Raw genomic sequence first — 115,343 nt, 5'->3', positions numbered from 1 at the left:
TTATTTTGGGATTTGGAAGTCAGATGGTACTGAAAAGAAGGCAGTAGATGTGATTCGAAGATTTATTAATAATCAGCCGTTACCTGGATCAAATCCATTAACAAATGGATGTGATAGTGCCACAGATGCTTCAGGACAATGGAAGAGTGTAAAATGTTGGGAATTTAAAGATAGAAATCTCCCTTCTGATTGGCAAAGTAAAAAGGCTATTAATCATCTAAATAGTCACTTGTCTTATTTACACAATAATATCAGTCTTGTAAACGGTGATCATGTTAGAATTACTACACGTCGTCATTGTGTTAATAGAAGAGGAGACCCGTTAACTGATGCAAATGCGACTACAGGAGTTTGTCCTGCAGTTAAGGTTACCCAATATTCGAGTGGTAGGCTAGAATCTAATAAGCTTGTGGATGCTTCTAAGCCGTTCCGTGCAGAAGTACGTGCCAGAATGAACTGGAATCGTCTGCAAGGAATGCGTACAGCTCTTTGGATGCAGAAACAGCACAATGATGTAGATACGCCTATTTGTAAAAATCCAGGTGGAAGTGCCCCTTACGGTTCACTATTAATTTTAGAATGGTTTGCAAGCACTCCTAGTTATGCATGGCCTGCAACTAATATTAGCTGTTATTACAGCCAAGTTAATCACGAGTGGACACCGCGTGGATTTACACATCGGCTGGAAAATATTGTTGGTGGACACACTACATCACTAACACATGAATGGCACGTTTGGGCAATTGAGTTTGATGGAACAAAAGTACGTTATTATATGGATGGAAGGTTGATTCCAGTAGTTCATTATCGTATTAAGGATGCTCAACGTATTAGTGTAGTTGACAATACTAGATATGATCAATACGGTAACTATCTTTCTACTATGCCAGATGAAGACTTTAGCAAGCTAAATATTCCTTCTGCCTTAATTAAACAAGGATTTGAGAACGATAAATGGCATTTCATTTTTAATGATTATGTGGAATGGGAACCAGGTTTGAATCCACCTTCTGAGCATTCTCCGTTCCCAGTTCAAACTACAGAGATTGACTACGTACGTTTGTATCGTAAAAATTGATTTTATATCAGATATACGAGCTAAAGAAAGATAATTTTAAATTTGTTTAAAAAAAGATAAACTGTTTCATAAGAATGATTTTATGAAGCAGTTTTCTTTTGTTATATATACTTGAAACAATTTAAAATGGAACTACTAAAATTATACAAATTTAGTGTTTGGGTAAAATAGTCATAGCTTTTTATTTTTCTTCTATCTCTTGTCTATAATAACCAGACCTTATAAAATTTGAATTGTCAATATATTCATATACAAAATTTTGAAAAAAACTTTACAAATATGAAAAAATTAGTTATAATAATAAATATTATGTGATAGAGGTGCAATTATTAAAAGTAAATTTACGGAGAAAAGTCGATTCTGTGAAATAAGTTGAAAGGAATAATTGCCGAAGTGTAAGGATTGACTATCTTTATTGCTGGGTCTATGGAGAATATCCATAGGACTGTCATTATCAAAGGATAATGGGGAGCTGTCAGATATAATTCATATAAATTTTTTAAGTTTTTTAGTTTTAAATAAAAATAATAAAAATTTTTAAATATATGTTTTATATGCTGATGCCTGTTGTCAGCATTTTTTATTATCCGAAAAACAAAAATACTGAAAGGAGAAGGAAATTTTTTATTTTTAAAAAGTTTCTGTGGAAATATGAAATTATTTGGAACGTCGAAAGTTAATGAAAAAGGCAATTTATCAATAGGAAGAGTGGATACCGTTGAACTCGTAAAAGAATTTAAAACGCCACTTTATGTTATGGATCAGGAGCTTATTGAAACAACGATAGATAAAATGAAAGTGGCATTTAAGTCAACGAGATTTAATACAAGAATTGCTTATGCTGGAAAAGCATTTTTGTCAACAGGGATGATTAAACTGGTTGAATCAAAAGGGCTGGATTTGGATGTTGTTTCGGGCGGAGAACTTTATACCGCTCATAAAGCTGGATTTCCGATGAATAAAGTTCATTTGCATGGAAACAATAAATTAGTAAGTGAAATTGAAATGGCTGTTGAATTTGGGATTGATACAATTGTTGTTGATAATGAAGATGAAATTGATAAAATTGAGAGAATTTGTCGTGAGAAAGGGAAGAAGCAGGCTGTGCTTGTGAGAATCGATCCAGGAATAGAGGCACATACGCATCATTATATAAAGACTTCTGGGCTTACTTCAAAATTTGGAATTTCATTGTTTCAAGATAATTTATTTGATATAATTAAAAGATTGAATGATAGCGAATGGATAGAATTTAAAGGATTTCATACGCATATCGGTTCACAAATTTTCCAATCGGCATTCTTTATATTTGCTCTAGATGAGATTTTTAAATATTTGGATAAATTGAAAAAGGAATTGGGAATAGTAGTTCACACAGTAAATATGGGTGGAGGATTTGGAGTTTACTATAAGGAAGGAGATGATCCAAAACCGATAGAGGAGGTTCTGAGTGAAATAATAACATATACAGAAGCAATGGAAATTAAATATCAGATTGGATTTAAGGAACTTTGTATTGAGCCAGGAAGAAGTATCGTTGGAAATGCGGGAACTACTTTGTACGAAGTTGGAGGAATTAAGGAAACAGTCGGCGGAAAAACGTATGTATTTATAGATGGAGGAATGTCGGATAATATAAGAACAGCATTATATCAAGCGGAATATGAGGCTGGAGTTGTAAACAAGCTAAATGATACAGATGTAAGAGAAATAACTTTGGCAGGAAAACTGTGTGAATCAGGGGATATTATCATTGAAAAAGGAAAATTGCCAAAAGCAACAGAAATTGGGGATATTGTGGCAGTAACGACAACAGGGGCATATTGTTACACAATGTCAAGCAACTATAACAGAATGATGCGACCAGCAGTTGTATTCGTAAAGGACGGAAAAGCTAAAGTTGCGGTAAAGAGAGAAACATTGGATGATTTAATTAGAAATGATGAAATTTTTGATTTATAAAAAATAAGAAAGAGGTGAATTTACTGTGATTATTGTGCATAAATATGGTGGAACTTCGGTTGCTACAACGGAGAAAATAATGAATATCGCAAAATATTTGGGAAGTGTGAAAGATTCTGGAAACGATGTGGTTGTCGTAGTTTCAGCAATGGGAAAAACTACAGATGCCTTAATAAAATTGGCTCACGAAATTACCGATAAGCCTGACTTGAGGGAGATGGACAGGCTAATGTCAACTGGAGAGCAGCAGACAATTGCATTGCTTAGCATTGCTTTACAGACGCTTGGATACGAAGCTATCTCGCTTACAGGAGCTCAGGCAGGAATAAAAACAAGCGGACATTATACAAAAAACAGAATCGAAGACATTAACGGAAAAGAGATAAAAGAACATTTATCAAAAGGGAAAATTGTAGTTGTAGCTGGATTTCAGGGAGTAAATGAAGCAGGCGATGTGACAACTTTGGGACGAGGAGGATCTGATACATCTGCAGTGGCTCTGGCTGCGGCGCTTGGTGGAAGATGTGAAATTTACACAGATGTTGACGGAATTTATACAATTGATCCAAGAGTTTATAAAAAGGCAAAAAAATTATCTGTAATTTCTTATGATGAAATGATGGAGCTGGCTTTTCTGGGAGCAGGAGTAATGGAGCCTAGAGCTGTTGAACTTGGAAGCAAATATGGTGTAGAAATTTATGTTGGAAAATCGCTTGGAGAAAAAAACGGAACGATTATAACATCGAGAGAAAAAACAAAGGAGAATAAGGAAATGGAGCAAAAAGTAATAACAGGAGTATCAATCAATGAAAATATGGTAATGGTAAACGTAGAGGAAATTCCAACAAATGCACAAAACGTGTATGAAATTTTCAAAAGAGCCGAAGCAAATGGAATAAATATTGACATAATAAGTCAAAATGATGTAACAAGCCATCACGGAAGCTTTGCCTTCACTTGTCCAAAAACAGACATTGCCGCACTTGAAAAAATTGGAGCAGAAATAGAAGCAGAATTTCCAAGAACATCGTTCATAATAAATCCTTACATTACAAAAGTTTCTGTAGTAGGAATAGGACTGATAAGCAACATTGGAGTAGCTGCCAAAATGTTTAGAATCCTTTCAGAAAATGACATAAGTTTCCATCAGGTTTCTACTTCTGAAATCAGTATTTCGTTAGTTGTAGACGAAGTTATGGGAAAAAGAGTAGCTGAATTATTTGCTAAGGAATTTGATTTGTAAAAGGAGAGTCTGAGTTAAAAGAATAGTAATGAAACTATATCAAAGTATCTTTTTAAGCAATTCAAAGATTATTAAAAAAAATAAATTTTATAATGTGAACTAGATAAAGCAGTTTTAAAGGAAATTTTATGAAAAGAGTTTTGATAACAGGGGCAAGCAGTGGAATTGGATATGAACTTGCTAAAATTTATGCAGAAAATGGATATGACTTGGTTATTGTGGCACGAAACAGGGATAAATTGGGAATGTTGCAAAAAGAAATTTTTGAGGAAATTTCTAAAAATATTAAAGTAACTGTGATTGAAAATGACTTGTCGCAGGAAAAGGCTGCTGAAAGGCTTTATAATCAGATAAAATCTAGCAATCTTAAAATTGATACGCTTGTGAATAATGCTGGAGCTGGTATTTATGGAAGGTTTTCTGAATTTGATGAAGAAACGATGAAAAGAAATGATGCAATGATAAATTTGAATATAAAGGCAGTTGTAGAATTGACAAGGCTGTTTTTGGCTGACATGATAAAAGATGGAAGAGGCGAGATATTAAATGTTTCTTCAGTCGCAGCTTTTATGCCGGGACCTCTGATGAGCACGTATTATGCGAGCAAGGCCTTTGTGCAGTCATTTACTGAAGCGGTTAGGGAAGAAATGAAAAATGATGTTCGCACGAAAAATATAAAAATATGTGCTCTTTGTCCTGGTCCAACAGCTACTGAATTTGAAAAAAGCAGTAATTTGGAAGAAAGTTCACTTTTTGAACGAATGAAAGTTATGTCAGCTAAAAAAGTGGCTGAAATTGGCTATAAGGAATTTCAGAAGGGGAAAATAATTATAATTCCTGGAATTTTTAATAGAATTGCAGTTTTTGGAACTAGATTTTTTTCAAGAAAGTTTGTTGTAAGAATAGCTAGAAAAATGCAGGAAAAAAAGAAAGATTCTTAATAAAAAAATTTTAGTATAAGTTGAGAATATTTTAAAAATTAAAGGAGGTTTTGAAATGTTAAAATTTGAAAAGTATCAAGGTGCGGGGAATGATTTTATTATTGTTACTGAAAGGGAACTAATTGAAAAGGGGATACCTGAATATGGGGAATTTGCTAGTCAGGTTTGTGACAGGCATTTCGGAATAGGTGCAGATGGTCTGATTATTTTAAAATATGTGGCAAGCATGCCATTTATGTTTTTCTTTAATGGAGATGGAAGTCAAGCACCAATGTGTGGAAATGGAATAAGATGTTTCTCACATTATCTTGTAAATAATCATTTAGTTGAAGGGGATGAATTTGTTGTAAAGACAGTTCCTGGCGACTTAATGATAAGAGTAAATTACGATGAGGAAAAAGATGATTTTTCAGCAAGAGTAAATATGGGTAAACCTGTTTTTAATGTAAAAGAATTGATAAATACTGAAAAAGAGCAGTTTTTAAGAGAAAAAATAAATGTTGATGGAACAGAAATTGAAATTTCGTATATTTTTATGGGAACTGACCATTCTGTAATATTTGTAAATGATTTTAATGATTACAATATTGATGAATTTGGTGAAAAAATTGAAAATTATACTGATTTGTTTCCAAAAAAAGTTAATGTAAACTTTGTGAAAGTGCATGATAGAAAACATATGGAAGTAATCACTTGGGAACGTGGGGCAGGACGGACATTAGCTTGTGGAACAGGCGTAACTGCTTCAGCAGTATTGGCCAAGACTTTTGGATTTGTTGATGAAAAAGTGAACGTAAAAGTTCCAGGCGGTCAGCTTGTTATTGAGTATGAAGGTGGAGAAAATGATGCTTTTATGACAGGACCTAGTGAAAAAATAGCTGAAGGATTGTATAAATATCAAAGATAATTTGGATATTGTATTATTTTTAGCATAATAGTTAAATTAATTATAAATTTAAAAGTAAATACTATTCAGCAATGAAATTAAGCCTTTTTATTTAGTAAAAAAATATAATTTGTACTTTTTAGATAGAGTTTAGTTATATTTAAAATTTTAAATAGGAATAAAATAAAAAAATTAGGAAACTAAATTAAGGAAAGAAGGAATAAAATGAAATTTGAAGGTTCGTACGTGGCTTTAATTACGCCATTTAAAAATAATGGAACGGAATTGGATGAAGATAAATTAAGAGAATTGGTAAATTATCACATTGAAAATGGTACATCTGGAATAGTACCTTGCGGAACGACTGGAGAAGCTCCAACTCTGACATTTGCAGAACATGAAAAAGTAATAAAAATAGTTGTGGAAGAAGTGAAAGGAAGAATACAAGTAGTCGCTGGAGCAGGATCGAATAACACAACAAGAGCGATAGAACTTACAAAATACGCAAAGGAACTGGGAGCGGATGCAGCGTTAAGCACTTGCCCATACTACAATAAACCAAGTCAAAGAGGACTTTATGAACACTACAAAACAATTGCACAAGAAGCAAAATTTCCTATAATGCTTTACAATGTGCCTGGAAGAACAGGAACAAATATCGAAGCAGAAACAATCGCAAAACTGGCTGAACTGCCTGAAATTGTAGCTGTAAAGGAAGCGACAGGAAGTCTTGAACAAATGATAAGAATTCAGGATTTATGCGGAGATAAAATAGAAATTCTTTCAGGAGAAGATCACCTAATCCTGCCAATGCTATCAATCGGAGCAAAAGGAGTCGTTTCAGTAGTTGCCAACATAATGCCTCAAGAAATGAGCGATTTAATAAGTTCATTCTTAAACAAGAACTTTGATAAGGCATTTGAACTGCACACAAAACTATACGATGTAAGCAGAAATATGTTCGTGGAAGGAAACCCTGTAACTGTGAAGGCTGCTATGAAAATACTTGGAAAACTTGACAATGACATAGTAAGATTGCCATTGACGGCAGCTGAAGCTGATACTTATGGGAAATTGACAAAAGTGTTTAAAGAAAAAGGGATTTTTTAATTTTTTATTTGCTGGAAAATTTTGAATTATGAAAAGAGCTGGAGTGAAATCCAGTTTTTTTTTGTAATAATTTTATTACTTACACTAAACACCGTTTAAAAATAGGAATAAATTTTTATAATTAGGATTGCTTAATAGCTAATCAATAATCATTCAATTAAATTGTTTATTATTATTTTTTAGATATCTTGATTAATAGATATTTTTTCATATTACTATGTTTTTTCTTTTTATTTTTGTAGGATTGCTCATTGCCGCAAATCCTACAACCTATGGCTAGTCTACGACATTTTTCTGCACTGCCAAAAAACTCGCTATGCTCAAACAGTTTTGCCAGCACAGAAAAATGCTCCGACGGGTTATTTATACTAGAATCTGATTGAAAGATGAAAATTATATTTTAATTATTTGAAAATATTAGATTTATACCCTTTATTTAGAAAAGTTTGTAATAATTTCGTTATTTAAAAGGGAGTTAGTATTAAATATTCAGATTAATAATTTTTTATAATTTTACAAAATATTTTAAGTAAAAAGAAAAAAATCTAAAAAAATATCAAAAATTTTTTTGATTATATGAAATTATGGGGTACAATATTGTTAATAGGGAAATGTTTTTTAATAATGGAAATTAGAAATTGAGAGGAATGAATAAAGATGATACACACAACAAAAGAGTTAGAAGAGATACAGAAAAATTTTATCGAAATGGAAGTAAAAAGTTTTGCAAGGGAAGTTATTGAATTTATTGATGAAAGTCCCAGTGCTTATCATGTTGTGAAAAATTGTTCAGATATTTTAGAAGAAAATGGTTTTGAGAGGGTTATGCCTCGTGAAAAATGGGAACTAAAAAAAGGTGGAAAATATTTTTTGAAAAAATCCAGCTCTACTATAATTGCAATTACAATTGGTGAAAATTTTGATGTGAGAAAAGGGTTTAAGATTTTTGGAGCACATACCGATTCTCCTTGTTTTAGGATAAAACCTAATCCTGAAATGGTTACAGAAAATATGGTGAGATTAAATACAGAAGTTTATGGAGCACCTATTTTGAGTACATGGTTTGATAGACCTCTTTCCATTGCTGGACGTGTTATTGTGAAAGGAGAAGATCCATTTTTTCCAAAAACTGTAAAAATTAAGATAGATGAACCGCTTTTAACAATACCAAATCTTGCAATTCATCAGAATAGAGAAGTAAATAATGGAGTAAAAATTGATAAACAGAATGATGTTTTGCCTGTAATTTCACTTATTAATCAAAATTTTGAGAAGGAAGGCTATCTTGAAAGAATTATTTTGGAAAAGACAGGGATAAAAAAAGAAAATATAATTGATTTTGATTTGTATTTATATACAACAGAAAAAGGATGTCTTTTAGGTGCAAATGAAGAATTTATGTCATCTCCAAAACTTGACAACCTTGCTTCTGTTTATACAGGTCTTCTTGGGCTTGTGGAAGAGGAGGCGAGTCAGGACCAGATTAACATTTTTGTAGCATTTGACAACGAAGAGATAGGAAGTGCTACAAAACAGGGAGCAGATTCCAATTATCTTTTGAATACGCTGGAAAGAATTGCTTTATCGTTAGGGCTTGACCGAAGTAATTTTTTGCAGATGCTTGAAAATTCGTTTATTTTGTCGGCTGATGCTGCACATGCGGCACACCCTGCACATTTGGAAAAAACGGATCCTACAAATCGTGGAAAAATAAATGAAGGAATTTCAATAAAAATTAGCGCAAAACAGAAATATACATCCGATGGATATTCGATTGCTGTAATTAGACAGCTTATAAAAGGAACGGATATACGGATTCAGCCTTTTGTAAATGAATCAAATGAACTTGGAGGAAGTACAATCGGTCCGCTTTCTTCAACACATCTTGATATAGACGGAGTAGATTTGGGAGTTCCGATGTTTGCGATGCATTCGGTACGTGAATTATGTGGAATTTTTGATGTATTTTATTTGAAGGAATTGGCAAAGGAATTTTTTTCAAAAGGATAAAAAATATTATTTTTAAAGAGATAGCAGTATATCGGCTATCTTTTTTTAATGGCAAGTTTGTTGTTTTTTTAGAGTATCTATGATAAAATGAAAAATAATACGAAATAGTAGAAAGGTAGTAAAATGAAAGTGTATTTGGAATTATTCTGGATTTTTTTTAAGATAGGTACATTTACTCTTGGTGGTGGATATGCTATGGTTCCGCTTATACAAAATGAAATTGTGAATAAGAAAAAGTGGATTGAGGAAGAGGAGTTTGTAAAACTTCTGGCACTTGCCCAGTCTTCACCAGGTGCATTGGCTGTGAATGTTTCAGTTTTTGTGGGATACAAGATGAAAAGAACTTTGGGGCTTGTAACTACAGTTCTGGGAGCAACATTGCCATCATTTATAATTATTCTTGTAATAGCTTCATTATTTAGCAATATACAGGATAACATATATGTTATAAAGGCTTTTAAGGCTATAAGACCAATGGTAGTCGCATTGATTGCTGCGAGTGTCTATACAATTGGAAAATCGGCTAAAATTAATAAAAAAACGTTATGGATTGTGATTTTGGTTGCAGTAATGGTCGCATTTCTTAAATTTCCACCTATTGTTATGATTATTTTAGGTGCTTTTTTAGGAAATGTCTGGATGAATTGGAGGGGAAAAAGATGAGTTTGGCAATACTATTAGTGTTATTTTTTGTGTTTTTTAAAATAGGGCTGTTCAGTTTTGGTGGCGGATATGCAATTTTACCGCTTATTCAGGCGGATGTTGTAGATTTGCATAAATGGGTAAATGTACAGCAGTTTACGGACATTGTGGCAATTTCACAGGTAACGCCGGGACCAATTTCATTAAATGCCGCAACCTATGTCGGTTATCTGATTGGAAACAAGACTGGATTCTGGGATGCATTTATAATGGGGACAGCAGCAACATTGGGATTAATTCTTCCGTCAGTTATTATAATGACAATTTTTAGTAAATTTTATTTAAAATTTCAAGACAATAAATATATGGACAATGCTTTTGCAGGATTAAAAATCGTTGTTGTCGGATTAATTCTGGCGGCGGCTATAATGCTGATTGATAAAAAGAACTTTATAGACTGGAAAAGTGCAGCAATATTCATTATTTCTGTGGCACTTGTGTTAAAATGGAAAGTAAATCCAATATTGCTTACAGTAATTGCGGCAATTGCAGGAATAATAATTTACTAAACATATTTATTTTTTACAGACTTAAAAACGAGAAGATTGAGAAATATAATTTTACAACAAATAAAAAATCTATGAAAATGTTTTATAATTATGAAGGGATAATATAAATGTTGATTTACAGAAAGAGATAAGAATATGAAAGAAAAGAGGGAAAATTATGAAAAAAAAATATACTATCGCAGTATTAATATTAATTTTAATATTTAGCTGTGGTAAAAAAGATAAAAAATCACAAAATTCTCAAAGTAAGCCAAATATTGAAAATAGACAGGATGATAAGCTCAAGGAATTGATAAAAAAAGCCGAAAAGGGAGATATATCGGCACAAACTGAACTTGGAGAAATGTATCTTCACGGAAATGGAGTAAAAACGGATTATAAAAAATCTATGGAGTGGAGCAAGAAAGCTTCTGAAAAAGGAAGTTATCGGGCAATGACTAACATTGGAATTCTTTATTTGGATGGACTTGGTGTAGAAAAAGACTATAAAAAGGCTTTTGATTCATTTTCAAAGGCAACAGATGGGGGAGATATGAAGGCACCAAGATATTTGGGAATAATGTCTGAGAAAGGGCTTGGAGTGAAAAAAAGCCTTGATGATGCGGCATTTTACTATGAAATTGGGGATAGCAGTGGAGATTTAACTTCACGATACAACTTAGGAAAAATTCATGAAAAGGCAGGAGATTACGCAAGAGCAGTAGAACTTTATAAAAAAACAGACAACAGGATGGATCATGTTACAGCTCCAATGTATGAAGCTCTAGGAGATTTATATGTCGCTGGAAAAGGTGTGGAAAAAAGCACAAAGCAAGCTAGGGAATGGTACGAAAAAGCTGTAAAATCAGGAAGTCAGGAAGCTAGTAAGAAATTAAATAACTTGAAATAAAATAAATTATCGTATAACCAACTATATTTTAATAAAATCTAGTTATTATCTCTAAAAATACAAGTTTTATTAATATTTGAATTGACTTTTTCTTAAAATTAGAGAAAATTTATAAATAATCTTATTTACTAAAATTGTTATTTATGATAAAATGAATATAAGAAATTAATATTGAAGAAATTTATATATTTTTATATTTAATTTAATTTTTTTAAGTTTTATAATCTTAGTTTAAATATAAAAATACAAGAATATTGAGTAAAGAATATATTTACAATTATAAATTCAGTAAATTCTATATAAAAATGGGAAATAATGTAATAAGAAAGGAGATGCTACTTTTAAAGCATGCTTTTAATTAAAAGAATATTACAGATATTTTAATATAAAGTAAATACAGTAGCAGGAGGAAATAATGTTAGAAACATTAATTTTTAGAGAAATAAGATACAATGAAAATAACGAGCGGCTTCTTAAAGAAAATTTGGAAAAAATAAAAGAGAATCCTGATGATGTGGAAGTGTTAAAAACATTAGCATCTATTTATCATGCGTTAAAGGAAAATGACAAGGCAATTGAAATCTATGAAAAATTAGTAAAGCTGAAACCTGATGAAATCGAGATATTAGCATTTTTAGGATATTTATATTACGAAAATGAAGACCTTGACAAAGCCGAGGAAAACCTTAACAAGGCACTTGACGTAAGAACAGAAGATGAGCCATTTGTATTATTTTTACTAGGAAATATTTATTCAAGAAAAGGGAAAATATCAGAAGCGGTTGACTGTTACGAACTTGCTATATTCCTAGATTTTGACATGTATATTGCTCACATTGATTTTGCTAGAAAATATGAACATATGGGACGACATCAAAAAGCTCTTGAAGAATACAAGGCGGCGTTGAGAATTGATTCAAGAGACGAAGGGTTAATTGAAAAAATACATTATATAGAAAATAAATGTAAAAATGTAATTGAAGAAGATAAAAAGGGTCAAAAGTTAAATTTTGGAGCAGCAAATTTGGGCGTTGTTTAAAATTAAACTAAATATGTATGGTTAAAGTAATAATTTTACTTTAGAAAGTTGTCTTAAAATAAGTAATTAAACTTATCTATGACAACTTTTTATTATTTGAGTATTTAAAAATATGATTTAAAAAAATATTAAGGGAGAGAAAAGTGGTAAATTTAGTATGTGATGCTATTATTCCAGATGGTCCGATGAAGGATGTGGAAGAAATTGAAAAAAGTATAATGACAACCTATAAAAAGAGCATATGGGCAAAATTTTTGAAGGCAATTAGTGATTTTGATATGATACAGGATGGGGACAAGATTGCGATTGGTGTATCTGGTGGAAAGGATAGCCTGCTTTTAGTAAAACTGTTTCAGGAATTGAAGAAAGATAAACGGAAAAATTTTGAATTTAAGGCAGTTAGCTTAAATCCTGGTTTCAGAAATTCTGATTTGGATAATTTTAAAAATAATTTGGATAAGTTAAATATTGACTGTGAGATTATTAATACGAATATTTGGGAAATTGCAAATGAAAAGGCAAAGGACTATCCGTGCTTTTTATGTGCTAAAATGCGACGTGGAATTTTGTACACGCAAGTCGAAGAACTTGGATTTAATAAATTGACGCTTGGGCATCATTTTGATGATGTTATTGAAACTACTTTGATAAATATGTTTTATGCTGGTACAATGAAAACAATGACCCCAAAAGTTCCTTCAACTTCTGGGAAGCTGGAATTAATTCGTCCGCTAATTTACGTAAAAGAAGCCGATATAATTGATTATACGAAAACAAATGGGATACGTGCGATGAATTGCGGATGTACAATCGAAGCTGGAAAGACTTCGAGCAAACGTAAAGAAGTAAAAGACTTGCTTGCTGCACTTGAGGAAAAAAATCCTGGAATTAAGCAAAGTGTGTTTAATTCGATGAAAAATATAAATTTAGATTATGTGTTTGGATATACAGGCGGTAAGGAAGTTGAATAAAAATAGGAGCAGTTATTCACTGCTCTTTTTATATATGAGTTTTTTTAGGAAAAGTTAAAAATTTGATTGTATATATGGAAATAATGGAGTATAATTTAAAAAGAAATTGTAAAATAAATAAAAATTTAGGAGTGAATTTTATGAAAAAAAATTTCAATCAAAAGTGGTGGCATAAATCAGTAGTTTATCAAATTTATCCAAAAAGTTTTAATGATACGACTGGAAACGGAGAAGGGGATATAAGGGGAATTATCGAGAAACTTGATTATCTGAAGGAACTTGGAGTGGAAGTAATCTGGATTACTCCAATGTATAAATCTCCACAGAATGATAATGGATATGATATAAGTGATTATTATGACATTGATCCTAATTACGGGACAATGGCAGATTTTGAGGAAATGCTGACAGAAGCACATAAAAGAGATTTAAAAATAGTTATGGATATTGTTGTAAATCACTCTTCTACTGAAAATGAATGGTTTAAAAAGTCTGAAGCAGGGGACTCTGAATATAAGGATTTTTACATATGGAAAGATGCAGTTGACGGAAAAGAGCCTACAAACTGGCAATCAAAATTTGGAGGAAATGCCTGGCAATATTCAAAAAAGAGAGGGCAATATTATTTACATCTGTTTGATGTTACGCAAGCTGATTTAAACTGGGAAAATGAAAATGTAAGAAAAAAAGTATATGAAATGATAAAATTTTGGCTGAATAAAGGAGTCGATGGATTTAGGCTTGATGTTATAAATCTTATATCAAAGGATCAGAGATTTCCGAATGATGATGGAAGTGATACAAGATTTGTACCTGATGGAAGAAGATTTTATACAGATGGGCCTAGAATCCATGAATTTTTAAAGGAAATGAACAGAGAGGCATTTGGTGGAGGAGAACTTATTACGGTTGGAGAAATGTCTTCTACAAGCCTTGATAACTGTATCAGATATTCAAATCCTGATGAAAAGGAATTATCAATGACATTTTCATTTCATCATTTGAAAGTAGATTATCCAAATGGAGAAAAATGGGCAAAAGCACCATTTGATTTTGTGGAGTTAAAAAGGATATTCTCTAAATGGCAAATTGGAATGTATGAAGGAAATGGCTGGAATGCGACTTTCTGGAATAACCACGATCAGCCAAGGGCATTGTCAAGATTTGGAAATGATAAGGAATATCATAGGGAGTCGGCTAAAATGCTTGCCACAGTTCTTCATGGACTGCAAGGGACGCCTTATATTTATCAGGGAGAAGAATTTGGAATGACAAATCCATATTTTGATGATATTAGTAAATATCGTGATGTTGAATCAACCAATAATTACAAAATTTTACTCAATAAAGGATGTTCTGAAGAAGAAGCTATTGAAATTTTAATGCAGAAATCAAGAGATAATTCCAGAACGCCTGTTCAATGGAATGATTCTGACAATGCAGGATTTACAACCGGAACTCCGTGGATCGGAGTACCTGAAAATTATAGGACAGTTAATGCTGAAGTGGCTTTAAAAGATAAAAATTCAGTATTCTATCATTACAAAAAATTAATTGATTTAAGAAGAAATGAAGAATTAATGATAACAGGAAGATATGAAGACATTGATTTGGAAAATAAAAGTGTTTATGCCTACAAACGTGTTGGAGAAAATGGAGAATTAGTTGTAATCAGTAATTTCTATGAACCTAAAGTAGAATTTGAACTGAAAGGAAACGGAGTTACAGGACTGGAAAATGCTCAAGTTCTATTGTCAAACTACGAAGCAGAACCTGAAATTAAAGACGGGAAAATTATTCTAAAACCTTATGAATCAATTATCTTTAAAAAATAATAAAAATCAAAAGCAATAAAAAAAATAAAATTTACCGTTGAATAGGGTTATCGTTTTTTAAACTTATTTGGCGGTATTTTAAATAAAAAATAAAGAAGGAAATCAAAATGAAGACAGAAATTATATGCGTTGGAACAGAATTATTAGTTGGAGATATAGTGAATACAAATGCACAGTATATTTCAGCAAAACTTACAAATATTGGGATTGATTTGTATTATCAAACTACGGTTGGGGATAATTACGGACGACTTATGGAGTGTCTGGAAAATGCTTTTAAAAGGGTTGATTTGGTAATTACTACTGGGGGACTTGGGCCTACGGTTGATGATATTACGAAAGAAGTGGTGGCTGATTATTTTGGGGAAGAGCTGGAAGTGATAGAGCGATATTATGACTTGATTGTAAAAAAATATAATGAGAGGGGCTTTGGAGAAGTGGCTTCTGGTGGGAGAAAAGAGGCTTCGATTTTAAAGAACTCAGAATTGCTTGATAATGAAGTTGGGCTTGCACCAGGATTTTTTTATGAAAAAGATAATAAAAAAATAATAGTATTGCCAGGGCCTCCAAGGGAAATGACTTGGATGGTAGATAATCAAGTTTTGCCACTTTTAAAGAAATATTCAAATGATATTCTTTTAATGAAAACCCTTGAAATAAAAGGAGTTCCGGAAGGAAAAATTGACGATAGGCTAAAAGATTATTTTGAAATGTCAAATCCGACTGTTGCACCTTATGCAAAGGAAGGCTGTGTTCATGTAAGAATTGCAATGAAAGGCGATAGAGGGAGTACTGATTACTTGATTGCTGAAATTGACAAGATTGTGAATGAAATTATCAAGATTTATCCGCAGGCGGAGGAAATAAAGGAAGAATAAAATAAAAATATACCCAGATTTTAGATTGAAAAAATTCGAGACTGGGTATGTTTTTTATATTAAATTAAATTTATATAGTGAATTGAAATTTTAATTAAATTAATTCAAATTCTGATTGTGCCTTTTCCATTTCAGTATACATTTTGTAATATCGCCTTTTATTTTCCATAAGCTGCTCATGATTTCCAATTTCTTCGATTATTCCGTTGGACATAACTATAATTTTGTCATAATCCTTTATTGTGTTGAGTTTATGAGCGATTGTAATTACAGTCTTGTGTTTTGTAAGAATACTTAGTGATTTTCTTATTTCGTGTTCGTTGTCGACATCAAGTGAGGCTGTGGCTTCATCGACTAGGATAATTGGGGTATCTTTTAATAAAGCTCTTGCGATTGAAATTCTCTGTTTTTCTCCACCAGATAAAGTAGAGCCCCCTTCTCCAATTATAGTGTCGTATCCATTTTCGCTTTCCATTATAAAATCGTGGCAATTGGCATTTTTAGCCGCATTTATTACTTCTTCCCTTGTAGCCTTTGGTTTTCCAAGCCTTATATTATTTTCAAAAGTGTCATTTACCAAGTAGACATCTTGAAAAATCATGCTTATATTTGTAAGCAGCTCTTCAGGATATATTTTTTGGATATTTATTCCACCAATGGTAATTTCGCCAGACTGGCAGTCCCAGAATCTTGCAATAAGACTAGTAACAGTTGTTTTTCCAGAGCCTGACGAGCCAACTAGGGCAGTTTTTGTACCCTGTTTTGCTTCAAAAGTAATGTTTTTTAGAACAGGAGTGTCTTTTTCATAAGAAAAATTTACATTCTGGAATTTTATATCATAATTTGGTAAAGTAACTTTTTCAAGTTCATAGGAAATTTCCTTTTCATTATGCACATTTATCAGTTTATCTGTGGCAAGTTTCAAGTATTGGATAAAAGTATATTGTGTAGAAAAGGCTTTTAGCACATTTGAAAGTGAAAGTCCAATAATTATGTATGAAAAAAATTCTACTTTATTAATGGAAGAAGCCATAAAAAGTTGTGTAGACACAAGCAGAAGTAAGGCAAAGGAAATATCCGTAATAAGTTGAAAAATCATAACATAAGGGGCAAGAGCAATTTCAGTATTTATACTTTCCCTTTTCAAATCATTAAAGCTGTCCTTTAACCTCTTAAATCGTTCCCCAGTCAGATTATATGCTTTAAAAAGTTGCATTCCAGCAATATATTCCACCATCCGTGAAACAACATTATCCATAGTATGCTTCTTTTTCAAAGCTATTTTTGCACCTTTTTTCGTTCCCAGAATGACAAATACTAATCCAGCCAGCGAGATTATTAGTTGCAGTATGGCAAGCAAGGGAGAAATTGCAAATATAATTAACAGAAGATAAATTGTCAGTATAGATAACTTTATAATTTCTGATGTGCTGTGAGTTATAACCTGCTCAAAATCTTGTAAATCATTTGTCATAATATTAATAATATTCCCAATGTTGTGACTGTTAAAGTATCCTAGATTCAAATTTCTCAAATGATCACCCATCCTGATTCTCAAATCCTGAATAATTTTAGCCCCCTCACTTTGAATCCCGATATATCCGATACGATTTAATACAAATCTGCAAATAATTGCAAAAATCATAATAAAAGTATAGATTATCAATTTTTTCAACGTAAAATTATTATTCATCAAATCAATAATTGTAAAATAAAACATTGCATAGTTCATCATATAAAATAAGGCATCTATTGTTAGAAAAAATATTGGATTTTTAAGATTTTTATATTTATTTCCAGCAAGAGTTTTTATATTTCTAATATCGTTAATCATTATCTGCACCCCCTAAATTTCCTTGTTTTCCATCAAATTATTATCGCTATATAAATTCCATAAATGCCAGTATTCTGACTTGTTTTGCAGAAGCTCCTTGTGAGTACCTTGCTCGATAATACGTCCTTTATTCATTACAACGATATTATCGGCATTTTTTATTGTGTAAAGCCTGTGAGCAATGATAATGGGAGTTTTCCCTTTTAGTAAAGTACGTAAAGCCTTCTGAATTTTGGCTTCGTTTTCAATGTCGGAGTAAGAAGTAACTTCGTCGAGCACAATAATTGGGGCATTTTTTAAAATCGCACGAGCTATCGAAATTCTCTGTTTTTCTCCTCCACTTAATTTAATCCCACCTTCTTCAATCACAGTTTCATATTTTTGAGGTAAGGATATTATAAAATCGTGAATTTGTGCCTTTTTTGCAGCATTTTCCACTTCTTCCAGCGAATAATCCTTTCCCATTCTTATATTCTCAAAAATAGTATCGTGAAGCATAAATGTATCCTGAAAAACAAACGAAACATTGTCAGCCAATCCTGTGTAAGCAAAATCCTTAATATCAGTTCCATCAATCGTTATTTTCCCGCTGTTTATATCCCAGAATCTTCCAAGCAGAAGTCCTATCGTTGTTTTTCCTGAACCAGAAGGCCCTACAAGTGCAGTTGAAGTTCCAGCCTTTATTTCCAAAGAAAAATCATTTATAACATTTTTATTTTTATATGCAAAATTTACATTTTCATATTTTATAAAACCTGAAAAATTAGAAGGGAAATTTGTGTTTCCAGATTTTTGCTCCTGTTCCCTATTAATTTCCATAATCTTCCCTAGCCCTTTAGTTAATGCTGAAAGATGGTGTGCCAAGTCAAATAATGCCTTTAATGAGCTTAAAAAAATTGTACTCATCAAAATAAATAAAATATACACAGATACTGAAATTTGATTATGGAACAGCATAAGTCCACCAACTGGAATAATGAAAAGCAAGCCCGAATCAGTTAGACAGAGAAAAATCGAGTAAAACGGCACACTTAGTTCTGTAAGCTCAATCCAGTAATCTGCATATTCCTGAGTAATATCCCGATAATCCTTGAATGATTTAGCAGTAAGGTTAAATGCTTTCATAACGTTCATTGCATTTATGTATTCCATAATAGTAGCGTTTAAGTTTGCAAGAAGAGTATAATAATGTTCTACACGACTTCCATAACTTTGAAACATTTTTCCCTGTGCCATTATGCTCAAAATAATTGGAATAAATAAAACAAGTGTCAATTTCCAGTTAAAGTAAATCATAATCCCTAAAAATATTATTGGAGTTACAAGTGCCGATGATAAATCTGGAATCTGATGTGCAATAAAGAGTTCCAATTTTTCAATATCCTCATTAATAATCTTTTTCAGTTTTCCAGTCATATTTTTCTTAAAAAAACCCATATTCAGCTTTGACAAATGCTCAATCAAATCAATTCGAATTTTGTACAAAATCGAAAAAGCTGCAATATGTGAAAAAACACCTGATAAAATTTGCATAATTATTTTTACAATTATAAAAAATATCGCAATAAATACACAGAACTTTATTTTCAAATAATCAATATTTGTTTTAAAAAGTTCCAAAACAATCTGATACACAAGAAGATAAGGCACAGCAGACAATGTTGTACCGATTATACTGAATATTGCTGAAAAAATCAGCTTCATCTTATGTTTACCAGATAAACTTAATAAATATTTCAATTCTTTCATAATAATCTCTCCATTCACTTGTCAAAGAAAATACGTTATTAAACAAAAAAATAATAGATTATTGAATCAATTTATTTTTCATAAATATAAATTCCAAGTCGATTATTAGCAATATAGAACAGAGGAACAAATAATTTTTTCCAGCCAGGAAGATGATGTTTCATTTCATCTGTGAAATTAATAAGTCCAGTTTGCTTTAATTTTGGATTCAATTTTACAATTTCACTTCCATCTTTTACTCCCCATTTGAAATCTGCGTTCATATTTTTTATGGTATCATGTTTTTGGTTCATTTTAACTGTTCCTTTATAAAGCAAGTCAAACTGAGCTTCAAAAGAATCAAAATTATCAGTTAGTATCTCCAAAAACTGTTTAATTTTCTGTTCTTCAAAATACATTAATACACCTTCGGAAATAATAAGTAATTTCTTCCCTTCCAGCTTAATATCTTTTGTCCATGTTGAATTAAATGCAGATTTTGCAATATCTGTAACTCGTTCATTAGGTTCAAAAAATAATTTTCGTTTTTCAATAACTTCTGGCAAGTCAAGATTGTACCATCTTATTTTTCCATTATCTATTCGTAAAAATCTTGTATCTAGTCCACATCCAATCGACACAATTACACAATCTGGATATTTTTTCATAAATTTTTTCACTTCATTATCCATCATTTTTGCACGTGAAAGCACACCATAATACGAAGCCCATGCATGTTTAAATTTTGAAAAATCATAGTTTATCTGTGAAATTATTTCTTGAGATTTTTTATCATTCAAGATAGGTTTTTCGCTTTTAGCATCAGTTGCCCGCATATACAAAGTAATAAGCATAGTTTCAGAGACATTGTCAAGTTTTATTCCCATAACACGTTCCTCCTTATCATAAAATTTTGATTATCAAACTATCTAATAGAATTATACCCGCATTTATTCAAAATGCAAGTTTTATTTAAAAAATAAAAATAGTTATTAAACTGTTAAAATCATATAAATTTGGTATTTGAGACCAATAATTATAATCGTAAGCCTATTTATATAAAGGAAAATTGATTGAAAAATAGCTGGAACTATGTTAAAATTATTTATATTTCTATTGAGGAAGATTCATAAATTTGGAGATTTATAAATGGTAAAAAATAAAGACAGATTTTTTAATTTTGATATTTTAAAATGTATTGCAATTAGTATGGTTTTATTTATTCATATCGTTGCAAGCGAATTATATAATTATGGTAAAATATCTGGAAGCAGATGGATGATGGCAAATATTGCAGATTCATTTAGCAGAATGTGTGTGCCGATATTTGTTATGGTTAGTGGTTTTTTTCTTTTGAGAAAAGATGAGGATGTGAAAATATTTTTTAAAAAAAGATTTGCCAAAATTCTGCCTAAGTTTTTTGTATATTCTGTTATTTTTTTTATATTTACAATAATTTTTAAAGATGTTAAAGATAATGAATTATTTTCAGTTTTTTTTAGAAAATCAACTTATAAGACCATAATTTCGATTTTTTTCCAGAAAGAAAGTTATAATAATTTTTTTTCAAACTTTTTTCAAGGAAAAATTTACTATCATTTGTGGTATATTTATATGATATTGTCGCTTTATTTGATAACTCCGTTTTTAAGAAAAGTTGTAGCAAAAGTTGATAAAAAAAGTATTAATTATCTAGTTTTTATATGGATAATATTTATGATTTTAGTACCATTTCTAAATGTGATTTTTAAGAAAAATATAAAAATATATTCTCCAGCTGGGCAATATGTCGGTTACTTCTTAATTGGCTATTTACTTGCAGAAAAGTCTTTGAATATGAAAAAATGGCAAAAATATACAGTTTTTTTTATAGCAGTGTCACTAACTGTCTTTTTAACATATATATTTACAAAATCAAGTGGAAAATTTTTTGACTATTTTTACGATTACCACTCACTTAGTGTATTTACAGCCACAGTTTTTCTTTATGATTATATTGTAAATATTTTTGATGGAGAAAAAGTTTTAGGCAAAGTAAAAGAAATTATAAAGTCAGTATCAGCAAAAACTTACGATATTTATTTAATTCATCCGATTTTTTTATTTTTTTGTGAAAGAATATTAAAATCCAGAATGAATTATTTTTTATATATAATTATTACGTTTTTTATAGTATTTTTGCTATCATTTTTTACAAGTGAAATATTAGATAGAATATATAGTTTTTTAGCTGGAATGAATAAATGGAGGGAGAAATATGGCGGAAAAAAAGACTAGAAATAGAAAGCCATTGCCAATAGGGGTGTCTGATTTTAAGGAAATTGTAGAAAATAATTATTATTATATTGATAAAACAAAGCTAATTGAAGATATTTTACATTACAGAGCAAAAGTAAACTTGTTTACACGTCCAAGAAGATTTGGAAAAACCCTTAATATGTCAATGATTAAATATTTTTTTGATATAGAAAATAAAGAAGAAAACCGAAAATTATTTGAAGGATTAAGTATTTCTGAAAGTGAACACATGCAGGAGCAAGGGCAATATCCTGTTATATATATAAGTTTTAGGAATATGGAAGAAGTTAGCTGGGAAAACTGTCTGAGTCAAATAAAAGACTTAATAAGAAATATTTATATAGAATTTAGATATATAAGAAAAAAATTAGATGAATTTGATTTGATGGATTTTAACAATATTTGTTTTAATAATGAAAATTCAAATTGGAAAGGCTCATTGAAAGCGTTGACAAAATATTTGTATGAATATTATGGGAAAAAAGCCGTTGTGATTATAGATGAATATGATACGCCGATAATTCAGGCTTATCAGGAGGGATATTATAAACAGGCAATTTCTTTTTTTAAGAAGTTTTATGGAGATGCAATGAAAGATAATGAATATTTACAGTTTGGAATTATGACTGGAATATTGAGAATTGCAAAAGAAGGAATTTTTTCAGGATTAAATAATTTGAAGGTAAACAATATCTTTAGTGAAAAATATTCAGAGTATTATGGACTTACCGAAAATGAAGTTGTTGAGGCTGTGAAATATTATGGGCTGGAATATGAGATGGAAGATGTAAGGGAGTGGTATGACGGTTATCAGTTTGGAGAAACTGAAATTTATAATCCTTGGTCGATTATTAACTTTTTGGATGAAAAAAAATTACATCCCTATTGGATAGGCGTTTCAGGAAACAAGACAATATATGATTTGTTAGGAAAAGCAGATAAAAAAGTAATAGAAGACTTGGAAAAACTTTTTGTGGGAAAAACAGTTTATAAGGCAATAAATGAATATATGGAATATGCATTTAATGCAAGTGATATATGGGAATTGTTTTTGTACAGCGGATATTTGACAACTGATGGCGAGAAAAAGGGGGAACTCTATCCATTAAGGCTTCCAAATAAAGAAATACAAACTTTTTTTAGAAAAATTTTTATAGATAGATTTGTTGGAAATTATACACAGTTTTCAAATATTGTAGAGAATTTAAAAAATGGAAAAATAGAAGAGTTTGCAAAAGGACTTCAAGATGAGATACTTTCTTCACTTAGTTATTTTGATACAGAAAAGGACGAGAAATATTACAAAATATTTTTAATTGGGATATTTATAATATTGGAAAACGATTACATTAGGTTGTCGGAAAGAGAAAGCGGCTATGGAAGGACAGACTTGGTTTTAGAGCCTAAAAATAAAATAAATCCAGCGTATATATTTGAATTTAAAGCTGTAAATAATGAAGATGAGCTGAAAAATTATGCAAAAGCTGGGTTTGAACAGATAAAAGAGAAAGAGTACGATGTGGAATTAAGAAATAGAGGAACAGGCAGAATTGTCTGCGTTGGGCTCGCGTTTTATAGAAAAAAAATTAAAATGAAATATGAAATAATGGAAAAATAAATTTTTTTGGTAAAAATGATGAAGATTTTAGTAATTGAGTATATTTTTAAAAAAATAAAAAAAGGAAGTGTAGTTTAGAATGGCAGTAAGTGGAATGAAAAAAAATTATTCCTATTTATTTGGAATATTGATGATTTTAATGTATTTTATAGGACTGTTGCTTATAAATCGTGGACTTGGATTTACAAATGTTATTGTGATTATTTGCTCTATGGTAATTTATTATGTGGCGAATGTTTATAATATGGCAGGAAGATATAGATTACGGGATATTGTGATTATTGTTGGAATTAACTTTATTCTTGTTATGATTACAACATTTTTGCGTATATTTATTTTGAATGAGGCGATAATTCTGTTTGGGCTGATTACGATGTTTCAAATTATTTATCGTTATATTATAATGATTGGGCTAGCCGAAAAGCAAAAAATCGTTTTTGTTGGACAAAATGGATATACACAGGATTTACTCGAAAGCATAAAGAAAGATCGTCAGTATAAATTATCGGACTTTTTAAAAGAAGAAGAAACTATGGATGCTTTAACAGAAAAATTATTAAATTTATGTGAAAATAAAAAAGTTGATATAATTGTGGATTTTACAAGCAATCTTTTATATGATACAAAGCTTGTAGATAAACTCTTGCAGTATAAACTTGGGGGAATACAGTACTATAACTATCTGGAATTTTATGAAATATACGAAAATAAATTGCCAGTTTCAAACTTGAGTCCAAAATGGTTTTTGGAAAATACAGGATTTGAAATTTACTACAACAGCTTTAACTTGAAGGCAAAACGTATTCTCGATATAATTTTCGCACTTTTAATCGGAGTTTGTGTGATTCCGATTATGATTATTGCGGCAATAATAATAAAAATAGAGTCAAAAGGACCAATATTTTTTATACAGGAAAGAATTGGAGAAGGAAATAAGCCATTTAAAATAGTAAAATTTCGTTCAATGACAACTGATGCTGAAAAAGATGGACCAAAATGGGCTACAAAAAACGACAACCGTGTCACAAAATTTGGAAAATTTATGCGTCTTACAAGAATTGACGAATTGCCACAACTGTGGAATGTGCTACGTGGAGAAATGAGCTTCGTGGGGCCACGTCCAGAAAGAGAATTTTTTATAAAGCAACTGGAAAAGGAAATTATGTACTACAATCTAAGACATACTGTAAAACCGGGGCTTACTGGCTGGGCACAAGTTATGTATCCGTATGGAGCAAGCATTGAGGATGCTTATAGAAAATTGCAGTATGACTTGTATTATATAAAAAATCACGATATTTTGTTTGATGTAAAAATATTGTTGAAGACTGTTACGATTGTAATTTTTGGAAAAGGGAGATAATAATTTTGGATTTTTGAGAGAAGGTAATGAAATTTATTAATGGAGGACAGAAATGAAAAAATTTATTTTAATAATTTTATCAATTTTAGTGGTTTTATTTGTATTATTATATGTGATACTATTTCGTGATTATAAAACTTCTGAAAAAACAAAAAAATTTATAGTGTCTCAGTATAGTGATAAAAATAAAACGATAAATACTTTTTGTAGTGATTATTATGAATTTTCCAAAGCGTATAGCAAAGGGAAGGATGAATATTATGAATCAATGAATTTAAGAAAAACAGGAGAAAATATATGGACTGGTCAATATTCTAAATCAATTAATAATAAAGATGAGATTACAAAAGAAGTTATATATAAAAATGAAAAGTATTATGATTCCAAGACAGGAAAAGAAATAAGAGACTTTAAACCTTATTTTCAGACTAGTGTGATAAAATATGAGGAATTAAAAACAACAGAAGAAGTGAGTACAGGAATTATATCAGATCATAGTCCAAATGAAGGATATTTTCGTGGAAAATATTTAAATAAAAAATTATTTAAGGAATTTTTTAAAGATTCAGACTGGAATTTAGAAGGGGATTTGAAAATGGATGTAAATTATCAAAGTATCGAACCTTTTTATTACCAAATGATAATTGAAACTGAAAATGAAAAATTACGTTTGAAGGAAAGTTGCAGATATATAAAATAAAATTTTAAAAGGAAACGATATGAATATTGGAGTAAAAAATCATTGTAGAAGGATTTGAAAAAAGTTTTAGGGAAGAATACAAATTGGGATAGTAAAGCATAGTAAAGTTATATTATAAAAAAGAGTTGTTAAAAAAATTAGGAGAGAAAAGATGTACTTAAAAGCATTGGAGCTGACAGGGTTTAAATCATTTGCGAATAGGACTGTTGTGGAGTTTGATAATGGGATTACTTCCATTGTTGGGCCTAACGGGAGTGGAAAGAGTAATATTCTGGATGCGATTTTGTGGGTTTTGGGAGAGCAGAGTTATAAAAATATACGGGCAAAAGAGAGTTCGGACATTATTTTTTCTGGCGGAAAGAATAAGAAACCAAAGTCTATGGCGGAAGTCAGTCTTATTATTGATAACGGCGATAGATATCTGGATGTTGATTTTTCAGAAGTTAAAATTACTCGAAGAATTTTTAAGACTGGAGAAAATGAGTATCTAATAAATAACAAGAAATCCAGGCTTAAAGATATTCATAATCTTTTTATGGATACTGGGATTGGAAAGCAGGCTTACTCGATAATTGGGCAAGGGCGTGTAGAGAGAATTATTGGCTCTTCTCCAAAGGAGTTAAAGGAGATTATTGAAGAGGCGGCTGGAGTCAAAAGGGCTAAGATTGAGAAGGAAGATTCTGAGAAAAAACTTCAGGATTTGAAAAATGAAATTGAAAAAATTGATTATGTAGAAAAGGAATTAAAGCTACGAGTTGACTATTTGAAGGATGAACAGGCTAAGGCCAGGCTGTTTAAGGAATATACAAAAAAGATTGATGTTCAAAGGTTTATGGTACTGGAATATAATGTCAATGAAAAAAGTTCGCTAAAATATGAGTATGAGGAAAAAGGTCAGGAAATACAGAAAGAATTAGAAAAAAGTGAAAAGAATTTTTCAGAAAAACAGACGGAACTTCAAAGAACTAATGAAATTCGGGAAGAATTGTACAAAAATCTGGAAAGTCAAAAAAATGAAAATAGCGAAAACTTTAAAAATTTGGAAACTTTAAAAGATGAGTATTCAAAGCTAGTGAATCAAAATTCCAATTTGGAAACGGAAGCCAATGAAAAAGCTAAGAGAAAAGATATTTTGGAAAAGGATATTGCTGAAAAAGAAGAGATTTTAAATAAGTCTAGAAATGAGCTTGAGCTTATAACAAAGGATTTGATTGAAAAAGAAAAGGAAAAGGCTGAGTGGGAAGCAAAAGTTGGAGAATTGAAGCAGAAAAGTGATAAAATCACGCTTGAACTGAGAGAACGGACACAAAAGAACTCTAATTTTGAAGTGGATAAAATAAAAGTCGCTGGGGAAAATGAGGATTTGGAAAAAAGAGTTTTGGCTGCGAAAACTGAAAATAAAAGGCATATCGCTGAAAAAAGTATTGCAGAAGCCGAGTTTAATAAAATAAATGAAGAAAAACAGACTTTTGAAATGCAAAAATCAGAAAATGAGAAGCAGAAACTTGAAAAAGAGCTGAAAATTCAGAAACTCAATGAAAAAACAGAGGAACTTAGAAAGGAATATTCTGGAATTAATAAACAGAAAAATGAGATTAGTTACAAACTTCAGAATTTTGAGGTTAAACAAAAGGCGATTTCAGATGCTATTGAGAAAAATGAAACTTTTAATCGAAGCATAAAGCATATTCTGAATGAAAAAATTGATGGAGTAATTGGTGCTTTTGTTAATTTGATTGATGTTCCAGTGGGATTTGAGGAAGCGGTACAAACTTTATCTGGTGGAATGTTTCAGGATATTGTCGTAAAAGACAGTGAAATTGGGAAAAAGTGTATTGGAATCTTGAAGGAAAGAAAGCTGGGAAGAGCTTCATTTTTGCCGATTGAAAATATTCGTGTTTCTAAAATGAATGATTTCTTGCCTACAATTAATGATGTTCCGTGGCAAAGTGACTTTAAAAATAAAATGTCAGAAGAGGAAATTCAAAATATAATTTCAAACACAAAAGGGAAAAATGGAATTATTGATTTTGCAAGGAATATTGTGAAAATTGATAAAAAATTTGTAAATAAAAATATAGAAAAAGTTATTCAGTTTGTGTATGGAAATTCAGTTGTTGTGGAAAATCTGGAAGTTGGAACGGAGCTTTTAAAAAAAGGATTTAATGACAGGATTGTTACGCTTGAAGGGGATATTATCACTTCTCGTGGTAGAATGACTGGAGGGCATTCATTTAAGGGTAAAGATGAAATTCTTGAGCGAAAAAAGGAATTGAAACATCTGGAAAGTGAAATTGATAAAAATCGAAATAATTTTGAAGAATTTGAGAATAAACTGTCTAAAATTGTTTTGAAAGCTGAAAAAGTTGAGGCAGAAAGGACAGAAACAGAAAAATTATTTGAGAATTTTAAAAATGAATATCAGGTGTTTAATGAAAACTACGATAATTTTAATATTAAATTTAGTCGAAAACAGCGGGAAATTAATACTTTGAACTATGAAATTTCTGAAAATGAGAAATTTATTTTGGAAAAAGAAACTAAAATAAAGGAAAATCTGGAATTAATTCAAAAAATCGAAAAAAATATTGAAGAAAATAATCTTAAAATTGAAAATTTGAATCAAGATTTGAAAAATTTTGAAAATATTGATGAATTTATTCAGAAACTGAATGTTGCCGACAGAGATTATGAAATTTTGAAGGTTAGAACAGACAATAATAAAAATCGTTTTGCAGAAATTGAGTCTGATTATAAGAAGCTTTTGAATGAGAAAGCAGAACTGGCTGAATTTGAAAAGAAAAGGGAAATGTTAGGAAAAGAATTATCTGTAAAAATTTCTGATAAAAAAGATGAAATTTCTGAAAATGAGAAATTAAATGAGAATATTTTAAGTGAAATTCAAAAAATTGAAAAAAATATTCATGAAATTGAAGAAAAAGAGCGAAAATTTATTAATGAAATCAAAGATATTGAAGTAAATATGTTAAAACATAAAAATGACTATGAAAAAATTATTGAAAAAATAACACGAAACGAAAGTGAACTGGAGTTTCAGCTGGCTGAATTTAAGGAACTGGAAAATGAAGAAATTCTCGAAAATGAGGAATATTTTGAAATTGCTGATGAGAATGAGTTGATGGCGACAAAGAAAAAACTGGCAGTGAATGAGAGAAGCAGAACTGACATTGGAGCAGTGAATCTTGCCTCAATTGAAGAATTTGAGCATGAAAATGAGCGGTATCAGAATATTGCCGCACAGAAAAAAGATTTGCTTGAAAGCCGAGAGGCATTGCTTGGGTTTATTCAGGAAATTGAAGAGGAAGTTACAAGTAAATTTTTTATGGCTTATGAACAAATAAATAAAAATTTTCAGTATATGTGTGAAACTATTTTAAATGGAGCAAAAGGGCTGATAAAAATGACAGATCCTGAAAATTTGCTTACAACTGGCTTGGAACTTAGTGTAAAATATAAAAATAAGCCGGAACAGACTTTACTTTTACTTTCAGGTGGCGAAAAATCAATGCTTGCAGTATCCTTTATAATGGCAATCTTTATGTTTAAGCCGAGTCCGTTTACTTTCTTTGATGAAATTGAGGCGGCACTAGATGAAAAAAATACAAAAAAAATTGTAGAGCTTCTGCATCAGTTTATTGACAAATCGCAGTTTATATTAATTACTCATAATAAGGAGACAATGAAGGGTTCTCATAGACTTTACGGGGTTACGATGAATAAGGAAATTGGGGAAACTAAAATTGTTTCGGTGGACGTGTAATTTAATAAACTTTTTTACTGGAAATTTTTTGATATTTTTGATAGAATATAGGTAAAATTTGTAATATATAAAAATTACTTTAAAGCTGAATTTCAAATTAAAAAATATTTAATTTTTTTTATATTAAAGAAATTTAGTTATATAAAGTACGATTAAAACTTGAAAGGAGATATGTGTAAAAAGATTTTCACATAATTGAGAAAATGTTAAAAAAATTATTAGGTTTAGTAGCAATATTTTTGTTATCAGTTATAGGTTTTGCTGATGTAGATATTTCAGAGATAGCGAGTGATTATCCATATAAAGATAGTGCAATAGTGGCAACAGTTCTTGGAACACCTGCTGATCAGCAGTACAAATTTAAAAACCCAAAGGGTCCAAAAGTTAGAAAATTTACGACAACAAAAAAAATTCCTGAAATATTAAGACAATGGAAGGATTATGAGTATGGTGTATGGACTCAAAAAGGTAAAAAAGCACCACTTATGATTATAATTTCAGGAACAGGTTCGCTTTATAATAGTGGAATGTCACTTTATTTGGCAAATGTTTTTTATGACAAGGGATACAATGTAATTGCATTTAGTTCACCAACAACAATGCCTTATATTGTAAGTCAAAGTAAAAATACATATGCAGGGTATATAAAAGATGAAACGACACAAATGTATTCTTTGATAAGTCAGGCTATTTCAAAAGAAAAAGGCGATGGAATGAAAATTGATAAAACTTACATTGGTGGTTACAGTTTAGGTGGTTTTCAGTCGCTTTTACTTCATGAACTTGATGAAAAAAATAATAGAAGAATTGGAATTAACAAATCATTATTATTAAATTCACCAATTAGTATTTTAACTGCAACACAGAATTTAGACAATTTTTTGGTGAAAAATGGAATTTATGATGCTAGAAGTTTGGAAAAATATATGGATACAATATTTAGCAGACTTATGTATGATGATACAATAAAAATAAAAGATATAGAATTTTCAAACTTAACTACTTCATTAGGAAAATTAGGACTTGGAGAAAAAGATTTTGAAGTATTGACAGGATTATTATTTCGATTCTATTCAGCTAATATGACTTTTGCTGGAGAAGTGTTCAGCGGTAGAAACGCAACCGGTAGACTTTCAGATAAAAAATCTTACAAACGTTTTGATTCTGTTTCAAAAGAATTTAGAGAAGGTTTGTCTGTTGCATTTGATGAATACGCAAAAGAAATTTTGTATCCATATTTGAAGAAAAATATAAATCCTAATCTTGATTTTAATGAATTTGTAGAGGAATTTGATTTAAAACATAGTCAAGATTTTATAAATAGAAATAATAAAAATATTATATTTATAACATCTACAAATGATGTACTGTATTCGAGTCAGGATTTAGATTATATAGAAAATACATTTTCAAATAAAGTTCTGATACCGTTTGGTGGACATACAGGTGTTTTATGGCATAAAGATGTGGCAAATTTAATGGTAGATAAATTGGAGGAAAATTAGAAATGGCACAAAAAAATAAATTATTAATGTTTGGAACAATGTTGATTGTTGCAACAATTGGACATTCTAAAATGTTGGAAATTAAGAATGAAAATACAATAATGTTTATGGAAGAAAATGAAAAGGAAGTAAATGATGACCTTTTTGTAGAATTTGTTGATGGGAAAATAGCAGAAACGCCTGATAAAAATATTGATTTGGTTTCACAAACGAATATAAAAACGAAAAAAAATAAAGTTGATAAAAATAAATACATCGCTTTTGAGCAAGATGGTTATGGAATATTGGCGGCAAATTTGGAAGAATTGGATGAAGATTACATTGCATCAAGTCAAGTCTTCCAATTAACAGGTATAAATGACACATTAGAGCCATTTAATCGAAGAATGTATGCTTTTAATACACAGCTTGACAGAAAAGTTCTTTATCCAGCTTCACGTGTGTATTCGGCAGTAGTGCCAAAACCAATCAGAAAAGGAATTTCAAACTTCTATCAGAATTTCAGTGAAATACCTACATTTGTAAATTCAATATTGCAGTTAAAACCTGGAAAAGCAGTAAATGCACTTGGAAGATTTGTTGTAAATTCAACAGTAGGAGTACTAGGGGTAGCGGATGTTGCTAAAAATATGGGAATGAAAAGAGATCCTGAAACAATGGGAGACACATTAGGACATTATGGGGTTGGAACAGGTTCTTATCTAGTATTGCCAATGTTTGGACCAAGTAATATAAGAGATGCAATTGGAACAGGAATAGACACGGTAACAGAAGGTGCAGTAAGAGGTGTAGCTGAAGAAAAACTGTTTTTTGATACGGGAGTTTTTGATAAAACAGTTTATGGATTTACAAGACCAGTTGTAACAGGACTGAATGCACGTTCTATGCTTAGTATGAGATATGGGGATTTGAATTCTCCGTTTGAATATGATTTAGTGAGAGCTCTTTATCATAATTACAGAAAAATACAAGTTGTGAAATAAAAAGTTTAAAATTGTTCTACTAAAAAATTATTTTCGTGAAAATATAGGAGGAAATTGATATGAGTCACATAAAAGATGTGGATTTAGAAGTGTACAATGCAATTGTGGAAGAGGAAAAAAGACAGGAGGAAGGAATTGAGCTGATTGCTTCTGAAAATTTTGTTTCAAAGGCTGTGATGGAGGCCGCAGGTTCTGTATTTACAAATAAATATGCAGAAGGTTACCCTGAAAAGAGATATTACGGTGGATGTGCAAATGCTGATGTTGTAGAAAGCCTTGCAATTGAAAGATTGAAAAAAATATTTGGGGCAAAATATGCAAACGTGCAGCCACATTCGGGATCTCAAGCAAATATGGGAGTTTATGTTGCACTGCTTGAAGCTGGAGATAAAATTTTGGGAATGAGTCTTAGTGCAGGTGGACATTTGACACATGGTTATAAAATCAATTTTTCAGGAAAAAATTACATTGGGCTGGAATATGGTCTAAATCCTGAAACAGAACTGATTGATTATGAAGCAGTTAGAGAAATTGCATTAAGAGAAAAACCTAAAATGATAGTTGCAGGAGCAAGTGCTTATTCAAGAATAATTGATTTTAAAAAATTTAGAGAAATTGCTGATGAAATTGGTGCGTATTTGATGGTAGATATGGCTCATATCGCTGGACTCGTAGCGGCTGGACTTCATCCAAATCCAATAGAATATGCAGATGTAGTAACTTCAACAACTCATAAGACTTTAAGAGGACCTCGTGGTGGAATAATTTTGACAAATAATGAAGAGATCGCTAAAAAAATTGATAAGACAATATTTCCAGGAATACAAGGAGGACCATTGGTTCATATAATTGCTGCAAAAGCAGTTGCATTTAAAGAGGCACTTAGCCCAGAATACAAAAAATATCAGGAACAAGTGGCAAAAAATGCAAAAATTCTGTCAGAAGAATTAGTAAAAGGTGGACTTAGAATTGTAAGTGGCGGTACTGACAACCATTTAATGCTTGTTGATTTACGTCCAATGGGAGTTACAGGAAAATTAGCTGAAGAAAAATTGGAAGAGGCTGGAATAACTTGTAATAAAAATGCTATTCCAAATGATCCTGAAAAACCATTTGTTACAAGTGGAATAAGACTGGGAACACCTGCGATTACTGCTCGTGGATTTAAGGAAGAAGAAACAAGACAGGTAGCACAATTTATATTGACTGTTTTAGAAAATATAAATGACAGTGAAAAAATTACTCAAGTAAAAGAGCAAGTTTTAAAGTTAACAGAAAAATTTCCACTTTATAAAAATAAATAAAATGGAAAATAAATTAGGAGAAAATGTGAGAAAAAATAATAGAAAAAATGATGAAATGAGAGAAGTAAAAGTAACAAAAAATTACATTATTCATCCAGAAGGTTCAGTTTTAATCGAATTTGGGAACACAAAAGTTATTTGTAATGCAACAGTTGAAGAAAAAATACCAAGGTGGCTTAAAGGAACAGGATCAGGATGGATAACGGCAGAATACAGCATGCTTCCAAGAGCAACAAATGCACGTGTCCAAAGGGAATCAACAAAAGGAAAACTTTCTGGAAGAACGATGGAAATCCAACGTTTAATTGGAAGAGCACTAAGAGCTGCAATAGACTTGGAAAAATTAGGAGAAAGAACAATAATGATAGACTGCGATGTAATTCAGGCAGACGGCGGTACAAGAACAGCTTCAATTACAGGAGCCTATCTCGCTTTGGAACTGGCAATTGAAAAATTGATAGATGAAGGAAAACTAAAAGAAATTCCAATAAAATCAAAAGTTGCAGCAATAAGTGTTGGGAAAGTTCGAAATGAACTTTTACTTGATTTAGAATATGAAGAAGACTCAAGAGCTGATGTAGATATGAACATTGTAATGAACGACAAAGGCGAATTTATTGAACTACAAGGTACAGGAGAAGAAGCAACTTTTACTCATGCGGAATTATTGAAGTTTATTGAATTATCAAAAAATGCCTTTCATAAGTTATTTAGTTTATAAATTAAGATTAAATTTGAAATATTTAAACAAAGACTAATTATAGTAATCAACCTAAATAAAGTACATGTTAAAAAATTTTAGAAATCTGAATAAAAAATATAAAATTTAGAAAGGATGGTGAAAGAATATATGAAGAAAAGTGGAATGGAAAAATTATTTGACGAGTATATGAAAAAAATACAGGCTGGAGATACGAAGGCTATAAATGAAATTGGTCTTATTTTTCAAAATAATTATGATAATGAAAATGCGAAAAAGTGGTTTTTGAAGGCTATTGAAGCTGGAGATTATGAATGTGCGAATAACTTAGGGTATCTTTACGCTAGCCAACATGATTTTGAGAATGCTGAAAAGTATTATTTGATTGCAATTGAAAATGAAGATTATGATGCATTAAATAATTTAGCAATTTTATATGAACAAAATGGTAAAAATGAAGAAGCTGAGAAATATTACCTAAAAGCAATTGAAAAAAATTGTGAAGGAGCTAAGGAAAATTTACTTATATTTTATAATACAACAAATCAAACTGAAAAATTGAAAGATATTTATTTACAAATGGCTTGGAAAGATGATGTTAATGCAATGAACCGTTTAGGGATGATTTTTGGAAATGAAGGAAATTTTAAGGAATCTGAGAAATGGTTTTTGAAGGCTGCGGCACTTGGGGATGAGCATGCGAAAAGCAATTTAAAAGTGCTAAGAAGTAGTTTGAAAAAGTCTAATTAAAAATAAATGCATATAAAAAGTATTTAGTAAAATAAAAAAATAAAATTTTGATTGGATTGTCAAATTAAGATTTGACTAATTTCATTATATATGGTAACATAAAAATAAGATAATTAAATATAAAATAAATAAATTGGAGGAATTAGAATGGGATTATTTGATTTATTCAAAAAAGGTAAAAAAGAAGATGAAGTTAAACAGGAATTTGACGGAAAAGTAAAAGCACCTATTTCAGGAAACCTATTACCTTTATCAGAAGTACCCGATGAAGTTTTTGCACAAAAAATGGTAGGAGATGGAATTGCTATTGAACCAACTGCATCAGGAGTAATGTTAGCACCAGCTTCTGGAAGAGTAGAAAAAATCTTTGATACTAATCATGCTTTCAGTATTGTAACACCTTCTGGAATCGAAATTTTTGTTCACTTCGGAATGGATACAGTTCAATTGGAAGGAAAAGGATTTGAAAGAATCGCTGAAGAAGGAGCAGTAGTAAAAGCAGGAGATCCATTAATTAAATATGATTATGATTTCTTAAAAGCAAATGCAAAATCAATTATCACACCAGTAATTATTTCAAACTATGAAGATTATGCTTCATTAAACCCAGTTGAATCTGGAACTGCAACAGCTGGAGAAACAGTTGTACTAAATGTTCAAAAATAATTTAATAAAATAAATTCTATTCAAAAAATCTCTATTTAAGCAAGAGTATTTCTGCTTTTTTAGAGATTTTTTATTTTACAATTTTTATTACTTTTTTCCAATCGATAGCTTTTACTAAAATAAAGAATATTATTCCAGCCAGTGTATTTGAAAATAAATTTCCCCAGAATATTGAATAAAGTCCAAAATATTTTTGTGTTAATAAAATAAAAATATATCTTAATAGCCAAATTCTTAAAACAGACATAACTAATGGAATTGTTGTTCTTCCAAGTGCTATAAAAACTCCTTGTACTATCATAAAAATACTAAATCCAATTACTGAATAAGTATAAATATGGAGAGCTTTATCAGCAATTTCTATTACTTTTGGAACTTTTGTAAAAGTTAATACGAGTGGTAATGAAATAGGCAGGATTAAGGCAATAGTCAAAATTGAAATAGTAACGCCAGTTATCCAGCCCACCTTGAACACATCCTTAGATTTTTTTACATTTCCAATTCCCATATTTATACTAATCATTGAGGAAACGGTGGTTCCTATTGAGGATGGTAAAATAAAGCAGATTGCATTGATATTGGAAGCAATTCCCTGAGCATTTAAGGCAACAGCTCCAAATTTTTCCATTTCCTTATTTATAAGAAAAAATCCAAGATACAAGAAGGCGTAATTTAACATTGAAGGAAATCCGATTTTTAATAATCGTTTTATAATTGGCAATTTTATTGTGTAACTTCGTAAATTAAGTTTTATATCTCCACTTTTTAAAAATAAATCGTAAAACATCCAGATTGTAACAACTATGTAAGAAAAAAGTGATGCCATTACTGCACCCACAATTCCCATTTTTAAAACATATAAAAAAATTGAATTAAAAATAATTTTTAAAATTAATAAAAGAAAAATTCTAACAAATGTAACCTCAGGACGTCCAATCGCATTTTTTGAAGAATTGTAAATGGCAGCCAAAAATACAAAAGGCATTACCAGTGAATAAAGGGAAATATAGATATAGACATTGTTACGAATTTCAGAGGTTGTGTTATTTGAAATTAAAAGAGCTGTAAACATACATATAGGAATTAGTAAAAGCCCAATAAAAAAACTGAATACAAAAATTTGTAGCATCGTTTCCTTTACCGCTAACATTCTTCCTTTACCGTAAAGTCTACCTATCATAACAAGTGTAGCCACGCTAAGCCCCTGCGAAAATGCAATCATAATATTTAGTACAGGCTGACTAAATGTAACTGAACTGGCAATTTCTACACTTGTGAGTCTGTTTAGAAATAAACTGTCTGAGAGTGGGATAAGTGCTTGAATAATTCCGACCAGCAATGTTGGAATAGACAAAAAAAGTAAAGTATTAATAACTCTTCCATTAAAAAGTTTTCTTGGATAATTATTTATTTTTGCTTGTTTTTTCGCTATTTTAAATTTTCTAGACATTTTAATGTAAATTTTCTTATCAGTATGATTTTTTTATAAATAATTTTTACTTGTGGGAAAATTAATTGTATGTTAAAATAAAAGGAGTCTAGAAATTAAAAAAATAAATTTAGATATTATTTTAATTATACTATCTAAGGAGTTAAAATGAAACAAAAAAACATATTTTTAGAAGGACTAGATTCTTTTACGCTACATATTTTAGCTATTTCGTTTATGATATTAGACCATTTGTGGAATGTATTTTTTGTTAATCAGAATCAGATATGGATGAATCTTTTAGGTAGACTTGCCTTTCCTATTTTTGCCTTTATGCTTGTAGAGGGGTTTTATAAAACAAAGAATAGGAGTAAATATTTAAAGCGTATTTTTATTTTTGCTGTTATTTCAGAAATACCTTTTAATCTTTTGGTAAGTACTTCTGTATTTGGGAGTCCGTCGATATTTTTTCCATATAATAATGTTTTGTGGACTTTTGGGATTGCTTTATATATGCTAGTTTTGTTTGAAAAAATTAAAAATAAAGATAACTTACCTGTAACAGTAAAAATTTTTGGAAAAATTATTATAAGTATTTTAGCTATGTTTATTACACGCCTTATAGTTAGTGATTACCGAGAATATGGAATTATGATGGTTTTAGTATTTTATTTTTTCAGAAGTAAAAAATGGTGGAATTTTATAGCTCAAGTCATCTTATTAGCATGGATAAATATTTTTCTTATATGGGGATATAATGTTACTTTAAATTGTTTTGGAAATGAAATAAATGTATCATCACAATCATTTGCAATATTTTCATTAGTTTTTATATGGCTCTACAATGGAAAGCAAGGTATTCATAATAAAATTACAAAATATATGTTTTACAGTTTTTATCCATTACATCTTTTGTTAATTGTAATGATTTATATTTTTTTAAGAAATACATCATTTATTGAACTAAATGATATAAGTATTGTAACAAAAAACGGATTTAATTATAAATTTATAGAAATTCCTAATAGTAAAATAGGGCGAAAGATTGGTATAGAAATATTTAATTAAAGGCTGGAATTTTTTTCAGTCTTTTTTGTATGGTGAAAGGCATAACCCTATAAAAAAATAACTTTAATTTTATAAATTTTTTGATTTCTGCTCTTTAAATGGGAAATAGTATAAAATGGAATATAAACAAAAATGAGGTATAATATTATTGTATAAAATTTAAAATATAAATTTTGTTAATACTGAAAAAATATAGAAAGGGCAAGTTATGAAAAAGATAATTTTAATTTTGATAAGTGTATTATTTTTAGTGAGCTGTAGTGGGGATATCCCCTTCTCGGAGGAGGAAAAAGGAGCTTTAAAAAAGGCAAAAACGGAAATTGCTGAAATGAAGAAAAAACCGACAATGGCAGAAAAGGAAAGAATTTTGCAAAAGGGACTAGAAGTTCAGAAAAAATATTTACGAATTGGGGTAGTGTATTTTAAAAGTGTGGAAAAGGATATTCCAATAGCAGATTATTATCTAGCAAGAAACTATAGTGCGAGAGGGGAAAAAGAAAAGGCACTCAAATGGGCAAGAAAAGGCTCGGACAGAGGAGTGAAGGAAGCAAGTGCATTTGCAGGACAGATTTATGCTAATCAGAGAGATGAAATGAATGCAAGAAAATATTATATAAAGGCAATGGATCAGGGAGATTATAGTGAAGATACATTGTTTAGAGTGTGGGTATATGGAGAAAGGAAAGAAATTAATAGCGAAGTGGTGGAAGCATTTAAAAGAAATTTAAATAAAAATATTGAGGTAAAAAATGCTTTGGCTTTTTATTATCAGAGGCACGATTACTTTGATGAAGCTGAAAAACTCTACAAGGAGCTTGTTAATGAAAAATATCCGAATGCAGAAAGACTTTTAGGGGAACTTTATATGTGGAAAAAAGATTATGACAAAGCTGAAGAATGGTTATTAAAAGAATCGGAAAAATTATTTTCACATTCAGAAGACAATGTGAAACGGATTGAAGAAAAAAGAGCAAGATTATTGCGTCTGTTAGCAGAAGTTTATGAAATGAAAGGAGATTACGGCAAGGCTGAAAATAGTCTTTTAAAAGCAAAAGAACTTGCACATAAGGAACTTGCATTAACGAGTTTAGCCAAATTATATGAAAAGCAAGGGAAATATAATCAAGCTTTGAAAATAAATGAAGAATTAGAAGAATTGGAAAAAATAGAAAAACAGAAAAAATTAAATCATAAAAGAAATAAAAAATGGAGAGTTTTATGAGAATAGAGAAACTGGAATTTGTAAAAAATATTGATAAATTTGAAAATAATTCTGATGAATATGTAGAGATTAATTTAAATAGGAAGGTAAGGGAACTTTCAAGCGTTTCGTATGAAAAAAAATTATACAGTTTTTATTTATTAATAGGAGAAGACGGGAGAATAAATTCGCTGGAAATTCTCAATATATTGAAAATGGCTAAATTTACACATAAAATAGAAGTTCCTGAAAATATAATAGAAGGCGAGATTTATTTTAAAAGGGAAGAATACAATGAAGATGGTATAAAAGTTAAAGAATTAGATTTTTTGGAGATTGATATTTCCAAAAATATTATCAGATGTTATTTTACTGATAACAGGCTTAATATTTATTTTGGAGTAAAAATTTGTGAAAATATAGTAATCTTAATAAATAGGAATAATTATGCAGAAGGAATTTTGATTTATGGAAAATTTGAAATTGAAAATGATAGATTTTACTGGAAAAAGTGAGAATGTGGTAAGCGAGCGAGATATGATTTTTTCTTTTAATAACGGAGAGATAAAAATATATTTGTCTTATGAAACAGGAGAACTGAAAAAAATAGAAATAGTTAGTGAAAATGAAAAAATTGAAAAAAAAATTGAACGGGAAGCGGTATTAAAATTTAAGGGGAATTCGGTTATTTTGGATTATGAATATGGATTGTACGAGTATGTGGAAATAGAAATTGAGGATAAGCTGGAAAAATATTGGGCTGATGGAAAAACAGTTTATTTAAAGGAAGGGAAGAAAATTTTTTTAGAAATTGAAATTTGGGAAGGATATTTGCTATTTTTTGATGATGAATGCAGGATTGTGGGATTTGGTACGGAATCTAAAAATCGGAAGGAATAAAAACTTTGAAAAGGCGGAATTATAAATGAATAAATATATTTTACTGATGTTGCTTTGTTTGTTAATAGGATGTAGAAATCAAGGAAATGATGTGGTAATAAAAGATATTGATGATGTTTATTTTTATCTGGAAAATAAGAAAAATCCTGAAAAAGCTCAATTAATGGCAAGAATTGCCTATGAATTGAACAGAGAAAACTATAAAGAAGCAGAAAAGTATTTTTTAAAAGTGGCAAAATATGACAAAACTGCTTATGTTTCAATTGCAGATATGTATTATGAAGATATTGATGAAAATGAAGGAAAAAAGAGGTATGAGATAGCTTTTGAAAAAGGAAATAAAAGGCAGGTACAATTTTAGGTATGATTGCTGAGGATAATAATGATTATAAAAAGGCGGAAGAATGGTACAAAAAATCATTGGATAAAGAGAATGTATTAGGATATAAATCTTTTGCTACGTTTTTATATAAAACAAATAGAAAAAATGAGGCTGAGAAATATTTTATAGAAGCTGGAAATCGCAAAGATGCGGATTCGATGTTATACTTAATAAAAATATATTATATGAAAAAAGATAATGAAAAATTGAAATACTGGCAAGATAAAATATTAAATACAAAAGAAATTTTTAGATTTGATGATGAAGCAAATGATTTACTGGAATACAGTTTATCAAAAGATAGAATGGATAAAGAGTTCTTTGAGTTGTATATAAAAGGAGAGGAAAGTATTTTAAAAAAAGATTATGATACAGCAGAAAAATATTTTTTACAAATGGAGAAGTTAAAAAAAGAAGGAATTTTGTATACAGCTGATTTTTATTATCGTTTTAAGGATGAAAAAGAAAAAGGAATGGAAAAATATAAAAAAGCATATGAAAATGGTTTAAAGAAAGCTGCTGTTTTTATAGGAATTATTGAGCATAGAAATATTGATGAAGCAAAAAAATGGTATAGGATAGCAGCGAATGCAGAATACACTGATTCACAAATATATTTAGCACAAATTTTGGAAGAAGAAGGTTATAAACTCGAATCTTTTGATTTGTATTTAAAAGCGGCTGAGCTAAAAGATTATAGAGCAATTGATTATTTGTTAAAATATTATTATAGAGAAAAAAATTGAAAGAAATAAAAGAATGGGTAGATGTGGTTAAAAACTCAATAAAATTAAAAAATTATAACGAAGGTCAAAGCGGAAGAATAAAGCAGTATGAAAAATTTTTAAAAGAAAAAGAGTAAAATGATTAATTAATTGTGAAATAAAATGATGAATATGATGTAGTAAAAGCAAAAAGAAAATTGTCTGATAAAGTTTTAAAAAATTCGATTGGAACAGTTGTGATAATATTTCCTGAATTTCCAAATGATTATATGGTAGAGTTTATGAAAGATGAGAAGACTTTGGATATTTTAGTTATTAAGGAGGAGGATATTGAAAAAATTAATATAAATTTGTAAACACAAATACTCTTGTTTTTTTATAAAAAATGTGGTATTCTTAAGACAAGGAAATCTAATTTTATAATGAATACAATTATGTAACTAATTGTATAGAATGGAAAGGACGAAGAAAATGAAAAAATATGATGCAATAATAATTGGATTTGGAAAAGGTGGAAAAACTTTGGCAGGATTTTTAGCTGGGAAAGGTCAAAATGTGGCTTTGATTGAGAAATCGGACAAGATGTATGGAGGGACTTGTATAAATATTGGGTGTATTCCTACAAAAAAACTTGTTGACAGTACAAAAGTTCTTAAAAATAAAGGATTAAGCGGTATTGAGGAAAAGGAAAAATTTTATGAAGAAAGCATAAATAATAAAAATACATTAATTGGTGCATTACGTGGAAAAAATTATGAAATGCTGGCTACAAAGGAGAATATTGATATTTATGATGGGTTTGGAAGTTTTGCTTCAAAAAATGTGGTTAATATTGAGAGTAATGGAGAAAATGTTCAGATTGAAGGAGAAAAGATATTTATAAATACAGGTTCAACTACAATAATTCCTGTTATAAAAGGGCTTAAAGAAAGTAACCACGTTTATACAAGCACTTCAATTATGGAACTGAAGAAACTTCCTAAAAAATTGACTATTTTGGGAGCAGGGTACATTGGGTTGGAATTTGCTTCGATGTATGCTGATTTTGGATCAGAAGTTACAGTGATTGATTTGGCACAAAGACTTATGCCTAGAGAAGATGAAGAAATTGCTGATAGAGCAAAAGCTATATTTGAGGCAAAAGGGGTTAAATTTTTACTGGAATCAAAAATTGAGGAAATCATTGATAAAAATGGAAAAGGATATGTGCAAATTTCACAAGGGGCAAACAAGAGCGAAATTGAATCAGACGCAATTCTTGTGGCAATCGGAAGAAAACCTAATACAGAAGGTCTTAATCTAGAAGCGGCAGGAGTAAAAACTGACGAAAAAGGTGCGGTTGTAGTTGACGAAACATTGAAAACAACAGCTGATAACATTTGGGCAATGGGAGATGTGAAAGGCGGACTTCAATTTACATATATTTCTCTTGATGACTTTAGAATAATAAGAGATAACCTTTATAATGGAGGAAATAGAACAGTAAACGATAGAAATGTAATTCCATACAGCGTATTCATAAATCCACCTTTATCAAGAGTTGGAATGACTGAAAGTGAAGCAATTGCCAAAGGATATGAAGTAAAAACAGGAAGACTTGAAGCAATGGCAATTCCAAAAGCAAAAATAGAAGGTGTAACAGATGGACTGCTTAAAGCAGTTATAGATGCAAAAACAGATAAAATACTGGGATGTACTTTATTATGCAACACTTCCCACGAAATGATAAACATTGTTGCGGCAGCTATGAAAGCTGAACAAAAATATACATTCCTAAAAGATATGATATTTACTCATCCGACAATGAGTGAGGCTTTGAATGACTTATTTGGAAGTGTGAAATAAAGAAAATAAAAAGATATTTTAGTTAAAATTTATGAATTTTTTATGAAATAATTAAAAATACTACAAAGAATGGAGAATAAATGGGCGAGTTAATAATTATGGGATTAGTAGTATTTTATAATCTATTTAAGATTATTTTTAATATTATAAGAGTAATTTTTTTAAAGAAAAAAGTAAAAAGGTTTTTGAAAATTGATTTGATTTCTGAAATAATTTATTTTTTAGGTTGGATAAATTTGATGAGAAATGCAATTATTTTAGTACCTAGCCAAATATTTCATTCAGTTTTTTACTATGTTGCTATTTTAATATTTTTGATAAATAAAAGAAACAAAAAAATTCATAATTATATTTTATTTTCGATAATAACGATTGATATAATAATCGTTTTATTTCTTCTAAATATACTAAAATTATATCTTATTACAGTCATTATGATAATTGTGTATATTTTTATAACTGTAATTTTAAGAAAAGATAGAGATAAATTGCGAGATTGTGAATATTTAACACTATCTTTATTAGATATTGCAAATATTTTTATATCATATATTGCATTTATAGGATATGTTGCTTCGGCATTTTAAAAAATAATAGATAGAATAATAAATAAAAAATTTCTTCAAATTAAAATCACGGTTATTAAGATTAACTGTGATTTTTTGCTATAGACATTTGTGAAATGTCTAAATTTTTTTAGGGAAATGCTTTAGGAAAAAGTGTTGATAAATTACGAGTAATGCAGTATAATAATATTGTTCTATACTTTTTGGATTATAAAATTTATAAATTGAAAAAAAAGATAAAAAATAATCTCAACACTAAGAATTTAATATCAATAAATTTTATTTTATACCATATTTTAGATAAAAATTGAGATGGAAATTAGAAATTAAAGTAATATTTTTTAGAAAGGAAATTAGAAAAATGGAAGATATTATTAAAAAAGTAAATGAATTTTCGAGGTTAGCACGTGAGAGGGAATTGACGGAAGAAGAAAAGAAAGAGCGTGAAAAATATAGAAAAATGTATATTGAAAAATTTAAGGAAAGTGTGAGAGGGCATTTGGATAGCATTAAGGTTGTTAGAGTGGATGACGATGGGAATCCAATTGATGATGACGGAAATGTTATTGAGCCTGAAGCGTAAATAAAACAGTAATAATAGTATTCAGAGATTAATCTTTTAAAATCTTGAAAGTTGGATTGATGAGATTTTAGTAATTGTTTAAAGTGGATTAGGAAGGGAGTGAGTGGGAATTTATGAAATACGATTTAGTTATATTTGATTTGGACGGAACGCTTATGGATACGTCAAAATCTATTACAAAGACTGTAAATTCAGCGATGAAAGAACTTGGGAAAAAGCAATATTCTGCTAATGAATGTGTAAAATTTGTTGGTGGTGGAGTTTCAGGGCTTGCACGGAATATTTTGGGAAAAGAGAAGTATGAGGATGTAACGAATGAGGAAATGGAAAAAGTTATAAGAAAATATTATGATATTTACTTTGACTATGGTGTTGAGCCTTATGAAGGAATACCTAAATTGCTTGATTTTTTGGAACAGAATGGCGTGAAAAAAGGTATTGTAACAAATAAGGATCATGAAACAGCCTTATCTGCAGTTGATAAAAAGTTATCCAAATGGAATTTTGATGGAATATTTGGTTCAAATGAAAAGGAATATCCAAATAAGCCAAATCCTTATAATGTTCATAAAATGACACAAAACTTAAATATTTCAAAAGAAAAAATATTATTTGTTGGAGATATGCTTGTGGATGTAAATACAGCTAAAAATGCTGGAATTGATATTGTTTACTGCAAATGGGGATTTGGTGAAGTAAAAGGCGAGGTTGGAATTGACGAAGATGTAAAGGTGCCTAGCGTTCAGGAAATTATTGAAAGAATAAAAGGTAAATAGAGAATTTTTGTAGAAATCGTTTTAGTATTTTATATTAAGACGATTTTTTTATTGATATAATGATGTCTTTTAAAATAAAAAATGTGGTATAATTTATTAATACTATTCCCCATTAAAATAATAGAATTAGTATAAATAGTTGAAATCAAAAAATTCATGAAATTATGAAAAATATTTATTAAGCAATGCATAATTTGAAATCTATAGGTCATAAAAAATTTAATATAATATAGGGATTTGAATATAATATCTATAATTTTTTAGATTAATTGATTTTTTTATTTTATGAATTATTATAAAAAAAAATTGGAAAAGGATTTTTATTTATGAAAAAAATTTTAAAAAGAGTGATATTGTTGATGTTGTTGTTGATAACTGTAATGACTTGTGGTGAAAATAGTGATAAAAATAAAAGAATAGAAAATAATATTGAAAAGCAAAATGAAAGTGAGAATGTTATTGAAAAACCTAAAAATCCATATTTAGTGGAGAAGGGGAAAGTGTATTATAATGGAGAAGTTGTAAAAGGGGCTAAGGCTGGTACATTTGGATGGATTGAAGGGACTTGGTACGGAAAAGATGAGAATAATGTCTATTTTGAAGGTAAGAAAGTTGGAAAATTAGAAGGCAAGCCGATTGAGAGAATAAATAATTATTTGGTAAAGTCAGGGAATGCCCTTTATTATTTTTATTGGAAAATCGATAATTTGAAAAACAGTAAGATGGAAATAATTGCGAATAAGGAAGACGGAGTTGAATATTATATTAAAGATGGGAAAAATGTTTACTTTTTAGAAAGAAATATTAATTTTCCTGAATTTGACGGGAAATTAATTTTACTAAGAAATATTGACTATAATACATTTGAAGTGATTAATAAAAAATATTTTAGATATGTAAAAGACAAAACAGGAATTTATTATGTTGCAAATGGGAAGGCGGATGAATTGAAAGGACTGGATAAAAATACTTTTAAAATTATTGATTTTTTCTTTTCTACGGATAAGAATAGGGTGTACTATAGGGGAATTAAACTGGAAAACGTTTTATCTAATGGATTTGAAGTTGTGGGAAATGTTTATGATGTGAGTTATTATCTGAAAGATAGGGACAAGGTGTATTTTTTGAATGAAATATCTGAATTAAGTGTTGTAGAAAAGGCGGATTCAAAGACTTTTGCGTTAATAAACGATTTGTATTCAAAGGATAAAAATAATATTTTTTGCAATGGAAAAATTTTGGAAGGAGCTGATGTTAAGAGTTTTAAAGTATTTTATGATTCAGATGTGGAAACAGCAAAGGATAGCAAGCACGGGTATTATGATTGTTATTCTGTGAGATAATTAAAGGAATGATGGACTTGAAAAAAGGAGGATTTTTATGAGAAGCACTGTTTTAAGAATATTAGGATTATTAATTTTAATAGTAAATGCGGGATTTTCCGAATACATCATTGAAAATGGTAAAATTTATTATAATGAAGATTATCATAAAACTTTGGTTGTAAAGCGGATAGATGATGAAAAAAGCGAGAAATATTTAGTAAAAAATCCTGATTTAAAGAGTTTTAAAATTTTGGATGAGAATTTTGCAAAAGACAAGGATACTATTTATTATAAGGAATATGATATTTTGGAGGCAGATATAAATAGTTTTGAAATATTGGATGAAGATACTGGAAAAGACAAAAATTATATTTATTTATATGGGCAGATTGTACGGTATGAAAATAGTGGCGAGCCGGTAGATATGAAAAAAGTTACTTTTTATAAGAATTCTAAGGGTAAAATGTATTATTTTAGAAATAAAAATGACATCTATGTTATGCAAGGAATATATGCAGAAAAAGTTAATAATGTGGATAAAAGGACTTTTGAAGATTTAGGTGGAGGTTTTGGGAGAGATAAAAACTGGATTTATTCTGGAAAAATGAAATTGGAAAATATAGATAGGGAAAGTTTTGAAAATATTGGTGATGGATATATAAAAGATAAGAATGGTATTTATAGAAATACAGAAGTAATTTTTTATGATAGTGAGGATTCCTATAATATCTCAAGGTTGGAAAATGTTGATAAAGGGAGCTTTGAGAATATCGGAGAGGGATATTCAAAAGACAAAAATAACATTTACTACAATAATGAAAAATTTAAGAATATAGATGTGAAAACTTTTCAATTAATAGGTAATGGTTTTTCAAAGGATAAAAATAATGTTTATTTTGAAAAAAATAAAATTGAGGGAGCGGAAGCAAAAACTTTTCAAATAGTGGATAATTTCTTTGAAAAAGATAAAAGTAATGTTTTTTATAAAGAATATAAATTAAAAAACATAAGCCCAATTGAATTTCAGACACTATATATGAGTAAAAATGCTAATGTTGCATATGCAATATTTTTTAAAAATAAGGATGGAGTATTTAAGCTGTTAATTGAAGATCCGTTTGATTTGACGAAAAATAAGATTGTAAAATTGAATGTAGATAAGGATAGTGTAAAAATACTTAGTAAAAATTATTATAAAGATAGAAATAATGTTTATTGTAATGACAAAGTGCTAAAAGGTGCTGATGTAAAAACTTTTGAACTGGTAGGAAATGACAAGGATGAAGCAATGGATGAATTTATAGATACTTTGGAAAATATTTTTGATGCTTCTGATTCACTAGAAAAAAGCAACGAAACTAACAAGAGCTCAATTACAGCACAGGACAAAAATCATAAATATGAATATTGCAGAATTGTAAAATAAACTTCAATTTTTTTAAAATTAAACTTTCAATTTATAAAATTTGTTATAAAAATGATTTAATTACAAAAATATCTTGACATGAAAATAAATTAATGATAATATTTGTATATGAAAATTTTAAGAATAAATTTTAAATAAAATTAGGAGGCAAAATGACAGCGATAGTATTTTCAAGTATATGGATAGTAATTTTGATTTTACTGTTCTTTTTATTAATTCATATAAATGTGAATTTAAAGAAAAAATTTAAGTTTTCTACAAGGATAATAATTTCTACAGTATTAGGATTTGCTGCGGGAATTGTATTTCAATCAACGTTAGGATTAGTGGGAGCGGCTGAGCATGAGGTTGTTATAAAGAATGTAACAAATGCAGCTTCGTTAGTAGGGAGAGGATTTACGAGCCTTTTAAAAATGATAGTTATTCCGTTAGTTGGGCTATCTGTTTACAATTCGATAATTAATTCTAAAAATAATGAGAATTTGAAAAAACTTACCATAAAATCAGTAGTTTATTATACAGCGACTGTGGCTATTTCGGCGATTATTGGAATTGTAATTGCAATGACATTTAAGCTCGGAGTTGGAATGAAATTGCCTGAAGGAATGGAAGCATGGGCTGGAAAAGGGGAATATAAAGGTCTTGTTGATGTTGTAGTCTCGTTTATACCGTCAAATATTTTTAAGGCTATGACAGAAACAAGTGTTATTGGAGTAGTAATATTTACAGCATTTCTAGGATTTGCAACAAACCGAGTTGGATTAAAAAATCCAGAGAAAATAAAACCTTTGAAGGACGTAACAGAAGCATTGTTTTCAGTAATGACAAGCGTTACAATTACAATAATAAAAATAATTCCGTATGGAGTTGCGGCATTGATGTTTGATTTGACAGCTTCTTATGGGCTTGAAGTATTTAAAAATCTTGTTACATATCTGATTGTAATGTTTATTTCATTAGGACTGGTTGTAGTAATGCAATCTTTAAATCTTGCAATACACGGTGTAAATCCACTAAGATATTACAAGAAAGTAACAGCACCGTTAGTTCTATCATTTACAACAACTTCAAGCATGGGAACTTTACCTGTAACAATTGAAACATTGGAAAAAGAAGTAGGAGTAAGTTCACCAACAGCAAACTTTACGGCAACACTAGGGACAACAATAGGAATGAATGGTTGTGCAGGAGTATTTCCAGCAGTAATAGCAATAATGATTGCCAATATGAACGGCATTGCAATTACTCCAGTATTTCTAATAAGTCTTATAACAGTGATTGCATTAGGGTCGTTCGGTATGGCAGGAGTACCAGGAACAGCCTACATCGCAGCAACAGTCGTACTAGGTGGAATGGGATTGCCTTTTGCTCCAGTAGCTTTAGTACTGCCAATCGACTCAATAATAGATATGGGACGTACAGCAATAAATGTAAACGGTGCAATGGTGGTTTCAACTGTTGTAGACAAGGAAATGGGAACTTTTAATGAAGAAGTTTTTAAAGGGGAAAGAATAAGCGAAGCATAATAAATTTTTTAAAAATTTCTAAAGCAGTAAATTTATAGTTTCTCTTAAAATTTTTGCTTTGTCTATGTTATTAATAAATCTGTAATTAGATAAGTAATTTAATAGATTAACAAGGATTGATTTCTGTGTAAAACAGGAGTTAATCCTTTTAATTTTTCTAAAAATAAAAATTAAAGATATTGACTAAAATTTAATACAAGGTATAATTTATAATGAAAAACCAAAAAATAGAAAATAGGAGTGGTTGCTATGAAAAAAATTAGAGTACTTTTATTATTTTGCTTAATGTTTATTTTGGGTACAAATTTATTAGCAAATGACTGGGAATTTGGTTCGGAAGGTGGGCATATTGTTCCAATGAATGTGTCTAATATTGCGATAAAAAGTGAGAAACTTCATTTTAAACTGGAAAAAGTTAAGGGGGAGTATGGACCAGTAAATGAAATGGCGGTAACTGTAAAATTTGTGTTTGACAGTCCTGAAGCTGGAGAGAAATACATTGGATTTATTACGCCTGAAGGTGGAAATGAGGAATGGGATGAAGTTAATCATTTTAAAAATTTTAGAACTGTTGTAAATGGGAAGAGTGTAAATACAGTTTCTTACAGGCTAACCGATTTTGTTCCAAAGGACGTGAAAAAACTTGAAGAAGTGAAAAAATATTTTAAGGAATATGACGAAGAAAAGGCAAAAGAGGAAGCCGACTATTATAAAAGAAGCTATGTTTATTATTTTAAAGCAAACTTGAAGAAGGGAGAAAATGTAATTGAGCATAGCTATCGTTACGATGGAAGTGGCGGTGTCGGATATAACGACTTTAATTATGTCTGGTCTACTATTTCAAAATGGAAAAATCAAAAAGTGGATGACTTTGAAGTAATTGTTGAGCCTGGAAGTGCTTTGATTGCAATACCTGAAATAAAGATGAAGAATGGAAAATATGTAGACTGGAAATTAGCTGGAGAAGGGAATATTGATTACGGATATAGAAATTATTACGATAGAGATGGGCAATATAAAGTTCTTTATGCAAAATTGAAAAAAGGATATTTACATTTTAAAACAAAGAATTTTAGCCCTGAAGATGAATTTAGCCTATCAGAAATAGCATATCTAAATGGTAATTACTATTTCTCTGAAAAAACGGAAAAAGGCTATAAATACAGAGATGATTTAACAAAAGCCGCTTACAGTGCGGGATATTTAACAGCAGATGAATTAAAAGAACTTACCAATGAAGATTTGAAAATAATGAGAAATTATCCTTATGCAGTAGCAGGATATGATTTTTCTGATAAAAAATTAAAAGATTATTTCTCAAAATTCCTGTGGTATATTCCAATTGGAAAAAATGTCGAATTGGGAGAAGATGACTATGAAGTTATTAATAATGTGGATAAGATTATAAAAAGCAGGGGAAAATAGAAATTATAAAAAGTTGCTTGACTTTTATAATGATGTACTGTATTATGTACATAGATGAAAGGAGTGATTTTTATGACAAATACAAATGCAACTAATTTGAGAAAAAATTTATTTTCTTATTTAGAGTCGGCAATTGACTATAATGATGTTATCAATGTGAACACTAAAAAAGGAAATGCTATTATTATTAGCGAAGCTGAATACAACGGTTTATTAGAAACTCTATACTTGTTATCAGATCCAACAATGAAAGAAAAAATTGAAGCGGCAAAAAAGGCTTCTGATGAAGATTACGAGGTTTTTGAATGGTAGAAGAGTACAAAATTTATATTTTGAAAAAAGCTAATAAGGATAAAGAGAAAATAAAGCAATTTCCAGCATTAAAAAATAATGTGGAAAAATTAATAAGTCTTATAAAGAAAAATCCTTTTCAAACACCACCGTCCTATGAGATTTTAACTAAAGATTTGAAAGGTTATTATTCAAGAAGAATTAATAAACAGCACAGGCTAGTGTATGAAGTTATAGAAGAAGAGAAAAGAATAAATATCATTAGTATGTGGACACATTATGAAATTTAAAAGTAGAAGAAATAAATTGTGAAAGAAGATAGGTTACAAGTAAAATTGTAACCTTTTTTGTTTTTTAAAAAAGTGTTATAATAAGTTTAAAATAAAAATCGGGAGATGAAATTGGATATTGAAGTTAAATTGAATGAAGGTATGAAAAAATATATTTATGAAATATGGGAAAAAATGGGAAATGAAGATAGAACAGAATATGATGCTGCACTTGAAAATTATAGGAAATACTTGTTAAAAGAAACTGTAAAAAATCCTGAAGATGTTTCGGTTATTTGTCAGTTAGCGGGAGTTTGCTATTTGAGTAGAAAATGCGACGGTATAGAAATTTTAGAAACATTTTTGAAAAAGAATTTTGATATTTTAACAGAAGATGAAAAATTTAGAATATATTTTGATTTGGCTTATTTGTGTGAAGATATGGGATGTATGGAAGAAGAGGCTATTGATTATCTTGAAAAAGCAATAAAAATTAATTCAAATAATGCAGACATTTATTACAGACTTTCAGCTATTTGTTTTCATGCTAAAATGTATCAAAAATCTCTTGAAAATATAGAAATCGCCTGCAAAATGAGTGATAAAACAAAATACAGTTATGGATATGCACTGATTTTGATTCAAAATAAAGAATATAAAAAAGCTGAAAAAATTTTAGATGATTTGTTAATAGGGGATCCAGACAACATTAAATATCATTTTTACAGAGTTCTTTGTGGAATTTATTTAGGAAATAAAGATACTGGAAATATAGAAAAACTTTTGGAAAAAATAAAAAAGTTTGAAATGCTGGAGAAAACAGATTATGAAAAATATTTGAATTGGTTGACGTATGAAGGTTTTAACACCATTGATAATGGTGATATAAAAGATTTATATTATTTATGTGGTAATTATGAAAAATATTGTAAATATGCAGAGAATGTTAATTTTAATTTAGAAGCAAATTATATGGCACCGTATCTTTATTCTTTGAAACAATTGAATAAATTTGAGAAAATAGACAAAATATTGAAAGAAGCTGAAAAAGAAATTTTTCAAAATATTAAAGAAATCAAGACTGATGAAGAATATCGGAAAGATACAACGGAAGAAGAACTTTTGGAAATGATAGAAGATGAAAAACAGAGATTGGAGAATATTAATTTAGTGTCGAAAAAAATATTGAATACGGATTTTAAGCCTAAGATGGAAATATTTATGTTTTTTGAAAATGAATGTTGGTTACTGGATTGTCCACAACATTTGATAATTGATGAGGATTGAAGAAATATGAAAGGAATAAAATTATGAAACAAACAAAAGAAGAATGGGCAAGATATATTCAGGATGAAATCAAAAAAAATGATAGTTACGATAATTATAAGCATGCGTTTGTTGAATATAAGGATTATTTGGAGGAATGTCTTTTGGAAAATCCACGAGATGTAGAAAAGGTATGTCAATTAGCGATAGCTTATTTTACAGTATATCAAGATGGAAAAACGAGTGTGAATGTATTAGAGGAGTTTTTGAAAAAATATTCAAAAGATTTAAATGATGATGAGAAGGCTATTATTTATCAGGATTTGGCTGATTTATATGAAAAAGATGCTTATAATGATAAAATGTGTAAGTATTATTTGACAAAATTAATTAAAATGGGGAAACAATCAGTGGTTGTATGGGAAGTATTGGGAGAATATTATTTAAAAAGAAAAAAATACAAAAAGGCACTTGAATGTTTTCAGGAAATGGAAAAATTTTCAGATGAGAAGGAAATAGAAGATGATTATAATTATGGGATAACGTTGTTTTATTGTGGTTATTTTGAAAAAGCGAAAGAAATGTTATTGAGATGTTATGAAAAGGAACCTGAAAGTGCAGGAATTTTATATGCATTGGCACTGTGCTTACATTATACCAATGATAAAAAATTGGCTGAGCCAATTCTGGATAAATTGTTAGAGAAAGTGTCGTTAGAGAAATATTATTATGATGAGCAAATTTTATTTGAAGAACTTATAGACTTATATTATTTATTTGAAGAATACGATAGGTGTGTCTTGGTTTTTGAAAAAGAGATAGATGAACTTGACTGGGAAGAACGTTTTTATTATAATATGGGTTTTTCATTTTATTTTTACAGTTTAAAAAAATTAGGAAATTTTAAGAAAGCAGAAAACAAATTGTCAGAATTGATTCAAAAACATAATAAGTATATTGAAAAAATTGAAGTTGGAGAAATTTATGACAAAAAATACTGGAATGAAGAAGAGATTGATGAATTTATTGAAGAAGAAAAGAATGAAATAAAAAAGGTTTTTGAGATATATAAAAAGATAATGAATAGTAATTATAAGCCTGAAAATACAAGAATAAATTTAGAAAAAATGTATAAAACTTGCTATTTAGTTGATTGTCCAATGCATCAGAAATTAGATTAGGAGAAAAATTGGAAAAACAAAAAAATTTAGAAAGAAAAACGGTAAAAGAATGGATAAAATATATTCAAGAAAAAATTAGAAATAATAGTGATTACGATTCTGTTTATGAAGAGTATAAAATAATTTTGGAAAATAAATTGAAAGAAAAGCCCAAAAATGTGGAAGTTGTTTGTCAATTAGCAGCAGTTTACAATGAATTAACCTATCAATGGGAAGAGATTTATAAATTATTGAATGAATTTATTAAAAAATATGAAAATGAATTGACTGATGAGGAAAAATCACGGATTTATACTAATTTAGGGTATTATTATGATGATCAGAGAGATGGCAGTAAGAGAGCGATTAGAACTTTGAGAAAGGCTGTGGCGTTTAATCCAAATAATTCTAAGGCTTATTATGGACTTGGAGCGGATTATTATGGTGCTGGGAAATATGATAAGTCGGAAGAAATGTATAAAAGAGCTTGTGAGCTGGAAAATAATCCGATTTATAAGTTTGAATATGCGAATTTGTTGATGGTTAATGAAAAATACGAAGAGGCGAAAATAATTTTGGAAGAATTAATAAAAAAAGATTTTGAGTTTGGAAAAGAGGATTTTGCTAAGATAAAATATAGTTATATTGCGAATAAGGTTCAGTTGAAGGAATTTGTAAATATTGAGGCTCAAATTGATGAATTAATGTTAGAAAATATTGATAATGATTATTTTTTTGGTAGTGATTTAGAAAGTCTGTATTATTTATCTGAGAATTATAAAAAACTTGTAGAAATTTATTTAAAAATAGACGCTCAAGAGGATTGCCAAGTACCATATGAGGAACTACCAATTTATTTTTATTCATTAAAGCGATTAGATAAATTTGATAAATTAGAAAAATCTTTTGAGAAAGCATTGAAATTTAAAAATGAAGAAATAGAGAGCATTAAAAATGGAGAATTTTTAACAGAATGTAGGAAATCGTATAAAAAAGAAGAAATTAGGGAGATAAAAAGGCAAATAAAGAATTTGAAGGCAGAATATGAAAAAATATTGAAAACAGATTATAAACCAGAAGTAAAAATTTATCCTAAATTTTTGTATGACTGTTTTTTGATAGATTGTCCACGACATCAGAAGTTAGATTAGGAGGGAAAATGATAATTTTAATAATGGGAGCTTCTCATACCGGAAAAACAAAACTGGCACAAAAATTACTTGAAAAATATAAGTATCCGTATTTGTCAATCGATCATTTAAAAATGGGACTTATCCGAAGTGGGCATACCGAATTGACGGCTATGAGCAGTGATGATGAATTAACAGATTTGTTATGGCCAATTATTTTGGAAATGATAAAAACGGCTATTGAAAATAAACAGAATCTTATTGTCGAGGGATGTTATATTTCATTTGACTGGAAAAAAGATTTTAAAAAAGAATATTTAGAGAATATAAAATGTATTTGTCTGGTTATGAGTAAAAATTACATTAATAAACATTTTGGTGATATAAAAAAATATGCAAATGTTGTTGAAAGTAGAATAGATGATAGCTATTGCACCTTGGAAAGTGTTTTGAGAGATAATGAAAGAGTGTTAAAATTATGTAAAATTCATAATATTGATTATACGCTTATTGATGATGAGTATCAATTTGATATTGAATTGTAAAAATTTTAGATGTATTTATAGTAAAATTGATAAAAAATAAACAACAACTTTATAATTGGAGAAAAATAGATTATTAAAAATAATTTTCAATTTTTTGCATTTAATATTACAGGAAAATGTGATAAAATATATTTAGGAGGGAAAATGAGATATTGGATAATACCAGCAAACTCTACAAAGTATGATTATTTTGCTGCTTTTAACGATAAGGGATTTATAGATTGGACAAAAAAATCAAAATATGAAGAAGGTGATACTGTATATCTATATTGTACAAGACCTCAACAAAAAATAATGTATAAAGCGATTATAGAGAAAATCTTTATTTCTTCTAATATTGAAGTAGATGATAGTAAATATTGGCTTAATAAAAGTGAATTTGATAAAAATAAAAATATGAAAAAAGAATTTATAAGATTAAAATTATTAAAATATGTAGATAATGAAAATTTATCTTTAGAAAATCTTAAAGATAACGGATTAAAAACTGCACCTCAAGGTCCACTGAGAGTTGCTAGTGAACTTTTAGAGTATATAGAAAAATATATATAAATAAGTATACAGGAGGAAATGATGAAAATATTAATTGTGGGTGCTGGTGGAAGAGAACATGCGATTGCTTGGAAACTTTCTCAAAATGAAAAGGTGGAGAAGATTTTTATAGCTCCAGGAAATGCCTGTGTAGAAATGTTACCAAATGCTGAAAGTGTGAATTTAGGATCAATTGATGAGTATATCTCGTTTGCCAAAGATAATAATGTTGAATTGACAGTTGTGGGAAGTGAGGAATTGCTTGTTCAGGGAATTGTGGATGAATTTCACAAAAATGGACTGAAAATATTTGGGCCTGATAAAAAGGCCGCGATTCTTGAGGGAAGTAAGGCATATTCTAAGGATTTTATGAAAAAATATGGAATAAAGACAGCAGTTTATGAAATTTTCGATAATTCTGAAAAAGCTAAGGAATTTTTGAATAACTGGAAAGATTTTCCTGTGGTTATAAAGGCTAGTGGGCTTGCAGCTGGAAAAGGTGTTATTATTGCTCAAAATCTAAATGAAGCTATTAAGGCTGTAGAAGATATAATGGTTGATGAGAAATTTGGAAATGCTGGAAGTCAAGTTGTAATTGAAGAATTTTTGGATGGAGTAGAAGCTTCGATTTTATCATTTACAGACAGTAAAGTGATTGTACCGCTGTTGTCAGCAAAGGATCATAAAAAGATTTGGGAAGATGAAACTGGATTAAATACAGGAGGAATGGGAGTTATCAGTCCAAATCCTTTTGTTACGGATGAAATTTTTGAAAAATTTAAGTCAGATATAATGCAGCCGACTTTGAAGGGAATACAGGCTGAAGAAATGGATTTTGCGGGTGTGATTTTCTTTGGACTTATGATTACGAAAAAAGGCGTTTACCTGCTTGAATACAATATGAGAATGGGAGATCCGGAAACTCAGGCGGTATTGCCACTTCTAGAAAATGACTTACTTGAATTAATAGAAAAATCTTTTGAAAAAAAATTATCGGAAATAAAAGTTAACTGGAAGCCGTTACATTCGTGCTGTGTAGTAGCTGCTGCTGGAGGCTATCCTGAAAGTTACAAGAAAGGTGATGAAATTACAGGAGTTCTTGACTTTAAAGAAACTGATGATAACAAAGTATTTATCTGCGGAGCAAAAGTTGAAGACGGAAAACTGTTGACAAATGGCGGAAGAGTTCTAAATGCTGTGGCTCTTGGGAATACATTGGAAGAAGCACAAAAAAAGGCGTATGAACTTTTGAAAACTATAAATTTTGAAGGAATGTATTTTAGAAAAGATATTGGTGGAAGATTTTAGTATAAGTTGAAATAAGATAAAATAATAATATAATAGAAAAGGCTGTTGTTTAGACAGTCTTTTTTGATGGAGAAAATAAAAAGTACATTCAAAGATATTTATTTATCCTATAAATGTACTTTTTTTATTTTTTACGTTATTATTTTATACTATTCCCCGTTTAAAAAGCAAAAATTATATTAAAATATTAAGCTTTTATCCATTACTAAAAAAGTTTATAATAAGTTCGTTGTTTAAATGGGGTTTAGTATTAAACATATTTACAATTAATAATTTTCATTGACTTTATATTTCAAAACTCTAGTTGCATTTAATACAGCAAGCAAGGCAACACCAACATCGGCAAATACAGCTTCCCACATTGTTGCATCCCCAAAAAGACCTAGAACTAGAACGATTAATTTTACAGCGAATGCTAAAGCAATGTTTTGCCATACAATTGTTTTAGTTTTTTTGGCTATTTTCATAGCAGTTACGATTTTTGAAGGTTCATCGTTCATTATTACAACATCGGCAGCTTCGATGGCAGCATCGCTTCCAACACCTCCCATTGCGATTCCAATGTCGGCTCTGGCAAGTACAGGTGCGTCGTTTATTCCATCTCCTACAAATACAACTTTCCCTTTTTCACTTTTAGTCTTGTAAATTTCTTCCAGTTTTTCAACTTTCTCATTTGGAAGTAGCTCAGCAAAAACTTTGTCAATTCCAAGTTTTTGTGCAATGTTTTTACCGATTGCATTGTTATCGCCAGTAAGCATCACAATTTCCTTGATTCCGTTTGCCTTCATTCCCTTGATTGCTTTTGGAGAATCTGCTTTTATTTCATCAGAAATTAGGATATTTCCGATATATTGTCCATCAAATGCAATGTAAATTACAGTTCCTAAATTCTCTTTTTCAGTAAATTTAATATTTTCCAAGTTCATCAGTTTAGAATTTCCAGCCAAAATCTGATGATTATTTATGTTAGCTTTTATTCCAAATCCTGAAATTTCTTCAAAATCTTTTATAACGCTTTCATCAATTTTTGTAGCAGTATTTTCATATTCAGAAACTATTGACTGAGCAATAGGGTGATTTGAAAATTTTTCAATGTGTGCGGCGTATTTTAATAGTAAAGATTGTGTCAAATCAGTTTTATTATTTTCAAAATCATTTATTTTTACATTATTTTCAACGTTTATTTCAGTAACTTTGAAAACACCTTTTGTCAAAGTTCCAGTTTTGTCCATAACGACACTTTCCACATCATTCAATGCTTCCAGATAATTTGCACCTTTTACCAGAATCCCGTGTTTTGAAGCACCACCAATTCCACCAAAAAATCCTAATGGAATAGAAATAATCAAAGCACATGGGCAAGATACAACAAGGAAAATTAAAGCACGGTAAATCCAGTCTGTAAATGTTGCACCTGAAATTAACAATGGAGGAAAAATTGCCATAATTAAAGCTGTTATTACAACTATTGGAGTGTAATATTTTGCAAATTTTGTAATAAAGTTTTCTGTCTTTGATTTTTTACTGCTGGCATTTTCTACTAAGTTAAGTATTTTGGAAACAGTTGATTCTGAAAATACTTTTGCAACTTCAATTTCCACAAGCCCTGTTTTATTTATGAATCCACTTAGGACATTATCCCCTGTTTTTGCTTCACGTGGTAATGATTCTCCTGTTAGTGCAGAAGTGTCAAAAGTTGAATTTCCATTTATAATTTTTCCATCCAAAGGTACTTTTTCTCCTGGTTTTACTACAATAATATCAGCAACTTTGATTTCCTCAGGATTTACTTTTTTTATTCCAGTATCAGTTTTAAGATTTGCATAATCAGGACGAATATCCATTAACGCTATAATAGATTTTCTTGAATTATTAACTGCAATACCTTGAAACAGTTCCCCAAGCTGATAGAATAGCATAACAGCCACACCTTCAGGATATTCTCCAATAGCAAATGCCCCAATTGTCGCAATTGCCATCAAAAAGTTTTCATCAAAAACTTGTCCTTTTAAAATATTTTTTACAGCAGACAGCAGCACATCGCCACCGATTATGAAATAGCTTACTAAAAATATAGCTAATTTAGGAATAAACAAAGTTTTTGGAATAAAAATTCCTAGTACAAATAAAATTCCACCAATCAATAATTTTTTCTTAATTTTATCAGTATCCTCTCCTCCATGAGCGTGAGAGTGGCTGTGATCATGGGAATGAGAGTGTTCGTGAGAATGACTATGGCTGTGATGATGATTGTGGCTATGAGAGTGAAATTTTTTAGTAGAAATCTTAATTCCATCCTTAATTTTGTTTACTTCGCTCTGAATAATCTCTGCCAGTTTATCTTGAGAAACTTCTTCAGACTCGATAATAACCCTTTTTCCAAGGAAATCAACAGTAGCTTCCTTAATTCTATTAAGTGTATTTAGTTTTCGTTCAATCTTAGCAGCACAGTTAGGGCAATCTACCCCTTCAATAAATAACGTGCATTCATTCGTTTTCATGAGCCTAACCTCCAAAAGTTTTTTATTTATCAATTTTATATCATTTTAATATATGAACATCTATTCATATATAGTTTACTATATTTAATATTTATTGTCAACATATTTTTTCGTAAATTAATAGTTATTTTTAAATCTGTTATAATTTAATGTTTTTTAACAAAACATCAATATTAACAGTATAAAAAAAGAATAATATCAGATATATGTGGTATAATTTATTGAATTTCATTAATAAGATTATATTATGATGTAATTTATAAAATAATTTATTATTGTAAAATATTTAAATAAAGGTAGGAGATGCTAAAATGAAATGCTATTTTTGTGAAAAAAATTCAATAGAACAAAGTTATCTAGGAAAATTAGTAATGTTTATACTAATCATGTTAGTAAGTACAATTTCATTTGGAGCAAAATTAGGAACAATAAAAGGGCTTTCAAAGTTGAGTAATTATAACGAGCTTAAAGATGTTGATGTGAGTGATATAACCACGCTTAAAATAATAAATGGAATTCCGCGACAACCAGGAAAAGGATTTAGTGGAGTGGCAGTTCTCTATTTAGATGGGAAAATTATTGGATTATCCACTATAAAAAATGGTAAAAATCATGGAAAACTTTATGCTTATACAGATAATGGACAATTAATTGATGTTGGTGAATGGAAAAATGGGATAAAAGATGGTGAATCCAAAAATTATTATGAAGATGGACAACTAATGAATATACAAATATTTAAAAATGATGTTTTGACTTTTGCTAAAGTATATAATCAAGATGGAAGTATTAAATCCACATATAATCAAACTTCAGGAAATAGAGGTATAATGGAAATTCACACAAAAGAAGGAAATAAAGAAACTACAATGAAAGTTGAAGTAATATACAAAGAAATAAATAGAATTGTCTATTCCTATTATACATTTATTAGAGATGGTAAATTTGAAGTTTTTGATAATAAAGGACGACTTTTAGAAGAAGGAACCTATAAAGATGATGAAGTTGTAAGTTCAACAAAAATTGATAAGTTTTTAGGATTTATTGCACAAGATAGCACTTATAAGGTAAATGTTGAGGATAGGGACTACTTTTTCAAGACATTGAAGGAATTAAATTTAAAGGGATTGACAGAAGAACACTATAAGGAACAAGTAAAACTTTTTGGAAACAAATCTTTTTGTTCTTCGTTGGGAATGGTTATTCCTCAGTATTATATATTTGAAGGAGAGCCTGTTCAAGCACTTATAGAATCATATTTGTTAAAGATGTCTAAAGATATTAAAAAAGTATCAAAAAAATATACTGAACTTAACGACAAAGATTTTATTACAAAATATTTCAAGAGTTATTGTAAAGTTCCTTCGGAAAGTTCATTAAGTTTTGTGAAGGATTACAATAAAGATCCAAAAGCTTTGAGAGAATTTTTGAAAAACCCTGTAATTAAGTAATATAGTAGAAAGAATTAAAGTATAAATATTTAGAAAGGAATGATTTACGATGAAAAAATTAGTTTTAACAGCATTATTATCATTTGGACTGTTAAGTTTTTCGTAAAACATAAAAGTACAGAAGGGAAGTTACTGTAAAGGAATTTCAGGAAAATCTGCAGATAGTGGAAGCGGTTCAGGTAGAAACAGATAAGATAAATAAAAAATAAATATAAGCACAGGCTTTTTAATATTAACTCATTATTAGTTGATCTATTATTAAAAAGTACTGTCTTTTTAATTTTCAAAAAATATCAAAATTTAATAATTTAGATTTAGCTATTGCTATTAGAGTGTACCCAAAACTTTGGACAATCAAATAGAAAAAAATTCTAAAAAGAGGTAATGTTATGAAAAAAAGAATATTATTTTGTTTTTTGACATTTTTAGGAGTTCTTATAATAAGAAATACATATTATCATATAATTAAACCTGTTTTTTTGTCAATTATAACTTATGATAATCCTTCCCCTAAATTTTATTTAGATTTAACTTCGAAATATAAGTTAATCAGTTCTTTGGAAACAATAACTACTTCAGAGTATATATTGAATGAAAATCGTAATAAATTATATATAAAAGAAAAAAATAGAAAATTGACTTACTATGGTGAAATTTCAGAATTAAAAAAAATAAGAAATTATTGGATTTGTTACGGAAAAATTAGTAATAATAATAAAATTTATTTTATCATAAATCAAAAAAATGAGATAGAAGTTTTAGGAACAACAGAAGAAGAATTGAATAGAAAAATTAAGAAAAAAATTAATTTTCATGATCCAAGATTTTATATGGTTCGTTTTGGTGGAATTATGGTAGAAGATTAAAAAATATTAAATCATTATCTAAAAAATTGTTATATAATTATTATAAAGACAACTATATCGTAAATTTGAATTACATTCAAAATTTTATCCACAACATACAAGAGGGCGTTTTTATTTTTCATTCTTTATACATTCCAAATAATTAGTTTAGAATTTATATTAAATAAAATCAGGAATAAACTTAGTAAATAAGGAATTTTCTGATTTTTTATATTTTTTCTTTTTTATTCTTTTTCTTAAAAATCCAAATTGTATTTATAAAAGAAATTTGATATACTTATTTTATAAACATAAGATAATAAAAGTCAAATAAAATAACGATTTTTGGAGAAATAAGTATAGTTTTCAAGTTTATTTTTAAAAAATTTAATTACAATATTTTAAAATAATGTAGTAAGTATGAAATGAAAATGAAAAACATGAAATAAATTTTGAATAGAAAATAAATAGTAGCAAAGGGGACAGTGGAATATATGGATAAACAAAATGCTCATAAAGTTTTGATAATAAATACTGGGGGAACTATAAGTATGGTTCATTCCGATAAAAAGGACAATAAAAGTGCATTGAAGCCCTCTTCATCTTGGAGTGAAGTTATTCATAATTATGAATTTTTAAAGGAAATGAATGTAGATTATGTGAAAACGGAGAAAATTATTGATTCCTCTGATATGAATTATGAAATTTGGCTGGAAATTGGTAACATAATTGAAGAAAATTACGATAAATACAAAGGTTTTGTAATATTGCATGGAACGGATACAATGTCCTATACTGCAAGTGTTCTTTCTTTTATGTTAAAAAATCTTGGGAAAACGGTGATTTTGACAGGAGCACAGCGTCCAATTCAGGAAATTAGAAGTGATGGACTGCAAAATTTGCTAACTTCTATTGAAATAATTGAAAAACAGACGCAGGTAAATAGTGAAATTTGTAATTCAGAAAATGAAATACTGCCTGTAATTCCAGAAGTATGCGTATTTTTCAGGGATCATCTTTTTAGGGGAAATCGTTCAAGAAAGCTGGATTCTACAAATTATTTTGGATTTTCTTCCCCAAATTATCTTCCGTTGGGACAGGCAGGCTCAAAAATAAAAATATACGAAAACAGGCTATTATCAAAGCCAGAGGGAAAATTTTATGTAGATTACAAAATTAATCCAAATGTACTGATGATGGATGTATTCCCTGGATTTAATCCTAAAATTTTAAAACGTATATTCCAAGATGATGATAGTATAAAAGGACTTGTATTACGAACTTACGGAAGTGGAAACACTCCACAAAATAAGGAATTTTTAGAAACAATAAAATATATAATTGATATAGGAGTTATAATTCTGAATGTAACTCAATGCACAGTTGGAAGTGTGGAAATGGGACTTTATGAGTCAAATGCCATACTTACGGAACTGGGTGTTGTAAATGGATACGACATGACACCAGAAGCTGCAATTACAAAATTTATGTGCCTTTTAGGGAAATATGATGTTGAAAAAGTGAAGGAAAGATTGGTAATAAATATTGCGGGAGAGCTTACTAAATAGATTTTATACTAAACCCCATTTAAATAACGAATTCGTTAAAAACTTTTTTAATAAAGGATATAAACCTAATATTTCAAATAATCAAAATATAATTTTTTATTTTTTAAATAAAGTCTAGTATAAATATAATCTGTCAGAGCATTTTTATGTACTGGCAAAACTGTTTGAGCATAGCGAGTTTTTTGTCAGTGCAGAAAAATGCGTAGACTAGCCATAGGTTGTAGGATTTGCGGCAATGAGCAATCCTACGAAAATAAAAATGAAAAAAATTTATTAATTGAAATATCTAAAAAATAATAAAAAACAATTTAGTTGAATGATTTATGAATTAACTATCAAACAACCCTACTATAAAAATTTAACGGAATTTAATATTAGATTTAGAATTATAATATTTTTTAAAAATATATAATACATTATGTTAGTAAAATTGTTTTTAACTTATGAAGTATTTTGGTGTTATAAAGAAAAGTAAATAATAAATTGATAAAGGATATAAAATGAAAAATATTAATACAGAAAAAATAAAGCTAGATAAATTAATAAGAGATTTTGAGAATACAAAATATTTTGGATATATGTTTTTTGTAGAATATGAAGGACAGAGATTTGAATCTTTTGATGAAAATCCTAATAAAAAGAGTGTTAAGTCAGAATTTAGGAAAATTCTGGAAAAGAACAAAATCAAGATTTTTAAAGGTATTCAGCAGGCTGGAAGGACTGACGCAAATGTGAGTGCAAAAAAAAACATACTTTATATAAATTCTAAAGAGATAATTGATTTTTCAAAATTAAAACTTTGGGAAACAGAGGGACTAAAAATAAATAAAATAGTAAGAACATTGCCGTTTCTTGAATTTCCACAAATGATTGAAAAAAGATATTATATTTATGAATATCCAAAAAAACTTAGGAAAAACGATGAAGAGAAAATAAATCAGATTTGCAATAAAGTATCTGGGAAAAAGGATTTTTACGAATTCACTTCAGAAAAAGGGAAAAAATTAAAAAATCATACAAGAGAAATTTTTACGAAATATGAAAATGGTAAGCTGTATTTTGTGGGAGATGGATTTTTGCCACAGCAGGTGCGGATTATGAGCAATTTTATTTTAAATAATACAAAGTTTGATATTGAAAAGTTAAATGATGAGAATTTTGAAAATAGGAAATTGGGAATAAAAGATAAACCGCTTGATGGGAAATATTTGACACTTATGAAAGTTGACTTTTCAGAGGAATTAGAGAAAATCAGTTTTTTTGACGTGAAAAATATTGAAGAATTGATAAATTTGAAAAATGAAAATAGTATAAGTTTGGAAATAAAAATTTCTGAAAGTAAAATAGATAATTTGAATGAAAAAGTAAAAAATATTGACGAAATTACTAAAATTAGAAAAATTCAAAAAAATAGCTATTTTACGGTATTTTTCGTTGAAAAGAAAGATAAAGGAGAATTTATTGGGAAAAGAGGGAAGAATATTAGAAAGTTAAAGAGGATTTTTGGGGATATAGTTGTGAAAGAAATTTGAAAAAATTGAAAAATATTTTATAGATTATGTAGAAATTTATTGTTTTTAAAAATTTTTAGATACTGTTTATAGAAAAATATTGAATGATGAAATTTGATAGCAGGATATTAATATATTTTGTTAGAAAGTGTAGAAAAATGAGAAAAATCAAGATTAGGAAAAGAGTGGAAAAATGTATATAATTAGAAAAGCAATGGAATATTTTAAACCAAAAATTAACAGGGCTTATATGAATGAGGCTTTGAAAAAATTGACAGAAAAAGAAAATAAAATATTTTTGGAAATGTCTGATTACGACAAGTTTCATTCGCTTGAAGTTTATAAAAAAATAAAAAAAACGGAACTAAAAAACAACGAGAAATATTTAAAATTGGCACTTCTACACGACTGTGGAAAAGAAAATGTATCGATTATAACGAGAGTTTTGCATAAATTAGGATTTAAAACGCAGTTGCAAAATCATGCACAAAGAAGTTTTGAAAAGCTGGAAAAAGTAGATGAGGAAGTAGCGGTTTTGGCGAAAAATCATCATAATAGAGGTTATTCGCAGGAAATGGACATTTTTCAGAAATGTGATGATGAGAGTTAAGAAATTGATGAAAAATTTTTAGAAAAGAGTGATTTTATGAAAGACAAGTATAAAATGACATTGGAGGAGAATATTTTTGTTGCGAAAAGAAATATAGTGGATTCAATTTGGAAATCGGCAAATCTGGAAGGAATAGCTGTGACTTATCCTCAGACAGAAACGATTTTTCAGGGGCTGGGAGTTCAGAATATGAAAGTTAAGGATATAAATGCCATTGTTAATTTAAAACATTCATGGGAATTTATTTTGGAAAATATTGAATATCCTCTTAATTTAAACTATATTTGCAAAATTAATCAGCTCATTGGAGAGGCAAATGTAAATCCTTTTCCAGGACAATTGAGATTCTCGGATGTAAGTATGGGTGGAACAGACTGGAAGCCTGAAATTCCAGATAAGGAAAAAGTGAATGATAATTTGAATAAAATTTTGGAAAGTGAAAACTCTGCAACAGAAAAAGCAATAAATTTAATGTTGTATTTAATGAGAAACCAACTTTTTTATGATGGAAATAAAAGAACAAGTATGATGACAGCAAATCACGTAATGATTCAAAATGGTGCTGGAATTATTTCTGTGCCAATAAAATATCAAGAGAAATTTTTGGAACTGCTTGTGAAATTTTATGAAACTAATGATACGAGTGAAATTAAGGAATTGATTTATAATCATTGTATTGATGGGATAAATTTTAAAAGAGAATAGAATTTTGGAAAATAAAAAATTATAAAAGAAAGAAAAATAGATAATTATGAATGAAAAATATGAAGTTGAAAATGAATTTGAAGATGAAATAGATGTTGAAAATGAGGAAAATATTGTTATTTTGAAGGAAGATGCAGGGAGCAGGATTGATAAATTTTTGTCAGAAAGGCTCGAGTTGACACGAACACGTATTCAACAGCTTATAAAAGATGAAAATATTTTAGTAAATGAAAAAAAGACAAAGCCTGCTTATAAAATTGAAGAAAATGATACAATAAAAGTTGTAATTCCAGAACTGGAAACTGTTGAAATTAAACCTGAAAACATTGATATTGAAATAATTTATGAAGATAATGATTTGGTAGTTATCAATAAAAAAGCTGGAATTGTCGTACATCCTGCAAACGGACATTATTCAGGAACGCTTGTAAATGCAATTTTGTATCATATCAAAGATTTATCAGGAATAAATGGGGAAATCCGTCCTGGCATTGTGCATAGGCTAGATAAGGACACAAGCGGACTTTTAATAATCGCTAAAAAAGACAAGTCACATCTAAAATTGTCACAAATGTTTCACGACAAAACTGTAAAAAAAACTTATCTTGCAATTTTAAAAGGAAAACTCAACCAGAAAAGCGGAAGAATTATAACACAAATTGGGCGTGATAAAAACGACAGGAAGAAAATGACTGTAATAAATGATTTAAATTCAGGAAAAACTGCGATTACCAATTACGAAGTAATTTCACAGACGGAAAAATTTACACTTGTTAAAGTTCATATTGAAACTGGAAGGACTCACCAAATCAGAGTTCACATGAAACATTTAGGCTATCCAATTCTAGGCGACAGTGTCTACGGCAGAACAGATACCGAAAAACGCCAAATGCTTCACGCCTATAAGCTTGAATTTCAACATCCGATTACAGAAGAAAATATAGAATTTATTGCAAAATTGCCAGAAGATTTTAAAAAAGCATTGAAAAAATGCGGGCTGGAATTTGAAACTTTATAAAATAATAAAAAAGAGGAAAAATTTATGTGTAAAGACAAATTTGAAAACCAAAAAAATGAATTAATGGAATTTGATGAAAAATATAATAAGATTGTTGTTGGGGTTGATGAAGCTGGGAGAGGGCCTTTAGCAGGGCCGGTTGTGGCTGGAGCTGTAATTGTGATTCAGGATTTTCCAGAATTGCAGGAGATTAATGACTCAAAAAAGTTGACTGAGAAAAAAAGGGAAAGATTATTTGAAGCGATAGAAAAGAATTGTATCGTGGGAATCGGAATTGCTTCAGAAAAAGAAATTGATGAGATGAATATTTTGAATGCAACATTTCGAGCAATGCGTCGAGCGATTAATCAAGTAGCTGAAAAATCAGCATTTGATATAGTTCTGGTTGATGGTAATCATTTGATTCGAGAGTATGAAGGAGAGCAGGAGTGCATTGTGAAAGGAGACAGCAAGTCGTTAGCCATTGCGACAGCTTCAATTGTGGCAAAGGTTAGAAGGGATAGAATGCTTTGTGAGATTGCAAAGGAATTTCCTGAATATGAATTTGAGAAACATAAAGGATATGGAACTAAGAAACATAGAGAGATTTTGCTTGAAAAAGGGGCTTGTAGGTATCATAGGAAGACGTTTTTGAAGAAAATATTGGATGGAAGTGAGAAGAAGAAGTAGATTTTTATTTATCTAGTAAAATGAAGAGGGTAAAATGTTGAAAATTATGGAAGATGAAGGAGAAAGCTGGATTGAGGTAGTAGACGATAAATTATTAGATTTTCTATATAATATTAGTAATGATGTTTTGAAATTTGTTTGGAAAGAAAAAGATATTGAAATATTGGAGAAATACTTTGATGAAAATCAGTCAAATTATCTTGATGAATTTGCGGAAAGTTTTTTTGAAAATATAGAAGATGTTGGTTTTGATGAAATTATTTATGAAGTTATAAGTGAAACAAAAAAAGAATGGCTGACAGAAAAGTTTTTATCCAAAATAAATATAGAAATTTTAAACATATTTCAATATTCACTTATCCCGATGAAATAAGAAATTTAGATGATGAAATTCTATGGAAAAATCCAGAAAATTTTGAATTATATACTATAAATTTAGTAAGGAATTAAAATTTCTTGTCCTTAGCAAAGTTTTGATTTAGTATAAATAAAAAGGTGGAGAGTTTCATATGAAAAAATATTTAATAGAGAAGTTATGGACATTTGAATATGACTATGATATGGCAGTAGTAAAAGAACTAAAAAATAATGACAAAAAATGGAATGTTTCATTTGTAGAATTTGATGTAAAAAATTTTATTAAAAAAGGAGATATTGTCAAAGGGAAATTATTTATGCAATATGTATGCAAAAGTTTGAAAGTGGATAGTGAATTGAGAGCTGTACAGCCTTTTCCAAAATCGCCACATATAGAAGCTGTAGTAAGAGTGGTAAAACATGTAAATTCAGATTCTTTACTGGTAGAATCAGCTATTTCAGATTCAGAAATTTTAGTTGAATTTGAAAATGATGTGACTTATAAAAAAGATGATGTTATTTTTTTTGAAGGTGAACTTTCGTTTGAATTTTTATAAGAAGATATTTTGAATGAGAATTAAAAAGGAATTTAGGTATGAAAAAATGGGAAGCAATAGCATTTCAAGAATTTTCACAATGGTTTATTATGGATGTAGACGATGATAGAGAATGGATATTTACAGATATGACATTAGGTACATTTATGCAACCGCTTAAAGATACAAAGGAATATTGGATATTTTTTGTAGAAATGATTTACAAACTTTATAAGTGTGATATGATTGAATTTCCAGATGATGAATTTCCAATAAGGATGTTGGTGGGGACTAAAAATTTAGAAGAATTTTATTCTAATTCAATAGAAGAGTTCTGTTGCTTGTTAGCTAGTAGATTTGAATATAGAAAAAGTGATTATGCTCACGAGCCTTATATTTATCCAAAAGAAAGATACAGGGAACTTATAACAAAGTATGAGAATGATATGGACTATATTTCTACCTGGTATGTTGATCCAAATAAAATTGATGAAGAAATAGAAAATTTTGAAATTAATGAAGAATTTATAAACGAAATTGAAAAAATATTTGAAGAAAATGGCGTAGAATGGAAAGATAAGGAAAAATTTTTAGAAAAAAATGAAACAGAAAAAAGAAGAGAAATTTTCCAGTCTTGAAAAATAAGTAAAAAATTGGTATCATATAATATAAAATTAAAAGAATAAATATAGATATTTGTGATACAATATTAAAAAAGGGGATGGGACGAGAAATAGTATGAATAAAAGGGAAATTGGGTTTAAGTATGAGAATGTGGCGAAGGAATATTTGATTTTGCAAGGGCTTACGTTTGTTGAGAGTAATTTTTATACCAGGTTTGGGGAGATTGACTTGATTTTTTTTGAAAAGAAGAGTCAGACACTGGTGTTTGTAGAGGTTAAATATCGGAAGAATGATTTTTTTGGATCAGCGATTGAGATGGTGACAGAGGAGAAGCAGAATAAGATTCTTGCAAGTTCACAAATTTATCTTTTAAAAAAGGAATGGGATAAAAATGTAAGGTATGATATTGTTGGAGTAAGTCGTGGCTCTAACAGTATTGAGTGGTTAAAAAATGCGTTTTGAGGTGATTATATGAGAAATGATGAGAAATGTTGCAAATGTGGAGAAGAAATGTTTGAAATGAAAAAGGTGGCAATTCCTACAAAAAAAGTTGCTGGAACGCAGATTGCCATTGATACATTTTATTTAAAAATATGTAAAAATTGCGGATATACAGAGATGTACTCAACTAAAATAGTTCAAAAGGTTGAGGATCCAGTTGAGGGATATTAAATTTTTTAAGGAAATAATATTTAATTTTAAAGGAATTTTATTTAGAAATCGGGATATAATTTCAGGGGTGGAATTAGTTGAGTACGGTATTGTATCGAAGGATACGAAAAATATTCTGAAAAGTCTGAAAAAATTGCGGAAATTAAATAATATTTATTATGTGTGGGACTACAATAAGGAGTTTAAGAGGTTAATTTATTCTTATAAATATAATCATAGAAAAATCATGGCAAAGTTGATTGCTGAATTGATAAAGGAAGAATTTTATTATGTCTTGAAACGTGAAAAGATAGATATTGTCGTGAGTGTGCCTGTCAGCAGAAAAAGAAAGAATGAAAGAGGGTATAATCAGGTTGATGAGATTTTGAACTGTCTGAAAGTGAATTATGTTCGGATTGAGAGAATAAAAAATACAAAAAAAATGGCTGAAATTTTGGACGAAGAAGAAAGAAACAGGAATATTGAGGGAGCTTTTAGAATTTCTCAGAATATTGATTTGAGCAATAAAAAAATTTTGATACTTGATGATATTGTAACCACAGGAGCTACGCTTAGGGAAATAAAAAATAGTATTTTAAGACAATTTGATAATAGAAATAAAAAAAATGGAAATAATATTAAAATTATCGTTTTTTGTCTGGCTGCGGCTAGGGAGATTAAGGTAAATAGAGGAGAAATATGAGTTTTAAATTAAAAATGAAAGTTTTACTGTTTTTGGTAAGCTCGGTTGTTTCGTTTTCAGCACAAAATGAAAATTTGCAAGCGGATATTAAAAATAATGATGTGATTAATCATGAAAATTATTTAATCAGTACAGTAAAGAAAAAAAATAAGAGTAGACAGGAAAGCAGTGAAAATGATGGGAATAATGAAACAGAAGAAAATACAACAGAATTATTAAAATATAGCCAAAGAAATGACGGAGTGATTGATTTAAATTCTTTAGTTCATAATGAAGATTCAGAGTTTCGTGTGCTTAATGGAACTAATGTAAAAATTATGCTACGAACGAAAAATAATGATGTTTATTCTGCCGAAGTTGTCTACAGTGGCGGGAAAAAAATGATGCGTGGAATTGGAAATTATGGTGGTAATGAGATTTTTATGGCTGAAATTCCGAGCAATGTGTCAAGCTATTATTTTGTATTGACTGATGACAAGACTAAATATTATATGGGAAGAAATATTTCAAAAAACCTAAAGGATATAGAAAAATTTGAGTATTCGCGTTCTACAAAACTTACGACAATTCCAGAATGGGCTAGAGGTTCTGTTGGATATCAGGTTTATATTGATTCGTTTAGAAATGGCGATGTGGATAATGATGCGATTTTTAACGAATTTGGGACAGATGACTTTTCAGAGCCTACTGGAGAAATTCGTTCAGGAACATCTAAAAAAGACTTGGTGCTGGCGTATTGGGGCGGAAGTGAAAAACCGCAGTTTTCATTGAATGAATGGAACAGTAACTATGAGGAAAAAAACGAATGGGAAGAAAATACGTTAAATGATGTACAGAACTATACACGTTACTATGGTGGAGATTTACAGGGAATAATTGATAAATTAGATTATATTAAAAATCTTGGTGTAGAATACATAATTTTATCATCGCCGTTTTATTCTCTTTCAAACCATAAATATGATACGATTTACTTTAATCACGTGGATCCGTATTTTGGCTACATTGAGCAGACTGGAACATCAAAAGGGCTTGATATAAAGGCAAAAGTTCATAATAACAATGGAGATAAGGAGTTAAACTTGCTTATTTTCAATCCTGAAACGGATAAGAATTTACTTGATGAGGATTTACTGAATGTAAAAAGCTGGATTTGGACAGATTCTGATTTACAGCTGGCAAGCCTTGTAAAACAGGCTCACCAGAAAGGGCTGAAAGTAGTTCTGGAAGTAGCTCCTGATACAACGTCAAGCAGATTTTTTGCTAGAAATAATAAAGAATTTTCCAACTGGTATTTAAAGGATACTGTACTTGACTTAAAAAATCCGCAAGTTAGAAATTACATTGAAAATGCAATGAAAAAATGGATTTTAGGGCCTGATGAGACTTTTAAGAAAGATGTGTATGATGACGGAATTGACGGAATAAGATATGTTTATTACGACAATGAGAATAAAGAATATCTTGCACAAATTACAGAAAATTTGAAAAAATATAAACCTGACTTGTTAATTACAGGAGAGGTTTCAAACAGTATTACAAAAGATGTTGAAGATGGGATTTATGACAGTGGGGCAGATTATAATATTGTCAATAACATTATAAAATACACTGTGAATACTAATCCAAATTACCGAATCAACGGCGTAGAATTTGCAACAAAATTAAATGAAATTTACAACAGATATTCAAGCAATCGTTTTAATATGACACAAGTTTTTATTGGGTCGCTTGATACAGATAGAATCTTTAGTGGAATGATAAATCCGAATAGAGTTTATGATAGAAATAATCAGTCGGATCAAGGATACTTGAATATTCGTCCTGATTTGTATGACGGAACAGCTGTAAGTAAGCTGAAAAGAGTCGTTGCAATGCAAATGATGCTGCCTGCTACACCAGTTATCTACTACGGTGATGAAAAGGGAATGTGGGGAGCAGATTCGCCACGAAATAGAAAGCCTATGCTGTGGGAAGATTACGCACCATACGACCCTGAAACAGATAACATAAGCAAATATAAAGACAGACTTAGAAGTTTTCCTAGTGTTGTGGAAGTAAACGAAGTGCAAAAATGGATTTTATATCCTGTAAACAGCAATGCAGATATAGAAAACCATTATAAAGCATTGCTAAAAGTCAGAAAGGAACATAAAAATCTGTTTAAAAACGGGAAATTAAGAATCCTTGAAGTTTACAGCGATCCAAAAACACAAGGTCGTATTGATTCAGAAATATCTGCTTATTTAGCTGATCAGAATAGACGGGCAAAATTATATCAAGGTCGTGATTTTACACCAGCAAGACCAAATACAGACTTTATTTCCTACGAAATTTCAGACGGAAATGAATCAATGATAATTGTAGTAAATAACGGAGCAGACGAATACCCGTTATCATTGCAAGTACCAAAATTATTTGGATTTTATCGAAATCAGCTGAATTTAAAAGAAAATTACGCAATTTCTGATAAAAAAATTCAAATTAATGTAAAACCTTATGAAGTTAAGGTTTTATATAGTAACGCAAAAAATATGTTTGATTCGTTTAGACAAAATAAAGATTAATAAATAATCTGAAACACTTTCAGTAACTTCTAATAAATGAGATATGGGGACTTTGTTCCCCAAGTTTTTTTGAGTAAAAGTAGTGAAAGGAGAAATAGTGAGTAAAAAAATATCACTAAATATGAAGTTGGAAATAGGGATGCTTTTATTATTTATATTTTTGACAGTTATATTTTACATTTTATTACCTAAAATTAACCTAATGTATTGTTTCTGGCTTTATGAATCTTTTTTACATAGAATTATAGTGATAATGGTAATTGTTTTAATAGGTTATGTAATAGATGTTAATTTACGTAGAAAAATTTACAAAAATCTTTTGTGTTTGTTAGATGAAAAATTAGAAGTTTATACATATATTGATAAAGTAAGTCAGGAATATACAGTATCTAAAAAGGCTTTGTATAAGGATTTTTATGCTAATAATTTATCAGTAGCTTATTTTGAGATAAATGAATTTGAAAAAGCTATTTTTTACTTAAATCTAATAAATACAAAAAGTAAAAAGGGATATTATAGAAAAGATCCAGTTTTATATTATTACAATTATATTAACGTTTTACTTAAGTCAAATAAAAAAGAAGAAGCGAAAGAAATGTATAATCAAAAATTGAATAAAAATAATTTGAAATTAAAAAATGTATCAAAAGAAATGTTAGAATTATTAGAGGCTAATTTATATGAAAAAGATGATCAAATTTTTAAATGTGTTCAAACCTTATTATCACAAAAAATTAGTAAAAGACTCGAAATGCATTGTAAATTTTGGTTAGCAGAGTATAATGAAAAAAATAATAATATTGAAAAAGCAGTTGAATATTATAAATATGTATCTGAAAATGGAAAAGATTTATATTTAAAAAAATTATCAGATGATAAATTAATAGAGTTAAAATAATATAAATATAATAAACTTTTTTCAATTTCAAAGAACGCAATTAATAAACAAAATAATAATTATGTATTGAAGCAAAAATATTATAATATAATTGAAAATTATAGGAGTAAAAATGGGATTTCATTTAAATAATAACATAGGTAAATTAGAAGTTGTTACTGGAAGCATGTTTTCAGGAAAAAGTGAGGAACTTATAAGAAGGCTTAGGCGTGCAGAGTATGCAAAGCAGAAAATTGTGGCATTTAAGCATTCAATTGATAATAGATATGGAGAAGAAGGGGTATTTTCGCATGGGAATGACAGTTTTAGAGCTTATCCCGTGAGTGATGTTTCTCAAATGGAAAAAATTATGGAAAAAAATGTTGATGCTGAAGTAATTGGTATTGATGAAGTTCAGTTTTTTGGGGAAAAAGTTGTTGAGTTTTGCAAAAAATATGTGGAATATGGAAAAAGAGTGATTGTCGCAGGGCTTGATATGAGCTTTAGGGCGGAGCCTTACGATCCGGTGCCAGAACTTATGAGTATTGCTGATCAGGTGGATAAGCTTCACGCAATTTGCATGGTTTGCGGAAAGCCTGCTTATGCGAGTCAACGTCTTATAAATGGAGAGCCTGCTTATTATGACGATCCACTAGTTATGGTTGGTGCAAATGAAAATTATGAGGCAAGATGCCGAAGGCATCACATTGTAAGGCATAGAACTGATAAAAAAGGGAAAATATATTTTATAGTTGGAACTGAAATTAATGTTGGCAAGAAATTTGTTGAAAAAATGTATGAAGAGCAGCTATTTGAAAATAAAAAAGTAACAACAATAGTTATAAAAGGGCAAATGGAGGAAAATGAAAAAAGTGATTTAATAAATTTGCGTGAAAAAATAAATTCGGCATTAACTGAAAACGACTATATCTTTGTCAGAATTACTGGAGGGCTTTTATTAAAATTGGAAGGAAGTTACAGTATTCTCGACTTTATGTGTGAATTTAGAAAAAATTCAGAAGTTATCATTGTTTCAAAAAATAAAAAAGGTGTACTTAACCAGATTTTATTAACAGTGGATTTACTAAAAAAATCAGACTTGAACTTAAAGGAAATTGTCTATAAGAATGGGAGTAGTCACGCTGGGGAAGAAAAGGAAGAAAATGGTGTTATTGAGAAAATATCGAAAATAACGGAAGTTAAATATAGAGAGTTGTAAGATTTAAATTAACTTATTTAATAATGAATATTCTGAGTTGTTTATACAAAAAAATAGATATTATACAAAATGAAAAACAATATAAAAAATTAGATATAAAAATAATGAGAAAAAAGGAGAAATATGAGCAGTATTTTAGATGAATTAAATGAAGAGCAGAGAAAAGCTGCAGAAAAAATAGAAGGGCCTGTATTGATACTGGCTGGAGCGGGAAGCGGTAAAACACGTACAGTTACTTATAGAATTGCACACATGGTAAAAGAGATAGGGATTTCGCCGCTTAATATTCTGGCACTTACTTTTACGAATAAGGCGGCAAGAGAGATGAAGGAAAGGGCTACGGCACTTATTGGACATGAGGCGAATAATCTTGTAGTTTCTACATTTCACTCGTTTTCAGTAAGATTGCTTAAAACTTATTCTGAAAGAATTGGATATGGGCGAAATTTTAATATTTATGATGTGGACGATCAGAAATCGATTATTACAAAGATAAAAAAGGATATGGGAATTAAGGATAATGATGGTGTTCAGCCGGGAAAACTTGCAAATAGAATTAGTAAATTGAAGGAACAGGGGATAGGAATTAAGGAGCTTGAACGTGAAATTGATATGAGAATTCCTGCGAACAGGCTTTTTGGTGAGATTTATCAAAAGTATGATGAAGTTTTGAAGGCAAATAATGCGATGGATTTTTCAGATTTACTTTTGAATGCGAGAAAATTGCTGGATGATGCTTTTGTGCTGGAAAGAATACAGGAAAGGTATCAGTATATTGTGGTGGATGAGTATCAGGATACCAACGATATTCAGTATGAAATGATTAATCTGATTGCAGCAAAATATCGGAATATTTGTGTCGTAGGAGATGAGGATCAAAGTATTTATGCATTTCGTGGGGCAAATATTAATAACATTCTGAATTTTGAGAGAGATTACAAGGAAGCTTTTACAGTAAAACTGGAAAGAAATTATCGTTCTACAAAGAAAATACTGGATACAGCCAATGAGCTTATTAAAAATAATAAAAGTTCAAAAGGGAAAACACTTTGGACAGATGGCTCAGATGGAGAAAAAATCAAAATTTATAATGCAATGACTGTTTATGATGAAGCAGATTTTATTGTGACAGAGATGAAGAAAAAGAAAAGAGACGGTGCCGATTACAAGGATATGACGATTCTGTACAGGACAAATGCACAGTCAAGAGTTCTGGAGGAAAAACTGCTGTCTGCAAATATTCCATATAAAATTTATGGCGGAATGCAGTTCTTTCAACGTAAGGAAATAAAGGATATTTTAGCATATTTGAGTCTTTTAAATAATAAAAATGATAATCATAATTTTTATCGTATAATTAATGTTCCCAAACGTTCGGTGGGGGAAAAGACTCTGGAAAAAATACAGGAAGTTGCAAATGAAAAAAATATTTCGATGCTTGAAGCGCTTCACTACATTGATGAAATTCCAGTAAGAGCAGCTACAAAACTGGCATTAAAGGAATTTTACAATTTAATGCAAGGCATTTACTCAAGCCTTGAAGAAATGTCAATTAAGGAAATATTTGATGAAATTCTTATAAGAACACGTTATATTGACTCAATTGAAGACAACAAGGAAGACAGGGTTAGAAATATTGAGGAATTGTTAAACAGTATTACTGAAATTGAAAAGCAAAATCCAAGCATGTCCTTGAATGAATATCTTGATATGATTTCGTTAAGTTCAGCAACTGACGAAATGGAAGATGATGAAAATTATGTAAAACTTATGACAATTCACAGCTCGAAAGGACTAGAATTTGATTATGTCTTTCTTGCGGGAATGGAAGACGGGCTGTTCCCATCAATTTCTTTTGACGCTCCTGAAGAAGAGCTGGAAGAAGAACGTAGACTTTGCTATGTTGCGATAACCCGTGCTAAAAAGGAACTGTTTATTTCTTATTCTTCATCAAGAAAAATTTGGGGAAAAGACGACAATTTACGTCGTCCATCAAGATTTATCTACGAAATGAAGCAAGATAATCTAGAGTATGTGGGCGGAAAATACGGAAGCCTAAAAGGACAATCTTCAGCTCCAAGAAGTTTTACACCGAAAATAGAAAATTTTAATCCATTTTCTAAGGATAAATTGGGAACATTTGGTAAAAAATCAGGTTCTCAAACAACTTCAAATGTAAATTCTAAATATAAAGTTGGGGATGTGGTTAATCACAAAAAATTTGGACGTGGAAAAATAAAAAAAGTGGATACAAAAAGCATGATTGTGGAATTTATGGTTGGAGAAAAGAAAATAGCGTTGGTGCTTGCAGATAAAATTTTGGAAAAATAAAAAAATCTTATTACAGTAAAAATCTTTTGTTTAATTCAAAGAGGTTTTACTGTATTTTTTGTATATTTTCAAAGGAAAAAGAGTTATAATTGAATATACAAATAAAAAAAGTGTAGGGAAGGAGAGTATGATTTTTACGTAACTGCAATTATCATACAAAATAAAAATGAAAAATTTAATATTATCAACAGATTCTTATAAAATTACTCATCCATTTCAATATCCAGAAAATATGACGTATATGCACGATTATATCGAAAGCCGTGGTGGCTTATACGGATATGTAAAATTTTTTGGACTGCAATATTACTTGATGGAATATTTAACAAAAAAAATTACAAATGAAATGATAGATGAAGCTAAGGAAATTTGTGAATTGCATGGATTACCATTTTTTGAAGAGGGATGGAGGTATATTGTAGAAAAACTGGACGGGAAATTGCCACTTAGAATTAGAACCGTTCCAGAAGGCAGTGTTGTAAAAAATCATAATGTGCTGGTTACAGTTGAATCAACTGACAAAAATGTGCCTTGGATTGTGGGCTGGGTGGAAACATTGCTGTTAAAAGTATGGTATCCGATTACAGTTGCAACATTTTCATACAAGGCAAAACAGATTATAAAATATTTTTTAGAGGAAACAAGTGATAATGTGGAGTCAGAATTGAAGTTTAAATTGCATGATTTTGGTTATCGTGGTGTTTCCAGCGAGGAAAGTGCCGGAATTGGTGGAATGGCTCATCTTACAAATTTTTATGGAACAGATACCTTAAATGCACTTGTCTTTGCCCGTAAATATTATGATGAAAAAATAGCCGCTTACAGCGTGCCTGCTTCTGAACATAGCACAATGACTTCATGGACTCAAAAATATGAAAAAGAAGCATACGAAAATATGCTTGATAAATTTCCAAAAGGAATTGTTTCAATCGTTCTTGACAGCTATAATTTTTTTAATGCGGTAGAAAATATTATTGGAAAAGAGCTGCGTGAAAAAATATTGGCAAGAGATGGAATGGTTACAATACGTCCAGATAGTGGAGATGCAATTACAAATATTCTATTTGCACTTGAAAGTCTGGAAAAGAATTTTGGCTATACTATAAACTCCAAAGGATATAAAGTAATTAACAAAGTCCGTATTTTACAAGGTGATGGAATTAATGAAGACACAATCTGGGATATTTATAAATCTTTAAAGGATAACAAATATTCTGCCGAAAATGTTACTTTGGGCTGTGGAGGATCACTTTTGCAAGGAAATGAAAAATCTAGCATTAATAGGGATACTCATAAATTTGCCATGAAATGCAGCTGTATAAAAATTGGAAATGAAGTTAGAGATGTTTACAAAAATCCTGTTACAGATAAAGGAAAAGTCAGTAAAAAAGGACGGCTTGACTTGATAAAAAATAAAAATGGAGAATTTGAAACAGTAAATATTTCAGATTTACCTGAAAATCAATATCATGAAGATTCCGTAATGGAATGTGTTTTTGAAAATGGAAAAATTTTAAAAACATATACTTTTGAAGAAGTAAGAAAAAATGAAAGTTTATTGTATAATCCGAGTTTAATTAGAGAAGTATCAAAATAGAAATGATAAAATTAGATAAAAATAGTTTAAATTAAAGCTGTAAAAATTATACAATTTAAATTTTTAGAAGCGACAAATAAAATTACGAAAGAAGGAAACAAATGAAAAAAATATTATTATTAGGAGTAGCTGCAGTAGTTCTGGCTGCCTGTGGAAATAAGCCAAAAACACAAAATGAAACAGGACATGCAGGACAAAATGCCGAATATGCACAATATTTAGACACTTTGAAAGCTGATAATAATTTAAAAATCACAATGGGAAAAGTTCCTGTAACAATTGTTGGAAAAGAATTAAAAGTTGGAGATAAAATAAGGGAAGTGCCTTTAGTTGTAAATACGAAATTAGAAGAAAAAAATATTTTTGAAGATAAAAATATAAAAGTAATTTATACAGCTCCGTCACTTGATACAAAAGTTTGTTCACTGCAGACAAAACAGTTAAATGAAGCTGCCAAAACTCACACAAACGTGAAATTTTACTCTGTGACAGTTGACACTCCATTTGCTCAGGAAAGATTCTGTACAGCCAATGAAATTAACGGATTAAAAGCGGTTTCTGACTTTAAATATCATCAATTTGGCATCCAAAATGGATTTTTCATAAAGGAAAAAGGGCTTTTAACAAGAGCATTGATGATAGCGGATGAAAATAATAATGTGAAATACATTGAATACGTGTCTGAGGAAGGAAAAGAGGCAGATGTCGATAAGGCATTGAAATTTTTGGAAAATAAATTGTTGAAGAAATAAAGATAATATTAAAGTTCACTCAAACCCCATTAGTATTTGATCTAATAGTTTATATTAAAGGAGTTTGAGTTTTTTTATAATAATTATTTTTTCTATTATTTTTATTTTAACAAACTATTGTGATAATTTCAGTTGACTCTTGTGTACAAAACCGTATCCAACTTTATCTGATCCTCCTTCAAAATACATGATATATTTCCATTCTCCAAAATCCTGTGTTATTGCTGCATAATAATCATTTGAAATTTTTTTTATATCATATTGTTTAGAAGGCCCTTTTCTTATATTAGTATAACCTTCTTTTGAATATATAGTATATGCTTTATTATCTTCTGAACCTATTACTCTGTTTAAACTTTCTCCAAAATCCATATTTTTTGGTATTTTGACTGTTGTCGATGAAATTTTTTCATGTTTTACTATTTCTGCGTAAAAATAATCTACTGCACAACAGCCAGCATATATCTTAACAGGTTTTAAAGTTAGTTTTACAGGCTGAGTAACATATCCCCATTCATTTTTTTTCATTTTGCTTTCAATATCCGGAGATATTTCCTTACCTATATTGAGTATTCTGTTATACATTTCTTTTCCACCGATTCTTCCGTCTGTATTTCCAGGCCATACAATCAGGACATTATTCATAAATTTTTCTTTATCTTCAGGAGTAAATTCCAAATATATTGCAAAACCTCCTGTTCCATCTTCTCCTGTTATAGGAAGAACAGTATTTTTATTATATTTTCCATTTCTGCTCCATACAAAACGCAGCATTCCTTTAGCTTCCGTAGTAATATTACCTCCATTACTATTTTTTCCAAATGAAATACATGTAATTATAAGCATTATTATAAACAATATTTTTTTCATATTAAATCACCTCTTTATTTGTATAGCATTCTAATTAAATAAATCAATATTTTCAAAAGGATGTCTTATATTTTTCTTCAGTTTACTTTTACGTACATATCCATACGTGAAATCAGGATATGTATTAGGATAATATACAAAAACCCATTCTCCAAAATCCTGTATTTCTCCAACAGAATCATCTTTTCCAAGCTTTTTCACAATTTTAGAATTTACATCAGGTTTTTCCATAATATTTACAGACTTTTCTGGTGACTTTATAGCATATTCGACAGTAAAGTTTCCGTATACTTTTTCATCAAATTTTTCATCAGATAATTTTATTTTTGGTGCTTTTATTTCTTTAACATTTACCAACTCACTGTATAATAAGGTTGCATTACATCCTAATTTAGGTTTTAGAGATTTCAGTCTTATTTTCACAGTCATTTCTTTATAGCCTGCCTTATTTTTCTTTATTTTGGTGTTCTTAAATATTTTTTGAACCATCTTCAATGTATCTTCTTCGTGATTTCTGTATTCAAGTGAAGGATTACTGGCAAGAGCTTTAGCATACCCTTCATCTGACAAATCATTTGGCCATACATAAACTATTTTTCTACCAAAATCCTCGGGATTATTCGGTATAAAAAACAGTTTTACTGAGTTACCATCAATTGCATCACAGTCATCTTCATCAGTCCATTCAAAGCGAAGTGTACCTTCTGTTTCAAAAACATTATTTTCATCTCCACTTGAAATTAGTTTTACACTGGAAGCGGCACTGGAAATGAAAGAGATTGTAAATAAAATGACTAAAGTAAGAATAGAAAAAATATTTTTTTTCATAGTTTATCTCCCTTTTCTTTAAAACTATAGTAATAAAACTAATTAATTTTAAAATTTAGTATCAATTATAAAATAACTTTTAAAAATATACATCATAATAGTCTAAATTTTCACCATTTTCTCCTGTTTGCAGTTCCCAGTCTATCCTTACCACTTTCTGTTCTCCCTTATAACTAATTATTAATCTCGCTTCTGGAATTCCTTCAGGAACGATTCCCATAAAGCTATAAACTACATTTTTTTGAGGCTTAATTATAAATCCTGTTCCAATAGGGTAAAAATATGAATCATTCCATTCAACATAATTATGTTCTACAGTAACTCCGTCAACTTTTGCAACAAATTTTATTTCCCTATCAAAATCATTTCTCCTTGCTAGCAACAATTTCCCTTTTCCTAATGAAGTATAGCTTTTTGTTAATGGATTTGCATAAATAGTAAGTACCTTTATCTTTCCGTAACATGATATGAACATTAATATTGATAATATAAGCATAAAAAATTTTATAGATATATTTTTCTTGTACATACTTTTCAACTCCTTCTTAAAGTTATTGTGATTTTAATTATTTGTCTAAAGCATCATACATTTCTGCCAGCTGAACAGCTCTTTCTTCAGTAAGTTTTGCGGCAGTATTAAGTGAAAATAGAATTCCCATGCTTCCACCATCAGGATTATTTATATAATAGCTATTTTCTATTTCAGAATCCCTATATTTAATCCATGCACGTTGTACATTCCTAAGTTTGTTCTTTGTTACAGGATTAACAGTTTTCATTATTTTCTGATATACAATGTTCAGTTCCTTGTCCCATTCTTCTTCGGTTTTTCTTAAAGCTTCCTTCTGCTCAAAATCATTGCCTTCATCTACATTTGCAAATACACTGTTACGGAAATTACTCATACGGCTTATTAATGCATCTTTATACTGACCTGAAATACTAATGCTGGAAATCAATAAAAATACTAACATTCCTAAAAATTTATTTTTTGAAATTTTCATCTAAATTACCTCCTTTTATGTTTTAGTAAAAGTTTATAATTACAAAATTTAAAATTAGACTTTAAATTATTTTTTTAGAAAATGATGGGAAATTACCATTCTCCACCACCTCCACCGCCAGAACCTCCGCCACTGTAGCCGCTGCCACTGGAGTAACCGCTGCCACCACTGCTATAGCCACTTCTTGAACCACTGAATGAAGAAGAGGTTGAACTTCTTGAACCTTTATACGAAGAAGAATATGATTCCCTAATTTTTACTTTCATTTCTTCTTTTCTCGAATATGTATACAAACTATTAAGTTCTTTCAGCATTTCGTCATTTCTTGTTAGACTTGAATTAATTTCGATTGTCTTTTCCATCAGTTTTATAGCTTCATTTTGTACATTCAAAGCTACTGCGTAGGGTAAAATTCCTTTAAAATATTTTACTAGCTCCTCAGTACTGTCAAATTTTTTTATCTGATTTTCTTCAGCGGTTTTTATATACATTTTTAAACCTTCGATATATTCTTTTTTTCGTAAACCTTCTTCAGAATATATTTGAAAATTACGTGAATAAAGTGCATTGGCAACTAATAACAAAATAAATACTGATGCAATTAAAAAATTTTTATCTGAATACATTTCGTTTATTATATTGAAAATCATTATCTATTTCATAATAGTTAATATTTTTCCTAATAAATTTTTCTCCCATTTTTTCTTTCTTTTTCTTTAATTTTTTTAAGGCTTGTTCTTTATCTTTTAAATTTTCTTCTTTTTTCTCAAAATGTTGTTTTTTTTGAGAATTTTGTATTTTAATATCTTTGCACAAAAGCCAAAAAATTCCTGTACTAATTATTTTTTTCTCATCATCCTGATTTCCAAAATAGGAAACAAACATTGCAGACATATCATCTAGAATTTCAAATTCGGGTATAATTGTTTTTTTGGAAGGCTGTTTTAAAACTGTGAGTTTTGTAATTAACATAAGAATTAACTATACAAAGGAAAGTATTAAACTGAAGGTTAGATTTTTTGAGGTTGTAAAAAATAGTTTTAATTTATCCGAAAAACTTGGAGATATTTTATCTATTTTTAAATTTAAAAGAAATGTAATTCCTTCTTGAGGTGCTAATGGTTTTTGGTTTGTAAATTTTATTTTTTCATTTTCCTGTAAAATTTTATAATTTCTTTCGTTTATTCCTACTTTTCCTGTATAAATCTCAAATTTTTTAATTTCTTCACTTGTTATTGGTTGACCATCAGAAAATCTTATTGTAACATTAGCTTTTTCTATTGGAACTTTCCAGAATTGTGGTATTATATTGAAATATATTTGTTGAATATCTTCATGTTTAAAAATATCAGTATACATAGTATAAGTTATTTCATATATATTTTTAAGCTGTGTTATTTTTTTATCTTTTGAACCAATCTTTATTCGAAGTCCTTCATCAAACTCTTCATACGTATGTTTTACTTTTTGCCCATTCATTGTTACAGAATTTATTTTAATAAGGCTTTTTTTTAAGTTTTCTTTATCTTTTTTTCTTAAAAGAATATCTCTAAAAATGCCCCTATGATTTAAATCAGCGAACTCATATTCTATTTTTTCTGTAATTGTCAATGATGATTCTTTATTTATGTTCATTACGACATCATAATTTTTTATAGTAGAACCATTTATAATTATAGAAAAAATTAAAATTGTTATTATAAAAATAATTTTTGTTATTTTTTTCATACAAGTACCTCTTTATTTGTGTTTCTTAATAATAATGTTAATAGCTTTTTTAAGTAAAAAGCAGGTTTTGAGTCCCCGCTTTTCTGATAGAATAACGTAAATAATGTTAATATGTCTTAATTTCATTTGTTATTTCAAGTAACATTAATCAATTCTATTGTTCAAATTTAAAGAATTTAAATTTTATTAGGTTATTGTGAATAGTTTTGAGTTTGTTTTCAAATATTGTAATTGTGAATAAGTATAATATGTTTTTTGTATTTTTCTTTTTCAATTGTATATTAGCATGTAGATATTAAAGAAAAATGAGAGTTTGTAAATTTTGTAATAGAACTGTAAATCAATAAATTTAGAAATTGAGCAGATAATCTTATTTGTTTTGATAGTATTTAACACAAGAATTTAAAGTATCGTCTTTTTCCATTCTTGCCTCTTTATAGAAAACGCCATTTTTATCTCTGGCACAGATGGAGTCAGTTGCTTCAAAAGACTCATAATCAGCATCATCAATTAGTGCTTCTTTGAAGAAAATATAATTTTTATCTTTGGAATAAGGACCATTATTTAACAGTTTAAAAGTTTTGACATCAGCCTCTTTTATTTTCTGTCCTTTAAAGAATACATTTCTTTTGTCAATGTAAAAAAGACCTGCATCATTAATTTCCTTAAAAGTTTCAGGATTAGCATCGTCAATCTTTTCCCCATAATAATAAACATTGTTTTTATCTTTAGAATATTCATAGTTAATATCTTTAAAAGTCTTAGCATCTGCTCCTTTGATTATTTTTTCTTTAAAGTAAACTTTATTATTTTTTATTGAATAATCAGCGAATAACTGCACTCCTACTAATAAAATCACAATTACAAATAATAACACTTTTTTCATATTGAATTACCTCCTTTCTTCATTTATTTCTACAAATTTTCAACTTTTAATTTAACAAAATCTTTATTATAAATTATACCTTATATTTTATAAAAGTCTAGATTTTTCTTTATTTAAAAAAATAATTTTTAGAAAATAATAATTGAAAATTTTTAATTTTTAAGATATGATATTTTTATATTATTTATACGAGAAATTTAAGGAAAAGAAATATGTTTTGGAAAAGCAGGTAATTTAATCACCTGCTCTTTATAAATTTAAAGTATTGATTTGTCGACAGCATAATTTTTTATACTTTCATTTTTATTAATATAGATATTCGTATGATGTTAAATATAAATTTTTGTATCCTTGTCCATTGAAATAAAGCTTGTAAACTCCTCCTAGATCCAAATTGCTTCTAGTTCTATAGTTTACTCTTGTAAAATTAAAGTGTCTTCCAGATTCTAAACTTACACAGTTTACATATCCTACTCCATTTCTATAAGTTCCTTTGGAAGTAATTTCACATTGTTCGATAAATCTTGAAAAACTTAAAGCACTAAATAATAAAAACATAGAAATTAAAATCTTTTTCATAATAAATCACTCCTAAAATATAATTATTATAATGTAAACAATTTATTGTTTTAACTATAATTTTTTATTATGCCTTATCTTTCTTTTCAAGTTAATCATATCATATAAACATTAAAGAAAAATGAGAATTTTTAATTTTATCTTTTAAATATTAAAATTAATTATTTTTGTAAAAATTAAAAAAATAATGATTTGCCGTTATTGATAAAACTTTGAAAATATAGTATAATTATGAGATTAGAGATGTTAGTAAATACATTCAGACTTTTATTAATAAATACATATCTAGGATTTGAATTAAAATAGTTTACTATTATCGCAAATCAGACACGTTAATGACAATTGAACAAATTTTAAAACAAATAGTATCATTTAAAATTTAGGGAGGTAGTATTTATGTACGCATTGGATAAACAGCTTGTTTTGGAAGATGGTAGTGTGTATAAGGGGTATGGATTTGGAGCAGATGTGGAAATGGCTGGAGAAGTTGTTTTTAATACTGCGATGACTGGGTATCAGGAAACTATTTCAGATCCATCGTATAATGGGCAGATTATTACATTTACTTATCCGTTAATTGGAAATTATGGGATAAATAGGGATGATTATGAAACTATTAATCCAAGTATTAAGGGAATTATAACTCGTGAAATATGTAGAAAACCTTCTAATTTTAGAAATGAATTTACATTGGATGAAGTTTTGAAGGACTTAAATATTCCAGGAATTTCTGGAATTGATACACGTAGTCTGACAAAGAAAATAAGGGAGCATGGAACGATTAAGGGAATTATCGTTAGTGCAGACAAAGATCCGCAAGAAATTGCAGAAAATTTAAAAATCAATTCGTTGCCAACCAATCAAATCGAACAGGTATCGACAAAAAAGGCATTTCTTTCATCTGGAAGAGGGATGAGAGTTGTTCTGCTTGATTTAGGTATGAAATCAGGAATTATGAGGGAACTTAACTCAAGGGACTGTGATATTGTCGTAATGCCACATAATGCAACTTCTAAAGAAATTTTAAGACAAAAACCAGATGGAATAATGTTAAGCAATGGGCCGGGAGATCCGACAGATGTTCCAGAAACAATTGCTACAATTAGGGAATTAATAGATAAAGTGCCAATTTTTGGAATTTGCATGGGACATCAGCTAATTTCACTTGCCTGTGGAGCAAAGACATATAAATTGCTATTTGGACATCGTGGGGCAAATCAGCCAGTAATAAATTTACAGACTGGAAAAGTTGATATTACAGCACAAAATCATGGATATGCCGTAGATATTGACTCATTGAAGGATACAGACTTGGAACTGACACATATCGCGGTAAATGATAGGACTTGTGAAGGTGTAAGACATAAAAAATATCCAGTATTTTCGGTACAGTATCATCCAGAGGCTTCTCCAGGTCCACATGACCCAAATTATTTATTTGATATATTTATTGAAAATATGAAGAAGAATCGAAATTTTGAATACGTCGAATAAGAAGTATATAAAACTTAAATTATAAAATATTAAAATAAAATGTTGGCAAAAAAATTAATAGCAAGGAGATGTAGGGAAATGCCTAAACGAAAAGATATAGAAACGATTTTAGTGATTGGATCTGGACCGATTATTATTGGACAGGCTGCTGAATTTGATTATGCGGGGACACAGGCGTGTCTATCATTGCGTGAAGAAGGGTACAAGGTTATCCTTGTAAATTCCAATCCTGCAACTATTATGACAGATAAGGAAATTGCGGATAAAGTATATATTGAGCCATTGACTGTTGAATTTGTGTCAAAAATTATAAGAAAAGAGCGTCCTGATGCCTTGCTTCCTACTCTTGGAGGACAGGTTGGGCTAAATCTGGCTGTGGAACTGCATGAAGCAGGAGTACTGGAAGAATGTGGAGTAGAGCTGCTAGGAACTAAGCTTGACTCTATTAAGCAGGCGGAAGACAGGGAATTGTTCAGAGATTTGATGAATGAACTGGGAGAGCCTGTGCCTGAGTCAGATATTATTCATAATTTGGAAGAGGCACGTAGATTTGTGGAAAAAATTGGATACCCTGTGATTGTGCGTCCTGCCTTTACAATGGGAGGGACTGGTGGAGGAATCTGCCATAATGATGAAGAACTGGAAGACATTGTTACAAATGGACTTAGATATTCGCCAGTAACACAATGTTTATTGGAAAAATCAATTTCAGGATATAAGGAAATTGAGTATGAAGTAATGCGTGACAGTAATGATACAGCGATTGTTGTATGTAATATGGAAAATATTGATCCAGTTGGTATTCACACCGGAGATTCGATTGTAGTAGCACCTTCGCAAACGTTGACAGACAGGGAATATCACATGTTAAGGGATGTTTCGTTGAAAATAATAAGAGCATTGAAAATAGAAGGTGGGTGTAACGTTCAGCTGGCATTAGATCCGTATTCGTTCAATTATTATATTATTGAGGTAAATCCGAGGGTATCACGTTCATCGGCACTCGCTTCAAAAGCGACAGGTTATCCAATTGCGAAAATCGCTGCAAAAATTGCAGTTGGATTGACACTTGATGAAATTATAAATCCTGTTACTAAAAATTCGTATGCGTGCTTCGAGCCGTCACTTGACTATGTTGTAAGTAAAATACCGAGATTTCCGTTTGATAAGTTTGAAAAGGCAGATAGGCATTTAGGTACACAAATGAAGGCAACAGGGGAAGTAATGGCAATTGGAAGAACTTATGAGGAAAGTTTGTTAAAAGCTATTCGTTCACTTGAGTACGGAGTACATCACTTGGGGCTTCCAAATGGGGATGAATTTAGCTTGGAATACATTTTGAGAAGAATCCAGAAAGCTGGAGATGAAAGATTGTTTTTCATTGGTGAAGCATTAAGACGAGGAGTTACTCCGCAGGAAATACATGATATGACAAAAATTGACATGTTTTTCCTTGATAAAATGAAAAATATTATTGATATTGAAGTGGAATTGAAGGCAAATGTAAATAATCCAGATGCACTGCTGTTTGCCAAAAGATATGGATTTTCAGATAAAGTTATTGCACACCGTTGGAATACGACAGAAGATGAAGTTTACAAACTTCGTGAAAAATGCAATATTAAGCCTGTGTTTAAGATGGTTGATACCTGTGCGGCTGAATTTAAGTCAGAAACACCTTATTTTTACTCGACTTATGAGCAGGAAAATGAAAGTGTTGTAGGAAATAAGAAAAAAATTATTGTACTTGGCTCAGGACCTATTAGAATTGGGCAAGGTGTTGAATTTGACTATGCTACAGTTCACGCTGTGAAGGCGATAAAAGAGTCTGGATATGAGGCAATTATTGTAAATAACAACCCAGAAACTGTTTCAACGGACTTTTCAATTTCGGATAAGCTTTATTTTGAGCCGCTTACGGAAGAAGATGTTATGGCGATAATCGAGCTTGAACAGCCAGAAGGCGTTGTTGTTCAGTTTGGTGGGCAGACGGCAATTAACTTGGCTGAAAAATTGGCAAGACATGGTGTTAAAATATTGGGAACAGCACTTGAAGAAATTGATAATGCGGAAAATCGTGATAAATTCGAGGCATTGCTGCATAAATTGAATATTCCTCAGCCTCTTGGAAAAACTGCGTTTGATACGGAAACTGCTGTAAAAAATGCGGCTGAAATTGGGTACCCTGTTCTAGTACGTCCATCTTATGTATTAGGTGGAAGAGCAATGGAAATCGTATATCGTGAAGAGGAATTGCGTCAATATATGGAAAATGCCGTAAAAGTGTCGCCTGATCATCCTGTGCTTACTGACAGATATTTAGTTGGAAAGGAAATCGAGGTGGATGCAATTTGCGATGGGGAAACAGTTGTGATTCCTGGAATTATGGAGCATATCGAAAGAGCGGGAGTCCATTCTGGAGATTCTATTGCGGTTTACCCTCCACAAAGCATTATAGATTCACAAAAACGTACATTAATTGACTATACAACAAGGCTTGCAAAGGGATTAAACATTATAGGGCTTTTGAATATTCAGTATGTAATTAGTGATGGAGAAGTTTATGTATTGGAAGTAAATCCTAGAAGTTCAAGGACAGTTCCGTTTTTAAGCAAGATTACAGGTGTTCCTATGGCAAATCTTGCTATGAAGGGAATTCTTGGAGAAACGTTGAAAAGTAAAGGATACCAAACTGGATTAATTGAAGAAAGCAAACATGTGTATACAAAAGTTCCTGTGTTCAGTTTCCAGAAATTAAAAGATGTGGATACAACACTAGGGCCTGAAATGAAGTCAACAGGAGAAGTTATGGGAAGTGATGAAAACCTTGAAAAATCACTTTACAAAGGGCTAATTTCATCTGGAATTAAAGTTAAGGATCAAGGAAGCGTATTGTTTACAATTAGTGGAACTGCAAAAGAGGAAGCTTATGGACTAGCTAAGAGATTTTCTGACTTGGGCTATCATATAATGGCTACAAAAGGTACAGCCAGATATTTTGAAGAAAAAGGGCTTCGTGTTGAAACTGTTGGAAAAATTGAAGAAGAAGGGAAATATGAACACGATGTGCTAGGGCTGATTTATAAAGGACTTGTTGATATGGTAATAAATACAGCTGGTAAGAAAAAGACTGCAAGAAACGATGGATTTAAAATCAGACGTGCCGCAAGTGAGCAGGAAATAGCCTGCCTGACTTCACTTGATACAACGGACGCTTTACTGAAAGTTTTGGAATCTATTTCATTTAATGTAAGTTCGATATAATTAATTATTGATTTTATTAAATAAAATAGAAAATAAATTTTAAAAATTACCAATTTCGTTAGTTTTATTTTGAGTAATAAAATTAGGGGAATTGGTAAAATTTTTAAGAAAATTGAATAAATAAAAAATACTGGAGTAAAAATGAATTATAAAAAAATAATATTAATAGGATTTCTTTCGATTTTTTTATTTTCCTGTGATGATACATTTAAGGAAATTGGAAGAAAATTTAGTATAAAAAAAGTGAAAAATGAAGAGATGGAGAAGTACAACGGTTATATTGAAATTCATAATAATGTAACAAATATTGAGAATGAAATTTCAAAATATATTGATGTGGCTGGAGAAGGCAAGGAAATAAATGTACAGGAAATGGGGACTTTGGAAAGCGTTCCTGTTATTAAAATCGACAATGCTGTTATCCAGAAACTTGAAAAAAATATAAATTCAAAATTTAAGATGGAAAAGCTGGATAACTCTTCCAAAAAATTATTGCCAATTTTAAAAGAATTAAAAGCGGTAACGGATTCTATGACAAATTACTATGGAAAAAAAGAACATTTGGCAGATGACTTTGCAAAAGGGCGGCAATTACATACGAATTTTTTAAAAATTTATAAAAGATATAAAGAAAGTGCAGACGCTTTCAAAACGGAAGTGGCAAATAAATCGAAGGAAAGAATGCAGAAAATACTGGAAACATATAAAAATGAAGGCAGCCTAATAAAATACAATTTGACAATTTTGATAAACAGTTGTGAAGATTTTGTGGATAAAATGGATAATCAGAAACTTAGCATGACAACCTTTATAAAAGGTGATTTAGGGAAATTAAAAAAAGCACAGCAAAATATTTTAGTGGCTTCAGCTAACTTCCAGAAAGCAATTGCAAACGAGAAACAGCTAAAAAAAGAGAATTACACAAAAGAAAAATTGGAAATATTTAACAAACAGCTTGCAGAATTTGAAAAATCGGTTACAATATTTATTAAGGAAATTGAGAAAAGCAAGTCGATGAGCAAGAGCGAGATTGAGAAGAAAGTTTATACGGAGGATATGACTGGGACTCCGAATGATGTAATTAAGAAGTATAATAAACTGGTAAATGATTATAATAATTTGATGAATTAACTATTTATTGCTTTAATATTGCCGATTTTATTTCCAAAAAAATTAAATAAATAAAAATTTAATTTACTTAACAAATTATATAGAAAAAAAGGAGAATCGTGAAAAAGAAATTAACAAGATTAGGAAAATTTATAAGTTTGATTTTAAGGCATAAGCCTGAGATGATTGGAATTGAACTGGATAGGAATGGATGGGCTAATGTAGATGAGCTTATTAATGGAATAAGTCGCTCTGGAGATGTTGAAAATGGAAAAGAGGAACGGATAAATTTTGAAATTTTGGAGGAGATTGTAAGGAATAACAGTAAAAAGAGATACGAATTTAATGAGGATTTTACAAAAATTAGGGCTTGTCAAGGGCATAGCATAGATGTTGACTTAGAATTTAAAGCTGTTAAACCTCCTAAAATTTTGTATCATGGGACAGCGGATAGATTTTTGGAGCAGATAAAAAAAGAGGGGTTAAAAAAGAAAAGTAGGCAATTTGTACATTTGTCAGAGACGGAAGAAACGGCATATTCTGTTGGTCAACGCCACGGTAAGCCGTTTATAATAAAAGTTTTGGCTGAGAAAATGTATGAGAATGGGAAAGAATTTTTTATTTCAAAAAATGGCGTTTGGTTGACTGATGATATTGAAGTGAAATATTTGGAATTTTAAAATAAATTATCAAACCATTTTATTAATATAAAAAACAGAAAGATGAAAGAAGGGATTTTTTATGAAATTGGGAATTGTTGGTTCAGGGATGATTGTTCAGGAATTTTTGCCTAGTCTTGTTCAGTTGGAAGGTCTCGAAATCATGGGGATGCAAGGGACAAAAAAGAGTATTGGAAAAGTTGAGGAAATTTGTGTAAAATATGGTATTCCGAAATTTACTGATGATTTTAACAAACTTTGTGAATTTGGGATTGACACTGTTTATATTGCTGTTCCGAATTTTTTGCATTTTGAATATTGTAAAAAAGCATTAGAAAAAGGCTTGAATGTTATTGTTGAAAAGCCGATGACAACTAATTATGGACAAGCTAAAGAATTATCAGATTTAGCAAAAGAAAAAAAACTGTTTTTATTTGAAGCGATAACAACACTTTATTTTGAAAATTATAAAAAGATAAAAGACTGGATTGGGAAAATTGGAGATGTGAAACTTGTTCAGAGCCAGTATAGTCAGTATTCCAGCAGATATGACGCTTTTAAGAGAGGAGAAATTTTACCTGTATTTGATCCCGAAAAAGCTGGAGGAGCATTGATGGACTTGGGGCTGTATAATTTACATTATGTTTTAGGACTTTTTGGAAAGCCTGAAAATGTGAAGTATTATGCTAATATTGAGAGAAATATTGACACGAGCGGAGTTCTTATGATAGAATACAAAAATTTCAATGCTATGTGTGTATGTGCAAAAGATAGCGAAGGAGAAAGAATAGGCGTGATTCAAGGAAGTGAAGGAAAAATCATAAGTGAAGAAGCACCATCACTTGTCGGAAAAGTCACATTAAAAATGTACGATGGAACAACAGAAAGTTTTGATGATAGATTTTCAAAAGATAGAGTTGTGCCTGAGTTTAAAGCATTCATTCATGCAGTAAATGAAAATGACTTGGAATTTTGCTATAAACAGCTGGAAAAAAGCCTTCTGGTAAGCGAAGTGCAGACAAAAGCTAGACTTGGAGCGGGGATTAGGTTTCCGCAGGATTAGAAAATTGTAAAATAAGGAGAGAAAATGGAAAAAGAAAAAGTTTCAATAATTGTGCCAATGTATAATGCAGAAAAATTTATTGGGAAAACAATAGAATCAGTGTTTTCACAGACTTATAAAAATTGGGAAATGCTTATTATGAATGATGTTTCAACGGATAACAGTCTTGCAGTTGTAAATGAATATGCAAAAAAAGATGATAGAATAATGGTTGTAAATACTGAAAAAAATATGGGTGTTGTAAAAGGGAGGAATCATTTAATTGATTTGGCAAATGGGAAATATATTGCATTTTTGGATGCTGATGACTACTGGCACAGCCAAAAATTAGAAAAGCAGATACAATTTATGAAAGAAAAAAATGCAGGCATAAGCTGTACAGAATACACGAGAGTTAAGGAAAATGGTGAAAAAATCAATGAAGTTGTAATTAAATCGAAAATCTCCTATACTGATATGCTAAAAAATAACTATCTAGGCTGTCTTACAGTTATGTATGATGTGGAAAAAGTTGGGAAGCGGTATTTTAAGGAGCTGGAAAAAAATGAGGATTATGTTCTTTGGCTGGAAATTGTGAAAGATGTGAAAACAATTTTTGGACTCAAGGAAAATTTGGCTTATTATCGAGTACTGGATAATTCCCGTTCGAGCAATAAGGCTAAAACGGCAAAAGTTCGTTGGGAAATTTATCGGAAAGTTGAGAAATTGCCGTTTTTGAAGTCGATTTATTATTTTTTGCATTATGCAGTCAGGGCGGTATTGAAAAGTAAATAGAATTTAGAAATAAAAAATTATGAAGAATGTTTTTTTGACACACAGAAAAAAATATGCTAACATATAGAAAAGTGAATAATTTGGATGAAGGTATGAGGAGAGATTTTATCTCATTTATAAATTTGTAAATGTAGAATAAAACACCGAAGAAGTAACTCTTTCAGGTAAAAGGACTCATAGTGGACGAGCCTCTGGAGAGACTGTCTTAAATGACGGCACCGAAGGAGCAAAGGAATTTTTATTCCCTAAACTCTCAGGTAAAAGAACAGAGAATAATACATATAAAATTATGGATTTTATATTTCTTTTTTTATATAAAAGAAATTTTAAGAGGTTGTCTTGACTTTATTTAAGTAAAAGACAGCCTTTTTCTTTGATTTATAATAAAATTTGTATTAAAACGCTTTAAGCTTTTCTATCCATTCTAAAATTCAGAAATAAAAAACGAAGGAGAAGGATTTAGATGTTAGAAATTATTAAAAATTTTAATGAATTTTTTTGGGGAGTTATTTTAATTGTTTTGTTAGTTGGAACAGGAGTATTTTATACATTTCGACTGAAATTTATTCAAGTTAGGGAGTTTAAGAGCGGTTTGAAACAGTTGACGAGCGGATTTGACTTGAGCGGAGAAAAGGCGGATAATAACGGGATGTCGTCGTTTCAGGCTTTAGCAACGGCTATTGCAGCACAAGTTGGAACAGGAAATCTCGCAGGAGCGGCAACAGCGATTGTATCAGGAGGCCCAGGGGCAATATTCTGGATGTGGGTAAGTGCATTTTTTGGAATGGCAACAATCTATTCAGAAGCTGTATTAAGTCAGATTTTTAAACAGAAAAAAGATGGAGAAATGACAGGAGGCCCAGCCTACTACATTGAAACATTATTTAAAGGAGGAAAAGGGGCCAAATTTCTGGCAGGATTCTTTGCGGTTTCATGCGTACTGTCTTTAGGATTTATGGGAAATGCGGTTCAGGCAAATTCGGTAGGAGATGCTTTTCATAATGCTTTTCATATTCCGACAGTTATAACAGGTATATTTTTGGCAATTTTATCTGGATTTATATTTTTTGGAGGAGTAAAAAGAATTGCCTCAGTTACTGAAAAAATAGTTCCTATTATGGCAGTTCTTTATGTTGTAATATGTCTGTTCATTATTGTGTTAAATATTGGAAATGCAGGTTTGGCATTTAAAGCGATTTTTGTGAATGCTTTTTCTACAAAGGCAGTTTTAGGTGGATTTTTAGGAATGGGGATAAAAAAGGCAATAAGATTTGGAGTGGCAAGAGGTCTATTTTCAAATGAGGCTGGAATGGGGTCAACTCCGCATGCTCATGCAATTGCAAAGGTTAAAAATCCTGAAGATCAAGGGCATGTTGCAATTGTCACAGTTTTTATTGATACTTTTGTAATTTTGACATTATCAGCATTAGTAATTTTGATTGCAGACGGAAAAGCGGATGGAACTGGGATTTCATTGACACAACAGGCATTTCACGCAGTATTAGGGCATTTTGGAGTGATTTTTGTTGCAGTTGCATTATTCTTTTTTGCGTTTTCTACTATAATTGGATGGTATTTCTTTGGGGAAGCTAATGTGAAATATCTGTTTGGTAAAAAAGCGCTTAATATTTATAGAATTTTAGTAATGATTTGCATAATTGCCGGCTCACTTCAAAAAGTTGATTTAGTGTGGGAACTGGCTGATATGTTTAACGGTCTTATGGTAATTCCAAATTTGATAGCATTGATTTGTTTGCATAAATTGGTGGTTGAAGTTACAAAAAAAGATCCGTTGTTAGAGGATTAACGACAAATAAAAATATACTCAAAACTTAAAAGTAGAAAAATTTAAGGTTGGGTATATTTTTTTATTAAAATTTAATAGTTATTTTTTTCGTAAGTATAAATTCCAAGTCGATTATTTACAATATAAAGCAATGGAATAAATAATTTTTTCCAACCAGGAAGATGATGTTTCATTTCATCAGTAAAGTTGATAAGTCCAATTTGTTTTAATTTTGGATTCAATTTTATAATTTCGCTTCCATCTTTTACACCCCAAATAAATTTTGCTTTCATATTTTTTAAAGCGTCATGCTTGTCATTTAACTTAACGGTTCCTTTATAAATAAGATCAAAATGAGCTTCAAAAGAATTAAAATTATTAGTTAGTATCTCCAAAAACTGTTTAATTTTTTGTTCTTCAAAGTACATTAATACGCCTTCTGAAATAATAAGTAATTTTTTTCCATCCAATTCAATTTCATTTGTCCAAGCTGAGTCAAAAGCTGATTTTGGAATATTTGTAACACGTTCATTAGGTTCAAAAAATAATTTTCGTTTTTCAATAACTTCAGGTAAATCAAGATTGTACCATCTTATTTTTCCATTATCAATTCGTAAAAATCTTGTATCTAATCCACATCCAATAGATACAATCACACAATCTGGATATTTTTCTATAAACTTTCTTACTTCATTATCCATTACTTTTGCACGTGAGAGTACACCATAATACGATGTCCAAGCATTTTTAAATTTTGAGAAATCATAATCTATCTGTGAAAGTATTTCTAAAGACTTTTTATCATTCAAAATTGGTTTTAGGCTTTTAGAATCAGTAGCTCTCATATACAAAGTAATAAGCATAGTTTCAGAAATGTTGTTTAAATTTATTTTCATAGTTTATTCCTCCTGAAAAATATTTTGACCATCAAAGTATTCTAATACATTATACCTGGATTTTAGCAAAATGCAAATTTAAATATAAAAAAATAAGAAAAAATTATTATTAATCAAATGATAAGCAAATAGATAAATAAGTTTTTGTATTTTTAATTTTCTTTAATTTTTAAATTTGTAAAAATTACGAAAAAATGGTATAATTATAAAAATTTTAAGAAGGTATTTTGAGTAAGTAATTGTAAAGTTTTTTATTAAAAATTTGATGAAAGATTTTACTATTATTTGCTCCCTTCTTAAAAAATAAATAAATTTTAGGAGGAAAAATGTTTGAAGAGAAAATTTATGGTTTTAATTTAGGAAACCAGAAAATTAAAATAAGTACAGGAAAAATCGCACGTCAAGCTGGAGGTTCAGTTGTTGTTCAATGTGGAGGGACAATGCTTTTAGTTACGGCGACTAGGAGCAAGGATGTCAGAGAAGGACAGGATTTTTTTCCTTTAACAGTTGACTATATTGAAAAATTTTATGCATCAGGGAAATTTCCAGGTGGATTTATAAAAAGGGAAACTAAGCCAGGAACTGATGAAGTCTTGATTTCAAGATTGATTGACAGACCAATCAGACCTTTATTTCCGGAAGGATTTTTGAATGCAGTACATATTGTAGTTACGGTGCTTTCTTATGATGAAGTAAATTATCCAGAAAATCTTGCTACGATTGGAGTTTCTGCCGCTTTAGGATTATCAGATATTCCATTTGCAGGAACTGTGGCTGGAGTTACAGTTGGGTACATTAATGGAGAATACATCTTGAATCCGACAGGAGAGCAGTTGCTGGAAAGCGAAATTCAATTATCAGTTGCAGGGACAAAAGATGCTGTAACAATGGTAGAGGCTGGAGCTAAGGAAGTTTCTGAGGAAGTTATGCTGGAAGCGATTATGTTTGGGCATGAAAAAATTAAGGAGATTTGTGCAGAGCAAGACAAATTTTTAGAACAGTTTGATGTACAAAAATATGAATTTGAGAAAAAGGAAGTAGATTCTGAAATCAAGGAATTTATTGACAGTTTTGAAAATGAAGTTGAAAAGGCTATAATGACACCAGGTAAACTGGAAAAATACGAGGCAATTGATAATTTAGAAATAGAACTTTTTGAAAAATATGTTGAAAAACTTGAAAATGAAGATAAAGAAATTGACGAAAATCTTGAAAAAGAATTTAAGAAATATTATAGAGATGTTGAAAAAAGACTTGTCAGAGATGCTATTTTATATAAGCAATATCGTGCTGACGGTCGTCAAACTACTGAAATCCGTCCAATTGATGTAGAAATAGATACACTTCCAGTACCGCATGGTTCTGCATTGTTCACACGTGGAGAAACTCAGGCATTAGTTGTTGCAACGCTTGGAAGTAAGGAAGACGAGCAAATTATTGATGGAATGGAAAATGAAACACGTAAAAAATTCTTCCTGCATTATAATTTTCCGCCATATTCAGTTGGAGAAGCTGGATTTATGAGAGCACCTGGAAGACGTGAACTAGGACACGGAAACTTGGCTGAAAGAGCGTTAAAATACGTTATGCCAGAGACTGATAAATTTCCATATACAGTAAGACTTGTTTCTGAAATTACAGAATCAAACGGTTCTTCGTCACAGGCTTCAATTTGTGGAGGATCGCTTGCATTAATGGCTGCTGGAGTTCCGATAAAATCTACAGTTGCCGGAATTGCTATGGGACTTATAAAAGAAGGTGAAACATTCACAGTACTTACTGATATTCAAGGACTTGAAGACCATCTTGGAGATATGGACTTTAAAGTTGCAGGTACAAAAAATGGAATTACTGCAATTCAAATGGATATAAAAATTGAAGGAATCACAAGGGAAATAATGGAAATTGCTTTAAGACAGGCATTAGAAGGAAGATTGTTCATCATTGATAAAATGGAAGCAGTAATTAGTGAGCCAAGAGCGCAAGTCGCTGAAAATGCACCAAAAATTGAGATTGTTAAAATTAATCCTGATAAAATTGCTGGACTTATCGGCCCAGGAGGAAAAGTTATTAGGGCAATTATCGACGAAACTGGAGTTTCGATAGACATTGAAGATGATGGAACTGTTTCAATTTTTGGAAAAGAATCTGAAAATATGAAAAAAGCACTGGAACTTGTTAAAAGACAAACTCAGTCAGTTGAGTTAAATGAAATTTATGATGGAAAAGTTACAAAACTGATGAAATTTGGTGCATTTGTAGAAGTATTGCCAGGAAAAGAAGGTCTTTTACATATTTCTGAAATTAGCAATAAGAGAGTGGAAAAGACTGAAGATGCATTAAAAGAAGGACAAAATGTCAGAGTCAAGGTAATTTCAATGGAAAGCGAAGACAAATTTAACTTGAGTATGAAAACATTAAATTAATTTAGAATATTACTATGATTTAGGGAGTGTGGTAAAAATGAAAATGAATTTACCTAATAAATTAGCAACATTAAGAATAATTCTAGTTATACCATTTGTGATTTTTCTAAGTTTAGCTTTAGAAGTTTCAGATAATGTAGCAGTTTCTGTAACAATGAGAATATTTGCAGCAATTATCTTTGTAGGGGCATCTATTACAGATTATTATGATGGAAAAATTGCAAGAAAATATAATTTAATTACAAATTTAGGGAAATTACTGGATCCATTAGCTGATAAAATACTTGTTATTTCAGCATTAGTAACGCTTGCAAAATTTAATCAAATAAGTCTATGGTTTGTAATAATAATAATTTTTAGAGAATTACTTATAACTGGACTTCGTTCAATTGTGGCGGCTGAAGGAGTTGTTATTGCGGCAGAGAGTCTTGGAAAATGGAAGACTGCTACTCAGATGGTAGCACTTACACTAATAATTTTAATACCTTTTAATTTTACAATAAACAACATATTATTATTAATTCCATTAATATTGACTATAGTTTCAGGAGTTGAATATGTTTTAAAATGTAAAAATGTTTTAAATAAATAATAAAAGAAAACCTTTAAATTTTTTTCAAGGTTAAATTTTTGGAGGTACTATTTTGTATATTATTATAGATATGATACTAAAAATATTTGATTTATACACAATTCTTATTTTGCTAAATATTTTAGGAAGTTGGATTGATCCCTACAATCAAATATCGATTTTTCAATGGATTAGAAAATTTACAGATCCTTATTTGAAAATGTTCAAAATAATAATTCCGATTGGAAATATGAATTTAGATATTTCTGGAATTTTAGGTTTAATGATACTAAAGGTAATAAGAGAAATATTTGTGAGAGTTGTTTTTATTGGAGGAATTTAAAAATCTTAAAATCAGAATAGAAAAATTAAATTATAGTTTGTTATTTTATTTTGAAATAGCAAAAAATTAAAGGAACTAAGATTAAAAACAATAAGAATATTAACTTTTCTAAGAAAAGAGGAGTACAATAACTAACATTAAATTACTTAAATTTAAGAAATAGAAATTTTTATGAAATAGGAGATTTTAAATTATGAAATTAAAAAGGCTTTTAACTACATCATTTATAGCGACTGCTCTTACAGCAACTGCAGCAGTTTCAAATGATACAAATATTTTACAAAATAATCAAATTGTTCAAAATACAAATGTTACAGGAGATATGTATAGTGCTCAAAATGCATTTTCAGCAGTTTATGAAAAGGCAAAAGATTCAGTTGTAAATATAAGAACGAAAAAAACAATTGTAGTACAAACGTATAATCCACTTGAAGCATTTTTATTTGGAACATCTGGGGTAAGACAACAAAGACGTGAATCTGGAAGTTTGGGTTCAGGATTCGTAATCTCAAGCGATGGATATATGATGACAAATAATCACGTTATCGATGGAGCGGATGAAATTTATGTGAAATTATCTGATGGACATGAGTATTTGGCAAAATTAGTTGGAACTTCACCTGAAGTAGATATTGCAATTTTAAAAGTAAATGCAAATAGAACATTTAAACCATTAAAATTTGCTGATTCAGATAATATAAAAATTGGGCACTGGGCAATTGCATTTGGAAATCCATTAGGATTGAATAGTTCGATGACAGTTGGGGTAGTTGGAGCTTCTGGAAGAAGTTCATTAGGAATTGAACAAGTTGAAAACTTTATACAGACAGATGCCTCTATTAATCAAGGAAACAGTGGTGGACCGCTTCTTAACATTAATGGAGATGTTATTGGTGTAAATACTGCTATTTATTCTCCAAATGGTGGAAGTGTTGGATTAAGTTTTGCAATTCCATCAAACTTGGCTGAAAATGTTAGAGATTCAATTGTAAGAACAGGAAAATATGAACGTCCATACATAGGAATTTCTGTATTAGATTTGACACCTGAATTAAGAAAAGAAAGAAGAATTTCATATTCAACAGGTATTTTAGTTCAACAAATTTATCCAAATTCACCAGCAGCAAAATATGGATTAAAAGTTAATGATTTAATTCTTGAAATAAATGGAAAACGTGTAACATCAGCAGGATCATTTATTGGAGAGCTTGCAGCTAAAAAAATAGGTGAGACAGTTAACTTAAAAATATCATCAAATGGAACTGAAAAAAATATTTCTATGAAATTGGAAGCATTTAACTATCAACAACAGCAAAGATCTCAACAAAGAAGATAATTATCAATTAAAAATTATAAAAAATAGGCTTTTCCCAAATATTGAGATAGCCTGTTTTTTATTTTACTATTTATTCATTTTCGTAATTAATTTTTTTAAACTGAATTTTTACATCAACTCCATCTTTTCTATTTTCTAAATAAATTTTTCCATCATTTAGTAAAATTATATCTTTTATGATTGGAAGTCCAAGTCCCGAGCCTTTTTTAGCATTTTTACCTTGAAAATTTCGATTAAACAAATTTTTCTTTTCTTCTTCTGGGATCCTTTCTCCATAGTTTCTTACAATAATTTTGACTACTTCATCTTCTCTTGCAATTAATTCAATATTTCCTATGGAGTATTTAATACAGTTGTCAATTAATCCACGCAAAGCTTCTGAAATTAGATTTTTATCAACAAAAATATTTACCTCATTATTTACGTTTATTATCATTTCATTTTTAATATTTAGAAGTTCATAATCTTTTTTTATTTTCTTAAAAAGCTGTTTTACATCGGTAATTTCTTTTTTCACAGTTATTTTTTCAAGATTTGAATTTAAAAACAGTGTATTAATTATTCTTTCAATATTTTTTACTTCAAGATTTAGATTTTCGATAGCTTCATTTAATAAATCTTTATCATCTTTTCCCCATTTTAGTATATCTAAATAACCTTTCATTATAGCAAGAGGTGTTTTTAATTCATGTGATACATTAGAAGTAAATGCTTTTTGACTTTTTATAATTTCCTTTTTTTTATTAAAAGTTTCATTTAAAACATCAATTAATTCGCCAATTTCGTCATCTCGTGTCTTTGTTAACTGCAAATCAATGTTATGTTTACTCATTTCATTACTTTGAGAAATTATATTTGAAAGTGGAGTCAGGACATGTTCTGCTACGATTTTGGAAATTATAATAATTGAGATTGTTATTAAAATAAACATTGCAATCATAACATACAGAAGTTCATGTGCTTCCATAAATTCAAAATTTCTTATGGCATAATATTTTGTATTGTGTCCAGCATAGATTTTTTTGTAGATAAATCTGTCCCATTTTATTTTAAGCTTATTTGACTCAAATTTTTTTAACTTAAAACTATCTTTATCATCTGATAAATAAATGAATTTCCCGTTTTTCTCGACTGCAAGCGAAATATATTCTTTATCAGCATAATCATAATTTCTATAAGTTTCTTTTAACTTATAGTCAGGAACTTCATCCAATCTTTTAATAACAGTTGGAAGTAATTTATCCATTTCTTTAGTTTCAGCTTCAACTGCTGTATGAATCAAAAAAATTGTCATTGATAAAATAATAATAAAGGAAATAAAAACAAGGCTTACTGTATTTGCAATAATTATTTTGTCTTTTATTTTTTTCATATTTTTAAAATGTAGCCAATTCCTCTCACTGTTTTAATTTTTTCCTTTCCTAGTTTTTGCCTTATTTTTTTTATTGTGCTGTCAAGAAGATTGTCACTTGCTTCCCAACCCCATATTTTTTCAACAATTTTATCCCTTAAAACAATTTCTTCTTTATTTTCAATTAGTAGTTTTACTAGTTCAAATTCTGTTTTTGTTAATAAAATAAGATTATTTTCCAGGTATGCAGAATAATTTTCCATATTTAATTTTAAAGTCTTATAGATAATTTCAGAAATTTTCTCTTTTCTAATATTTATATTAATCCTTGCTTCTAATTCTAAAAAATCAAAAGGTTTTGTAACATAATCACTTGCTCCAGATTTTAACAAATCAACTTTTTCTTCTATATTGTTTTTGGCAGATACAACAATTATGGGAACTTTTGATATTTTTCGTACATTTTTGCAAACTTCATTTCCTTCCATGGAAGGAAGTCCCAAATCTAAAAGAATCAAGTCATAAAAGTCTCTTTTTCTGTCAATTTCATTTAATGCATCAATTCCATTTTCAATTATTGTTATTTCATGATTTTTTCTTTCTAGCTGTAATTTCAAAATACGTGAAATTTTTTTATCATCTTCAACAATCAGTATTTTTCCCATTTTTTCCCTTTCTAAAATTTATTCAGACTAAATTCATTTTTAAATTTATTTTTTGTGGTATTATTACCTTACCAAAGATATTATATCTTAATTTTAAGAAAATAAAAAGATATAATCTTAAAATAATTTATTTAATTTAAAATAAAAGAGGAGAAGGTGATGCCATTGCAACTAACTAATCATATTTTTTTTATTGACAGATTCTTTTTTAAACATTTATCATTTTTTTCAGAGTTTAGTATTTTTCATCGTTCAGAAAATCTTGAAAAAATCTTTCGTGTTATTACTAAATTTGGAGAAGGATATTTTGAATTATCATTAGTTCTTATATTATTTTTATTTATTTTTTTAAACAAAAAGAAATCTCATATTTTTAAAAAATACATTGCAGGTATCTTTTTTACTTTACTCTCTACACAAATTACTGTGAATTTATTTAAACTTTTGTTTGGAAGAGCGAGACCTTCAATAACTGCAAATCCAGAGAAATTTTATGGAGTTTTAAGTTTAATAAAAAATAAGTTTCTTTTTGAAGGCGACTATGCCTCCTTTCCTTCGGGGCATACAATTACTGTTTGGGGAACAATTTGGATTTTAAGTTTTTTCATAAAAAACAGAGTTCTCAAAATCTTACTATTTATTTTAGGATTTTTAGTAGGAGTTAGTCGAATTTCTTTGGTATATCATTGGACTACTGATGTTATTGCCAGCATCATTATTTCTTATTTTATTGCAAAATTTGTGTACAGTAGAATGCATGAAATCCGTCATGTGAAAGATTCTGCTTATTGTAAAAAAGATAAAAAAATAGTTAGAATTAAACGTAGAAGAGAAAAACTAGGAGTAATCAATTAATCAAAAATTTAGCAAAGAAAAATAATTAATTGAAATTTATAGAAAAAGGCTATTTATTAAAGATAGTCTTTTTTTAATAAAAATATAATATAAAAATTTAGAAAAAATATTTTAATTTTTATTTGTTGAATAATTGTTTGAATCAAAATTTTTAATTCCATTGTAAACAAGGCTTTCTATTGTATCTATAAAATTTTGTAGAGGTATTTTTTTTCCATCATTTATCCACTGCTTATAACTTCCTAAAATAGATGAAAATACAAATGATAAAATAATATTACGTAGATAGGGCTCTGTTTCTTTAAAAAAATCTGATTTTTCCCATGTTTTTTTAATAATATTGTTTATCATTTTTTGTAATACATAATCATTTTTTGAATCAATTATTATTTTGTCGTGAGCATTTCCATAAATTTCTGAAAAATCAATAAAAGTATTAATAATGTTTTTTAAATCTTCAGGAAAAGAAAGTAAAGAAAATTTTTGAATATATTCATTTGTAATTTTATCTTGTATTTCTAAAAATAAGTTATCAATAGATGAATAATAACGGTAGAAAGTTTTTTTGCTAATTTCAGCTTTTTCAATTAATTCTTTTACAGTTATTTTTTCATAATCCTTTCCTTTAAAAAGTTCAATAAAGGACTTGTGAATATTCCTTATTGTTTTTTTTATTCTTATATCTTCATAATTAATCATAGTTTTATCAGTTTCCTTTCTAAAATAAACTCAAAAATAGTTAAAATTCAAATAATAAAAATTATATAAATTGATAATTTATAATAGTTTTAAATTTTTTATGCTATAAGGAATTTTACAATGAAAAATACTAAAATGCAACTTTTTTGTACCAAAAGTGTCAAAAGATACTTTTAATAACTAAAAGTTTCTCAAAATAGAAATAAATATGTTAAACTTGTATGGTAAAATATAACAAGTGAAAGGATAAATATGGAAAATCAAATATTATTTACTCCGTTAAAATTAAAAAATGGAGCAGTTATAAAAAATCGTTTTTTAAAATCTGCAATGAGCGAGGGAATGGCAAATTCTAAAACTAATTCTCCAAATGAATTGCATGTAAATTTATATAGAAAATGGGCAAACGGAGGGACAGGACTTCTGATAACGGGAAATGTTATGATAGATAGACAGGCTTTAGGCGAGCCAGGAAATGTAGTAATAGAAGATGAAAGAGATATGGAAATGCTTAAAAAATGGGCAGAAGCAGGCAAGGAAAATAATACGCATATATGGATGCAGATAAACCATCCAGGAAAACAGGCTCCTAAAAGTGTAGCAAAAGAATCTGTTGCACCAAGCGCTATAGAAATTCAAGGAGATTTGAAAAGTGGATTTGTAAAGCCAAGGGAACTTACAAAAGATGAAATAAAAAATTTGATAAAACGTTTTGGAAAAGCGGCAGAAATTGCTAAAAAATCAGGTTTTACAGGAGTTCAAATACATGGAGCACATGGATATTTAATAAGCCAGTTTTTGTCTTCTGCAGATAATGTGAGAAACGATGAATATGGCGGAAGCATAGAAAATAGAATGAGATTTTTAGTTGATGTATATAATGAAATGAGAGAAAAAGTAGGAAAAGAATTTCCGATAGGATTAAAAATAAATTCATCAGATTTTAGTAACAATGGATTTACAGAAGAGGAGTCTATTATTGTTATAAAAAAAATGTCCGAAATAGGAGTAGATCTTATAGAAATATCAGGTGGAAATTATGAAAATTCTAAAATGCTTTCTGAAAGAGGGGATAATGAAAAGGTATTTTTTATAGATTATGCTAAAAAAGTATTGTCGTTAATAGATACGCCTATCGTAGTTACAGGAGGATTTAAAAAGGTAGAAACTATGCAAAAAGCTATCGAAAAAGAAAAAATATCCATGATAGGAATTGCAAGACCCATAGTAATATATCCAAATTTGCCTAATGAAATCAAAGAAGGGCATATATCATCAGTTTCCTTAGAAAGATTAACAACTGGATTTAAAGGATTGGATAAAAAATTAGGAGGTCTTATAGGGCTAAGCTATTATGAGCAGCAAATCCGAAGACTTGCAGAGAATAAACCTGTAAAAATTCATAGAAATGCCTGGAGTCCGCTATTATTTACAATATTGTATCATGGAAAGAATGCGTTAAAACCTAGAAGAAGATAAACAATAAAAAGCAATCATATTTTAATATATGGTTGTTTTTTATTTATAAGGAAAGCAAATTTATCTTTTTTTATAGATTAGATATGTAATTTTTTCTTAGTAATATTGTTTAAACCAATTTATTTGATATTCAAATAATAAAAAGTTTGATAAAAAAATAAAGTTTGAATATACAAAAAAACTGAATTTATTGACTTCGAATAAAAGATTTATAATATATATGTAATTATATAAAAAATATATGATATATATCGTTGACACAGTTAATAATTAGTAATATAATGGAACTATGATTGAAAAGTTATGTAAGGAGGGCAATATTATGTCTATGAGTAAAAATTCGAACTTTAATAATATGAGTTTAACGTATAAGATTTTAGCTAAAAATCTTTTGAAAGGTGAATTAAAGGCTGGAAACGAAATTGCTGTTAGAGTTCATCAGACACTTACACAAGATTCCACAGGAACGATGGCTTATCTGCAGTTAAATGCTATGGATGTTGATAAAGTTGCAACTGAAATTTCTGTGGCTTATGTTGATCATAACATGCTGCAGTCTAGTTTTGAAAATGCAGACGACCATGAGTTTATTAAAACATCAGCTGAAAAGCACAATATAGTTTTTTCAAAACCTGGAAACGGAATTTGTCACAGATTACATTTGGAAAGATTTGGAAAGCCTGGGAAAATACTGATTGGATCGGATAGCCACACTCCAACTGGAGGAGGACTTGGAATGCTTGCAATTGGAGCGGGAGGACTTGATGTTGCGATTGGGATGGCACGGGGGCTATATTATTTGAAAGTCCCAAAAGTTTATAATATTGAGCTAATAGGGAAATTGCAGCCTTGGGTATCAGCTAAAGATGTTATTTTGTACGTCTTGAAACAGCTTACAGTAAAAGGTGGAGTAGGATACGTAATGGAATATACTGGAGATGGAATTAAATCACTATCAGTTGAGGACAGGGCGACAATTACAAATATGGGAGCTGAATTAGGGGCGACAACATCAATTTTCCCAAGCGATGAAAAAACAAGGATTTTTTTGGAAAAACAGTCACGAGGAGAAGATTTTGCAGAATTATTGCCTGATGAAAATGCGTTTTATGATGATAAATTAGTTGTCAATTTGGATGAGCTTGTACCACTTGCGGCTTTTCCTCACAGTCCTGACAATGTGCATGAAATTCCAAAGGACAGAAAATTAAAAGTTGATCAGATTGCAATTGGTTCATGTACAAATTCATCGTATTCAGATTTTATGAAGCTTGCAGCGATTTTAGATGGAAAAAAAGTTCATCCGGATGTGAGCCTTGTATTATCACCTGGTTCAAGCAATATTATGAAAATGATTTCAGAAAATGGTGCATTGGCAAAATTTATAGCAGCTGGGGCAAGATTGTTGGAAGCCGCTTGCGGACCCTGCATTGGAATGGGGCAGGCACCAAAGACAGATGGAATTTCACTTAGAACATTTAACAGAAACTTTAAGGGAAGATGTGGAACAATGAGTGCCGGAGTTTATCTGGTAAGTACAGAAACAGCGGCTGCGTCAGCAATTACAGGATATTTGACAGATCCTAGGGAATTGGGGGCAGAAATCATTGTAGAAGAGCCTGAAAAATTTGAAATATCAGATAACTATTTTATTTTCCCAAATCCAAATGAAGAGGAAGCAAAAAAGGAAAGAGAAGCAGTAAAAATCGTAATGGGACCTAACATTAAGCCATTTCCGATTGGGGAAGAGCTACAGGACAGTATTGCACGTAAAGTTATCTTAAAGACAGGAGATAACATTACAACAGATGATATTTGCCCATCAAATGCCGCATTACTGCCATTCCGTTCAAATATTCCAAAATTATCGGAACATTGCTTTGAAACAATAATTCCAGATTTTAAGGAAAGAGCTGAAAAAAATAATGGCGGAATAATTGTCGGTGGAGAAAATTATGGGCAAGGTTCAAGCCGTGAGCATGCCGCATTATTACCGCTTTATCTTGGTATAAAGGCAGTTATTGCAAAATCCTTTGCAAGAATACATAAGGCAAACTTGATAAACAGCGGAATTATACCATTAGAATTTGAGAACGTGGAAGATTACGATAAAATTGATGAATATGATGAATTACAGCTGTCAGACATTCCAAATTCATTGATAAACGGAAGATTTATAATAAAAAATATTACTAAAAATACTGAATTTCCTGCAAAATTCAATGGTTCAGAGAGAGAACTTAAAATATTAAAATTTGGTGGCTACTTGAAATTTGCGACAAGTGATGAGTTTTTAAGCTAAGATATTTACTTTAGCTTTATTGCTCAAAATCAAGTTGATAAAAACATAGAAATTATGAAAGTTAATTTTAATTTTTGAATTTTTAATTGTATAGAAAAATAAAATAGAAAGAGTGGTTTATTATGAAGAAAGTTACATTAATACCTGGGGATGGGATTGGATATGAAATATCTGAAAGCTTAGTAGAAATTTTTAAGGCTGCTAAAGTTCCAGTTGAATTTGAAACTGAAAATGCAGGAGCAGATGTTTATGAGAAAACAGGAGAATTAATACCAGACAGCCTTTATAAAAGTGTTGAAAAAAATAAAATTGCTATAAAAGGACCGATTACAACACCAATTGGAAAAGGGTTTAGAAGTATAAATGTGTATCTTAGAAAAAAATACGATTTATATACGAATTTTAGACCCTCAAGAAATTTACCGGGAATTAAAACTCGGTATGAAAATATTGATTTGGCAATTTTTAGAGAAAATACTGAAGGGATTTATATTGGTGAAGAAAAGTACGAAAATGATGAAAAGACAAGCGCGATTGCCATAAAACGAATTACAAGAAAAGGAAGCGAACGCATTATAAGAAGTGCATTTGAATATGCAAAAAATAACGGACTTTCCAAAGTTACGGCTGTACACAAGGCAAATATACTGAAATTTACAGATGGAATGTTTCTGGAAATTGCAAGGGAAGTTTCAAAAAACTATGAAGGAATTGAGCTGGAAGAACTTATTGTTGATAATATGTGCATGCAGCTTGTTACAAATCCAGAAAGATTTAGAGTAATTGTTACAATGAATTTATACGGAGATATTTTATCGGACTTGGTGGCTGGGCTTGTAGGGGGGCTGGGAGTTGCCCCTGGTGCAAATATAGGAGATGATATAGCTATTTTTGAAGCTGTGCATGGCTCTGCACCGGATATTGCGGGGAAAAATAAGGCAAATCCTTTGGCATTGCTGCTATCTTCATTAGAAATGCTAAAATATTTAAAGCTGAATGATTTTGCAGAAAATATAGAAAATGCTATTTTAAAGACATTGGAGGAAGGGTGTAAAACGAAAGATTTGGGTGGAAATGCTACAACGACTGAATTTACAAAAAAAATTATTGAAAATTTAGGATAGGAGGGCATTATGAAAAGTGATTTTATAAATGAGCTAGGCACGTTATTTAATCAGAATAATTCGATTTCAGACGATATTTATAATAAGCTTGATGTGAAAAGAGGGCTTAGGAATAAAAATGGGACAGGGGTTCTGGTTGGATTAACTAAAATTGGGTCAGTTTTAGGGTATTCGGTAAACAAAAAAGGGAAAAAGATTCCAGAAAAAGGAAAACTTTATTATAGGGGAATTTCGATTGACAAGCTTGTTGAGCAGTTTGAGGAGGAGAATACATTTTGCTTTGAAAAAACGATGTTTTTGCTTCTTTTTGGAAAAATTCCTTCTAATTTTGAATTAAAGATGTTTGTAAGCACGTTGAAAGAGTACAGGCACTTGCCAGATGAATTTATAGAGGATTTTATCTTGCGAAAACCTAGCACAGATATAATGAATCATCTTCAAAGAGCTGTTTTATGCCTGTACACGTTGGATGAAAATCCGGATGACGTGAGTTTATCAAATTTGATAGATCAGTCTTTAAATTTAATTGCAAAATTTCCAAGTTTATTAGTATACTGTTATCAGGCATGCAATTACAAGCATTTTAAAAAGAGTTTGATAATTCATAATCCAATGGAGGAATACAGCATTGCTGAAAATATTCTTCATATGCTTAGAAGCGACAGCAAATTTACAAAACTGGAATCTGAAATACTAGACTTAATATTGGTTATACATGCAGAACACGGTGGTGGAAATAATTCGACATTCACTTCGCACGTAATTTCTTCCACAAGAACAGATACCTATTCTTCAATTTCTGCTTCGATTGGTTCATTAAAAGGGCCTATGCATGGTGGAGCAAATTCGATGGTTACAAAAATGATAGAAGATATGAAAAAAAATTCAAATCCTTATGATGAAATAAAATTAAAAGAATATTTGAAACAAATATTTGAGAAAAAAGCATTTGACAAGACAGGACGAATTTATGGAATGGGGCATGCAGTTTATACAGTTTCAGATCCACGTGCTGAAATTTTGAAAAAAAAGGCTTATGAACTGGCAAAGGAAAAAGATGCGCTTGAAGAATTTGAGCTTTTTTCAAATGTTGAAAAATTTACGAAAGAAATTGGAAAAGAATTAAAAGGCAAGGATTTTGAAATTTGTGCAAATGTTGATTTGTATTCAGGATTTGTGTATAGACTTCTGAATATCCCGCAAAACATATTTACACCATTATTTGCATTGTCGAGAATAGCCAGTTGGAATGCACATAGGATGGAGCAGATTCTAGTGGATAAAAAATTGATCCGTCCAGCATATAAGGCAATTGATGAAGATGGAAATATATTTTTATAATTATTTTTTTAAGACAGGGAGAAAATTTTATTCTCCTTGTTTTTATATGTTTTTTGCCATTGTCATTTTACAATTTATGGGCTATAATAAAATTGATATTTCTTGAAAGGAGATATGTCTGTGAGCAAATATAAAGAAGTTTATAATGATATAAAAGAAAAAATAACAAATGGGACATTCAAGGCTAGGGAATTTTTAAAAAGTGAATCAGATTTGGCACATAAATATTCGTATTCTAAAGATACTATAAGAAAAGCTCTTTCCATGCTTGAACTGGATGGATATATTCAAAAAATAAAAGGTAAAAATTCCATGGTTTTAGAAAATGGACGTTTTAAAAATAGTTTATCAAACTTGAGAACTTCAAAAGAACTTAATAAAATTGAAAATATTGATATTCATACTAACTTAATTGAAATGGAAGTTGTTAGTGGAATTAAGGAAATTATGGATGTTTTTGAAGTGTCTGATGATGTTTCATTTTACAAGGTTTCACGTACTCGTGTACTGGATGGGGAAGCACTTGAGTATGAAATTACATATTTGGATAAAAGAGTTGTACCTTTCTTGGATAAAAAAATTGTTGAAAGTTCAATTTATGATTATCTTGAAAAAAAATATATGGATTTAAAAAATTTTGATTCAGTTGTTGTTATAGAAAGCCATACATACTTATCTAATGGAACTTTATTTCAATATGGTATAAATTCTTATAGACCTGATAAATTTGAATTTTCAACAGTAGCCAAAAGATAATACTGTTAGAAAAAATTGTAAGGAGGTTTTTTGAATAATGAGAATTTTAGTAATTGAAGATGAAAAAAATTTGAATGATATAATTGTAAAAAAGCTGGTATTAGAAAAATATTGTGTAGATAGCTGTCTTAATGGAAAAGATGCACTTGATTACATTTTTTCAGCTGAATACGATGTTATTGTTTCTGATATTATGCTTCCAGGAATAGATGGATTCGAAATTTTAAAAAGAATAAGGGAGAAAGGGATAAAAACTCCAGTTTTACTTCTCACTGCAAAGGATGGTATAGAAGATAGGGTAAAAGGGCTTGACTATGGAGCTGATGACTATCTTGTGAAACCATTTGCTTTTGACGAGCTTATGGCTAGGATAAGAGTACTTTTACGTAGAAATCCGATAAGTAATAATTCTAATGCAAGTAATGTTTTTTCAATTGCAAATTTAACTGTTAATTGTAAATCTCACGATGTTTTTCGAGATAAAATTTCTATAAAATTGTCAACAAGGGAATTTACGATTTTGGAATATATGATTAGGAATAAAGAGCGTGTCTTGTCTAGGGAACAAATTGAGCAGCATATTTGGAATTATGATTATGAAGGTGGCACAAATGTAATTGATGTTTATATAAGGTATTTAAGACGAAAAATTGATAAGGATTTTGAACCTAAATTGATTCATACAATTCGTGGAGTTGGATATGTGTTAAAGGTTGAATAGGTTTTAAATCTTAAATAAAAAGGAATAAAAATAAACAATGAAAAGATTTTTTAATAACAGTTCAATAAAGTTAAAAATTGGCTTATGGTACATGGGAATTATGATTTTGCTTGTATTTTCATCGCTGGCTATAGTTTTTTATATAAGTGAAAATATTATTCATTCAAGTGTCCGTACTTATTTGAAAGATGTAGTCAAACATAGACTTGACTATTTAACTATAAAAAATGGAGAAATTATCATCAACAGCAATTTTGATACAATGATTCAAAATGTGGAAATTGCTATTTATGATAAGGATTTTAAATTTCTTTATGGAAATTCGCCAAATGGCTTTGAGATGGATAATAGTAAATCTAAAGACGATAAAATTATGATAATTAGGAGTAACAATCAGAAATGGTATGTTTATAACAAAACAATCAAGCTGGATAACTATGGAAAAGTCTGGATTAGAGGTGTAATGCCTAATATTGGCCAATCAAGTGCGATTGAAACAGTTATCCAGATTTCTATTATAATTTTACCATTTTTCCTTATACTTTCAGCAATTGGTGGTTATGTTATTACACGAAATGCATTTAGGCCGATTGAACAAATTAGAAGAATTGCAGAAAAAATTAATGAAGGTAACGATTTATCTCAACGAATTAATTTGAAAAAAGGTGATGACGAACTTCATATACTTGCAAATACCTTTGATGTCATGTTTGACAGACTTCAGACATCCTTTGAAAATGAAGTACAATTTACTTCAGATGTTTCACATGAGCTTAGAACTCCAATTACAGTAATTTTGACACAAGCTGAATATGGAAAAGGATATATAAATTCAATTGAAGAAGCTAAAAAGTCCTTTGGAATTATCGAAAAGGAAGGGCAAAAAATGTCAAAATTGGTATCCCAGCTACTAACTTTAGCAAGAATGGAACGTGGAAAGCAAAAGTTAAAGTTGGAACATATTGATTTAAGTGAATTAATTGAAATGACAATAGAAACACAGATTTCAAGTGCAAATACTAAAAATATAAAATTTATTACAAAAATCGCTCCTGCAATTTATGCAAATATTGATGAAATGATGATAATTCGTGTTTTTACAAATTTAATTTCAAATGCAATTTGTTATGGAAAGCGAGATGGAACAATAACAATAGAGCTTTTTTCTGAAAATGATAAAATTATCAGTAAAATTTCTGATGATGGAATAGGAATTGAAAAAGATAAGCTAGATAAAATATGGTTACGTTTTTATCAGGTGGATTCTTCCAAAAGCGGTGATAATTCAGGACTAGGGCTTTCAATGGTAAAAAAAATTATAGAACTGCATAATGGCGAAATTTTTGTAGAAAGTAAAATTGGAAAAGGGACGACTTTTACAATAATTTTAGAAAAAATTTAATTGTAAGATAAATAACAAAAACAACATTCTGATTAATTAAAAAAGCACTCTATAACTGGACTTTTAATACAAAATAATATACAAAAACTAAAAAAATTTCAAAAAATGAAAAAAATTTAAAAGTTCTCATTTTTCTTTAATGTTTGTATGGTATTATTAAATTGTCAGAAAGGATGGTACATTAGCTCAACATTAATACCAAACTATTACTCGAGTAAAAAATAGCATTTTATAAAAATGCATATGTGAAAAATGAAAAAATTAGATTTAGAAGAAAGGAGAAATTTATTAAGTAATTGTATATTATTAAAATTATTGAAGAAAAAAGTTAGGTTATAGATAATAAATAATAGACATAATTACAAGGAAAGGGATGATAAGCTATGAAGAGAAATTTTTTAAAGATTACATTATTCGGAATGTTAATCATCTGTTCGTTAGTGGTAGCTGCGAATAAAGAAAGGAAAAAAATAACTGCAATTAAAGCCAAGCAAATAGCCTTAGCTAAAGTCCCTGGAGCAACATTTGCAAATGTTCTTGAATTTAATTCAGAAAATAATAATTTCTATAAAGGACAAATTATTTATAGAGGTGTTGCTTATAACTTTGAAATTGATGTTTATAATGGGAAAATAATTAATTGGAGTGAAGAAAAAAAATAAGAATTTAAAAAAGAGTTATGGAGAAAAAAAGATGATAAATAAAATTAAAAAAAGAGGATTTAATAATACAATTACTTTAATAATATTTCTTCTTTCTGTCAATTTGATGGCAAAAGAAATTAGTGGTATGGCTAAAAATGATATAAAATTAGTACCAATGGTAAGCATAAAAACTTCTGATGCACAAATAACACCAAATAGAGCAAAAGAAATTGCATTGGCACATGCTGGTATTTCAGAATCGGCTGCCAATTTTAAACAGATAAAGCTAGATAATAAAAGTGGAAAAGCTGTTTATGTAATAGAATTTATTGCAA

General features: G+C 29.5%; 109 protein-coding genes and 2 riboswitches (2 of these 111 cut by a window edge). Of the genes, 90 read left to right on the top strand and 19 right to left on the bottom strand.

The annotated features are described in order from the left end of the window. The 6 genes from QU666_RS08720 to dapA all read left to right on the top strand — a co-directional run. A protein-coding gene (locus tag QU666_RS08720) for a beta-galactosidase (RefSeq protein ID WP_021770138.1) crosses the window boundary here: on the top strand, positions 1–1,078 show its final stretch. The gene continues 2,069 nt to the left of window position 1, outside the view; the window shows 1,078 of its 3,147 coding nt (coding positions 2,070–3,147); its start codon lies off the left edge, out of view; it ends in the stop codon at positions 1,076–1,078. A 307-nt stretch (positions 1,079–1,385) separates the two neighbouring features. Next, positions 1,386–1,561: riboswitch (Lysine riboswitch) on the top strand. Positions 1,562–1,729: 168 nt separating this feature from the next. Further along, positions 1,730–3,040, top strand: a complete 1,311-nt coding sequence (lysA, locus tag QU666_RS08715; RefSeq protein ID WP_036071891.1) for a diaminopimelate decarboxylase — start codon at positions 1,730–1,732, stop codon at positions 3,038–3,040. Positions 3,041–3,065: 25 nt separating this feature from the next. Continuing rightward, entirely contained in the window at positions 3,066–4,283 is a 1,218-nt protein-coding gene (locus QU666_RS08710) for an aspartate kinase (RefSeq protein ID WP_021770136.1), read from the top strand. Positions 4,284–4,411: 128 nt separating this feature from the next. Continuing rightward, complete coding sequence (locus QU666_RS08705) at positions 4,412–5,224, top strand: SDR family oxidoreductase (protein ID WP_021770135.1); 813 nt, start codon at positions 4,412–4,414, stop codon at positions 5,222–5,224. A 55-nt stretch (positions 5,225–5,279) separates the two neighbouring features. Then, the gene (gene dapF / locus QU666_RS08700) at positions 5,280–6,131 is read left to right on the top strand and encodes a diaminopimelate epimerase (protein WP_021770134.1); all 852 of its coding nucleotides are present in this window, start codon (positions 5,280–5,282) and stop codon (positions 6,129–6,131) included. Between the two features lie 204 nt (positions 6,132–6,335). Continuing rightward, positions 6,336–7,220, top strand: coding sequence for a 4-hydroxy-tetrahydrodipicolinate synthase (dapA, locus tag QU666_RS08695; RefSeq protein ID WP_006804399.1), 885 nt, complete (start codon positions 6,336–6,338; stop codon positions 7,218–7,220). A gap of 172 nt (positions 7,221–7,392) precedes the next feature. On the opposite strand, the gene QU666_RS08690 is transcribed toward dapA, so the two are convergent. Next, positions 7,393–7,560: a hypothetical protein gene (locus QU666_RS08690; protein ID WP_304984801.1), complete on the bottom strand. Its 168-nt coding sequence runs from the start codon at positions 7,558–7,560 to the stop codon at positions 7,393–7,395. Between the two features lie 317 nt (positions 7,561–7,877). On the opposite strand from QU666_RS08690, the gene QU666_RS08685 reads away from it, so the two are divergent. The 9 genes from QU666_RS08685 to QU666_RS08650 all read left to right on the top strand — a co-directional run bounded on the left by QU666_RS08685 (position 7,878) and on the right by QU666_RS08650 (position 16,053). Continuing rightward, complete coding sequence (locus QU666_RS08685) at positions 7,878–9,230, top strand: M18 family aminopeptidase (RefSeq protein WP_021768091.1); 1,353 nt, start codon at positions 7,878–7,880, stop codon at positions 9,228–9,230. 123 nt (positions 9,231–9,353) lie between these two features. After that, the gene (locus QU666_RS08680) at positions 9,354–9,893 is read left to right on the top strand and encodes a chromate transporter (RefSeq protein ID WP_021768090.1); all 540 of its coding nucleotides are present in this window, start codon (positions 9,354–9,356) and stop codon (positions 9,891–9,893) included. Next, positions 9,890–10,441: a chromate transporter gene (locus tag QU666_RS08675; RefSeq protein WP_021768089.1), complete on the top strand. Its 552-nt coding sequence runs from the start codon at positions 9,890–9,892 to the stop codon at positions 10,439–10,441. The genes QU666_RS08680 and QU666_RS08675 overlap by 4 nt, the downstream gene beginning before the upstream one ends. Next, complete coding sequence (locus QU666_RS11785; RefSeq protein WP_369750577.1) at positions 10,348–10,548, top strand: hypothetical protein; 201 nt, start codon at positions 10,348–10,350, stop codon at positions 10,546–10,548. The genes QU666_RS08675 and QU666_RS11785 overlap by 94 nt, the downstream gene beginning before the upstream one ends. A gap of 50 nt (positions 10,549–10,598) precedes the next feature. Beyond that, positions 10,599–11,330, top strand: a complete 732-nt coding sequence (locus QU666_RS08670; protein WP_021768088.1) for a tetratricopeptide repeat protein — start codon at positions 10,599–10,601, stop codon at positions 11,328–11,330. Positions 11,331–11,745: 415 nt separating this feature from the next. Beyond that, positions 11,746–12,369, top strand: coding sequence for a lipopolysaccharide assembly protein LapB (locus QU666_RS08665; protein WP_021769081.1), 624 nt, complete (start codon positions 11,746–11,748; stop codon positions 12,367–12,369). 143 nt (positions 12,370–12,512) lie between these two features. Continuing rightward, positions 12,513–13,340, top strand: a complete 828-nt coding sequence (locus QU666_RS08660; RefSeq protein WP_021769082.1) for an ATP-binding protein — start codon at positions 12,513–12,515, stop codon at positions 13,338–13,340. A gap of 140 nt (positions 13,341–13,480) precedes the next feature. Further along, on the top strand, positions 13,481–15,175 hold the full coding sequence (gene treC, locus QU666_RS08655; RefSeq protein ID WP_036070717.1) for an alpha,alpha-phosphotrehalase: 1,695 nt from the start codon (positions 13,481–13,483) through the stop codon (positions 15,173–15,175). A 107-nt stretch (positions 15,176–15,282) separates the two neighbouring features. Then, a complete protein-coding gene (locus QU666_RS08650; RefSeq protein ID WP_021769084.1) occupies positions 15,283–16,053 on the top strand; it encodes a molybdopterin-binding protein in 771 nt (256 codons plus the stop codon). A gap of 94 nt (positions 16,054–16,147) precedes the next feature. Here the strand turns inward: QU666_RS08650 and QU666_RS08645 are convergent, their stop codons facing one another. The 3 genes from QU666_RS08645 to QU666_RS08635 form a co-directional block, all read right to left on the bottom strand. Beyond that, on the bottom strand, positions 16,148–17,887 hold the full coding sequence (locus QU666_RS08645) for an ABC transporter ATP-binding protein (RefSeq protein WP_021769085.1): 1,740 nt from the start codon (positions 17,885–17,887) through the stop codon (positions 16,148–16,150). Positions 17,888–17,899: 12 nt separating this feature from the next. Beyond that, the gene (locus QU666_RS08640) at positions 17,900–19,636 is read right to left on the bottom strand and encodes an ABC transporter ATP-binding protein (RefSeq protein WP_036070698.1); all 1,737 of its coding nucleotides are present in this window, start codon (positions 19,634–19,636) and stop codon (positions 17,900–17,902) included. Between the two features lie 71 nt (positions 19,637–19,707). Further along, positions 19,708–20,502, bottom strand: a complete 795-nt coding sequence (locus tag QU666_RS08635; RefSeq protein WP_021769087.1) for a class I SAM-dependent methyltransferase — start codon at positions 20,500–20,502, stop codon at positions 19,708–19,710. Positions 20,503–20,764: 262 nt separating this feature from the next. On the opposite strand from QU666_RS08635, the gene QU666_RS08630 reads away from it, so the two are divergent. From QU666_RS08630 to QU666_RS08580, 11 genes are all read left to right on the top strand, one after another. Next, positions 20,765–21,892, top strand: coding sequence for an acyltransferase (locus QU666_RS08630; protein WP_021769088.1), 1,128 nt, complete (start codon positions 20,765–20,767; stop codon positions 21,890–21,892). Further along, a complete protein-coding gene (locus QU666_RS08625; protein ID WP_021769089.1) occupies positions 21,873–23,531 on the top strand; it encodes an AAA family ATPase in 1,659 nt (552 codons plus the stop codon). The genes QU666_RS08630 and QU666_RS08625 overlap by 20 nt, the downstream gene beginning before the upstream one ends. A gap of 79 nt (positions 23,532–23,610) precedes the next feature. After that, positions 23,611–24,894 carry an exopolysaccharide biosynthesis polyprenyl glycosylphosphotransferase gene (locus QU666_RS08620; RefSeq protein WP_021769090.1) on the top strand — a complete coding sequence of 428 codons (1,284 nt, stop codon included), beginning with the start codon at positions 23,611–23,613 and terminating at the stop codon, positions 24,892–24,894. 52 nt (positions 24,895–24,946) lie between these two features. Continuing rightward, on the top strand, positions 24,947–25,594 hold the full coding sequence (locus QU666_RS08615; protein ID WP_021769091.1) for a hypothetical protein: 648 nt from the start codon (positions 24,947–24,949) through the stop codon (positions 25,592–25,594). 151 nt (positions 25,595–25,745) lie between these two features. Then, entirely contained in the window at positions 25,746–29,375 is a 3,630-nt protein-coding gene (smc, locus tag QU666_RS08610) for a chromosome segregation protein SMC (RefSeq protein ID WP_021769092.1), read from the top strand. Between the two features lie 203 nt (positions 29,376–29,578). After that, positions 29,579–30,880 carry a hypothetical protein gene (locus QU666_RS08605; protein WP_021769093.1) on the top strand — a complete coding sequence of 434 codons (1,302 nt, stop codon included), beginning with the start codon at positions 29,579–29,581 and terminating at the stop codon, positions 30,878–30,880. A gap of 2 nt (positions 30,881–30,882) precedes the next feature. Then, positions 30,883–31,863: a VacJ family lipoprotein gene (locus QU666_RS08600; protein WP_021769094.1), complete on the top strand. Its 981-nt coding sequence runs from the start codon at positions 30,883–30,885 to the stop codon at positions 31,861–31,863. A gap of 59 nt (positions 31,864–31,922) precedes the next feature. After that, complete coding sequence (gene glyA / locus QU666_RS08595; protein ID WP_021769095.1) at positions 31,923–33,167, top strand: serine hydroxymethyltransferase; 1,245 nt, start codon at positions 31,923–31,925, stop codon at positions 33,165–33,167. 25 nt (positions 33,168–33,192) lie between these two features. Next, positions 33,193–33,888, top strand: coding sequence for a ribonuclease PH (rph, locus tag QU666_RS08590; RefSeq protein ID WP_036070702.1), 696 nt, complete (start codon positions 33,193–33,195; stop codon positions 33,886–33,888). A 129-nt stretch (positions 33,889–34,017) separates the two neighbouring features. Then, positions 34,018–34,617 (top strand): tetratricopeptide repeat protein, encoded by a 600-nt coding sequence (locus QU666_RS08585; RefSeq protein ID WP_036070705.1) that lies wholly within the window; start codon positions 34,018–34,020, stop codon positions 34,615–34,617. Between the two features lie 147 nt (positions 34,618–34,764). Further along, entirely contained in the window at positions 34,765–35,283 is a 519-nt protein-coding gene (locus QU666_RS08580) for a glucose PTS transporter subunit IIA (RefSeq protein ID WP_021769098.1), read from the top strand. A 70-nt stretch (positions 35,284–35,353) separates the two neighbouring features. Here QU666_RS08580 and QU666_RS08575 read toward each other — a convergent pair whose 3' ends face one another. Then, positions 35,354–36,733 carry an MATE family efflux transporter gene (locus QU666_RS08575; RefSeq protein ID WP_021769099.1) on the bottom strand — a complete coding sequence of 460 codons (1,380 nt, stop codon included), beginning with the start codon at positions 36,731–36,733 and terminating at the stop codon, positions 35,354–35,356. Between the two features lie 147 nt (positions 36,734–36,880). Between QU666_RS08575 and QU666_RS08570 the strand changes: the two genes are divergently transcribed. The 23 genes from QU666_RS08570 (at position 36,881) to purD (ending at position 56,960) form a co-directional block, all read left to right on the top strand. Beyond that, positions 36,881–37,780 carry a TraX family protein gene (locus tag QU666_RS08570; protein WP_304984800.1) on the top strand — a complete coding sequence of 300 codons (900 nt, stop codon included), beginning with the start codon at positions 36,881–36,883 and terminating at the stop codon, positions 37,778–37,780. Between the two features lie 208 nt (positions 37,781–37,988). Continuing rightward, on the top strand, positions 37,989–39,002 hold the full coding sequence (locus QU666_RS08565) for a lipopolysaccharide assembly protein LapB (RefSeq protein ID WP_021769101.1): 1,014 nt from the start codon (positions 37,989–37,991) through the stop codon (positions 39,000–39,002). Then, a complete protein-coding gene (locus QU666_RS08560; protein WP_036070707.1) occupies positions 38,999–39,496 on the top strand; it encodes a hypothetical protein in 498 nt (165 codons plus the stop codon). The genes QU666_RS08565 and QU666_RS08560 overlap by 4 nt, the downstream gene beginning before the upstream one ends. After that, positions 39,471–39,881: a hypothetical protein gene (locus QU666_RS08555; RefSeq protein ID WP_198012122.1), complete on the top strand. Its 411-nt coding sequence runs from the start codon at positions 39,471–39,473 to the stop codon at positions 39,879–39,881. Before QU666_RS08560 ends, QU666_RS08555 begins: the two co-directional genes overlap by 26 nt. Positions 39,882–39,906: 25 nt before the next feature. After that, positions 39,907–40,242 carry a hypothetical protein gene (locus QU666_RS08550; RefSeq protein ID WP_021769104.1) on the top strand — a complete coding sequence of 112 codons (336 nt, stop codon included), beginning with the start codon at positions 39,907–39,909 and terminating at the stop codon, positions 40,240–40,242. A 2-nt stretch (positions 40,243–40,244) separates the two neighbouring features. After that, positions 40,245–41,009, top strand: a complete 765-nt coding sequence (locus QU666_RS08545) for a hypothetical protein (protein ID WP_021769105.1) — start codon at positions 40,245–40,247, stop codon at positions 41,007–41,009. Positions 41,010–41,185: 176 nt separating this feature from the next. Continuing rightward, positions 41,186–41,344, top strand: coding sequence for a DUF4926 domain-containing protein (locus tag QU666_RS08540; RefSeq protein ID WP_021769107.1), 159 nt, complete (start codon positions 41,186–41,188; stop codon positions 41,342–41,344). Positions 41,345–41,459: 115 nt separating this feature from the next. Further along, positions 41,460–42,833: an FAD-dependent oxidoreductase gene (locus QU666_RS08535; protein ID WP_036070709.1), complete on the top strand. Its 1,374-nt coding sequence runs from the start codon at positions 41,460–41,462 to the stop codon at positions 42,831–42,833. Positions 42,834–42,913: 80 nt separating this feature from the next. Next, complete coding sequence (locus QU666_RS08530; RefSeq protein ID WP_021769109.1) at positions 42,914–43,420, top strand: hypothetical protein; 507 nt, start codon at positions 42,914–42,916, stop codon at positions 43,418–43,420. Positions 43,421–43,760: 340 nt separating this feature from the next. Next, positions 43,761–43,982, top strand: coding sequence for a DUF896 domain-containing protein (locus tag QU666_RS08525; protein WP_036070711.1), 222 nt, complete (start codon positions 43,761–43,763; stop codon positions 43,980–43,982). A gap of 113 nt (positions 43,983–44,095) precedes the next feature. Beyond that, a complete protein-coding gene (locus QU666_RS08520) occupies positions 44,096–44,758 on the top strand; it encodes an HAD family hydrolase (RefSeq protein ID WP_021769111.1) in 663 nt (220 codons plus the stop codon). Between the two features lie 326 nt (positions 44,759–45,084). Further along, positions 45,085–46,101: a DKNYY domain-containing protein gene (locus QU666_RS08515; protein ID WP_021769156.1), complete on the top strand. Its 1,017-nt coding sequence runs from the start codon at positions 45,085–45,087 to the stop codon at positions 46,099–46,101. Between the two features lie 37 nt (positions 46,102–46,138). Continuing rightward, complete coding sequence (locus tag QU666_RS08510; RefSeq protein WP_021769155.1) at positions 46,139–47,509, top strand: DKNYY domain-containing protein; 1,371 nt, start codon at positions 46,139–46,141, stop codon at positions 47,507–47,509. Between the two features lie 152 nt (positions 47,510–47,661). Beyond that, the gene (locus QU666_RS08505; RefSeq protein ID WP_021769154.1) at positions 47,662–49,035 is read left to right on the top strand and encodes a cation:dicarboxylate symporter family transporter; all 1,374 of its coding nucleotides are present in this window, start codon (positions 47,662–47,664) and stop codon (positions 49,033–49,035) included. 249 nt (positions 49,036–49,284) lie between these two features. Then, positions 49,285–50,460: a YARHG domain-containing protein gene (locus QU666_RS08500; protein ID WP_036070786.1), complete on the top strand. Its 1,176-nt coding sequence runs from the start codon at positions 49,285–49,287 to the stop codon at positions 50,458–50,460. Between the two features lie 72 nt (positions 50,461–50,532). Further along, positions 50,533–50,772 carry a type II toxin-antitoxin system Phd/YefM family antitoxin gene (locus QU666_RS08495; RefSeq protein ID WP_036070783.1) on the top strand — a complete coding sequence of 80 codons (240 nt, stop codon included), beginning with the start codon at positions 50,533–50,535 and terminating at the stop codon, positions 50,770–50,772. Beyond that, positions 50,766–51,041 (top strand): Txe/YoeB family addiction module toxin, encoded by a 276-nt coding sequence (locus tag QU666_RS08490; RefSeq protein WP_021769151.1) that lies wholly within the window; start codon positions 50,766–50,768, stop codon positions 51,039–51,041. The genes QU666_RS08495 and QU666_RS08490 overlap by 7 nt, the downstream gene beginning before the upstream one ends. A gap of 105 nt (positions 51,042–51,146) precedes the next feature. Beyond that, positions 51,147–52,307, top strand: a complete 1,161-nt coding sequence (locus QU666_RS08485) for a lipopolysaccharide assembly protein LapB (RefSeq protein WP_021769150.1) — start codon at positions 51,147–51,149, stop codon at positions 52,305–52,307. Between the two features lie 23 nt (positions 52,308–52,330). After that, a complete protein-coding gene (locus tag QU666_RS08480) occupies positions 52,331–53,467 on the top strand; it encodes a phosphoheptose isomerase (RefSeq protein ID WP_036070780.1) in 1,137 nt (378 codons plus the stop codon). 8 nt (positions 53,468–53,475) lie between these two features. Continuing rightward, positions 53,476–54,597: a hypothetical protein gene (locus tag QU666_RS08475; protein ID WP_036070777.1), complete on the top strand. Its 1,122-nt coding sequence runs from the start codon at positions 53,476–53,478 to the stop codon at positions 54,595–54,597. An 8-nt stretch (positions 54,598–54,605) separates the two neighbouring features. Beyond that, positions 54,606–55,121 carry an AAA family ATPase gene (locus QU666_RS08470; protein ID WP_021769147.1) on the top strand — a complete coding sequence of 172 codons (516 nt, stop codon included), beginning with the start codon at positions 54,606–54,608 and terminating at the stop codon, positions 55,119–55,121. 144 nt (positions 55,122–55,265) lie between these two features. After that, positions 55,266–55,673, top strand: coding sequence for a hypothetical protein (locus QU666_RS08465; protein WP_021769146.1), 408 nt, complete (start codon positions 55,266–55,268; stop codon positions 55,671–55,673). 21 nt (positions 55,674–55,694) lie between these two features. Continuing rightward, complete coding sequence (gene purD / locus QU666_RS08460) at positions 55,695–56,960, top strand: phosphoribosylamine--glycine ligase (RefSeq protein ID WP_036070774.1); 1,266 nt, start codon at positions 55,695–55,697, stop codon at positions 56,958–56,960. A gap of 266 nt (positions 56,961–57,226) precedes the next feature. On the opposite strand, the gene QU666_RS08455 is transcribed toward purD, so the two are convergent. Next, positions 57,227–59,461, bottom strand: coding sequence for a heavy metal translocating P-type ATPase (locus QU666_RS08455; protein WP_021769144.1), 2,235 nt, complete (start codon positions 59,459–59,461; stop codon positions 57,227–57,229). A gap of 311 nt (positions 59,462–59,772) precedes the next feature. Here QU666_RS08455 and QU666_RS08450 point away from each other — a divergent pair, with 311 nt between their 5' ends. From QU666_RS08450 to tpx, 20 genes are all read left to right on the top strand, one after another. After that, positions 59,773–60,912: a toxin-antitoxin system YwqK family antitoxin gene (locus tag QU666_RS08450; RefSeq protein ID WP_021769143.1), complete on the top strand. Its 1,140-nt coding sequence runs from the start codon at positions 59,773–59,775 to the stop codon at positions 60,910–60,912. Between the two features lie 389 nt (positions 60,913–61,301). After that, positions 61,302–61,778, top strand: a complete 477-nt coding sequence (locus QU666_RS08445; RefSeq protein WP_021769142.1) for a hypothetical protein — start codon at positions 61,302–61,304, stop codon at positions 61,776–61,778. A 473-nt stretch (positions 61,779–62,251) separates the two neighbouring features. Then, on the top strand, positions 62,252–63,325 hold the full coding sequence (locus tag QU666_RS08440; RefSeq protein WP_021769141.1) for an asparaginase: 1,074 nt from the start codon (positions 62,252–62,254) through the stop codon (positions 63,323–63,325). A gap of 500 nt (positions 63,326–63,825) precedes the next feature. Then, positions 63,826–64,857 (top strand): hypothetical protein, encoded by a 1,032-nt coding sequence (locus QU666_RS08435; RefSeq protein WP_021769140.1) that lies wholly within the window; start codon positions 63,826–63,828, stop codon positions 64,855–64,857. Positions 64,858–65,029: 172 nt separating this feature from the next. Next, positions 65,030–65,446, top strand: a complete 417-nt coding sequence (locus QU666_RS08430) for an HD domain-containing protein (protein WP_021769139.1) — start codon at positions 65,030–65,032, stop codon at positions 65,444–65,446. Between the two features lie 36 nt (positions 65,447–65,482). Next, complete coding sequence (locus QU666_RS08425) at positions 65,483–66,151, top strand: Fic family protein (protein ID WP_021769138.1); 669 nt, start codon at positions 65,483–65,485, stop codon at positions 66,149–66,151. A gap of 46 nt (positions 66,152–66,197) precedes the next feature. Then, positions 66,198–67,169, top strand: coding sequence for an RluA family pseudouridine synthase (locus QU666_RS08420; RefSeq protein ID WP_021769137.1), 972 nt, complete (start codon positions 66,198–66,200; stop codon positions 67,167–67,169). A 24-nt stretch (positions 67,170–67,193) separates the two neighbouring features. Then, the gene (locus QU666_RS08415) at positions 67,194–67,838 is read left to right on the top strand and encodes a ribonuclease HII (RefSeq protein WP_021769136.1); all 645 of its coding nucleotides are present in this window, start codon (positions 67,194–67,196) and stop codon (positions 67,836–67,838) included. 34 nt (positions 67,839–67,872) lie between these two features. Then, positions 67,873–68,211 (top strand): hypothetical protein, encoded by a 339-nt coding sequence (locus tag QU666_RS08410; RefSeq protein WP_021769135.1) that lies wholly within the window; start codon positions 67,873–67,875, stop codon positions 68,209–68,211. Between the two features lie 136 nt (positions 68,212–68,347). Continuing rightward, positions 68,348–68,752, top strand: coding sequence for a hypothetical protein (locus QU666_RS08405; RefSeq protein ID WP_021769134.1), 405 nt, complete (start codon positions 68,348–68,350; stop codon positions 68,750–68,752). 38 nt (positions 68,753–68,790) lie between these two features. After that, positions 68,791–69,369, top strand: coding sequence for a hypothetical protein (locus tag QU666_RS08400; RefSeq protein WP_021769133.1), 579 nt, complete (start codon positions 68,791–68,793; stop codon positions 69,367–69,369). A 100-nt stretch (positions 69,370–69,469) separates the two neighbouring features. Continuing rightward, on the top strand, positions 69,470–69,817 hold the full coding sequence (locus QU666_RS08395; RefSeq protein WP_021769132.1) for a YraN family protein: 348 nt from the start codon (positions 69,470–69,472) through the stop codon (positions 69,815–69,817). A gap of 9 nt (positions 69,818–69,826) precedes the next feature. Further along, positions 69,827–70,027 (top strand): zinc ribbon domain-containing protein, encoded by a 201-nt coding sequence (locus QU666_RS08390; RefSeq protein ID WP_006804457.1) that lies wholly within the window; start codon positions 69,827–69,829, stop codon positions 70,025–70,027. Positions 70,028–70,094: 67 nt separating this feature from the next. Then, a complete protein-coding gene (locus QU666_RS08385) occupies positions 70,095–70,709 on the top strand; it encodes a ComF family protein (protein ID WP_232218435.1) in 615 nt (204 codons plus the stop codon). After that, positions 70,706–73,276 (top strand): alpha-amylase family glycosyl hydrolase, encoded by a 2,571-nt coding sequence (locus tag QU666_RS08380; protein WP_021769130.1) that lies wholly within the window; start codon positions 70,706–70,708, stop codon positions 73,274–73,276. The genes QU666_RS08385 and QU666_RS08380 overlap by 4 nt, the downstream gene beginning before the upstream one ends. Positions 73,277–73,373: 97 nt before the next feature. Then, positions 73,374–74,174 carry a hypothetical protein gene (locus QU666_RS08375; protein ID WP_036070766.1) on the top strand — a complete coding sequence of 267 codons (801 nt, stop codon included), beginning with the start codon at positions 73,374–73,376 and terminating at the stop codon, positions 74,172–74,174. A 112-nt stretch (positions 74,175–74,286) separates the two neighbouring features. After that, positions 74,287–75,372, top strand: coding sequence for a thymidine kinase (locus QU666_RS08370; RefSeq protein ID WP_021769128.1), 1,086 nt, complete (start codon positions 74,287–74,289; stop codon positions 75,370–75,372). Positions 75,373–75,495: 123 nt separating this feature from the next. Then, positions 75,496–77,703, top strand: coding sequence for an ATP-dependent helicase (locus QU666_RS08365; RefSeq protein ID WP_021769126.1), 2,208 nt, complete (start codon positions 75,496–75,498; stop codon positions 77,701–77,703). Between the two features lie 166 nt (positions 77,704–77,869). Then, the gene (locus QU666_RS08360; protein WP_021769125.1) at positions 77,870–79,300 is read left to right on the top strand and encodes a nicotinate phosphoribosyltransferase; all 1,431 of its coding nucleotides are present in this window, start codon (positions 77,870–77,872) and stop codon (positions 79,298–79,300) included. A 101-nt stretch (positions 79,301–79,401) separates the two neighbouring features. Then, positions 79,402–80,052, top strand: a complete 651-nt coding sequence (gene tpx / locus QU666_RS08355; RefSeq protein WP_021769124.1) for a thiol peroxidase — start codon at positions 79,402–79,404, stop codon at positions 80,050–80,052. Between the two features lie 114 nt (positions 80,053–80,166). Here tpx and QU666_RS08350 read toward each other — a convergent pair whose 3' ends face one another. The 9 genes from QU666_RS08350 to QU666_RS08310 form a co-directional block, all read right to left on the bottom strand. Further along, entirely contained in the window at positions 80,167–80,922 is a 756-nt protein-coding gene (locus QU666_RS08350) for a hypothetical protein (RefSeq protein ID WP_304984799.1), read from the bottom strand. Positions 80,923–80,952: 30 nt separating this feature from the next. Then, positions 80,953–81,750, bottom strand: a complete 798-nt coding sequence (locus tag QU666_RS08345; protein WP_021769122.1) for a hypothetical protein — start codon at positions 81,748–81,750, stop codon at positions 80,953–80,955. A gap of 79 nt (positions 81,751–81,829) precedes the next feature. Continuing rightward, entirely contained in the window at positions 81,830–82,279 is a 450-nt protein-coding gene (locus QU666_RS08340) for a hypothetical protein (protein ID WP_021769121.1), read from the bottom strand. 37 nt (positions 82,280–82,316) lie between these two features. Continuing rightward, positions 82,317–82,754 (bottom strand): lysozyme inhibitor LprI family protein, encoded by a 438-nt coding sequence (locus QU666_RS08335; protein ID WP_021769120.1) that lies wholly within the window; start codon positions 82,752–82,754, stop codon positions 82,317–82,319. A gap of 92 nt (positions 82,755–82,846) precedes the next feature. Then, positions 82,847–83,380, bottom strand: a complete 534-nt coding sequence (locus QU666_RS08330) for a DUF2207 domain-containing protein (protein WP_198012123.1) — start codon at positions 83,378–83,380, stop codon at positions 82,847–82,849. Continuing rightward, on the bottom strand, positions 83,367–83,726 hold the full coding sequence (locus QU666_RS08325) for a hypothetical protein (RefSeq protein WP_021769118.1): 360 nt from the start codon (positions 83,724–83,726) through the stop codon (positions 83,367–83,369). Before QU666_RS08325 ends, QU666_RS08330 begins: the two co-directional genes overlap by 14 nt. A 9-nt stretch (positions 83,727–83,735) precedes the next feature. Continuing rightward, the gene (locus tag QU666_RS08320) at positions 83,736–84,482 is read right to left on the bottom strand and encodes a DUF2207 domain-containing protein (RefSeq protein WP_021769117.1); all 747 of its coding nucleotides are present in this window, start codon (positions 84,480–84,482) and stop codon (positions 83,736–83,738) included. 370 nt (positions 84,483–84,852) lie between these two features. Continuing rightward, a complete protein-coding gene (locus QU666_RS08315) occupies positions 84,853–85,368 on the bottom strand; it encodes a DKNYY domain-containing protein (RefSeq protein ID WP_021769116.1) in 516 nt (171 codons plus the stop codon). Between the two features lie 306 nt (positions 85,369–85,674). Beyond that, positions 85,675–85,947 (bottom strand): hypothetical protein, encoded by a 273-nt coding sequence (locus QU666_RS08310; protein WP_021768303.1) that lies wholly within the window; start codon positions 85,945–85,947, stop codon positions 85,675–85,677. A gap of 396 nt (positions 85,948–86,343) precedes the next feature. Here QU666_RS08310 and carA point away from each other — a divergent pair, with 396 nt between their 5' ends. The 7 genes from carA (at position 86,344) to QU666_RS08275 (ending at position 96,118) form a co-directional block, all read left to right on the top strand. Then, complete coding sequence (gene carA, locus QU666_RS08305; RefSeq protein ID WP_021768708.1) at positions 86,344–87,441, top strand: glutamine-hydrolyzing carbamoyl-phosphate synthase small subunit; 1,098 nt, start codon at positions 86,344–86,346, stop codon at positions 87,439–87,441. A 78-nt stretch (positions 87,442–87,519) separates the two neighbouring features. Next, positions 87,520–90,705, top strand: coding sequence for a carbamoyl-phosphate synthase large subunit (carB, locus tag QU666_RS08300; RefSeq protein ID WP_036070230.1), 3,186 nt, complete (start codon positions 87,520–87,522; stop codon positions 90,703–90,705). A gap of 141 nt (positions 90,706–90,846) precedes the next feature. After that, positions 90,847–91,836, top strand: a complete 990-nt coding sequence (locus QU666_RS08295; protein WP_021768710.1) for a YiiG family protein — start codon at positions 90,847–90,849, stop codon at positions 91,834–91,836. A gap of 161 nt (positions 91,837–91,997) precedes the next feature. Further along, a complete protein-coding gene (locus QU666_RS08290) occupies positions 91,998–92,495 on the top strand; it encodes an RNA 2'-phosphotransferase (RefSeq protein WP_370528903.1) in 498 nt (165 codons plus the stop codon). 61 nt (positions 92,496–92,556) lie between these two features. Beyond that, a complete protein-coding gene (locus QU666_RS08285; RefSeq protein ID WP_021768712.1) occupies positions 92,557–93,537 on the top strand; it encodes a Gfo/Idh/MocA family protein in 981 nt (326 codons plus the stop codon). Between the two features lie 24 nt (positions 93,538–93,561). Continuing rightward, positions 93,562–94,311 carry a glycosyltransferase family 2 protein gene (locus tag QU666_RS08280; protein ID WP_021768713.1) on the top strand — a complete coding sequence of 250 codons (750 nt, stop codon included), beginning with the start codon at positions 93,562–93,564 and terminating at the stop codon, positions 94,309–94,311. A gap of 181 nt (positions 94,312–94,492) precedes the next feature. Continuing rightward, a riboswitch (glycine riboswitch) is annotated at positions 94,493–94,590 on the top strand. 184 nt (positions 94,591–94,774) lie between these two features. Further along, positions 94,775–96,118, top strand: a complete 1,344-nt coding sequence (locus tag QU666_RS08275; protein WP_021768714.1) for a sodium:alanine symporter family protein — start codon at positions 94,775–94,777, stop codon at positions 96,116–96,118. Positions 96,119–96,189: 71 nt separating this feature from the next. Here the strand turns inward: QU666_RS08275 and QU666_RS08270 are convergent, their stop codons facing one another. Beyond that, a complete protein-coding gene (locus QU666_RS08270; protein ID WP_021768715.1) occupies positions 96,190–96,993 on the bottom strand; it encodes a class I SAM-dependent methyltransferase in 804 nt (267 codons plus the stop codon). A 326-nt stretch (positions 96,994–97,319) separates the two neighbouring features. On the opposite strand from QU666_RS08270, the gene pnp reads away from it, so the two are divergent. From pnp to QU666_RS08250, 4 genes are all read left to right on the top strand, one after another. Then, positions 97,320–99,419, top strand: coding sequence for a polyribonucleotide nucleotidyltransferase (pnp, locus tag QU666_RS08265; RefSeq protein ID WP_021768716.1), 2,100 nt, complete (start codon positions 97,320–97,322; stop codon positions 99,417–99,419). Positions 99,420–99,462: 43 nt separating this feature from the next. Then, complete coding sequence (gene pgsA / locus QU666_RS08260) at positions 99,463–100,011, top strand: CDP-diacylglycerol--glycerol-3-phosphate 3-phosphatidyltransferase (RefSeq protein WP_036070235.1); 549 nt, start codon at positions 99,463–99,465, stop codon at positions 100,009–100,011. Between the two features lie 52 nt (positions 100,012–100,063). Beyond that, on the top strand, positions 100,064–100,333 hold the full coding sequence (locus QU666_RS08255; protein WP_036070232.1) for a YggT family protein: 270 nt from the start codon (positions 100,064–100,066) through the stop codon (positions 100,331–100,333). A gap of 193 nt (positions 100,334–100,526) precedes the next feature. After that, positions 100,527–101,669: a S1C family serine protease gene (locus tag QU666_RS08250; RefSeq protein WP_021768719.1), complete on the top strand. Its 1,143-nt coding sequence runs from the start codon at positions 100,527–100,529 to the stop codon at positions 101,667–101,669. A gap of 70 nt (positions 101,670–101,739) precedes the next feature. Here QU666_RS08250 and QU666_RS08245 read toward each other — a convergent pair whose 3' ends face one another. Both QU666_RS08245 and QU666_RS08240 read right to left on the bottom strand, forming a co-directional pair. Beyond that, positions 101,740–103,041: a HAMP domain-containing sensor histidine kinase gene (locus tag QU666_RS08245; RefSeq protein WP_021768720.1), complete on the bottom strand. Its 1,302-nt coding sequence runs from the start codon at positions 103,039–103,041 to the stop codon at positions 101,740–101,742. Beyond that, positions 103,038–103,685, bottom strand: a complete 648-nt coding sequence (locus QU666_RS08240) for a response regulator transcription factor (RefSeq protein WP_021768721.1) — start codon at positions 103,683–103,685, stop codon at positions 103,038–103,040. The genes QU666_RS08245 and QU666_RS08240 overlap by 4 nt, the downstream gene beginning before the upstream one ends. 159 nt (positions 103,686–103,844) lie before the next feature. Here QU666_RS08240 and QU666_RS08235 point away from each other — a divergent pair, with 159 nt between their 5' ends. Then, the gene (locus tag QU666_RS08235) at positions 103,845–104,540 is read left to right on the top strand and encodes a phosphatase PAP2 family protein (RefSeq protein WP_021768722.1); all 696 of its coding nucleotides are present in this window, start codon (positions 103,845–103,847) and stop codon (positions 104,538–104,540) included. Between the two features lie 111 nt (positions 104,541–104,651). Here the strand turns inward: QU666_RS08235 and QU666_RS08230 are convergent, their stop codons facing one another. After that, on the bottom strand, positions 104,652–105,239 hold the full coding sequence (locus QU666_RS08230) for a TetR/AcrR family transcriptional regulator (RefSeq protein WP_021768801.1): 588 nt from the start codon (positions 105,237–105,239) through the stop codon (positions 104,652–104,654). 252 nt (positions 105,240–105,491) lie between these two features. On the opposite strand from QU666_RS08230, the gene QU666_RS08225 reads away from it, so the two are divergent. The 9 genes from QU666_RS08225 to QU666_RS08185 form a co-directional block, all read left to right on the top strand. Continuing rightward, positions 105,492–106,718 (top strand): NADH:flavin oxidoreductase/NADH oxidase family protein, encoded by a 1,227-nt coding sequence (locus QU666_RS08225; protein ID WP_021769197.1) that lies wholly within the window; start codon positions 105,492–105,494, stop codon positions 106,716–106,718. A 322-nt stretch (positions 106,719–107,040) separates the two neighbouring features. Further along, positions 107,041–109,020 carry an aconitate hydratase gene (locus QU666_RS08220; protein ID WP_198012126.1) on the top strand — a complete coding sequence of 660 codons (1,980 nt, stop codon included), beginning with the start codon at positions 107,041–107,043 and terminating at the stop codon, positions 109,018–109,020. A gap of 122 nt (positions 109,021–109,142) precedes the next feature. Next, the gene (locus tag QU666_RS08215; protein WP_021769199.1) at positions 109,143–110,144 is read left to right on the top strand and encodes an isocitrate/isopropylmalate dehydrogenase family protein; all 1,002 of its coding nucleotides are present in this window, start codon (positions 109,143–109,145) and stop codon (positions 110,142–110,144) included. 9 nt (positions 110,145–110,153) lie between these two features. After that, positions 110,154–111,485, top strand: coding sequence for a citrate/2-methylcitrate synthase (locus QU666_RS08210; protein ID WP_021769200.1), 1,332 nt, complete (start codon positions 110,154–110,156; stop codon positions 111,483–111,485). Between the two features lie 120 nt (positions 111,486–111,605). Then, positions 111,606–112,241, top strand: coding sequence for a UTRA domain-containing protein (locus QU666_RS08205; protein WP_304984798.1), 636 nt, complete (start codon positions 111,606–111,608; stop codon positions 112,239–112,241). A gap of 37 nt (positions 112,242–112,278) precedes the next feature. Beyond that, a complete protein-coding gene (locus QU666_RS08200; protein ID WP_021769203.1) occupies positions 112,279–112,962 on the top strand; it encodes a response regulator transcription factor in 684 nt (227 codons plus the stop codon). 37 nt (positions 112,963–112,999) lie between these two features. Continuing rightward, on the top strand, positions 113,000–114,364 hold the full coding sequence (locus QU666_RS08195; protein WP_021769204.1) for a cell wall metabolism sensor histidine kinase WalK: 1,365 nt from the start codon (positions 113,000–113,002) through the stop codon (positions 114,362–114,364). Between the two features lie 383 nt (positions 114,365–114,747). After that, the gene (locus tag QU666_RS08190) at positions 114,748–115,026 is read left to right on the top strand and encodes a PepSY domain-containing protein (protein WP_036070863.1); all 279 of its coding nucleotides are present in this window, start codon (positions 114,748–114,750) and stop codon (positions 115,024–115,026) included. A gap of 31 nt (positions 115,027–115,057) precedes the next feature. After that, a protein-coding gene (locus QU666_RS08185; protein WP_036070878.1) for a PepSY domain-containing protein crosses the window boundary here: on the top strand, positions 115,058–115,343 show its 5' portion. 68 nt of this gene lie beyond the right edge of the window; 286 of the gene's 354 nt are visible here — the first part of the coding sequence; it begins with the start codon at positions 115,058–115,060; its stop codon lies off the right edge, out of view.

It is taken from the genome of Leptotrichia sp. HMT-225 (assembly GCF_030644325.1).
Classification (GTDB): domain Bacteria; phylum Fusobacteriota; class Fusobacteriia; order Fusobacteriales; family Leptotrichiaceae; genus Leptotrichia; species Leptotrichia massiliensis.
This window is presented reverse-complemented; position numbering and strand designations above follow the sequence as displayed.

Excerpts from the sequence above, each read along its gene's own strand:
- lysA (WP_036071891.1), top strand. The coding sequence starts at position 1,730 with ATGAAATTATTTGGAACGTCGAAAGTTAATGAAAAAGGCAATTTATCA.
- QU666_RS08705 (WP_021770135.1), top strand. The coding sequence starts at position 4,412 with ATGAAAAGAGTTTTGATAACAGGGGCAAGCAGTGGAATTGGATATGAA.
- dapF (WP_021770134.1), top strand. The coding sequence starts at position 5,280 with ATGTTAAAATTTGAAAAGTATCAAGGTGCGGGGAATGATTTTATTATT.
- dapA (WP_006804399.1), top strand. The coding sequence starts at position 6,336 with ATGAAATTTGAAGGTTCGTACGTGGCTTTAATTACGCCATTTAAAAAT.
- QU666_RS08685 (WP_021768091.1), top strand. The coding sequence starts at position 7,878 with ATGATACACACAACAAAAGAGTTAGAAGAGATACAGAAAAATTTTATC.
- QU666_RS08680 (WP_021768090.1), top strand. The coding sequence starts at position 9,354 with ATGAAAGTGTATTTGGAATTATTCTGGATTTTTTTTAAGATAGGTACA.
- QU666_RS08675 (WP_021768089.1), top strand. The coding sequence starts at position 9,890 with ATGAGTTTGGCAATACTATTAGTGTTATTTTTTGTGTTTTTTAAAATA.
- QU666_RS08670 (WP_021768088.1), top strand. The coding sequence starts at position 10,599 with ATGAAAAAAAAATATACTATCGCAGTATTAATATTAATTTTAATATTT.
- QU666_RS08665 (WP_021769081.1), top strand. The coding sequence starts at position 11,746 with ATGTTAGAAACATTAATTTTTAGAGAAATAAGATACAATGAAAATAAC.
- treC (WP_036070717.1), top strand. The coding sequence starts at position 13,481 with ATGAAAAAAAATTTCAATCAAAAGTGGTGGCATAAATCAGTAGTTTAT.
- QU666_RS08650 (WP_021769084.1), top strand. The coding sequence starts at position 15,283 with ATGAAGACAGAAATTATATGCGTTGGAACAGAATTATTAGTTGGAGAT.
- QU666_RS08645 (WP_021769085.1), bottom strand. The coding sequence starts at position 17,887 with ATGATTAACGATATTAGAAATATAAAAACTCTTGCTGGAAATAAATAT.
- QU666_RS08640 (WP_036070698.1), bottom strand. The coding sequence starts at position 19,636 with ATGAAAGAATTGAAATATTTATTAAGTTTATCTGGTAAACATAAGATG.
- QU666_RS08635 (WP_021769087.1), bottom strand. The coding sequence starts at position 20,502 with ATGGGAATAAAACTTGACAATGTCTCTGAAACTATGCTTATTACTTTG.
- QU666_RS08630 (WP_021769088.1), top strand. The coding sequence starts at position 20,765 with ATGGTAAAAAATAAAGACAGATTTTTTAATTTTGATATTTTAAAATGT.
- QU666_RS08625 (WP_021769089.1), top strand. The coding sequence starts at position 21,873 with ATGGCGGAAAAAAAGACTAGAAATAGAAAGCCATTGCCAATAGGGGTG.
- QU666_RS08620 (WP_021769090.1), top strand. The coding sequence starts at position 23,611 with ATGGCAGTAAGTGGAATGAAAAAAAATTATTCCTATTTATTTGGAATA.
- QU666_RS08615 (WP_021769091.1), top strand. The coding sequence starts at position 24,947 with ATGAAAAAATTTATTTTAATAATTTTATCAATTTTAGTGGTTTTATTT.
- smc (WP_021769092.1), top strand. The coding sequence starts at position 25,746 with ATGTACTTAAAAGCATTGGAGCTGACAGGGTTTAAATCATTTGCGAAT.
- QU666_RS08605 (WP_021769093.1), top strand. The coding sequence starts at position 29,579 with ATGTTAAAAAAATTATTAGGTTTAGTAGCAATATTTTTGTTATCAGTT.
- QU666_RS08600 (WP_021769094.1), top strand. The coding sequence starts at position 30,883 with ATGGCACAAAAAAATAAATTATTAATGTTTGGAACAATGTTGATTGTT.
- glyA (WP_021769095.1), top strand. The coding sequence starts at position 31,923 with ATGAGTCACATAAAAGATGTGGATTTAGAAGTGTACAATGCAATTGTG.
- QU666_RS08585 (WP_036070705.1), top strand. The coding sequence starts at position 34,018 with ATGAAGAAAAGTGGAATGGAAAAATTATTTGACGAGTATATGAAAAAA.
- QU666_RS08580 (WP_021769098.1), top strand. The coding sequence starts at position 34,765 with ATGGGATTATTTGATTTATTCAAAAAAGGTAAAAAAGAAGATGAAGTT.
- QU666_RS08575 (WP_021769099.1), bottom strand. The coding sequence starts at position 36,733 with ATGTCTAGAAAATTTAAAATAGCGAAAAAACAAGCAAAAATAAATAAT.
- QU666_RS08570 (WP_304984800.1), top strand. The coding sequence starts at position 36,881 with ATGAAACAAAAAAACATATTTTTAGAAGGACTAGATTCTTTTACGCTA.
- QU666_RS08565 (WP_021769101.1), top strand. The coding sequence starts at position 37,989 with ATGAAAAAGATAATTTTAATTTTGATAAGTGTATTATTTTTAGTGAGC.
- QU666_RS08560 (WP_036070707.1), top strand. The coding sequence starts at position 38,999 with ATGAGAATAGAGAAACTGGAATTTGTAAAAAATATTGATAAATTTGAA.
- QU666_RS08555 (WP_198012122.1), top strand. The coding sequence starts at position 39,471 with ATGATAGATTTTACTGGAAAAAGTGAGAATGTGGTAAGCGAGCGAGAT.
- QU666_RS08550 (WP_021769104.1), top strand. The coding sequence starts at position 39,907 with ATGAATAAATATATTTTACTGATGTTGCTTTGTTTGTTAATAGGATGT.
- QU666_RS08545 (WP_021769105.1), top strand. The coding sequence starts at position 40,245 with ATGATTGCTGAGGATAATAATGATTATAAAAAGGCGGAAGAATGGTAC.
- QU666_RS08535 (WP_036070709.1), top strand. The coding sequence starts at position 41,460 with ATGAAAAAATATGATGCAATAATAATTGGATTTGGAAAAGGTGGAAAA.
- QU666_RS08530 (WP_021769109.1), top strand. The coding sequence starts at position 42,914 with ATGGGCGAGTTAATAATTATGGGATTAGTAGTATTTTATAATCTATTT.
- QU666_RS08525 (WP_036070711.1), top strand. The coding sequence starts at position 43,761 with ATGGAAGATATTATTAAAAAAGTAAATGAATTTTCGAGGTTAGCACGT.
- QU666_RS08520 (WP_021769111.1), top strand. The coding sequence starts at position 44,096 with ATGAAATACGATTTAGTTATATTTGATTTGGACGGAACGCTTATGGAT.
- QU666_RS08515 (WP_021769156.1), top strand. The coding sequence starts at position 45,085 with ATGAAAAAAATTTTAAAAAGAGTGATATTGTTGATGTTGTTGTTGATA.
- QU666_RS08510 (WP_021769155.1), top strand. The coding sequence starts at position 46,139 with ATGAGAAGCACTGTTTTAAGAATATTAGGATTATTAATTTTAATAGTA.
- QU666_RS08505 (WP_021769154.1), top strand. The coding sequence starts at position 47,662 with ATGACAGCGATAGTATTTTCAAGTATATGGATAGTAATTTTGATTTTA.
- QU666_RS08500 (WP_036070786.1), top strand. The coding sequence starts at position 49,285 with ATGAAAAAAATTAGAGTACTTTTATTATTTTGCTTAATGTTTATTTTG.
- QU666_RS08495 (WP_036070783.1), top strand. The coding sequence starts at position 50,533 with ATGACAAATACAAATGCAACTAATTTGAGAAAAAATTTATTTTCTTAT.
- QU666_RS08490 (WP_021769151.1), top strand. The coding sequence starts at position 50,766 with ATGGTAGAAGAGTACAAAATTTATATTTTGAAAAAAGCTAATAAGGAT.
- QU666_RS08485 (WP_021769150.1), top strand. The coding sequence starts at position 51,147 with ATGAAATTGGATATTGAAGTTAAATTGAATGAAGGTATGAAAAAATAT.
- QU666_RS08480 (WP_036070780.1), top strand. The coding sequence starts at position 52,331 with ATGAAACAAACAAAAGAAGAATGGGCAAGATATATTCAGGATGAAATC.
- QU666_RS08470 (WP_021769147.1), top strand. The coding sequence starts at position 54,606 with ATGATAATTTTAATAATGGGAGCTTCTCATACCGGAAAAACAAAACTG.
- QU666_RS08465 (WP_021769146.1), top strand. The coding sequence starts at position 55,266 with ATGAGATATTGGATAATACCAGCAAACTCTACAAAGTATGATTATTTT.
- purD (WP_036070774.1), top strand. The coding sequence starts at position 55,695 with ATGAAAATATTAATTGTGGGTGCTGGTGGAAGAGAACATGCGATTGCT.
- QU666_RS08455 (WP_021769144.1), bottom strand. The coding sequence starts at position 59,461 with ATGAAAACGAATGAATGCACGTTATTTATTGAAGGGGTAGATTGCCCT.
- QU666_RS08450 (WP_021769143.1), top strand. The coding sequence starts at position 59,773 with ATGAAATGCTATTTTTGTGAAAAAAATTCAATAGAACAAAGTTATCTA.
- QU666_RS08445 (WP_021769142.1), top strand. The coding sequence starts at position 61,302 with ATGAAAAAAAGAATATTATTTTGTTTTTTGACATTTTTAGGAGTTCTT.
- QU666_RS08440 (WP_021769141.1), top strand. The coding sequence starts at position 62,252 with ATGGATAAACAAAATGCTCATAAAGTTTTGATAATAAATACTGGGGGA.
- QU666_RS08435 (WP_021769140.1), top strand. The coding sequence starts at position 63,826 with ATGAAAAATATTAATACAGAAAAAATAAAGCTAGATAAATTAATAAGA.
- QU666_RS08430 (WP_021769139.1), top strand. The coding sequence starts at position 65,030 with ATGTATATAATTAGAAAAGCAATGGAATATTTTAAACCAAAAATTAAC.
- QU666_RS08425 (WP_021769138.1), top strand. The coding sequence starts at position 65,483 with ATGAAAGACAAGTATAAAATGACATTGGAGGAGAATATTTTTGTTGCG.
- QU666_RS08420 (WP_021769137.1), top strand. The coding sequence starts at position 66,198 with ATGAATGAAAAATATGAAGTTGAAAATGAATTTGAAGATGAAATAGAT.
- QU666_RS08415 (WP_021769136.1), top strand. The coding sequence starts at position 67,194 with ATGTGTAAAGACAAATTTGAAAACCAAAAAAATGAATTAATGGAATTT.
- QU666_RS08410 (WP_021769135.1), top strand. The coding sequence starts at position 67,873 with ATGTTGAAAATTATGGAAGATGAAGGAGAAAGCTGGATTGAGGTAGTA.
- QU666_RS08405 (WP_021769134.1), top strand. The coding sequence starts at position 68,348 with ATGAAAAAATATTTAATAGAGAAGTTATGGACATTTGAATATGACTAT.
- QU666_RS08400 (WP_021769133.1), top strand. The coding sequence starts at position 68,791 with ATGAAAAAATGGGAAGCAATAGCATTTCAAGAATTTTCACAATGGTTT.
- QU666_RS08395 (WP_021769132.1), top strand. The coding sequence starts at position 69,470 with ATGAATAAAAGGGAAATTGGGTTTAAGTATGAGAATGTGGCGAAGGAA.
- QU666_RS08390 (WP_006804457.1), top strand. The coding sequence starts at position 69,827 with ATGAGAAATGATGAGAAATGTTGCAAATGTGGAGAAGAAATGTTTGAA.
- QU666_RS08380 (WP_021769130.1), top strand. The coding sequence starts at position 70,706 with ATGAGTTTTAAATTAAAAATGAAAGTTTTACTGTTTTTGGTAAGCTCG.
- QU666_RS08370 (WP_021769128.1), top strand. The coding sequence starts at position 74,287 with ATGGGATTTCATTTAAATAATAACATAGGTAAATTAGAAGTTGTTACT.
- QU666_RS08365 (WP_021769126.1), top strand. The coding sequence starts at position 75,496 with ATGAGCAGTATTTTAGATGAATTAAATGAAGAGCAGAGAAAAGCTGCA.
- QU666_RS08360 (WP_021769125.1), top strand. The coding sequence starts at position 77,870 with ATGAAAAATTTAATATTATCAACAGATTCTTATAAAATTACTCATCCA.
- tpx (WP_021769124.1), top strand. The coding sequence starts at position 79,402 with ATGAAAAAAATATTATTATTAGGAGTAGCTGCAGTAGTTCTGGCTGCC.
- QU666_RS08350 (WP_304984799.1), bottom strand. The coding sequence starts at position 80,922 with ATGAAAAAAATATTGTTTATAATAATGCTTATAATTACATGTATTTCA.
- QU666_RS08345 (WP_021769122.1), bottom strand. The coding sequence starts at position 81,750 with ATGAAAAAAAATATTTTTTCTATTCTTACTTTAGTCATTTTATTTACA.
- QU666_RS08340 (WP_021769121.1), bottom strand. The coding sequence starts at position 82,279 with ATGTACAAGAAAAATATATCTATAAAATTTTTTATGCTTATATTATCA.
- QU666_RS08335 (WP_021769120.1), bottom strand. The coding sequence starts at position 82,754 with ATGAAAATTTCAAAAAATAAATTTTTAGGAATGTTAGTATTTTTATTG.
- QU666_RS08330 (WP_198012123.1), bottom strand. The coding sequence starts at position 83,380 with ATGTATTCAGATAAAAATTTTTTAATTGCATCAGTATTTATTTTGTTA.
- QU666_RS08325 (WP_021769118.1), bottom strand. The coding sequence starts at position 83,726 with ATGTTAATTACAAAACTCACAGTTTTAAAACAGCCTTCCAAAAAAACA.
- QU666_RS08320 (WP_021769117.1), bottom strand. The coding sequence starts at position 84,482 with ATGAAAAAAATAACAAAAATTATTTTTATAATAACAATTTTAATTTTT.
- QU666_RS08315 (WP_021769116.1), bottom strand. The coding sequence starts at position 85,368 with ATGAAAAAAGTGTTATTATTTGTAATTGTGATTTTATTAGTAGGAGTG.
- QU666_RS08310 (WP_021768303.1), bottom strand. The coding sequence starts at position 85,947 with ATGAAAAAGATTTTAATTTCTATGTTTTTATTATTTAGTGCTTTAAGT.
- carA (WP_021768708.1), top strand. The coding sequence starts at position 86,344 with ATGTACGCATTGGATAAACAGCTTGTTTTGGAAGATGGTAGTGTGTAT.
- carB (WP_036070230.1), top strand. The coding sequence starts at position 87,520 with ATGCCTAAACGAAAAGATATAGAAACGATTTTAGTGATTGGATCTGGA.
- QU666_RS08295 (WP_021768710.1), top strand. The coding sequence starts at position 90,847 with ATGAATTATAAAAAAATAATATTAATAGGATTTCTTTCGATTTTTTTA.
- QU666_RS08290 (WP_370528903.1), top strand. The coding sequence starts at position 91,998 with ATGATTGGAATTGAACTGGATAGGAATGGATGGGCTAATGTAGATGAG.
- QU666_RS08285 (WP_021768712.1), top strand. The coding sequence starts at position 92,557 with ATGAAATTGGGAATTGTTGGTTCAGGGATGATTGTTCAGGAATTTTTG.
- QU666_RS08280 (WP_021768713.1), top strand. The coding sequence starts at position 93,562 with ATGGAAAAAGAAAAAGTTTCAATAATTGTGCCAATGTATAATGCAGAA.
- QU666_RS08275 (WP_021768714.1), top strand. The coding sequence starts at position 94,775 with ATGTTAGAAATTATTAAAAATTTTAATGAATTTTTTTGGGGAGTTATT.
- QU666_RS08270 (WP_021768715.1), bottom strand. The coding sequence starts at position 96,993 with ATGAAAATAAATTTAAACAACATTTCTGAAACTATGCTTATTACTTTG.
- pnp (WP_021768716.1), top strand. The coding sequence starts at position 97,320 with ATGTTTGAAGAGAAAATTTATGGTTTTAATTTAGGAAACCAGAAAATT.
- pgsA (WP_036070235.1), top strand. The coding sequence starts at position 99,463 with ATGAATTTACCTAATAAATTAGCAACATTAAGAATAATTCTAGTTATA.
- QU666_RS08250 (WP_021768719.1), top strand. The coding sequence starts at position 100,527 with ATGAAATTAAAAAGGCTTTTAACTACATCATTTATAGCGACTGCTCTT.
- QU666_RS08245 (WP_021768720.1), bottom strand. The coding sequence starts at position 103,041 with ATGAAAAAAATAAAAGACAAAATAATTATTGCAAATACAGTAAGCCTT.
- QU666_RS08240 (WP_021768721.1), bottom strand. The coding sequence starts at position 103,685 with ATGGGAAAAATACTGATTGTTGAAGATGATAAAAAAATTTCACGTATT.
- QU666_RS08235 (WP_021768722.1), top strand. The coding sequence starts at position 103,845 with ATGCCATTGCAACTAACTAATCATATTTTTTTTATTGACAGATTCTTT.
- QU666_RS08230 (WP_021768801.1), bottom strand. The coding sequence starts at position 105,239 with ATGATTAATTATGAAGATATAAGAATAAAAAAAACAATAAGGAATATT.
- QU666_RS08225 (WP_021769197.1), top strand. The coding sequence starts at position 105,492 with ATGGAAAATCAAATATTATTTACTCCGTTAAAATTAAAAAATGGAGCA.
- QU666_RS08220 (WP_198012126.1), top strand. The coding sequence starts at position 107,041 with ATGTCTATGAGTAAAAATTCGAACTTTAATAATATGAGTTTAACGTAT.
- QU666_RS08215 (WP_021769199.1), top strand. The coding sequence starts at position 109,143 with ATGAAGAAAGTTACATTAATACCTGGGGATGGGATTGGATATGAAATA.
- QU666_RS08210 (WP_021769200.1), top strand. The coding sequence starts at position 110,154 with ATGAAAAGTGATTTTATAAATGAGCTAGGCACGTTATTTAATCAGAAT.
- QU666_RS08200 (WP_021769203.1), top strand. The coding sequence starts at position 112,279 with ATGAGAATTTTAGTAATTGAAGATGAAAAAAATTTGAATGATATAATT.
- QU666_RS08195 (WP_021769204.1), top strand. The coding sequence starts at position 113,000 with ATGAAAAGATTTTTTAATAACAGTTCAATAAAGTTAAAAATTGGCTTA.
- QU666_RS08190 (WP_036070863.1), top strand. The coding sequence starts at position 114,748 with ATGAAGAGAAATTTTTTAAAGATTACATTATTCGGAATGTTAATCATC.